This is a genomic window from Rhizorhapis suberifaciens, from assembly GCF_014200045.1.
In the GTDB taxonomy this organism is placed as follows: Bacteria; Pseudomonadota; Alphaproteobacteria; order Sphingomonadales; family Sphingomonadaceae; genus Rhizorhapis; species Rhizorhapis suberifaciens.
Genome location: NZ_JACHOV010000007.1, coordinates 54,870 through 167,264, shown reverse-complemented (window position 1 = coordinate 167,264; position 112,395 = coordinate 54,870). Strand labels below are relative to the sequence as shown.

The following is a 112,395-nucleotide window of genomic DNA, read 5'->3' as shown; positions in this document are numbered from 1 at the left end:
CGCTGCTGGGGGATCTTCGGGGCCGCGACTATGACGTTCTGTATTTGGGCTACAATGCCGATGGCCGGGTGGGGCGCGTCAATGTCACCGGAGCGATCTATGGCGCGCTGGGCAAGGACCGGAACAGCTTCTTCACCAGTGAAGAGGCGAAAATCCGCGCATTCTTCGCGGCCGCTGAACTCAGCTATGACCATGATTGGATGCGTTTCCGCGCCTCGGGCCTCTATGCCAGCGGCGACAGCGATCCCCATGACGACACGGAAGGTGGCTTCGACGCCATTTTCGAGAACCCGATCTTTGCCGGTGCGGATACAAGCTATTGGATCCGGCAGACGATCCCCTTCGCTGGCGGAGGGCGCGCTATCAGCATCAATGGCCGCAATGGCATTTTGAACAGTCTGCGCTCGTCCAAAGAGCAGGGACAAAGCAATTTCAATAACCCGGGTACAATTCTGCTGGGGGCCGGGGCCGACTTCGATTTGACCCCTGCCTTGCGGCTTTCGGGCAATGCCAATCATCTCTGGTTTGAAAATACAGCGGTGCTCCAGGCGCTGCGTAATGAAGGCAGCATTCCAGGCGACATCGGCTGGGACCTTTCCGCCGCCGCGATCTGGCGGCCCAAAGCGACGCAGAACATCGTCTTTCGGCTATCCGCCGCCACACTGATCGCGGGTGACGGTTTTCGGGACCTTTTCGACAATCAGGAGGGGAACGGCGCTTATTATTCGATCCTCGCCAACGCGATTGTGAGTTTCTGATGGGGGTTGGACGTCCCCCTTTCCTCGTCATTCCCGCGGAGGCGGGAATCCATCTCCGGACCTCGCGTCTGTGGAGAAGGCAGGAGATAGATTCCCGCCTCCACGAGTGGGGATGGGCGAGGTTAGCGTTTCTCCTCGCCCTCTTCCTCCTCATCCCCCTCACCGCCACTTTCGCCAGCGACGACGAAAAGCCGGTTCAGCGCACCTATGCCGTCACTCCGCCCGCGCCAATGAGCCAAACCGACGAGGATGTCGCGGTAAAATCGTCCGGCTGCTACAGCTGTCATGTTCAGACCGACCAGCCGAGCATGCACGCCACCCCTGCCGTAAAGCTGGGCTGCGTCGATTGTCATGGCGGTAATGCGGCAGTCAAAGGCGACGCCGACCTGCCGCATGACCATCCCGCCTATGTGGCTGCACGCGACAAGGCGCATGTGCTGCCCAAATATCCCGAAAGCTGGCACTTTCCGTCTTCGGCCAATCCGAAACGCAGCTATGCCCTGCTCAACAAGGAAGCGCCCGAATATATACGCTTCATCAATCCCGGCGATTACCGCGTCGCGCGGGAAGCATGCGGCGCCTGCCATATCGAAACCATTGAAGCCGCCGAACGGTCGTTAATGGCATCGGGCGCGATGCTTTGGGGCGGCGCTGCTTATAATAATGGCATCGTTCCGTTCAAAAACTACATCTTTGGCGAGGCCTACACAAAAGAGGGAGAGGCGGCGAAGATCATATCTCCAGGAACGCCGCCCGGAACCCTAACCGATGAACAGAAGAAACGCGGTGCGTTGGCCGAACTTTATCCGCTTCCTACCTGGCAGGTTATTCCGCCCGGCGATATTTTCCGGGTGTTCGAGCGCGGCGGACGTAACATCAACACGCAATTTCCCGAGATCGGGCTGCCAAATCCCACGGGCTCGATCCAACGGCTGGAGGAGCCGGGCCGCCCGGATTTGAAGCAGTCCAACCGTGGGCCAGGAACCGGCCTGCGCGTGGCTATTCCGGTGCTCAACATTCACAAGACGCGGCTCAACGATCCCTTTACCTGGTTCATGGGGACCAATGACCAGCCGGGCGACTATCGCCATTCGGGCTGCACCTCCTGCCATGTGATTTACGCCAATGATCGGGAGCCCCGGCATAGCCTGATCTATGCGCAATATGGCCGCGATGGTCAGACGATCACTATCGATCCCACCATCAAGGACAAGATGGAGGGCGGGCAGGACGATGGTCATGGCGGAGGCCACGGAGCGTTGAAACAGCCCGGCATAAGGGAGCGAGGCCACCCCTTGCGTCACGCATTTACCCGCGCAATCCCGACCAGCCAGTGCATGAACTGCCATATGCACCAGCCCAATATCTTCCTGAACAGCTATCTGGGCTACACCATGTGGGACTATGAGTCCGACGCGCAGCATATGTGGCCGGAAAAGCAGAAATATCCGACCGCCGAGGAAGTCCACAAGGTCCTGGAGCGCAATCCGGAAGGTGCGGCTCCACGCGGCAAATGGGCGGACGTCGATTTCTTGCGCGATGTGTATGACCTCAACCCAAAGCTGAAAGATACGCAATTCGCGGACTATCATGGTCATGGGTGGAATTTCCGGGCGATCCTGAAACGGGATCGTGAGGGCAATCTGCTCGATGCCGACGGCAAGGTCGTCGCCAATGACGATCCGGAAAAATGGCGCAAGGCGGACGAGGGCAAGTTCGTGCCGCCCGGTGTCAACCCCGGCAAAACCGTGCACATGATGGACATTCACGCGGAAAAGGGCCTGCAATGCGCCGACTGCCATTTCGCGCAGGATAGTCATGGCAATGGCCTCATCTATGGCGAAGTGGCCAATGCGGTCGAGATTGGATGCAAGGACTGTCATGGGACGGCGGACGCCTATCCCACATTGCTGACCTCTGGCCCCGCCGCGCGGCCGCAGGGCAACAATCTTGCCTTGCTTCGTAACGCCGATGGCAAAAGGCGCTTCGAATGGATTTATGACGGCGCAGGCAACCGCAAGCTGATCCAGCGTTCTATCGTCGATCCGAATCTGGAATGGGAAGTCAGCCTCGTTAAGGACAGCGTGACGAAAGGAAATCCGCACTTTAATGCCAAGGCTGCACGGGCGAAGCTGATGAGCCGGTCAAGCGCGGAGAACGGCGTTTATGCCTTCGGTCCCGGCGTGACAAAGGTTGACCGCGCCCACAAGGATGAGGAGATGGCCTGCTTCACCTGCCATCTCAGTTGGACCACGAGCTGTGGCGGTTGTCACTTGCCCATCGAGGCAAACTGGAAGACAAAGACCCACCATTATGACGGGGAGGAAACCCGCAATTTCGCAACCTACAACCCACAGGTAGCGCGCGAGGACATGTTCCAGCTTGGGCGTCACATGACCACCAAGGGCAACCAGATCGCTCCGGTCCGCTCGACCTCCGCGCTGGTGCTTTCCTCGACCAATATCAACCGAGAGCGCATCTATATCCAACAGCCGCCCATCAGCGGCATTGGCTTTTCGAGTCAAGCGTTTGCTCCCCATTTCCCTCACACCGTGCGCAAGACCGAAACGAAGCAGTGCAGCGACTGCCATCTTAGCGAAGACAATGACAATAACGCGATCATGGCGCAGTTGCTGTTGCTCGGCACGAACTATGTGAACTTCGTCGGTTTGCATGCCTGGACTGGGCTTGAAGGCGGCTTTGAAGCGGTCCGGGTCACTGAATGGGAAGAGCCGCAGGCGGTGATCGGCTCCTACCTTCAGAAATATGCCTATCCCGATTATTGGAAGCTGCATGTCGATCAGAATAAGCGGGAGCTGAAGAACTGGGTGCGTGGCAAACGGTTCGACAAGAAGCTGTCTGGCGAAACGCAGCCGCTGGAGGAATTCGCCAATATCACGCAAGGCACGAAGGGCCGGGTCGGCTGCCTGCAATTACGCGGCGAATATATGTTCGCTGCCGAGGGCAAAGGCGGCTTCCGCGTCTATGACGTGGCTTCGGTCGCCAATAAGGGCTTTTCAGAACGGATCGTTTCCGCCCCCTTCTCTGCCCTGGGTCATGACACCCGCGTGAAGACGAAGAACGCCACCTGTATGGCGCTCGCCACCAATCAGCCGATCAATCCGCTGCGCAGTACGCCGGAACTGCGCAAAATTAATCAGGAGCAGCCTTTCCACCCCATCTATAACTATGCTGTCATCACCGACAGCGAGGAAGGCTTGATCCTCGTCAATATCAACACCATGGCCGACGGCGACTTCGGCAATAATTTCCTTGGGCGGGCGCTGACCTGGAATGAGGGTGGGGTGCTGAACGGCGCGCGGCACATCACGCTTGCCGGTCATTATGCCTATATTACGGCGGCCAAGGGACTGGTGGTGGTTGACCTCGACGATCCTCTCAAGCCTCGCATTACGGCCGTGCGTCCTCTGGAGGATGCACGGGCGTCGGCGCTTCAGTTCCGCTATCTCTGGATAACCGACAGGAACGGCGTGAACTTGTTCGACGTGACACGGATGGACAATCCGGTCGCGGTTTCCTCTGGGGCCATTCCGCTGGCCAATGCTCAACGCCTCTATCTCGCCCGGACCTATGCCTATGTGGCGGCGAAGCAGGACGGGCTGGCGATCATCAATATCACCAACCCCGCGGCACCCAGCATTTATGCGAAGGAGACATTCGGCGGCCTGATGAATGATGTCGAGGATGTGATAGTGGGAAGTACTAACGCCTCGCTCTTCGCCTATGTAGCCGATGGGCGGAATGGCCTTAAAGTTTTGCAGCTTACCAGCCCTGACAGCCAGCCCAATTTCTATGGCTTCTCTCCCGCGCCGAAGCCGGAGCTGATCGCCTGGGCGAGAACGCCAAGTCCCGCCGTGTCGCTCTCAAAGGGCTTGGATCGCGATCGCGCCGTGGACGAGACAGGCGGGCAGATGGCGGTGTTCGGACGTCTTGGCTCGCGGCCCTTTACCCGGCCGGAAATGGAGCGATTGTTCCTCAACTCGCGCGGCGTGCCGTACAAGGTTCGGGACGAGGTGGACATGAACGGATGGCGGCCGCCGATGCTATTGCCGCAATAGCCGGGGGTCAACGGGCAGTCCACCTAACCTTGTCGTCTTCCTTGATGCCCAATTCGGCGGCGCGTCCTCCGGCGATTTCAAGCACGGCGCTGTTCATCTGGCCAGCCGACACGGGAGTGAGGGAATAAGGCTCGGCATTGGCGGCGATATGAGCGATGGTGCCGTCCGGCCTGATGAAGATCATGTCGAGCGGAATGACTGTGTTCTTCATCCAGAAACTTGCAACCTGAGGCGGATCGAATGGGAAGAGCATGCCGCCCATGGGGGGCAATTGTTTGCGGAACATGAGGCCTTTCGCCTGCTCGTCAGGGGTGCGGGCGAGTTCCACTTGGAAGCGGTGAACTTTGGCGCCCGAATGGATGGTGAGCAGGATGGTCCCGCTTTCGTCCATAATGCGCTGCGGCTCTTTGTCGGCGGGTTTGTCCGCGCTGCACGCAGCAAGTAGGGCGAGGCTGATAAGAAACAAGCGCATGGATAATCCTGAAAATCGGCAGCGAGCCTTCACAAATTAGCATTATTGAATGCCGAGGTTGAACAGATTATTGATGGCCGGACAGGGAAATTGCGCTCCCACTTTCGACTAACTTGCGCGCATTCGCCACGAGGTCGACGGCTTTTCACCGCTTGCTTACCCTTTTCCGTTAAGGGCGACATCATGGACGTGACACCACCGAATGAATCCGCCGCTTGCCCGCCATCCGCCGTAAGCCATGGTGCAGGTGTGGTGGGCCTTATCGGCCTGATGCTCTGGATAGCCTTTGCGCTTCATTTGGGAATGGACGGGCCCTATGCCGGGATGGCTGGCGTGTTTGCCTGTGGCATGCCGATGGTGCTTTGGTCGCTGTTAGTAGACAAGGTGCATTTGCGGCCCTCCACGGGAATTGACTGGAAGGCGCGGAGGCCGCTTCGGGAGACTCTGGACATAAGCTTGGTGAAGCTCGCCGGGCTATGGGCGACTTGGGCGGGGCTGGCGATCCTCTATTGCTTGGCGCGCTGGTACTGGGATGGCGGCTATCTGTTCGCGATGGAGATGTTCGCAGGCGCTGCGCCATGGCTGTTCGGGCTGTCCATTCCCTATGTGATCTGGTTGGACCGTCACATGATCGAGCCGCGAGATGGCACCTATGCTTTTGGACAATTGGTCGTGGGAGCGGCAGGAAAACCGGAGCGTGCGGAGGTGGAGAACCATTTGCGCAGTTGGCTGGTGAAGGGGTTCTTCCTGGCCTTCATGCTATCGATCGTGCCGGGAAACTTTGCCGATATGGTGCATGCCGGCTTCGGCAATGTACTGGCGGGGCCAGTTGAACTGGCGCGGTTCCTGATCGCGCTGATGTTCGTCGTGGACGTCGCCTTCGCGACCGTGGGCTATATGCTGACCATGAAGCCCCTCGACGCACATATAAGGACGGCAAATCCGCATATCGCCGGTTGGGTGGCGGCGCTTATCTGCTATCCACCCTTCGTTCTCATGAACAATGGCGGGCCGCTTGATTATCATTCGGGGACGCAGGATTGGGCCTGGTGGTTTGCGGGGCACCCCCTCATCCTGTGGATGCTGGGCGGGGTACTTGTGGCGCTGACGGCGATCTACGCCTGGGCCACTGTGGCATTCGGTCTGCGCTTTTCAAACCTTACCCATCGCGGAATTTTGACGCACGGGCCCTATCGGTGGAGCAAGCATCCTGCCTATCTGTCCAAGAACCTGTTCTGGTGGTTGTCGACCTTGCCCTTTCTGGTGAGCAATGGGAGTCTGACCGACATGGTTCGGAACACAGCGCTGCTGGGGGTGGTGGGGGGCGTCTATTACTGGCGCGCACGGACCGAGGAGCGGCATTTGCTGTCGGATCCGGATTATCGCGCCTACGCCGAGTGGATGGAGCGGAATGGCGTCGTGCCGAGGGCAATCGCCTGGATGACGGGAGGCAAGAAAAGAGCTGCTGGGGAACTACAGGCGGCGGAATAAAGCGTTGCGCCTTAAATGAGATCATCCCCGTTCGTGTCAGGCTAAACGCTCGATGCTCTGGAAAAGTTTTAGGACCGGTGTTCGCGCAGGAGCACGGCCTTTCAAAAGCTCTCTTCCTCATAGACCTTGCTGACATCGCCTTGCCATGCGCCGTGATAATGGTCGAGCAAGCGCTCTGCGGGAACTTTGCCGGAAGCGACAATCTCCTGCAAGGAATCGAGATAGCCGGTTTCATTGTCGCCCGACCCGTTGAGGCGCGCGCGGGCGGCAAGGCCGCCGGCAGAAATTCCCAGTATCTCTCCAGCAATGTGCCTGAGAGTGCGACCACCCGGAATGGGCGCGTCGAGAGCCAGGCGCGGGACGTTGTCGCGCAATGACTGGCGTTCTTCCATGCTCCAGCCTTTGACTACATCCCATGCGGCGTCCAGCGCAGCGTGATTATATAGGAGGCCGACCCAGAAAGCGGGAAGCGCACAGATACGGCTCCAAGGCCCACCATCTGCGCCGCGCATTTCGAGGAAGGTCTTCAGGCGCACCTCCGGAAAAGCGGTGGACAAGTGATCGGTCCAATCGCTGAGGCGGGGGCGTTCACCGGGCAGGGCGGGAAGCTCGCCTTTCAGAAAGTCGCGAAAGCTCTGGCCGGCAGCGTCGATATATTTGCCGTCCCGATAAACGAAGTACATCGGCACATCTAGGGCATAGTCAGCATAGCGTTCGTAACCGAAGCCATCCTCAAAAACAAAGGGCAGCATCCCGGTGCGATGTGGATCGGTGTCGGACCAGATATGACTGCGGTAGGAAAGGAACCCATTGGGCTTGCCCTCCATGAAGGGGCTGTTGGCGAACAGAGCCGTCGCCAACGGTTGAAGCGCAAGAGAGGTGCGAAACATCTTCGCCATCATCGCTTCGCTGCAATAATCCAAATTTACCTGTATGGTGCAGGTACGCAGCATCATGTCGAGGCCCATCGACCCGACGCGGGGCATATGGCGGAGCATGATGTCATAGCGGCCCTTGGGCATCACCGGCAGCTCTTCGCGGGTCTTGTCAGGCCACATCCCCAGACCCAAAAAGCCCAGCCCCAGCATGTCCCCGACATATTTCACCTGTTCCAGGTGACGGCCGGTTTCTGCGCAGGTCTGATGCAGATTGTCGAGTGGTGCTCCGGAAAGTTCCAACTGGCCAGCGGGTTCAAGGCTGATCGTGCCGTCAGGGCCTGAAAGCGCGATGATATTCTCGCCTTCCAGAACCGGACTCCAGCCATAGCGAGTGAGGCCGACCAATAATGTATGAATGCCGCCCTTCTCTTCATAGGAGGGGGCGTGGTGATCCTTCCGTGCATATACGAACTTTTCGTGCTCGGTGCCGATTCTCCACTTTTCCGGGGATTTTTCGCCGCTCGCGAACAGGGCGACCAGTTGGTCGCGGGTTTCGATGACAGGATCAGTCCCACCAGATTCTGTGCGCGTGCTCATGTTGGGCCTTTAACGGCTTGCCCCTTATCCGCCAATATAAAAGTTCCATTCGGAACCGGTACAGTTAGCATAATTTAATAACCAAATCCGGCGCTTCACCAGTCGCCCGATTGTGCCATCCAGATGGATGTCGCAGCGATAGCCGCCGTTTCGGCACGCAGTATGCGGGGACCCAGAGTTACCGCCACGGCGGCGGGATGAGCCCGGATTGCTGCGCGTTCTTCTTCGTCGAAGCCGCCTTCAGGGCCTATGAGAAAGGCGGCGGGACCTTTTCGATCAGCCAGCGCCTCGGCCATCGGCGTGCCCCCTTGTTCGTCGGCGAAGAAAAGGTGGCGGCCTTGCGGCCATTGCCGCAACAAGTCGGAAAGCTTCACCATCTCCGCGAGCTGCGGAAGCGCAGTGCGTCCGCATTGCTCGGCGGCCTCGACCAGATGCGCCTGCAAACGAGATGAATTGAGCTTGTCCACCACCGCTCTACGCGTGAGCACCGGCTGTAGTTTCGCGACGCCCAATTCGCAGGCCTTTTCGGCGACAAGATCGATGCGCCCCTTTTTGATGGGAGCGGCGCACAGCCAGAAATCCGGCACGGTTTCAAGCGGGCGAGTCTGTTGCAGGACATTGAGCGAAAGATCGCGTTTGCGAATGTTTCGGGCCTCTGCCGCCCATTCGCCGCTGCGATTATCGAAGAGGAGGACTATGTCGCCTTCCTTTACCCGCATGACGGAAATCAGATAATGCGCGGGATTGCCGTCCAAAGCTACGGACACGCCGTCGGCAAGCGGAGCATCGACGTAAAGGCGCGGTGCGCTTTTTGGAGGCCATGCTGGAGTTGCGGGCATCGATCTTCTTCTTTTCCATTCAGGCTGAGCTTATTGAGGCCATCTGCCTTTCGGGAAGCAGCGAAAGGCGGTAGGGCCTGAGAGGCTCGGGAGTAAGCGGGAGCAGGTATAAGGCATGCAGAAGGCTAAACAAGGCGATGCTATAGTCCCGGACACTGAAGCCCGAGGACTGCTCGCCATCCTGCCGCGTGGTTTTCGTCCCTTTGCGTCGCTGGCCCGGTTCGATCGGCCGATCGGCTGGTGGCTGCTATTCTGGCCTGGCGCATGGGCAGTGGCGCTGGCGGGTGGCGCCCTGGCGCGCTGGGACCTGATCCTGTGGCTGCTTCTCGGCAGTATCGCGATGCGGGGTGCGGGCTGCGTCTATAATGATGTCGTCGACCGTGACCTGGATGCCAAAGTGGAGCGGACGCGCAGCCGGCCATTGGCGAGCGGCGCGGTCGCGCTAAAGGCGGCTTGGGCTTGGCTGCTGGCGTTGTGCCTTATCGGCCTTATCGTGCTGGTGCAGCTTTCGCCCTATGCGGCGGTCGTGGCGCTGGCGAGCCTTGCGCCGGTTGCGGCTTATCCCTTCATGAAACGGATCACCTGGTGGCCACAGGCCTGGCTGGGATTGGTGTTCAGCTGGGCTGCGCTTGTGGGCTGGAGCGAAGTGACAGGCGCTCTTACGCCTCCGGGACTGACACTTTACGCCGGATGTATCTGCTGGGTCATTGGCTATGACAGCATCTATGCACTGCAGGACAAGGAGGATGACGCGCTGATCGGCATCAAGTCGAGTGCGCTCCGGATGGGACGGCTGGTGCGTCCCGGCGTGGGCATGTTCTATGCCGGTGCGCTGTTGTTCTGGGCGGCCGCGATCTGGCAGGTGCGGCCCCAAGGGTTGGCGCTCGCCGCGCTCTTGCCAGTGGCGCTGCATTTTGCCTGGCAGGTCCGAACGCTGAGTGAGGACGGGGAGGACCCGCTGGTCAAGTTCCGTTCCAACCGTTTTGCGGGGCTGCTGATGTTCCTGGCCTGTGTGGTGGTGGGAACGGCCTGACTCGGGAAAAGAATGCAAGCAAGCCGAATGCCATAATAACTTATTGAATTTACGCATTAACTTTAACTTATCCAAATTCATCCAAGTTTGTTCTCGGGTAGATCGAGAAAATCGGCGGCTGAAAAGTCGTTACGACATGTAAATGATCGTTGATTCCCGATCTAAACTTCAAGTTTATTGGCGGGGATTTCAACATGATGGCTTTTGGAAAGCATATGTCGTCTTTATTCATAGCAGCATCTATTCCAGCCTTTGTGGCCTGGGCCGGTGTCGAGTCGCATCAGGCTTCCCCAGAATCGAGCCCCTTTACGTTGGAAACGGCGACCCTTGCTCTTGTGCCGACCTCCGGCGCTGCCACTACCACGCAGCTGATGGCAACTACTTCCACGACCAGCACCACCACCGCAGTTACCACGGAAACGCTGCTGAAATCCTTCAACAGTTGGGCCACCGCCCTCATTCAGATGGTCGGGGGCGTCGCCATTCGTATCAAGGGCACGGTGGAAGGTGCGACCGTTGGGCCGGTGCGGATCGAAGGCGCAAAATATGGGCTGTATACGGAAACCGGGGCGATCATCCGGAACCTGACCGTCAAGGATTTCGAAGCGGTCGAGTTACAGCGCGAGGGCATCCGCCTGCGCGGGGACGTGAACCAGGTCGCAATCAGTAATTTCAACATCCGTATGCGTGCGCAGCAACAGGTGTCGCCGGAGCTTCCCATCGGAATTGCGCTCTATGAAGGCAGCAACATCACGATTTCCGATGGCTATATCAGCGGATTTCAGATGGTTACCGTGCCAGGCGCCTACACCAATGGTGACGGTATCGCGACCGAACGGCCCGTCAACAGCCTCCTGATCGAGCGAGTGACGTCGAATGACAACAGCGACGCGGGCTTTGACCTGAAATCCAGCAACACGGTCCTGAATGACACTCATGCCGAGCGCAACAAGCGCAATTACCGGCTTTGGGCGACCGTCACCGCCGGAACGATCTATAGCGGCACACCGCTGGTGAACGCAGAGGCGGCGCATGTGTGGGTAAACACGGGGGCCGCAGTGGTGATCGACAAGCTGGTTGCATCGTCCACTACCACCGCGCCGGTGCTCTATATTGAACCGGACGTCAAAAGCGTGACGGTGAAGTCGTGCGAACTCAATGTACCGGCGGGGACGAAATTCTTCATCGGTGGAAAAAATGCGGTTCTGAGCTTTGGGCCAGGGTGTCAGTTATGAGGAGGTGCATCACCGCCTGCGTTGAAGTGTAACTTTACTCCGCCGCCAGCAACTGTTCCGCCCCGCCTAAGTCCACGGACACCAGGCGGCTGACCCCCTTTTCGATCATGGTGACGCCGAACAGACGATGCATCCGGCTCATCGTGACCGCGTTATGAGTGACGATAAGGTAGCGGGTGCGGGTGTCTTGAACCATCTGGTCGAGCAGGTCGCAAAAGCGCTCGACATTGGCGTCGTCCAGCGGTGCGTCAACCTCGTCCAGAACGCAGATGGGCGCCGGATTGGTGAGAAACAGGCCGAAAATAAGGGCCACGGCGGTCAATGCCTGCTCTCCGCCCGACAGGAGGGTGAGGGAGGCGAGCTTCTTGCCGGGCGGCTGGGCCATGATTTCAAGCCCCGCCTCCAGCGGATCGTCGCTGTCGATCAATTTAAGATGCGCCTGGCCCCCATTGAACAGCGCGGTGAAGAGGCGCTGGAAATGTCCATCCACTGCTTCGAACGCCGCGAGAAGACGCGTCCGGCCTTCGCGGTTGAGACTGCCGATGGAGCCGCGCAGCCGGTGAATGGCCTGGGTGAGTTCCTCACTTTCGGCGCGGCTTTTGGCCTGCTCCGCCTCCAGTTCCGCCAGTTCCTGCGCGGCGACGAGATTGACAGGACCAATGCGCTCGCGGTCCTGGGTCAGCTTGTCGAGTGCATCGGATTCCTCGCTCGCGTCGTTCACATCGGCGCTCTCGAAGCCGAGCTTTTCGGGAAGGACTGGGGCGGGGCATTCGAAGCGCTCGCCGGAGATGCGGCCCATTTCGATGCGGCGCTGCTCCTGATTTTCGGCGCGAGCAACGGCTCCCGCCCGGGCTTCGCGGGCAGCGGCCAGTGCTTCGCCTGCCTGAGCATGTTTCGCCTCGGCTTGGCAAAGGGCTTCTTCCGCGCCTCGTTCGGCCGCCTGTTGCGCTTCGGCGGCCTCCATCAGGGCGTGGCTGCTTTCGTCCAGTTGACGGATGGAGCGGGCGACCGCTTCCGGCTTGCCGTCAAGGGCGTCGCGCTGTTCCGCAATTTGGGCGGCGCGTTTAGCCATGTCTTCCATGCGCCGCGCCGCTTCGCCCGCGCGGGCGCGCCAGGTGCGGACCTCGGACTGAGCAGCGGTCAGGCGATCGCGGTCAGCGCCAAGCGATCGATCGGTTATGGCCTGTTCGGCCTGTAACTGGCTGACCGAGCGCCGGGCCTCTTCCCTCGATTGCTTGAGCGTGGCGACCAGCTCCGCGGTTTCGCTGCCATCAGGGAGGCTGGCCCGAGCGCTCCGGGCGGCTTCGAATTCTGCTTGCGCCGTAGAGTGATCGGTCTGAACCTCGGCCAGGCGAACGCCAAGTTCGTCGCGGCGGCCTTTCAGGCGGTCGAGCTTTCCGGTTGCATCATCTTCGGAGCGGAGGGCATCGCGCAGCATCTGATCAGCGCGTGATAAAGCGGTGCGTCCTCCGGTCAATCTCTCGCTCGCGGCCTGTGCGGCTGCTCCGGCGGCGGCGAGGCCAGCGGCGGCAGCTTCCACCTCTGCTGTGATTGCCGGCCGCGCCGCTTCGATGGCTTCAAGGCGATTGAGGCGGATCAGACGTTCGGCGGCAGCCGCGCCTCCCTCCGTTGCGACATAGCCGTCCCAGCGGCGGAGCTTGCCGTCGAGCGTGGCGAGGCGCTGGCCCACGGCGAGGGGTTGGCCTTTGTCTAGCTCAGCTACGGCAATCTGCGTCAGCCGGCGCGCCAGTTCGACAGGTGCAATGACATGGCTTGCAAGCGGACTGCATCCGGCGGGAAGGGCGGGATCGCCTTTCAGGGGGGATGCGCCCAGCCAATGGCGCTTGCCTTCAGGGCCAATGGCGGCCTCCAGATCATCGCCAAGAGCCGCAGCCAGGGCGCGTTCATAACCAGGCGCAGCCTTGATCCGGTCCAGCGCGCGATTGCGGCCTGCCTCGCTGTCGACGGCTTTTCGGAGCGCGGCCGCTTCGCTGTCCAGCGCGGCTAGGGCAGCCTTGGCGGTGGAGAGGGCCGATTCGGCTATGCTACGGGATTCCGCGGCAATGAAGCGTTCGCTTTCAGCCTCCGCAATGGCAGTTTCCGCCCGTTCCCGTTCGATTCGGGCCTGGTTTTGAAGGGCAAGCGCAGCGTCTCGCGCGGCTTCCAGGGGCTTGGGTTCGGGAAGGCCGGCAAGTTCTTGTTCCAGCCGTTGAACATCGCGTCTCGTTCGGTCGAGGCCAGCTTGGGCGGCGTTTAGGGCAGCCTGGGCCACACGCAGTTCGGCTTGCTCGCTCGCTTGTTTCGCCATCGCCTTGGCAAGGTCGAGTTCGGCATTTCGGGCTGCGCTCTCAGCCTGGGCAATGCGCGCGTCGAAGTCTGGGCGTATGGCTTCGGTTTGCTTGACGCGAGTGGCGATCTGCTCGGCTTCGGCGGTCAGGCGCTCAATCGCTTCGGCCGCATCATGGGCCAGAGAGCCCTCGCGGGCCTTGTCCTCTTCCAGCCGTACAGTCTGAGCGTCGAGGTCAGTGAGGCGCTGGAGAATGGACGCTTCCTCGCTTCTAAGCGCCGAAAGTTTGTGCCCGGCTTCATTTGCGACATCGCGCGCCTTTTGCGCTTCGCTGCGGCGGATGGCTAGCTGCTTCACCGCCTCATTCTGATATGCGGCGGTGGCCTGCTGGGACTCCTGAGCCTGGACGACCAGCGCTTCGGCTCGCTTGGCTTCGGCTCGAGCGGCTTCAGCGGCGGTTGCTGCGTCGCGCCAGCGGGCGTAGATCAAGCGAGCCTCAGCGACGCGGATCTGGTCGGTAAGGCGGCTATAGCGCTCGGCTGCCTTCGCCTGACGACGCAGCGAATTTCCACGATTGTCCATGTCCGCAAGAATGTCGTCGAGGCGGGCGAGATTGGCTTCGGTCGCGCGCAGCTTCTGTTCGGCATCCTTCCGGCGGACGTGGAGCCCTGCGATACCGGCGGCTTCCTCCAGCATCATGCGGCGTTCATTTGGCTTGGCAGCGATTACGGCGGCAATTTTGCCCTGGCTGACGAGGGCGGGGCTGTGCGCGCCGGTCGCGGCATCGGCGAAAATGAGGGCGACGTCCTTGGCGCGGACGTCGCGGCCGTTGGCGCGATAAGCGCTGCCTGCCCCGCGTTCGATGCGGCGCATGATCTCTAGCTCGCCATCCTCACCCACGGGGACCGATCCGGTCAGTTCATGCTGTTCACGTTCGGCGAGGATCGAAACTTCGGCAAAATCGCGCTGTGGACGAGTGGTTGTCCCTGCGAAGATCACATCTTCCATGCCGCCGCCCCGCATGGATTTGGCGCTCGATTCGCCCATGACCCAGCGAATGGCTTCCAGCAAGTTCGACTTGCCGCAGCCATTGGGGCCAACAATGCCGGTAAGACCGGCTTCTATGCGAAGTTCCGCCGGATCGACGAAGCTCTTGAAACCGGCAAGCTTGAGCCGTTTTATCTGCATGGGACCTGCTCCATGCAGCCGCGCCGCAGCCCCCCGAGGGAACTTGGCGCGGCCCGCCTCCCCCTGTTGGGGAGCATTTTTTCGCCCCCCCTAAGCAATCACGCCCCTGCTTCGCGGAGCTTTGCCTCAAGGGCGGGCCAGCTTGAGACGTTGTCGAGCTTTTGTCCGTTCATTAGAAAGGTCGGCGTTCCCTCAATCTGGTATGTCGCCCCTGCCTTTTGGACATTTTCCGCCAGCTTTTCGGCCGACTTACTGTCGGACAGGCATTGTTTTGCCTGATCCTCGCTGACGCCGCGCTGCATGACGAACTCCACGAGGCCGGTGGATTGGCCCAGCTTCACGAAGCGCTCATTGGCAGGGGACTCAAGTGCGGCCTTGTACCCCGCCTCGCCCAGCCCCTGCGCCTTTTCGAATAGGGTCGCCTGATAGCCAAAAAGTTCGTCTGAAAGCGGGAAGAAGGGCTCTGCGCCGCCGCAGCGGGCGAGCAGCGATGCCGTCATGTCGAGCGGATCGCGGATGTAGTTGCGCATTTCGAAGCTTATCTTGCCGCTGTTCACATATTTATCGCGCAGCGTTGGGAAGCCCTTTTCAGCGAATTCGGCGCAGTGACTGCAGGTCAGGGAAGCAAATTCCACTATTTTTATAGGGGCGTTCGGGTTGCCCATGATGAAGCCGCCGTCAGCCGTTGCTTTTACGGTGTCGGCCCAATTGGTCCCCGCAGGAGCGGGAACCGCAGCAATCGGTTTGCCGCTCGGCATGCCTTCAGAAGCGGTGTCCTTGTCGCCACAGGCGGTGAGCGCAAGGGCAAGGGCCAGCGAGGACATTAGGGTTATTTTGTTCATGAGGTAAGCAGGCTCCGGCGATTTCTTCTTCGGTTTTGATGCATCTACTTCAGTTGCGTGCGGGCGGCAATGCGGCTTCCAGCCCCTGCCACTCATGGACTTCGGGCAGTACGCGGCCGTTGACCACGAAACTGGGCGTTCCACCGATCTTGATGCCTTCCCAGGCCTCTTGCGTCATCGCCAGCACCTTTTCACGCGCGGTTGTGTCAGCAAGGCAGGTCTTGAGCTGCGCTTGCTTGAAGCCCCTTTTCCGCATCAGGGCATAGAGCCCGGTGCTGGATGCGATGTCATCAATGGCCTCGTCGATGGTTACAGGGGGACGTTCCTTCGCGTCATAGGCGGTGACCTGCTTCATCCAGGCGGCATAATTTGCGAAAAGCGCGTGGTGATTGCCGAAGAATTTCGTCGGACCGCCGCAGCGGGCGAGGAGCGCGGCGGTAAGGTCGAAGCGGTCCCTTACCGCATTGCGGACCTCTACATTGAGAGCGCCTTTGGAAATCCAGTTCACCTTCAGCGGGGCCTCCGCCTTGTTGGTGAAATCGGCGCAATGGCTGCAGGTGTAGCTGATATATTCGACCAGCCTGGTCTTCGCATCCGGATTGCCGATGACATAGCCGCCAATGGCGGACATGGACGTACGCTTCGTCCAGTCCACTTTTTGCGCGAGGGCTGGGGAGGCGGATAGGGTGAGTGCCAGCGCGGCGAAATTTAATAGCTTCATAATGTCCTGGAGCAGTTAGGTCAGCTAATTTTGGGAGGGCCGCTGGAATTGGCAAGCCCTTGCGCAAGCGACTCGAGCACCGAACGCAATTCGGGGTCGCCGATGCCGCGCAGCCCTTCGCCCAAGTCTATCGGAACCGGCTTCAGCATGCGAGGCGGCGGGCGGCGTTCGGGTTCGCGTCGCTCAATTATGCCTTGGCGCATGGCGACCTTCGCGACCGCGCTATAGCCAAAGAAGCGGTTCACGCGCTCCATAATTTCCGGAAGGACATGCTGCATCATTGGAGCAAAGCCGCTGGCGACGATAAGGTTCAGCGTGCCATCCGATTTCTGCCCGACGGGGAAGCGGATTGATTCGGGAGCAGAAACCTCTGCATATTTGCTGCCGACGATATCGCCCCAGCGGGTGACGATGCTGCTCTGCACGAAACCGAAACGGCGAAAGGCGGCGCGGCCGATATTGGGCACAATATCCGCTATATTGCGGGCGGGGCCGCCGCGCGGGCGCTCTTCTTCCTTTGGAGTCTTTGCTGGGCGCTTCGTCATGACGACTATCATGGCATAGCGGGAGGATGTTGGTCGATGGGTTGATATGCAATTTCTTTTTTCCTCCTTGCCGCGTAGGGCGGGGCTGGAGATGACATGGATCGCATCAAAGCTTCTGGCGCATTATGACCGGCACGCCCGGAAGCTGCCCTGGCGAGCCGCGCCCGGCAGCAACGCGCCGGACCCCTATCGTGTCTGGTTGTCGGAAATCATGTTGCAGCAGACCACCGTCGCGGCGGTAAGGCCTTATTTCGAGAAATTCACCGACCGCTGGACCGATGTGACCGCGCTCTCCAACGCCGATGAGGGGGAGCTGATGGCCGCCTGGGCGGGTCTTGGCTATTATGCGCGGGCGCGGAACCTTCTGGCCTGCGCCCGGACCGTGGTGCGGGAATATGGAGGGCGGTTCCCGTCCAACGAGGCCGAATTGTTGAAACTGCCGGGCATCGGAGCCTATACCGCGGCTGCCATATCGGCCATCGCTTTCGGGCAACGGGCTGTCGTGATCGATGCCAATGTCGAACGCGTCGTGGCAAGGCTTTTTGCCATCGACACGCCATTGCCGCAAGGACGGCCCGAAGTTCACAACGCGGCCGAGCGGATCACGCCCGACGTGCGGGCTGGCGACTTTGCACAGGCAATGATGGACTTGGGTGCAACGGTGTGTTCAGTGCGCAATCCGCTATGCTCCTACTGTCCGTTGAATGAGGAGTGCATGGGCAAGGCCGATCCGTCCGCCTATCCCGTCAAGATAAGGAAAAAGCCGCGGCCGGAACGGGCGGGCTATGTATGGTGGCTTCAGAATGACAATCATGTCTGGCTGGTGCGACGCCCGGGCAAGGGACTATTGGGTGGCATGCGGGCGCTGCCAACGTCGGATTGGAGCGGAGAACCTGCCTATCTCCCGCCGGTGCAAGGCAAGTGGAGCCGTCTTCAACGGTCCGTTTCGCACGTTTTCACGCATTTTGCGCTTAACCTGCAGGTCGAATGGCTGCATGCCGAAAGGGATTGCGTGCTTGGCCAGAGCGGGGAATGGTGGCCAGTCGAGGACATTGGCGCGGCAGGTTTGCCGACGCTATTCGCAAAGGCCGCAAAGGCGGTACTCGACAAGGATATTTCATGAACAATGGGCTGAAGCCGGGATTTGTGGGCGGAGTGCTGGACCGTGCCGATCAGGTGCGGACGGATCCGGAGCGGCTGACGGAGGCGCTGGGGGATCCAAGGGCGCGCTTGCTGGTGCTGGACGGTCTCGATCCTACCTTGGATGATGATGGACGGCTGGTATGGACTTCGCTTCCGGCCGCAGTGGAGGCCGAGGACCTGATTCTGCTGGGCGTGGATGAACAGGGGCCGGCGTTTGCCCGACTTTCCGGAGATGTGCCGGATGCCGCCACTTATGCCCCCCGGATATGGGAATTGGCGCCGTTGCTGAGCCCTGACGCCCTGGCGCTTTACGGTTGCGCGCGTAGCCTCCTCGACTGGCACAAGCGCCATGGTTTCTGCGCGAATTGCGGAACTCCGACAAGGGCCGTGAAAGCGGGATGGTCACGTAGCTGTCCCGGTTGTGAGGCAATGCATTTCCCACGAGTCGATCCTGTTACGATCATGTTGGCCGAACATGACGGAAAGATATTGGTAGGGCGGCAGCCACGCTTTCCGGCGGGCCGCTATTCGGCGCTGGCAGGCTTTGTCGAGCCGGGTGAGACAATCGAGGAAGCCGTCGCCCGCGAATTATGGGAGGAGGCGGGCATTCGTGTTCACAACGTGCGCTATGTCATGAGCCAGCCTTGGCCCTTTCCCTCTTCCCTGATGATTGCGTGCATCGGACAAACCGATGACCCCGCGCTGACGCTGGACCGCACGGAAATTGAGGACGCCATGTGGGTCGATGCTGCGGGGGTACGTGCGGCGCTGGCGGAGGAAGAGGGAGCGCCTTTTGGAGCGCCGCCGCCAATGGCCGTGGCCCATTGGCTGTTGCGGAACTGGCTGGACCAGCAATGAAGACGCGGGCGGTTTGGGATTGAATTCACCCCATTTTCCAACCGTTCTGCAAAGTTTTTAACGCCTTGCCGCTTTCCCCATGCACAAAGCTTGCCAAATCGGCTAGACCAGAGCCTCTCGTTTACGCATGGTTAATGGCCTCTATGCCAGCAAGGGGACTGACAAGGACCGCAAATGAATGATATCGGCATCATTGACAGGCCAGATGCTGCCCTCACCGTACAGGCACAGACCAGCGGTCTGTCCGTCGTGTCGATCGCCAAAAGCTACGACAAGCGGGCGGTACTGAGCGATGTATCGCTCTCGGTGGCGAAGGGCGAGGTTGTCGGCCTGCTGGGCCCGAATGGCGCGGGCAAGACGACCTGCTTCTATTCCATCATGGGATTGGTGAAGCCTGATTCGGGGCGCATCCTGCTGGACGGAGACGACATCACGCCGCTGCCCATGTACCGCCGGGCAATATTAGGCTTGGGTTATCTTCCTCAGGAAACGTCGATTTTCCGCGGCATGACGGTTGAGCAGAACATCATGGCGGTGCTTGAACTAGCCGAACCTGACCGACAGGCGCGCGAGGAGCGGCTGGAGGAATTGCTCGGCGAATTCGGTCTGACCCGCCTTCGTTCCGCCTCCGCCATGGCGCTGTCGGGCGGCGAGCGGCGGCGGTGCGAAATCGCCCGCGCGCTGGCGGCGAGCCCCTCAATCATGCTGCTGGATGAGCCTTTTGCCGGGATCGATCCCATTTCAATCGCGGACATTCGCGATCTGGTCTGCCAGTTGAAAGAACGCGGGATTGGCGTCCTGATTACCGATCATAACGTTCGGGAAACGCTCGACATCGTGGATCGCGCCTGCATCATCTATGACGGCAAGGTGCTGTTCGCGGGCAGTCCGCAGGCGCTGGTCGCCAATGAGGATGTGCGCCGCCTGTATCTGGGCGAAGGTTTCGAGCTGTAAGATGATCGGGGGGGCCACCATCTGTAAAGTGCTGGAGCGACGATAATGGCGCTGGCCCCGCGTCTCGACCTGCGGCAAAGCCAGTCGCTGGTGATGACGCCGCAACTGCAGCAGGCGATCCGTCTGCTTGCGCTGTCGAACCTGGAGATCGAGGCCTATATCGCCGAGGAGCTGGAGAAAAATCCACTGCTCGACGCCGGGGAGAGCCCTGAACAGGCAGAAGTCTCTCCTCCGGCCGATCCGTCGGAAAATCGTCCGGAAATGCCCGAAACGGCATCGACCGACCTGTTGCTGGAGGGCGGCCATGGCGACACGGACAATCCCCTGGACGTGGAATATGACAGTTCCGCTTTTGGTGGTGACAGCGCCGCCGACATGCCGACCCCCTCGGAACGCGGCCTGGGGCTAGGTAGCGGCGATCATGGCAGCGGCGGCTTTGGTGAAGAGGGGCCGGATTTCGACAGCTTTTCGGCGCCGGACATTTCGTTGCACGAACATCTTCTGGCGCAGGCCGGATCGGCGCTGTCCGGTCACCGAATGGTGATCGCGACGCAGCTGATCGGGCAGATCGATGAGGCCGGCTATCTGGAGGCCAACCTTCTGGAAACTGCCTATCGATTGAATGCCCCCCTGCAAGAGGTGGAAGAGGTGCTGGCGGTAATCCAGACGTTCGATCCCACTGGTGTCGGAGCCCGATCGCTGGCCGAGTGCATTGCGCTGCAGGCGAAAGAGGCGGATCGCTATGATCCCGCCATGGCCCGCCTGATCGATAATCTGGAACTGGTGGGGCGGGGGGCGCTACCCCAGTTGAAGCGCATCTGCGGCGTCGATGACGAAGATTTGGCGGACATGATCCGCGAGCTGCGCAGCTATGATCCCAAGCCGGGTCTGCAATATGGGTCGGACGTCAGCCAGGCGGTGGTTCCGGACATTTTCGTATTGGAGCGCGGCGACGGTTGGGGGATTGAAATCAACAGCTCAACCCTTCCGCGCTTGCTCGTGAACCGCAGCTATTATGTGGAGCTGGCAAACGGCCAGCGCGACAGGAATTCCAAGGCTTGGCTGGCCGATTGCCTCGCGAGCGCCAATTGGCTGATCAAGGCGCTTGACCAGCGGCAACGCACGATCATCAAGGTCGCGAGCGAAATAGTGAAGCAGCAGGAAGACTTTTTCCGTCATGGGGTCGCACATCTAAGGCCGCTGACGCTGCGCATGGTGGCCGACGCCATCGAAATGCACGAATCCACGGTCAGCCGGGTGACCAGCAACAAATATCTGTCGTGCGCTCGTGGTCTGTATGAACTGAAATATTTCTTTACCAGCGGCATTCAGAGCAGCGAGGGCGGGGAGGCGGTTTCAGCCGAAGCAGTCAAGAGCCATATCAAGGCGCTGATCGCTGCAGAGAATCCCCGTAAAATCCTGTCCGACGACACGCTGGTGGATATGCTGCGCGAGAAGGGCTTTGATATTGCCCGCCGCACGGTCGCCAAATATCGTGAAGCCATGGGCATTGGTTCTTCCGTGCAGAGGCGCAGGCAAAAGGCTCTTCAAAACCGCGCGGCTTGACTGGGCGCGAGGCTAAAAAAACATGGTTTCTTAGGTATTTATACCAGGGGGCCATCTAAATCTATATTAACCATTTTTCGCGAAGATGCCTGAAGGACCAAAACTACCAAAGGCATCGGCATGTACGAAGCTCCGCGCGGAACGGCGTGGCAGTGGGACCGCCGCGCCGCCAAATTGGCGGGCGCGGGGGTTATCAAGCTGCACCGCATAAAACCCCTTGGAATGGTGGCGTTCGGGACATTCCTGGCGACGTCGATATTCTATTTTGCCTACCGCCTTCCCCTGTGGAATCCGGAAGCGCCTGTGCTCGCGAGCCTCCTGCTCCTGGCGGAGCTGTTCGGCGTCTTCACCTTGATACTTCATGTCTTTTCGACATGGACGCTGGTGGAGCGCCATGCGCCGTCCCCGCCCCCCGGCTATGAAGCGGATATTTTTATCACGACCTGGAATGAGTCAGTGGAAATACTCCGCTGCACGATGCTGGCGGCAAAGCAAGTTGCGCATGCCCGTGCGATCTGGTTGCTGGATGACGGTTGCCGGCCCGAAATGGAGGCTTTGGCGCGCGAACTACAGGTCAAATATGTCGCCCGGACCGACCGATCACATGCCAAGGCAGGCAATCTCAATAATGCCCTGACCTTGTCCGACGCGCCGTTTGTGGCAATTTTTGACTGCGACCATGCGCCTTCGCCCGATTTTCTGGAACGAACGCTTGGCTATTTCATGGATCCCTCCGTGGCGTTCGTGCAGACGCCGCAGGACTTCTACAATGTGGACTCCTTTCAGCATCGCGGTTCTGCGGGATCCAAGGAGGCCTGGCATGAACAGACGCTGTTCTATCGGGCCATTCAGCCGGGCAAGGACCGCTGGAATGCGACCTTCTTCTGCGGCAGCTGCGCGGTTATCCGCCGTCGGGCGCTGGAAGACATTGGCGGCTTTGCAACCGGTACGATTACGGAGGACATGCACACCTCCCTCCGCCTGCATAAGAATGGCTGGTCGGCGGTCTATCATGCCGAGGCGTTGGCCTTTGGCCTGTCGCCCGCCAATCTTGAGCAATATTCCACCCAGCGCCTTCGTTGGGGCCGGGGCGCGATGCAGGTGTGGGCCAAGGAAGGCATCCTTTTTCGGGGCCGTCTCACTCTGGTGCAGCGGATAGCATATCTTACCTCGACCATTACCTATTTCGAGGGATGGCAGAAGGCGATCGTCTATAGCCTGCCCATCATCGTGCTGGTGACCGGCAAGATGCCGATCATCTGGACGGGATGGCAATTCATACTGATCTTTGCGACCTGGCTGCTTTCCGGCATGATCGTGAACGAGATCTTCAGCCGCGGCTATGCCAAAACGGTATGGACTGAGGAATATAATTTCCTGCGCTTTGCAACTTTCATGAAGGCGACGATGGCGCTGGTCTTGCCGATTAAATGGCAATTCTCAGTCACTCCGAAGGGCTTGCGCGGCGACACGCGACTGCCGGTCAGCCTATGGCCGCAGATGATGATCGCTGCCGCCGGCATTTTGTCGATGATGATTGGCGCCTTGCGATTTCATGACCATCCTTACATGCCAACGGGCGCATTCATCGCCAACCTCTTCTGGGTGGCCACCAGTTCGGCGCTGGCTATCAAGGCTCTCGGCTTTGCGATGGGAAGGCTGCATCAAAGACGGTCGGAACACCGCTTCCCGATTCCTCTCATGGCGCGGATATCCACACGGGATGGGGCCGGTCGCATAAAGTCACGCTACTGCATAGCCCAGGACGTATCTTCGCTGGGTATGAGCCTGGAGGTCCGCAAGGGGCAGGCGCGCGGAGACATGGTGGCGGGCGAATTGCTTCTCCCCTCCGGTCCGGTGCCGTTCCAAGGCAGGATTGCCAGAAGGACGGACATGGCCTGCAACCAGAATGAGATGCTGGGCCTTCAGTTCGGCTGGTCCAATACGGCGGCGGCCGATGCGCTTAACGCATGTCTGTATGGCAATTCCTTGCAATGGGACGTGAACGGTTGGGCGGAAACGCGCAAAAGGACATGGCGCTCAATCCGGCCCTTTTCACGAAGGAACAGTCAAGTTATTGAACAGACGTGGGAATTGGGTCATCTGGCGACCCCCGGAAGGCCAGGATCGGTTTGCCTTGTCCGCAATGAAGACGGAGTATACCGCGTGCTTTCCTATGCCGGATTGCCAGGGACCTCACATCTGAAACTGCGTGTCGACGGCCATGACGCGGCTGACGATCTCCAGCTGGCCGGTTTCCGCCAGTATAGCGTCGGCGGCTCGCCCGTGCAGATGGCTTTGCTTGCCGATACCCATGACATTCCCACCCTTTTCCACAGAGAGCCCGCATGGATCGACAAATGACGAAGTTTGGAAAAGCGGCGCTGATCGTGGCCGCGATCGTTGCATCTGTTCAGACCCTGCCCGTACAAGCCGAGACGTTGACGGGTGTGTGGTTCGCGGGGGGCACGATCAGTGAATCGGAATCCGCCTATGCAGGCGTCATAAAGGCATTTCCGAAAGCGCGCCTGGGCAAAGGGTTCGCGTTGCGCGGCAGCGTCAATGGCGGCACCTACAGCTATGATGTTGCCGCCACCGAAATCGACGCCAAATATGTCGGGGCTGAGACGGCGATCGTATATCAGCTTTCGGGCTCATGGGGTTGGGCAAATATATCGGCAGGTCCTCGTTACACCTACACGGATCTGTCGCCGAATGACCCTGGCAACAAACGGCAGGGTTCCCGCTGGGATGTCGGCCTGCAAACAGACGGCGCTCTTGATGGGCGGACATGGCGACTTGGCTGGGTGGGGTCCGTGGGGCCTTTTGATGGAGCCTATGAGGGTCGTTTGCAGCTTGGGCGGAAGTTGGAGGGGCAGAAATATCGCATCGGCGTTGAAGGGGGTATCATGGGCAATCCCACTTATTCGAAGAAGATTGCTGGTGCGTTCCTGGCGGCGTCAGTAGCCAGGAATATGGACCTCCAGCTTGGAGCCGGGGCGAGCTTTCAGGAAGGACGTAAGGCGCGCGCTTACGGCTCGGTCGGACTGAGCAAGGTCTTCTAGCTTCGTGCCATTTTCGTTGTCCGGTGGCGCGAGATTTTTCCAAAAAAATGCCGAAATGCCATGACATTGCCATTTTCTACCATAATAATGGAGATATGCTCTCCCAACGGACCCGATATGCGCTGCGGGCGCTGCAATTCCTCGCAAATCGCTACGGCCAAGGCCCTGTTCAGCTGAAGGAAATTGCCGAGGCGCAAAATATTCCCGCGAAATTCCTGACCGTCATATTGTCGGAAATGGCGCGCGAAGGGCTGGTGGGCACGCAACGTGGACGAGATGGCGGATATTGGCTGCTGCTGCCGCCCGTGGACATTCGTTACGGCGATATCATACGTATCACGCGCGGATCATTAGCTCTGGTACCCTGCGCCAGCCGTTTTGCGCATGAACGGTGTGAGAATTGCGTCCCAGAGGAAGAATGCAAGCTCCACCAGATCATGTTGAAAGTCCGTGACGAGACGGCGGCGATTCTGGACGGCATCACCCTGGCCGATCCAGTGGAGCGGCTGGAGCTTACGACGCTGCCGTAACAGATTGCCGTATTTGCGCCACATTTGGCCATCTGCCCTCTTGTCAACTGAAAGGGTAGAAATAAAGTGAAATCCATGACATCGGGCGACTCGCCTGTTTCAGGAGATGTGTCATGGCTTATTATTCCTCGCTTGAGCGGCAGAATCCTCTAGTTCTCACCGTACCGGGCCTAAACAATTCGGGGCCGGGACATTGGCAGACGATCTGGGAGGCGGTTCGCAGTGACTGCGAACGTGTTGACCTCGGCATGTGGGATCGTCCGCACCGCAATACCTGGGTCAATAAGCTTAATGCAGCCATTCGCCAGGCGGACCGTCCAGTCATCCTGGCGGCACACAGCCTGGGGTGCTTGGCGGTCGCGTGGTGGGCCGCCCTTGAACGCCCGCCCTTTGGTCATCCTGTCGCGGGCGCCCTGCTGGTAGCGCCGCCGGACGTGGATACGGCTTCGGAAGACGGTCGGCTTACTGCCTTCGGTCCCGCGCCCAAGAACCTGCTTCCATTTCCATCCATTGTCGCGGCCAGCCGCAATGATCCTTATATTTCGTTCACGCGTGCCCATACGCTGGCGAAATTCTGGGGCAGCCATTGCGTCAATGCCGGGGAAGTGGGACACATCAACGCAGAATCGCGCCTTGGTGAATGGGAATATGGACAATATCTGCTCAACCAGCTGATCGCCATTGCCAGCGAAGCTGAGCCGCAGCGCCCCCGCCACTCCGTCGAAAGCCTGGCCCGCACTCAGGCGTTGGAGGACAAGGTCGTTCCTTTCCCTGGCAACAGCATTTGATTATGTTGAACCTTTTGCCCGTGCCCGCCCGGCGGCAGCAAACAAAGCTGCCGGGCGGGCCCGTTGATAAAGATTCTATTGGGGAAACAAATTTAGCTACCTTGTCTATCCTTTTAGTAGAGATAGATAAGGCGAATATTCGAGAGGGGGACTTATGAAAAAGCGTACATTCATCCTGACCGCGGCCGCCTCGGCGGCGCTGCTCATTCTCCCGGCATGTTCGGGGGAGGCAGGGAAGGATGGAAAATCCTTAACGCTCATGAATGCCTCTTATGACCCGACCCGTGAACTCTATAAGGAGATCAATGCTGCCTTCGCGAAAAAGTGGGAAAGCGAGACGGGCCAGCGGATTGATTTCAACATGAGCCATGGTGGTTCGGGCAAGCAGTCCCGAGCCGTGATCGATGGGCTGGAGGCCGATGTCGTCACCTTGGCTCTCGCCTATGATATAGAGGCCATATCCGAGCGGGCGAAGCTGCTGCCGGCCGACTGGCAGGCCCGGCTTCCCGACAACAGTGCCCCTTACACGTCCACCATTGTATTTCTGGTGCGCAAGGGCAACCCCAAGAGAATCAAGGATTGGGGCGACTTGATCAAACCGGGTGTGCAGGTGATCACCCCCAATCCGAAGACCAGCGGGGGCGCGCGCTGGAACTTCCTTGCGGCTTGGGCCTATGGCAAGAAAGCAGGCGGGTCGGATGCCGCGGCCCAGTCCTATGTGACCAAGCTGTTCTCGCAAGTGCCAGTACTGGACAGCGGCGCGCGGGGCGCGACCACCACTTTTGTTGAACGTGGAATTGGCGATGTCCTGCTCGCATGGGAAAATGAAGCTTTCTTGGCCGAAAAGGAATTGGGGAAAGGCAGGTTTGAGATTGTCGCTCCGTCCATTTCCATTCTGGCCGAGCCGCCAGTCGCCGTCCTTGACGCCAACGCCAAGAAACATGGCGCGGAAAAGGCGGCTGAGGCTTATCTTCGCTTCCTCTACACGCCGGAAGGACAGGCCATTATCGCCAGCAATTTCTATCGTCCTCGCGATCCGAAAGTGGCCGAAAAATACGCCGCTGTGTTCGCGAAGCTGAACCTCGTCACTATTGACAAGGACTTTGGCGGCTGGAAAGCCGCACAAGCCCGATTCTTCGACGACGGCGGCGTATTCGACAAGATATTCGCCGTGTCGAAGCGTTAGAGGCTTACATGGACATAGCATTGAGCAGTCAACTGCAGATCACCACAGTTCCAGCAAAAGCGGAAAAGCGCAGGCGCCAGTCGGTCATTCCGGGCTTCGGCCTGACGTTCGGTTTCAGCGTGATCTGGCTGTCCCTGATCGTGCTTATTCCCTTAAGCGCCGTATTCATTCGTGCGGCGGGAATGGGCTGGTCGGAATTCGTGGCGGTCGGGCTTTCCGAGCGGGCTCTTGCCGCCTATCGGTTGAGCTTCGGCGCGGCCGCGGCCGCTGCGGTGGTGAACGGCGTATTCGGGCTGCTCATTGCATGGGTGCTCGTCCGCTATGATTTTCCGGCAAAGGGTGTGGTGAATGCCTTCATTGACCTTCCCTTTGCGTTGCCAACGGCTGTGGCCGGTATTGCGCTGACCGCGCTTTATGCGCCCAACGGGTGGGTCGGGCAATATCTGGAACCACTTGGGCTGAAGGTTGCCTTTACCCCCCTGGGGGTTGTGGTGGCGCTGATCTTTATCGGCCTGCCATTCGTGGTGCGAACGGTCGAACCCGTGCTGTCGGATATGGGCAAGGATGTCGAAGAAGCGGCCGCAACGCTGGGAGCCAGCCGCCTGCAGACCTTTAATCGCGTCATCCTGCCGGCAATTGCTCCCGCGCTGATCACTGGGTGCGCAATGGCGTTTGCGCGCGGTGTCGGGGAATATGGGTCGGTCATCTTCATTGCCGGAAACATGCCCTATGTTTCCGAAATTGCGCCGCTGCTGATCGTGACCCAACTTGAACAATTTGCCTATGGAGGGGCCACGGCGATCGCAACGGTAATGCTGATCGCGTCCTTTGGCATTCTCCTCTTCATCAACCTGCTCCAGATGTGGAGCCGCCGCAGGATGAACAGCCAATGACCTTCGTCCTGCAAGAAGCAAAGCCGGCGCGGCTGGCGCTCATCGGCATCGCGCTCGCCTTTATTGCACTGTTCGTACTGCTTCCGCTTGCGGCGGTTTTCGTCGAGGCGTTGAAGCAGGGCGTCTCCGCCTATGCCTCATCCCTGGTCGAACCAGACGCTTTGGCCGCGATCAAGCTGACACTGATTGTCGCGGCGATCAGCGTGCCTGCCAATGTGGTATTCGGCCTCGCGGCGTCCTGGGCGATCACCAAATTCGATTTTCCCGGGAAAAGCCTGCTGATCACCTTTATCGACCTGCCATTTTCAGTGTCTCCCGTCGTGTCCGGCCTTATCTTCGTGCTGCTCTTTGGCGCGCATGGCTGGTTCGGCTCTTGGCTCGCCGCGCATAATGTTCAAATCATCTTTGCTGTGCCGGGCATCGTGCTGGCCACCATCTTCATCACCTTTCCCTTCGTTGCGCGCGAACTTATTCCGCTGATGCAGGAGCAGGGCCGCGACGATGAGGAGGCGGCGATTTCGCTTGGCGCATCCGGCTGGCAGACCTTCTGGCATGTCACCCTGCCCAATGTGCGCTGGGGCCTCCTTTACGGCGTATTGCTCTGCAATGCCCGGGCGATGGGGGAATTTGGCGCGGTATCGGTGGTGTCGGGCCATATCAGGGGCCTGACCAACACTATGCCGCTGCATGTCGAGATCCTCTACAACGAATATAATTTTGTCGGAGCCTTCGCCGTCGCCTCCTTGCTTGCCATGCTGGCCCTGGTGACGCTGGTCGTGAAAAGCGTACTTGAATGGCGGTTCGACTATCATCGCGGGAGTACCGGACATTGATCAAGCTTGAAAACATCAGCAAGGATTTTGGTAGTTTCTCCGCACTCCGCAACATCAGTCTTGAGGTGAGGCAGGGGGAATTCCTAGCGTTGCTCGGTCCGTCCGGCTCTGGCAAGACGACCTTGTTGCGCATCATCGCGGGCCTGGCGTTTCCTGACAATGGCAATGTGACCTTCGACGGGGAAGATGTAACCGGCCTTCGCGTGGCCGACCGCCATGTCGGCTTCGTCTTCCAGCATTACGCTCTATTCAAGCATATGACCGTGGCGGAAAATGTGGCCTTTGGTCTTACCGTGCGGAAGTCCAGGTTGCGCCCAGCAAAGTCTGCAATCAAGGCGCGCGCCCAGGAGTTGCTGGAACTGGTGCAGCTTGGAGAAGTCGGAGATCGCTATCCAGTGCAGCTTTCCGGTGGACAGCGGCAGCGCGTCGCACTTGCCCGGGCGCTTGCGGTGGATCCTAAGCTGCTGCTGCTGGACGAACCTTTTGGTGCCCTTGATGCCAAGGTGCGCAAGGACCTGCGCCGCTGGCTGCGCCAACTGCATGAGCAGATGGGGCTTACCTCGATCTTCGTGACGCATGACCAGGAAGAGGCGCTGGAACTCGCCGACCGCGTAGTCGTCATGGACCATGGCATCATAGAGCAGACCGGCACACCGGAGGAAATCTACATGGCGCCGCGCAGCGCCTTTGTTTCCGATTTTGTGGGCGAAACCAATTGCGTGCCGATTTCGGTGTCCGGGGGCAAGCCCATGTTCTTCGACCGCCCGGTAGAAGTGCCGGTGGATCGTTTGCCGGAGGGGCAGGTCGAACTGCACTTCCGTCCGCATGATGCCGTTCTGTGTGAAGACAATGGTGCGGGCAGCCTGCCTCTGCTTGTCACCAACGTCTACCGCAAGGGCGGAAACTGGAGGGTGGAGGGGCATTTTGCCGGTCTCGCTCGCCCCGTAGAGGTGGATTTATCCTCGCAGGGCACCGCGCCGGTACCAGGGAAGCAGGTGGGCATACGCCTATCCCGCGCCATGGCTTTTGCAAATGGAGGCTAGAGATGGTCGGTAACAACGGACGGGCGGCTGGTCCCGATAAACAGCTGCATGTTGAAGAAAGTTTGCGGAGCGTAAGGGATGCACTGATGAGCCTGCGCTTTGGCACAATTTCCCTCACCATTCATGAAGACCGCGTCGTGCAGATCGACGTGACCGAGAAGAAACGGCTTCGCCCGGTTTAATTTCCCGCCCCGACCAATCGGGGTGTCAATTCTATCACTCCGGCCTTTTCCGGAGCAATAAACTCAATGCGCTGACCAGCGAATGGAGGCGCGGTTTTATCCCAGACATTGATGACTATGCTGACCGGTCAACCGGAGGCGTCATGATCCAACCCATAGGGGGAATATATGATCAGACGTTTTCTGTGGCTGGCCACGGCATCTGTGGCCGCCATTTCGACCCAGGCTTTTGCAGCCGATGACGCGGCTGCCGGCGCTTCCGAAGGCGATACCATCATTGTTATGGCGCGCAGACGTGCGGAAGACGTGCAGGATGTGCCGGTCGCTGTCTCCGTCGTGGATTCAAGGACGTTGGAATCCACCGGAAGCTTTAACGTGGCGCGGCTGACCCAGCTTCAGCCTTCGCTGCAATTCTATTCGAGCAATCCCCGCAATTCCGCCGCGAACATTCGCGGTCTTGGTGCGCCGTTCGGCCTCACCAACGACGGCATCGAGCAGGGCGTCGGCGTGTATATCGACCAGGTTTATAACAGCCGGATCGCAGCCGCGACCTTTGACTTCCTCGATGTGGAGCAGGTCGAAGTACTACGCGGTCCGCAGGGGACCCTGTACGGCAAGAACACGACGGCTGGCGCCATCAACATCACCACGCGCAAACCGAGTTTCAACTTTGAGGGCCGCGCCGAAGTGAGCGTGGGTAACCTTGGCTATGTACAGGCCAAGGCATCCGTGTCGGGGCCGATCATAGAGGACAAGCTGGCAGTCCGATTGGCCGCCTCCTCAACTGACCGGCGGGGCACGATTTACAATGTGACCACTCATAACTGGGTCAATGAGCAGGATAATCTGGGCCTGCGCGGCGTGCTGTTATGGCGCGCGACCGATGCGGTCGATGTGACACTGTCGGCCGATTATAACCGTCAGGACCCGGAATGCTGCGCCCAGATTTTCGTACGAACCGGGGCGACCCAGCGTCCGCTCAACCGTCAGTTCGCGGCTTTAGCGGCAGCCTTTAACTATGCGCCGCCCAGCACCAATGCGTTCGACCGCGTGACCGATGTCGATACCGCGCTGGACGCATTCCAGGAGATCGGTGGCGTGTCGCTCAGGACCGAATGGAACTTTGGACCGGGCACGCTGACCTCTGTCTCTGCATGGCGATTCTGGAACTGGGGACCGTCGAACGATCGGGATTTTACCGGGCTTCCGATCACCACCGTGTCCGCCAATCCTTCGAAGCAGAACCAATATTCGCAGGAATTTCGTTATGCCGTGGAGGGCAACCGCTTCGACTATGTGGTGGGGCTGTTCGCTTACCATCAAAAGCAGCATACGACGGGCGCGCAGGAACAGGGCTTGGCGGCCAGCCGCTGGTTGATCGGTCCGTCCAATCCCGCGTCCGGTGATCCGACAGTGCTGAATGGCTTGCGTTCGGAAAACGATATCATTCTCAAGACCACCAGCCTTGCCGCTTTCGGCCAGCTTAGTTGGAAAGTGACCGACCGGCTGAAGATCCAGCCCGGTCTCCGCGTCAATTATGACAAGAAGACCGGCTCCTATGTGGCCACCGTGACCAATGCGACCAACACGGCGCTTACCAGTGACCAGCGCGCAGTGCTCGCTCCGCAAAGCTACACCGCGCGTTTCAGCGATTGGAATGTCTCCGGTGACCTGACGCTTTCTTATGAGCTTGCTGACGATGTGCTGGCTTATGCCACTTATGCCAAGAGCTTCAAATCAGGCGGGGTCAACCTTGCCGGCCTGCCACTGGACGCCAGCAATAGCCCCATCTTGAGCGCGGCGACCGTGAAGCCCGAGAAGGTCAATCATTTCGAGCTGGGCCTGAAGACACAACTTTTTGACCGTAGGGCGACGTTCAACCTCGCGGCCTTCTGGACGGAAATCAAGGACTATCAGGCCACGGTCAATAATGGGCAGCTCGGTGTCCTGCGCGGCTATCTGGCGAATGCGGACAAGGTTCGGGTACGCGGAATTGAGGCTGATTTCTCCGCACGGCCGAGCGATCGTCTGAGCCTCTATGTCAGCGGAGCCTTTACCGATCATGAATATGCAAAGTTCGACGATGCACCATGCCCACCGGAATTGTCGGGGGGAACGACTGCGGCGCCAGGACAGGCTGCGAGCCCGCCGGGAACTCCGGGTGGGGTCAGTCCCGCCAATTGCGACATATCCGGCCAATGGCTGCCCGGCATTTCGAAATGGGCCTTTTCCTATGGAGCGGAATATAATCTGCCGGCGAAGCTGCTCGGGTTGGATGGGGAGGCCTATCTTGGGTTTGAAGGCAATTACCGGTTTAAATTCTCCTCCAACCCCTCCCGCTCTGCCTATACCGACATCAAGGGATATTCGATCGCGAATTTCCGGCTGGGTTTCCGTGTTCCTGAAAAATGGGACATTTACGGCTGGATGAAAAATGCCTTCAACGAGAAATATTATGACATGCTGGCCACCCAATCAGGCAATACCGGCCTTGTCGTAGGCCAGCCGGGCGACCCGCGCACGTATGGCGTGACGGTCAAGGCGCAATTCTAGCGGATTAATGGCACGTTGCTGCAAAGGTTCCTGGCAGGAGAGGCCCTTCTTCTTCACGGGAGAGGGGCCTCGACAGCTTCGACTGATCACGGTCAACACTGGACGTTAAGATTTACTCTATTAATCGTCCCGCGTCGAAACACCGCCAAATCGCTGTCTGTTCATTTTGTCGGTTTCGGTTATCCGTTGGATATCAGGGGCACAACCGATGGCGGGCAAGATTCGGATGATCATTACATGGGTCAAGACCAAGCCGCTATTGGCGGCGGTTCCGCTGGTCTTTGCAATTTCTCTTGCCGGACTGCCCGCTCACGCGCCCAAGGCGGCCAAGCCTATATCAAAACCTCTGCCGAAGGTCACCAAAAGCGCCCCTTCCGAACCGGCCCTTACCTCCGCGAACGATCCTTTTGTGGTCAAGCGAATTCTGAATATCGAAGGTCCCTTCATCCATGGCACATATGTCTGGGACGATGAGGGGGTGCCGCCTGGACCGCTGGTAGTCACCATCGACCTTAAGGCGCAGACGCTCTCCGTCTTCCGCGGCGGCTATGAGATTGGAGCCGCTGTCATTCTCTATGGCGCGGACGACAAGCCGACCCCCATCGGCAGCTTTCCCATATTGGAGAAGGACGCCGATCATGTGTCCAATCTCTATGACGCACCGATGCCCTACATGCTTCGACTGACCAATGATGGCGTCGCAATCCACGGCAGCGACGTAGAATGGGGCTGGGCTACACATGGTTGTATTGGGGTGCCAAGTGAGTTCGCCGCCCTGCTGTTCGCTCAGGCTAAAGTTGGGGACCGGGTGATCATTACCGACGGAAAGATGATGACCGTCGAACAGCCTGCTACCTGAGCGCAAGTGATGCCCCAAGAAACCGCATTGACGTCGCTGCACCTCTGACCTAAAACTAACAAAAGTTATCATATGGCTCGCCGAAGGGCCAAATGAGGAGAGGCCATGGATCTTGTTCTGCCGCCGCGCATCAGTCCGGCGCAATTCGACAAGGCGTTGCAGGCGTTCGCGTCGGTCGTGGGCAAGGACTGGGTGCTTTCCACCGACCTTGACCGTGACACCTATGCGGACATCTATGCGCCAGGACCAGAGACCGACTTTCCCGCGTCTGCCGCCATAGCGCCCGGTAGTGTTGAGGAAGTGCAGGCGATCATCCGCCTGGCCAACCAGCACAAGATCCCGCTCTGGCCGGTCTCGCGTGGCAAGAATCTAGGCTATGGCGCTGCGGCGCCTCGTCTGCCAGGCAGCGTCGTTCTGGATCTTGGGCGGATGAACAAGGTCCTCGAATATGACGACAAGCTTGCTTATTGCGTGGTCGAGCCCGGCGTCAGCTTCTATGATCTTTACGAACATATTCAGGCCAATGGCGGCAAAACATGGATGTCAGTGCCCGGCAATGGCTGGGGGTCGGTCATGGGGAACGCGCTGGACCATGGCATAGGCTATACCCCCTATGGACTCCATGCGAAGAATATTTGTGGCGTGGAAGTGGTGCTGCCGCAAGGAGAGGTCATCCGCACAGGGATGGGCGCAATGCAGGGCAATCATGCCTGGCATCTTTTCCCGTTCGGCTATGGTCCCACATGGGACTTGGCGTTCACCCAATCCAATCTGGGCGTCATGACCAAGATGGGCCTATGGCTTCAGCCCGCGCCGGAACATTCGCTGCTGCTCAGCATCGACATCCCCAAAGAGGAGGATATCGGCTGGGTCATCGACACGCTTGCCCCATTGAAGATCGGCGGCGTCATTGATCAAAGCCTGTTCGTCCCCAGCTGGCTTGGGAAAATGGTGGTGAAGGGGCAGCGGTCGGACTTCTGGGACAAACCCGGCGCCATGCCGAAAAGTCGCGTCCAGGAACTGTTGAAGGAGCATGGGATCGGCTATTGGCACACCGATATTCGTCTTTACGGCAATGAGTCCGTGAACCGTGCGCGGGCCGATGTCATCAAGGCCGCTTTTGGAAAGCATCTCGATACTCCCTTCCATGAAACGCCATGGAAGACTGGCGAACCGCTCAATAATATGGACCTGACGCTCGGTATCCCCACGGCGGTTCCGCTGATGATGGGGAACTGGGTTGGCGGGCGCAGCGCCCATATGGGCTTTTCGCCAGTCGTGCCGGCGAACAGCACCCATGTCTTGGGGCAGCTGAAGCGCAGCCGCGGAATAATGACAAAATATGATTTCGACTTCTACGCCAGCTTCACCATCGGCGGCCGTTTCTGCAACAACGTCAACATGCTGATGTATGACCGCGATGACGACAAGCAGGTCGCCCGTGTCCGCGCCATGTTCGATGAATTGATCGCAGCCACGCGCCAAGCGGGCTACGCCGAATATCGAACCCATCTCGATTGGATGGATCCTATCGCCGACACTTTCGACTTCAACAAAGGCGCAATCAATCGATTCAATCGGGCCGTCAAGGATGCTCTCGATCCCAACGGAATATTGGCGCCGGGCAAGCAGGGCGTTTGGCCGACCGTCTATGCCGGGGACCAGAAAAAGAGGGGGCCTGCGGCATGAGCAAGCCGACGATCGTTCTGGCAGCCGCAGCGCTGGTGGCGCTCGCTGTTTTTGGCCGAAGCAATGAGGGTCAGGCTCAAGGCCAAGTTCAGGGCCAAGTTCAGGGCCAAGCTCAGGCCGACGCTGGTCCGCCTATGCTGCAATATGTAACCCGAGGCGCCGCTCCCGCGGGCGACCGATTGGCCCTGGGGCGCGACGGCAAGCAGCTCTTCCGCCATAATTGTGGCTATTGCCATTTGGAAGGCGGCATGGGCACCATCATCCTGACGCCCCAGCGGACAGGCATGGGTGAGCCGCCGCAAAATGCGCTGATCGAAAACCGTTCAGACTTGACGTCTGACTATGTGGAAGCCGTGGTGCGACAGGGCAAGGGCGCAATGCCGCGCATTTCGCGGGCTGAAGTCACCGATCCCGAGTTGAAGTCGATTGCGGCCTATCTGGGGAAGGCCAAACAGTGATGGGCTATGACGTCTCCAAGCGGCAGTTTCTGACCGGAGCAGGGATGAGCACGGGCGCTGCATTTATGATGGGCAACCGCTGGATCGCGCCGGAAGCAAAGGCTGCTCCGATCCGTCCTGTCCTTGCCATCTACGACAGCCGATGGATCGAAAGCGCCGATTTTGCAGCGCAAGCCAGGGCAGAGGGCCTGCGCCTGTTCGACATTGCAGGCGAGGACAAGGTGCTTTGGGCGACGGCCAGGGCAGGTTTCGGCCTTTCCCCCGGTGAAGCGGTGGCGGGTATGACACGCTGGACGGATTGGCTGATCGTGCGTGATATACTCATCGGGAGCGGCCGACGTGTCCGGCATGAAATGCGCCTCGATTGCTGCGCCGGCGGGGCCGCCGCCAGCTTTGCCAGGCTGATCCGGGCACAAGATAAGCGCAGCCGGATGGCGTTGCACGCTACGCGAAAAGCAACCCTTTTTGCGTGGACCATGGCCTGAACTTTTTTGGCGAGAACCATTGACGCTAATACAGTAACGTATGTAACACATACTAAATGGCGAGCGAGCGACTCAACAGTTCCCGGCCGGGGAGTATGCGTGGCATGAGCAAGGAGGCTGGCGGCACGACCTGGGTGAAGAACCAATGGTATGTCGCCGCCTGGGATGCCGAATTGGATCGCGTCCCATTGCCCGGACCATCTGCGGCGAGCCTGTCATGCTCTACGCCGGTTCAAGGCGGATGAGGCACGCCATGCGCGCGACAGCTGCCGCCCACGAATTTTCCACATGATGACACGCCTTTCGGAGGGCTGGCTGATAATCGACAACCCACATTAACGCTGACAGGCCGAGAACAGATTTCAGCTGCGTGCAAGGAGAGGCCAATGCCCGCCGAGGTTATACTCTATCACTGGGAACCCAACGCAAATTCCGGCAAGCCCATGTTGACGCTTGCCGAAAAGGGCGTGGAATATGAGAGCCGCTACACCGACTTGCTGAACTTTGACCAGCACCGGCCGGAATATTTGAAGATGAACCCGTTGGGCACCATCCCGGTGATGACCCATGGCGATCGGGTGCTGACAGAATCCACCGCGATTATGGAATATGTGAACGAGGCCTTTGAAGGTCCGCAGTTAATGCCTGCCAGTCCTGTAGAGCGGCAGCAGGTGCGCTGGTGGATGAAGTTCATGGACCAATGGCTTGCGCCGTCCTTTTCCATGATCGGCTGGAGCATATTTGTCGGCCCCTCCGTCAGGGCACGTAACCCCGAGGATCTGGAGGCCGCAATCAAGCGCATTCCCATGGCTGAACGGCGGATGGCCTGGCGCAAGGCGCTTTACAATCAGTTCTCGGCCGAGGAGTTGGCGGAATCCCAGCGTCGCGTGACGAAGGGCATCAGGATATTGGAAGAAAAGCTGTCGCAAAGCACCTGGCTGGTGGGCGAACAATATACGCTAGCGGACATCAATGGTTTCAATCTCGCCTATGCGCTGCCGCTCTCTCAGCCCGATCTGTCCAATGATCAAAAGACGCCGCACATCATGGAATGGCTGCGCAAAATCTATGAACGTCCGGCGACAAAGAAGACCTGGGCCTTAGGCAGGACCGAGTTGACACGCCGAGTGAAAATATTGGAGCGGGGAGAAACGGCATGAGCCTGATCCTGTATCATGGGCAACCCAACGGACCTTCGCTGACTGCGCTTGCATGTGCCTTTGAAAAGGGGGTTGAAGTCGAACTGCGCCTCATCGACCTTGCTGCTGGCGAACGCCACTCCCTGAACTGCAAGGGTGATGTGGAAGTGGCGATGAGCATTGAGGGCGAAGGCCCGGCGCTGGTTGCTGACGGCACTGCGATGGCCGACGCCTTTTTCATCGGCCTTTATTTTGATGAAGCAGTTGAAGGCAACGCATTGCGCCCCGCCGATCCCTATGCGCGCTGGCAGGTGATGATGTGGTGCCGCCATGTGACCGAACGTGTGGCGCCAGCCGCGGCTTTTCTTGGTACGCGGGCCTATCTGGCGCCTCGTCTTGCGCCGGCCGGGGACGAGTTCGACGCTCTAATCGCTCGAATAGAGTGCGAGGATCTTGCCCAGCGCTGGAAAGAAACGCAGGCTGATCGTTTCCCTGAGGAAAAGCTGGCTGACAGCCACAGCAAAATTGCGCAGGTCGTGGAAAAGCTGGAAACCGCGCTTGACGGTAAGGACTGGATATTCGGTGATTTTACTATTGCCGATATTGAAACCTATGCCTGGCTCGCTTCCATGCCCTTGCTCAGCCCTGCTCCCTTTCAGAACGCGCCGCGGACCACAGCCTGGATGGACCGGGTGGCATCGCGGCCGTCCGTGCAGAAGGCATTGGCGTGCGCCACGGTGGGCGATCCCCGCCAATGCTGGGCCATAGGTCCGGAAATCAATCGTTGGGGATGACGGGCGAACCAGAAAGAGAAATTATCTTCGTTGGTGTCGAGCAAAGTTGAGCCACGGGTTCATCTCAAACAAGTGGCGATAACCGATAATCAGAGGCGGCAAGCATGAGAGCCATCGACTATTTCGATCGAGGTCACGATCTCAATCCCGACCGGCCTGCTATCATTCAGGACGGCAAGGTTTTGACCTTTGGAGAAACCGCCGCGCTTACCAAGCGGGTAGCGCAGGCCATGTATGCCGGCGGTTTTTGTAACCAGGAGCCGGTCGCTCTTTATTCGCCAAATAGTTGGGAAGTGATGGTGGCGCTGCTTTCGATCTGGCGCGCCAATGGCAAATGGGTGCCGGTCAATACGCGCAACGCCATCGAGGCCAACGTCGCCTATCTGAACTATGTCCGCTGCGAATGGCTGTTCTATGACAGCAGCCTGGCGGAAGATGTCGCTCAGTTGAAGGCGCAGGTGCCGACGCTTCGCCATTGTGTTTGCCTTGATCAAGACTTTGAAGGAGATCCGTCACTCGATCACTTCATCGAAGGCTTCCGAGCGGGGGATTTTGTCGACCGGAGCGACCCTTTCGGCAATCTAGACGACATTGTCGGCATTTTCCCAACCGGGGGCACCACTGGCCCCTCCAAGGGCGTCAATGTGACCAATCTTGGTTGGGGCACAATGATCGAAACCGTGGGTAACGCCTTGGGTGGCCGCACCGACGACCCTAAAACATTGGTTGTGGCGCCTATCACCCATGCAGCGGGACCGGTGTCGCTCGCCACCTTGCAGTTGGGTTCGACCCAAGTCATTCTTCCGGGCTTCGATGCGGAAAAAGTGTTGCGAACCATCGCCGCGCACAAGATTACCCATATGTACCTGCCGCCGACAGCGCTTTACGGCTTGCTCGGATCGCCCGAGCTTGGCCAGCACGATACCTCTTCGCTGAAGCTTTTCCTCCTGGTGGGATCGCCCGTATCGCCGGACAAGCTGCGTCAGGCGGTGGAGACTTTTGGACCCTGCATGTGCCAGTGCTATGGGCAGGTCGAATGCCCGATGATCGTGACGTGGCTCGATCCTGAAACAGTCGCGAAGGCGGCGCGGGGCGATCATCCTGAGCGTCTGGCGAGTTGCGGCCGGCCGAGCTACTCGGCGCGCGTGGGTATAATGGATGATGCCGGAAACCTGCTTCCCAATGGTGAGCCGGGAGAGATCGTCGTTCGCGGCGCAATGGTTTCGCACAGCTATTTCGAAAAGCCAGAGGCGACGGAGGAAATCCGGACCTTTGGCTGGCATCACACGGGCGACGTTGCTTATCGCGACGATGCGGGCTTTCTCTATATCGTCGACCGCAAGAAGGACATGGTCGTTACCGGCGGCTTCAATGTCTTTACCGCCGAGGTGGAGGGCGCCGTCATGGAATTGGATGAGGTGGCTGAATGTGCGGTCATCGGTGTTCCCCACGACAAATGGGGCGAACAGGTTCATGCGATGGTGGTGAAGCGCGGCGATGTCGATGCGGACTCCATCATTGCCCATGCAAAGGCGAGATTGGGAGGCGTGAAGGCTCCCAAAACGGTGGAGTTCATCGAAGCCATTCCCCGCACGGCGGCAGGCAAGATGGACAAAAAGACATTGCGGGCAAGGTATTGGAAGGAAGGGCGGAACGTCCATTGAGGCGATGAAAATCATGCTGAGATCGCATGGAGACTATCAGGTGGGGGGAAGCGTGAAATTTTATCTGTTCAGCCTGGCCGTGACGATGGCGTTGACAGCCTGCGCCAATGGGGGTGATCAGAAAGCGGACGTCACCGAAGCGCGAATTCTTGCCTCCGGAGCTACCGGTGCCGATTGGCTCTCCACGGGCCGTACTTATGATGAGCAGCGCTACAGTCCGCTCTCGCAGATCAACGTTGGCAATGTCGGCCAGTTGGGCCTCTCCTGGTACGCCGATCTTGATACCGCGCGGGGTCAGGAGGGCACTCCCCTGATGATCGACGGCGTGCTCTATGCCTCGACTGCCTGGAACATGGTGAAGGCCTATGATGCAAGGACCGGCAAGCCGATCTGGTCCTATGATCCACAGGTGCCGCGCGACACATTGGTGAAGGCCTGCTGCGACGCCGTCAATCGCGGTCTTGCCGCATGGGGCGACAAGCTCTTCATCGGGACGCTCGACGGGCGCCTGATCGCCCTAGACCGCCAGACTGGTAAGCCTGTCTGGAGTGAGGTGACCGTCGATCAGTCGAAACCCTACACGATCACCGGAGCGCCACGCGTGGTGCAGGGTAAGGTCATCATCGGGAATGGCGGCTCGGAATATGGCGTGCGTGGCTATGTCACGGCTTATGATGCCGACACGGGCAAACAACTTTGGCGCTTCTACACTGTTCCCGGCAATCCCAAGGACGGCTTCAAGGACGAACATCTCGCCAAGGCTGCAAAGACCTGGTTTGGCAAATGGTGGGAACATGGGGGCGGAGGCACCGTCTGGGACGCGATGGCCTATGATCCCGAACTAGACTTGCTCTACATCGGGGTCGGCAACGGTTCTCCCTGGAACCAGCTATACCGCTCCGATGGTAAGGGCGATAATCTCTATTTGTCGTCCATCGTCGCGCTGAAGCCGCAGACGGGCGAATATGTCTGGCACTATCAAACAACACCGGGGGACGCCTGGGACTTTACCGCCACCCAGCACATGATTCTTGCGGACATGAAAATCGGCGGAAGCACTCGCAAGGTGTTGATGCAGGCGCCCAAGAACGGTTTTTTCTATGTGCTCGACCGCACGAACGGAAAGCTGCTTTCCGCCAATAACTTCGTTCCGGTAAACTGGGCCAAGGGCGTCGATATGAAGACGGGCCGTCCCATCGAAAATCCGGATGCGCGCTATTACAGAACTGGCAAGCCTTTTATGGGCTCCCCTGGGGCAACGGGAGCGCATAGCTGGCAACCGATGGCTTATGACCCCAATAACAAGCTGGTGTTCATCCCGGCGAACCTGGCAAGCTTTCCTTATTTTCCGGAAAAGGATTGGAAGCCGTCCCAATTAGGCTTCAACGTCGGCGTCGACATCGGGGCAGGGGCTATGCCGGCCGATGAGGCCATCCGCAAGGCTGCACGAGACGCCACCAAGGGCGCGCTTATCGCCTGGGACCCCATTGCACAGAAAGAACGCTGGCGCGTAAATTATGCCGGGCCATGGAATGGCGGATTGCTGGCTACCGGAGGCGGACTTGTTTTCCAGGGTAGTGCCGCAGGACAGTTCAACGCCTATGCCGCCGTTGACGGGCGGAAGCTCTGGTCCTTTCCTGCCCAAACGGGCGTCATCGCCCCACCCATGACTTATAAACTGGATGGCGACCAATATGTGGCGGTACTGGCCGGATGGGGTGGCATATGGGCCGTCGCTCCCGGCATTTTGTCGGACCTCAGCGGGCCGACGCGCAATATCAGCCGGCTTCTGGTCTTCAAGCTGGGCGGCAAGACCAAGCTTCCGGAGCCGCCGCCGCTCGATGCGCTGCCACTCGATCCTCCACCCGATGCGGCCCCCGCTGATGTATCGGCGCAGGGAGCGTCGCGCTTTGCCCGCTATTGCAGCGTGTGCCACGGCGATGCAGCCGTTTCTGGCGGGATTAATCCCGATCTGCGCCATAGCGGCCTTCTCAATGATGCAGATGCTTGGAAGGCGGTGGTCCATGACGGCGCCCTGAAGGAGAACGGCATGGTCAGCTTCGCGCCGATAATGTCGGCGGCGCAGATCGATACGATCCGGCATTATATAATTAAGCGCGCCAATGAGGATAAAGCCCTCGAAGCGAAGGCGAAGGGAAAATAAATGGACATTTCCAAGCTCAAGGCCATTGACGTCCACGTCCACGCGGAGGTCTCCTGTCGCCAGCCTGAAGACCCGATTATGGGTGAATTCTTCGATTATTCGACGAAATATTTCAAGGCCGACAGAAAACGTCCCACTATACCGGAAACGATTGCATATTATCGGGAAAAGCAGATCGGCTTTGTCATGTTCACCGTGGACATGGAAGCCGGCACCGGCATCAAGCGTATTTCCAACGAAGAAATTGCAGAGGCGGCGGCGGCGAACAGCGACATCATGATCGCCTTTGCCTCAATCGATCCGCACAAGGGCAAGATGGGCGCGCTTGAGGCCCGGCGACTGATTGAGGATTATGGCGTCAAAGGCTTCAAATTCCATCCTCCGATGCAGAATTTTGATCCTGGCGACCGCATGGCCTGGCCACTTTATGAGGTGATTGCCGAATATGGTTTGCCCGCCATCTTTCACACTGGCCATAGCGGCATGGGTACCGGCATGAAGGGGGGCGGCGGCATCCGCCTGAAATATGGTCAGCCTATCATGGTCGACGATGTGGCGGTGGATTTTCCCGACATGAAGATCATCCTTGCCCATCCGAGCTGGCCCTGGACCGACGAAAGTCTGTCGATGGCGCTCCACAAGGAGAATGTCTATATCGACCTTTCCGGCTGGTCGCCTAAATATTTCCCCAAGCAGATCATTCAGTACGCCAATACCCAGCTTCGCAAGAAGATGCTGTTCGGTTCCGACTATCCGCTAATCAGGCCGGATGTATGGATGGACGCTGCGAAGGAGATTGGTTTTCGCGAAGACGTGCTGCCCGGTATTATGAAGGACAATGCGGTCAAGCTGCTGGGGCTCGCCTAACCGCCGGCTTGTAACCCCCTTTATTTGGCGATGCCAGCCTTTAGGCGGGCGGCGCGGAAATTGTCGCGTCGAATGGCTTCGAATTCGGCGCGCTTAGCGGGGGTTTCCCCATCCGGATAGGCGGCGATAATCTCGTCGAAGATTTCCTGCAGCTCCGCTTTATGTTCCGGGTGGGGAAAGATGTAGAACTTGTCTTCCCGGATGGCGGCCAGCACCTTTTCGGCAACTTCCATGGGGTCCATTCCGAACTGGTGGACATCCGCCAGCTTGGCTTTGAAGCTGACATCGGCCGGCTTGCCCCGATCCGGCAGGGCTTCCGGGCGAAGGCTGTCGCTGTCGTGGATCGCACTGTTGACGAGACCGGGGCAAAGAAGCGACACGCCAATGCCATGCGGTTGCAGGCTGTATCTCAGTGATTCCGTAAGCGCCCTCACGGCAAATTTCGACGTGTTGTAGATCCCCGGCACCCCCGACGCGAGAAAACAGGCCATTGATGCGGTATTGACGATATGAGCATCGCCTCCACGTACCTTCATTCGCGGAACAAAGGTCATGATCCCGTTGACGACGCCGTGCAGGTTGACGCCCAGCACCCAGTCCCAATCATCATAGCTGGACTCGTCGATCGACTGGAAAAGATTGATGCCCGCATTGTTGAAAAGCAACGAGACCGGCCCAAGTTCAGATTCCGCCTGGTCAGCGGCCTTGGCAAAGCCTTCGCGTGACGACACGTCCAACTTGATAGGCAGCAGCTCATGATTATCCATGCTGGTCTCGACCGCATCAAGCGCGTCCTGACGGATGTCGGCAATGGCGACCTTGCACCCTTCCGCCAACAGCGCCCGGGCAAGGCCCAGGCCAATGCCATTGGCGCCTCCGGTGATGAAAGCGGTACGTCCGGCGAGATTCTTCATGCTTTAACTCCCTTCAATTCGGCCTGCCGCTCACGTTCTTCCGCGTGAAGGGGGTTGCGGAACAGTAGGGAGTAGGTGCTTTTGAGTTCCTGATCTTCAGGCAGATCGGGTATGGCCGCGACCATAGCGGCGGCGCGATCCTTGACCCCGTCGCGGAATTCGCTGTGCGTCAGAATGTAAAGCTCGTCATTGAGCACGCCCTCAAGCACACGTTCGCCAACCACCTCGGCTGGGCGGAAAAGATGCTGGCGGACGCCGCCCTGCTGCCTCTGCTTGTCGGATTGGGCGTAGCCTGTGTCAGCAAGTTCAGCCGGACGGGTCTTGCCTACTTCCGCGATATTTGATTGCACCGGGCCGGGGCAGAAGGCGGAGCAGATGATGCCCTTGGGCTCCAACTCGCCTCGCATGGCTTCCATCATGCCGATGATGGCGGCTTTGCTCGTTGTATAAGCGACGGTCCCCGGATGCGGCAAATAACCCGACATCGACGCGGTTGAGACGATATGGCCGCCCTCGCCATGGGCGATCATGCGCGGCAGGATTGTGACGATCCCATTGATAACGCCCGTCAGATTTACGCCCAACGTCCAATCCCAATCGCTGAACGTCGCCAGCTCCACAGGACCGCCGGTTGCGACGCCAGCATTGTTGACCAGCAGATGAATTTTGCCGAAACGCGCTTCTGCAGCGTCGACTGCCTGGGCATATCCAGGCCTGTCAGTGACATCGAGCTTAAGCGCCAGGACGGCGTCCGTGCCAAGTTCGGCCACTGCCTGGTCCAGATGTTCCTGCCAAATGTCGGCAATGACCACGTTCATGCCATGATGTCGGCACGCCTTGGCTATGCCCAGGCCAATGCCTGATGCGCCGCCAGTGATGAATGCCGTTTTTCCAGCCAAATTCTGCATGTGGTACTTGCTCCTCTGCCGCGGCTGCGGATGTTTCCCCGTCTTGGCCCTTGGATCAACATGGCAGGCCTGGCCGGTGTTGAACAGCATTTTTGTATGTTACATATACAATCTTGCCAAGGGCGCATTTAACGGACACAGTGCGGGCAAGAAAACAATTGTGACCGAGTCACAGCCTTTTGGAGAGGACGACCCAGTGACGGATCAAAACAGAATAGCCGCGCTTGAAGCAACCGTGGCCGAACTCGGACGCCGTTTGACAGTGCAAGAAGACGAGCAGGCGATCCGCAAGCTGCAGCATCTTTACGGCTATCTCATCGACAAATGTCTTTATCGCGAAACCGTGGATCTCTTTACGGATGACTGTGAAGTCCATTTCTTCGGCGGCATCTTCAAGGGCAAGGTCGGCGCGGCCCGGCTATACATCGAACGCTTCCAGAAGCGCTTTACTCATGGGAATAATGGCCCGGTCGACGGTTTCCTGCTGGAACATCCGCAAATCCAGGACATTATCGACATTCAACCGGACGGCGTCACCGCCCTCGGCCGCTATCGCTCCATGATGCAGGCGGGGCGGCACAAGGATTATGGCGAAGCCCGCCAATGGTGGGAAGGCGGCATCTACGAAAATACATATAAGAAGGTGGACGGGGTGTGGCGCATCCATATCCTCAATTATGCACCCCAATGGCATGCCGACTTCGAAACGGGCTGGGCCAATACCAAACCCAATTATGTGCCGTTCCTTTCCACCACTTTTCCTGAGGATCCCGCTGGTCCTGATGCGTTGAAGGAGGACGTCTGGCTTTGGCCGACGCACAAGATCGTCCCGTTCCACAACCTGCATCCGGTCACCGGCGAACCAATCGTCGCCGAGCGCTGGCAGGGTGATATCGACAGGGAACAGGCCGCGACAGCATGATCGCGTCCTGGCCCGATTACAGGAGGCATCGATGACAACCTATCCACCTCTTCACATGGTCATCGACGGAGAACGAGTCGCACGCGCGGGGCGAGAGACTTTCACTGTTGTGAATCCTGCGACGGGCGAGCCGATTGGTGAATTGCCAATCGCGACGACCGCGGATCTGGATCGCGCTCTGGAGGCGGCGCAACGCGGCTTCAGGCGCTGGCGTAACTCGACGCCTCAGGAGCGGGCCGAGGTGCTGAACGGGGCTGCGCGCTTGATGGTCGAGCGAGCTGACGAGCTTGCGCGGATCGCCACGCTGGAACAGGGCAAGACATTCGCTGAGGCGCGGATGGAAGTCATGATGAATGTCGGATTGTTCCATTTCTATGCGGCCGAACTGTCCCGCAATTATGGTCGCGTGCTGGTGAGGCCCCACGGGACGCAGTCGGTTGTGGTCAAGGAACCGGTCGGCCCGGTCGCCGCCTTTGCGCCATGGAACTTCCCGCTTGGAAATCCGGGCCGGAAGCTTGGCGGTCCGATCGCTGCGGGCTGCTCGGTAATCCTGAAAGCGGCTGAGGAAACGCCGGCGTCCGCCTTGGGGGTCCTGCAATGCTTGCTGGACGCCGGATTGCCGGGCGATGTGGCGCATGCGGTATTTGGTGTGCCCGATATGGTATCCCGTCACCTGCTGGCGTCTCCGATCATTCGCAAACTAAGCTTCACGGGTTCAACGGTCGTTGGCAAGCACCTCATGAAGCTGGCGGCGGACGACATGAAGCGTACGACCCTGGAATTGGGCGGTCATGGTCCGGTGCTGGTCTTTGACGATGTCAATGTGGACCAAGTGCTCGACACCATGGTGCCCGCCAAATACCGCAATGCGGGTCAGGTATGTGTTTCCCCCACGCGCTTTATTGTGCAGGAGGGGATCTATGATCGCTTTGTCTCCGGCTTTGCCGAGCGCGCAGCGGCGCTGAAGGTCGGCGACGGTCTCAACCCCGCGTCGCAAATGGGACCGATGGCCAATGCCCGTCGACCCGAAGCGATGGACCAGTTGATTGGCGATGCCGTGCAGAAGGGCGCGAAACTGCACGCGGGAGGCAAGCGGCTAGGCAATAGAGGTTTCTTCTATGCCCCGACGGTGCTTTCGGACATTCCGCTCGATGCCAGGATCATGAACGAAGAACCCTTTGGGCCGGTGGCGCTACTGAATCCCTTTGGCAGGGAAGATGACATGATCGCTGAGGCCAATCGTCTGCCCTATGGCCTTGCCGCCTATGCCTGGACCACCGATGCGGCGCGCCGCAAGCGGCTGGCGCGGGAAATCGAGACCGGCATGATGGGCATCAACACAAATGCCATCGGTGCACCGGACGCGCCCTTCGGAGGGGTGAAGTGGTCTGGCCACGGACATGAAAGCGGCCCTGAGGGACTGGATGCCTACCTTGTGACAAAGGCCGTGCACGAGGGACTATAGTCCTGCCGATAAAGAGTGGTGAAGGAGCAGATGCATGACCCACGAACTGAAAACCGGCGGCGACCGGGGCTATTTGCGCATCGCCACCGAAGAGGCTTTCGCGACCCGCGAGCAGATCGATGGGATCATGCGGCTGGTGCGCGAAGGGAAGGCCGACAAGGGAACGACGTCGCTATGGGGTTTCTACGGCGGCAGTCCGTCGGAACGCGCCATGCAGATCCTGGAGCAGCTGTTGGATTTGGATGAGCAGCGGATCGCGAACATGGACGCAACCGGGATAGACGTCGCCATTCTCTCACTGACCGCGCCTGGAGTGCAGGTGTTCGAAGCGGATGAGGCCAAGCGCATCGTCACCAACGCAAATAACCAGCTCGCCCGCGCTATTGAACGTCATGCCCAGCGTTATGTCGGTATGACCAGCATCGCGCCGCAGGATCCCGGCTGGTCGGCGCATGAAATTGCGCGCGGACGCGAACTTGGCTTTCGTGGCGTCATGGTCAACAGCCATACTGGGGGCGAGTATCTGGACAATCCGAAATTCGATCCGATCTTCCGTGCCTGTGTCGAGGTGGACCAGCCGCTCTATATCCACCCTCAATCGCCGCCGGACAGCATGATCGGCCCCATGATCGAGGCCGGTCTGGACGGAGCGATTTTCGGATTCGGAGTTGAAACCGGAATGCACCTGCTACGGATTATCGTGAGCGGAGTTTTCGATCGTTACCCAAGTCTGAAGATCATTGTCGGTCATGGCGGCGAGGCACTGCCCTATTGGCTGTACCGCATCAATTTCATGCATCAGGCCGGCGTCAAATCGCAGCGTTATGAGTGCATGAAGCCGCTGAAAAAGGACATTTTTGGCTATATGCGGGAAAATGTCTATATCACCACCAGCGGCATGGCCTGGGCTCCCCCCATTGAATATGCCATTCGCGTGCTGGGCGAAGATCGCGTGATGTACGCAATGGATTATCCTTATGAATTCGTGCCGGACGAGGTACGCACACACGACCTGCTCGACATTAGCGATGCAGCAAAAAAGAAACTGATGCAGACCAATGCGGAGCGGGTCTTCAATCTGTGAACCGGCAGGACGCGGGCGCTAAGCTCGGAGGTAAAGCCGCGTGGTGGGCGCTGGCCCTGGTCGCCCTCACGCAAGCCATGAGTATGGTAGACCGCCAGATTCTGGCAATCCTGTTGCCTCGCATCAAGGCCGACCTGAATGTTGGAGACGCGGAGATGGGCCTGCTTTACGGCACGGTCTTTGCACTCTTCTATGCCGTTTTTTCGCTGCCCTTAGGGCGGTTGGCGGACGGGTGGGTGCGCCACCGGCTGTTGGCCCTGTCGATTGCCAGTTGGTCATTGATGACCGCTCTTGGCGGCATGGCGAACAGCTTCGGCCTGCTGGCGCTGTCGCGTTTGGGAGTGGGCGTTGGTGAAGCCAGCGTGCAGCCGGCCGGCATGTCGCTGCTGAGCGACTATTTTCCAAAGCAAATGAGGGGAACGGTCACAGCCGTGATCGCCGCCTCCATTGCCTTTGGCCTGGGCGCCGCTTTGTGGCTGGGTGGAACGGTCGCCGACGGTTGGGATAGCCTATACCCGAAACCGGGCAGCGCGCCGCTTGGCATCAAGGCCTGGCAGGCCGCATTTCTGGCGGCCGCCCTGCCTGGCTTTGTTCTGAGCATATTGCTCTGGCGGATGACCGAGCCGGTTCGCGGCGCTTCGGACGACGTACTGCAGCCCTCCGATCCTCATCCTTTTCGGGCGAGTTGGGAGACGTTGGCTGGAATTTTGCCGCTGTTCAACTGGTTCAATCTGGCGCGGAACCGCGCAAGCGCGGGTGTCTGGACTGTGAATTTAGGGGGCTTACTGCTGATCACGTTCGCCATGTATTGGCTTACCCACTGGACCGATAATCTGCGTGAAGTGACCCCGCCGCCGCTGCAACTGGGGGGCATGCCAGTCTCCGGCAATGCCCTGCAATGGATTGTCACAGGCTTTGGTATCTATGTGGTGCTCAACTGGCTTCAATCCCTTAAACTGCGCGACGCCCCTGCCTATGCGATCATTGGCAAGACGCCGAGCCTGCTGTTGCTCTTCGCCATCGCCGCCCTGCAGTCCGTGATCAACTATGGCGTGATGGCGTGGAGCCCCAGCTTCATCATCAAGTCCTATGGAGCCAGCCCCGCCGAAGTTGGCCTGTATTTCGGAGCGCTGGTGGCCGGGATCGGCATTGTCGGGCCGCTGATCGCCGGTCCCCTGTCCGATTGGGTTCATAGGAAAATTCGGGGCGGGCGCATGTACGTGACTTTGTTCTCACTGACGGTGTCGCCATTGATCGCCCTATGGGCTTATCGCGCCGAGACGATCGGTGCTTTTTATCTGGAGTTCACCCTTTACAGTCTGCTCGTCACCATGTGGATTCCGCCCATTTATGCGAGCTTTCTTGACTTGGTCCTGCCGCGCATGCGTGGGGCGGTCATGAGCTTTTACATTCTGACTATGACCATTACCGGTCTGGGGATGGGACCCTATATCGTTGGTCTGGTCAGTGACTCGAATGGCGGTGATCTGGGTTCAGCAATCCTTTCGGTCTACTGGCTTGCCCCGGCGCTGGTGCTGTTGGTGTTGCTCGTCATAGGCCGGTTGCCGAAAGACGAAGCAACGCTGCTGGAACGAGCGCGCGCGGCGCAGGAGAAAATCTGACACCCCTCAAGCGGTAAATGCCGGCTCCAATCCCGCATCGCTCGCATCGGCCCAGTTGCCATGTAGCCCAAAGCGCAGGCGAACTGGGAGTTTGATCGTCGCAATCGGGCCTTTCTCAATATCCAGAGCGTCAAACAACAGAAGGTCGGAACGATGCTCCTCCAGCCGATTGCAAAGCTGCACGATCCAGCCATCGCCTTCGGGTGCGTTCTTGCTGCGTGGAATGAAGCAGGGCTCCTGGAGCGATGAAGTCGGGCCGCACCACCATTTCTGCTCCCGGCCGGTGCCGTGGTCGATCAAACCCAGCGTGTTCATGACATAGCCGCCCGCGCTGCCGCCCTTCAGATCCACCGGCTGCTGGGGATCGATGACGAGCAGCCAACCATAGCGATATTTTCTGCCGGTCTGCCGGTCGTCAATGCGTGGGAATTCGCCGATCATGTCGGTGAGCCGAGTAACCGCTTCGAACTGGTCGCTGTTGGACGCCATGTCCACGGTCCAGCGGGTGAGGAAACTCGCCGCCTCCATCGGATTAAAGGGCGCGCCGTGTACATCGGGGAAGAAGGGAAACATATTATTCTTCGCGACGGGGGTGTCGAAATACACCTTCGTCCCTTCATTCCAGGCGTTCATGACATGGCTGGCAAAGCAGTTTGGCGCGGTGAACCAGCGGATATCGTCGGCAGTGGCCTCTTCCCGCCGGGGCAGGACGCCCAAATAGATCGGCAGGGTCGTGTCAAAACCAAAATGTGGCAGGCCCTTTTCCAGGCGTTCAATGCTGCCGATACTGGGGACCACATGAAAGACGGCATAATCCTTGGTGATGCCGAAATCATGCATCATGCAGTAATAGGGAACCTCGAACCACAGCTCCCGCAGCAACTCGCCTTCGGGACTGATCTCGTAATAGGTCATATCCTTGGTGCAAATGCCCTTGGAGGCATAGCCAAAGGCGATCATGTTGCCGCTGTCCGGATCGACTTTTGGGTGAGCGGTAAAAGTTTGCCCGGTCATCTTGCCGCCGAAGCTGGTGTAGCCTTGGGTGTCCAAAGTCCTAGGGTCCATAACAACCGGGGGGCTGTCTTCCTTTAAAGCATATATCTTGCCACCATGAACGAAGGCGTTGGTGTTGGCCGTGCCGCGATACATGCCTTTCACGGAAGGGTCGTCGGTCAACGGATTGCGATAGGCGCCGAACAGCGACCGCCCCGCATTCCGTTCCGCGATGAATTTGTCGGTGCGGGCGTAGCGCTGCCGGTAATCGCATTTGCCGTCATGAAAGTGGAACATGCTGATATTGCCGTCGCCGTTGAAGGCAATGTCATCGCCTAACAGCGGTGGAAATTGCGGATCAGGCTGCACCCTGTAGAACGCGCCGTTCAACTGCGGCGGGATTTCACCGATGACATCGAGGTCCATGATTTCCCCTTCGAACCGCGATGGCGTATTGAACCCGGTGAAGGAGGGTGTGTCGGGGAAGTGCGTCATTATCCACTCCGGCAAATTTTCTGTTTGGAAAGATTGTATGTTACATATACAATCAGAAACTGCCAAGCAGAACTAATCCGCGATTTAATGTAAGCTTGCCAAAAAGGGGGCTATGCGCCAAGAATTCGGCGTGCAGCAAAACGGATGCGGAGTGGGATTATTCATTGACCATGAACGAACTGAACATGGATTTGCATGAAGAAGTCGGAGAAATTGACGATATCCTCGGATTCCACATCCGGCTGGCGCATGTCGCGGTTTATCGGCATTTCATGGAGACTTTTTCGGAACTGGACCTGACTCAGAAACAGGTTTCTGTTCTGTGGTTGATTGACGATCACCCCGCTATCGCTCAGGCGGACCTGGGCCGTCGCCTCCGCATTGATCGGGCGACAATCATGGCCATCATCAACCGGCTTCAAAAAAGGGGCTATGTCCAGCGCGGACAGTCAAAGAGTGATGGCCGCCGTCAGACGCTGCATCTCACTGATGAAGGCAAGATTGCACTGGAGAGGGCCCGCGCCGCTATTCTGGATCATGAGCGGTGGCTGAAGGGGCGCTTTTCTCAGTCGGAAATGGATATGCTGATGTCGCTTCTGCGTCGGATTCACGAATAGTTGTCATTCCCAACGCTGTTGGTGACCCGTTCATTTCCGTGTTTTGGGCGGTGGACTTACCAGCCTTTAACTTACGATAATTCATCCGCGGAGTTCGCGCGTTACCTTTCCCGCTCACTCAGGAGAGAGGGCGGTTCGACGCCAACCGCCCATGGGAGCAGTTGTCATGAACATGAACTTCGCCGGCAGGATGCGTAGTAGCGGGCAATTGGGTCGGATGGGCCGGCGTACCCGAGGGAGCCGATATTACAGGCCGATGTCCTGGCTTTTACTGGCAGGTGCGGTCGGAGTGGCTGGACTTGGCTATGCCGTGTGGCGGATGGCATCGAGCGGCCGCAGGAATTCGGAACAGGCAAGCGAAGAAAACCCCCGTTCAGGCGAACGCTGGTGGCAAGCCCTTATGCCTCATATGGGTGAGGTGTCCCGGATCGACAGTTTGCAAGCCCTTTACGTAGCTGAGCTACAGGAACTGCGTCACGCAGACGGAAAACTTGCTGCTTTGCTGTCACGTCTTGCAAAGGCCGCCAGCAATGAAGAACTGGCCAAACGCTTGCGCAGGCATGAAGGAAAAGTCGAAGTTCAGCGGCGGCGTGTGTCCGATATCATTCAGCAATGCGGAGCATCGGCCAGCGCTCACAAGGACGCCGCAATGCGCGCGCTTGAAACAGAAGCGACCAAGATGTTGAAGATAAAGGCCGATCCTGCACTTCGCGACGCCGCCATCATCGCTTCTTTCCAACGCATTATGCATTACCGTATAGCGACGCTGGGAACGATTGCGGCCTATGCGCAGTTGCTGGGGCGCAATGCCGAAGCCAGTGAATTTGCTGAATGGTCGGACGCCGAAGGCAAGTTGGATCATGATCTGACCGATCTTGCCGAAGCTACGATCAACAAAACCGCCAAGCACACGGCTTGACGATATAGAGCAACAAGCCTTTAAATTCTGGCCCACATTCCGTGACGTGCTCCTGAAGCCCTTGGCCGAGGAGCACGGTCGGGCTGCGTGGGTTACCATTTAACGGGGGCAAGCGCCAAGTCGTTACCGCTGCTCGGTCTCCTCGGGCTCTCGGGGCCGATCTATGGAGATTTCCGGCACCTTCACCGTTTCATTCCGGGTTCCAACATCCACGTCCGGAGTTTCTACGTCAAAGGCTGGCATCTGACCGCCTTGGGTCTGCACCTCGGGTAGACGGGCTTGCCGCGTCTGCTGCACGTCTATTACACCAAACGCATAGAGAACGACGCCCACGACCAGGACCAGCAATATTATCATTAACAGGGTGCGGATCATAAGGGCCTCCTTTGCACTCGGGCTCTTGCCGGTTTCGCTAGGACCGGAAAACCACTCTAGGCAACGAAGAACGTGCGCCATGGTTGCAACCCAGAGGCCATTGCTGGTGCGGACGGCGGGACTTGAACCCGCACTTCCTGTCGGAAAGCAGATTTTAAGTCTGCTGCGTCTACCGATTTCGCCACGTCCGCGCAGCAAGGTCTCCGCCATCAATCGATAGCGCGATCCAGCGGAGCAGTGCACGAAATCGCTGCCCGGCGTCAAGTCACGGCGGTCCTTGGCCCGGAGAACGAAGTTAGCGAGCGTTGAGGCGCTCGCGCATTTCCTTGCCGGGCTTGAAATATGGTACGCGCTTGGCATTGACGCGAACCGCTTCGCCGGTGCGTGGATTGCGTCCGGTACGGGCATCACGAGCCCTTGTCGTAAATGCGCCGAAGCCTCTCAATTCCACCCGGCCCCCACTTGCGAGGCGATCGATAACCTCCCTGAAGAACAGGTCGACTATCCGTTCCACTTCCTGGAGCGTCAGGCCTGGATTTTCATCGGCCAATTTCTGCACGAGTTCTGATCTGATCATTCGAGTTCCCCAACCCCATTTCCCTCTTTGATCTTACTAAATATTTGATTGCAGGGAAATATTGAATGTTCGAAAGGGCAAGCGCATTCACCCTTATATCCGATATTTTACACGATTTTACAGGTCTTCTCATTTTGCGGCGCAAAGAAATGAGCCCGCCAGACCAAAAGTCTGACGGGCTCTATTTCTATTGATATATGTCTTTGTAATTATTCGGCTTTTTGTTTCAAGGCCTCGCCCAGAATGTCGCCCAGTGACGCGCCCGAGTCTGAAGAGCCATATTGCGCAACCGCCTGCTTCTCTTCGGCAATCTGAAGCGCCTTGATAGAGAAATTTGGTTTCTTGCTGCGGTCGAAGCCGATCACCATCGCATCGACCTTCTGGCCGACCTGGAAGCGGTCCGGACGCTGTTCGTCCCGATCACGGCCAAGGTCGCTCCGCTTGACAAAGCCGGTGGCTCCATCTTCGCCTGCCTGTACTTCCAGGCCGCCGTCGCGAACTTCAAGCACGGTGACTGTGACGGTCGCGCCCTTGTTCAGTCCGCTTGATGCGGCCGAAGCGCCGACGCCAGGTGCGCCCTTTTCAAGCTGCTTCATGCCAAGAGAAATGCGTTCTTTCTCGACGTCGATGTCCAGAACGACGGCCTGAACCATCTCGCCCTTGCGGTGCAGGTTGAGCGCGTCCTCGCCCGAAATGCCCCAGGCGATGTCGGACATGTGAACCATGCCGTCCACGTCGCCGTCGAGGCCAATGAAGAGACCGAATTCGGTGGCATTCTTGACTTCGCCTTCAACGACGCTGCCAATCGGATGACGGTCGGCAAAGCTGTCCCACGGATTGGACTGAGCCTGCTTCAGGCCCAGCGAGATGCGGCGCTTGTCCTGATCGACTTCGAGGACGATGACATCGACTTCCTGGCTGGTGGAAACGATCTTGCCCGGATGGACATTCTTTTTGGTCCAGCTCATTTCGGAAACGTGCACCAGGCCCTCAATGCCGGGTTCCAGCTCTACGAAGGCGCCATATTCGGTGATGTTGGTGACGCGGCCGCTGAGCTTCGCGCCGATCGGGTATTTGGCGCCTGCGCCTTCCCATGGATCGCTTTCCAGCTGCTTCATGCCAAGCGAGATGCGCTGCGTATCGCGGTTGATGCGGATGATCTGGACACGAACGGTGTCGCCAATGTTGATCATCTCATTGGGATGATTAACCCGCTTGTAGCTGAGGTCGGTGACGTGAAGCAGGCCATCAATGCCGCCCAAATCAACGAACGCACCATAATCGGTGATGTTCTTGACCACGCCCTCAATAACCTGACCCTCATGCAGCGTCTGGATAAGGCCGCTGCGCTGCTCGGCGCGGGTTTCTTCAAGAATGGCGCGGCGCGACACGACGATGTTGCCGCGGCGGCGATCCATCTTCAGGATCTGGAAAGGCTGTGGGATGTCCATCAACGGGGTTACGTCGCGCACGGGACGGATGTCCACCTGGCTGCCCGGAAGGAAAGCCACCGCGCCGTCCAGGTCGACGGTGAAGCCGCCCTTGACGCGGCCGAAGATGACGCCTTCAACGCGCGCGCTCTCGGTGAATTCGGATTCCAGCTTGTCCCATGCGGCTTCCCGGCGGGCGCGATCGCGGGACAGCATGGCTTCGCCACTGGCGTTTTCGACGCGGTCGACATAGACTTCGACCTCATCGCCAATTTTCAGCGTGGCTTTCTGGCCCGGCGCAGCGAATTCGCGCAGGGCAACGCGGCCCTCGCTCTTCAACCCTACGTCGATCACGGCCATGTCATTTTCAATGCCGGTAACGGTGCCTTTGACCACGCGGCCCTCGAAGCCGCCGTCTTCACCGCCAAGTGATTCGTTCAATAATGCTGCGAAATCATCGCGCGAGGGAAATGCCGTGGAGGCCATAAAGTCTCAGTCCTTACATCTCGTTGCTGGCCAGCCGGTTGTCTCCGGCGGTCTTCGGCCAAACCGCAGCGTGCGCCCCATGCGTACACCGCATCCGCAGAAAAGCGCGATTTTAGGGACGCATCAAGCCGGATAAGCGAAAAGGGCGCATAGACATGGGCCAGGTCCCCCGGCCTGTCTAGCGCCTCCTGCGGATCAGCCTTGCTGCTGATCTTGAAGCTGTGCATCCACAAGCACGATCGCCTGCCGGACGGCCGCCTCTATACTGAGATTGCTGGTGTCTAGCAAGGCTGCGCCTTCAGCCCGTTTGAGGGGTGCTATGGGCCGATTCAGATCGCGGTCGTCGCGGGCTCGGATGTCAGCGACCAGAGCGTCGAAATTCGGATGTAAGCCACGGCTCCGTAACTCCAGCATGCGTCTTTCCGCGCGTTTTTCAGCGCTGGCGGTTACATAAAGCTTGATAGGTGCATGCGGGGCGATGACTGTGCCGATGTCCCGTCCATCCAGCACGGCTCCCCCGGGCTGATCGGCAAAATCGCGCTGCCGCTTTATAAGCGCCTCGCGCACAGCGGGATGGATCGAAACGCGGGAAGCAAGCGCCCCGGAGCCTTCGCTCCGCAACTCAGGATGCGAAAGCAGCGCCTCGTCGAAATGGCAAGCCGCAAGCGCGTCCGCTTCATTATCAGGGTTGCCGCCCGCCCGGGCTACGGACAGGCCAACGGCGCGATAAAGCAGGCCGGTATCGAGGTGCGGCAGCCCATAATGCTCGGCCAGCGCCCGGCCGATGGTTCCCTTGCCAGATGCGGCCGGTCCGTCGACGGCAATGATCATGCCCGTCTCCGCGCCTTCATGGCCTTGCCTATGCCCAACAGCGCGACGCCCATCCAAACGAATTCAAGCAGCAGCGAAGCCAGGTTGAAGTGCACGGTCAGCGAAATGCACAGCAGCGCCGCTCCGATGAGATTAGTGAGGTTGTAGAGAAGGGCGTCCACGCGCTCCGCCATATTATTGTAGATATAAGCGCCCACAATGCTGGCGCTGCCCATCAGTCCGATGACATCGGCAAGCAACGGGTTCATCTGAACGCTCCCAATGTGGCCAACAGGTCCGTGAAGCCAGGAAAGCTGGTTGCCACGGGCCCCATATCGTCGATCGCCACGCCCTTGGCCGACACAAGGCCGGCGACGGCAAAGCTCATGGCAATGCGGTGGTCCAGCTTTGTCGCAATCGGCCCACCACCAGGGAATGGATCGCCATCGCGTCCATCAATGACGAGGCCATCCTCCAATTCTTCGACCTTCGCACCGATGAGGCGTAGTCCCTCCGCCATTGTGCTGATTCGATCGGATTCCTTGACGCGCAGTTCCTCCAGGCCTCTGAAGGTGCTGCGTCCCTGCGCCATGGCCGCCGCAATGAAGGCGATCGGAAATTCGTCGATCATGCTCGGCGCCAAAGCGGGGTCAGGATCGATGCCCGTTAGGTTTGACGCCGTTACGACCAGATCGCCTACCGGCTCCCCGCCCGTTTCTCGCGCATTGATCACCTCCACACTGCCGCCCATTTGACGTAGCAACGTTATGAGCCCGGCGCGTGTGACATTGAGGCCGACATTGTTGATGATGATTCGCGATCCGGGCACCAGCAATGCGGCTACCATCGGAAAGGCGGCCGAGGACGGATCGCCGGGGACGACGATATCCTGCGGCTTCAGATTCGCCTCGCCTTCAATGGAAATAGTCCGGCTGCCATCGGGCTGCACGTCCACGTCCAGTTTCGCGCCAAACCCCGCCAGCATCCGCTCGCTATGGTCGCGGGTGGGCACAGGCTCTACGACGCGCGTCGTGCCCGGCGTATTGAGGCCAGCCAGCAGGATCGCTGACTTCACCTGCGCCGATGCCACCGGCAAGCGATATTCCATGGGAATGGCAGGACAAATACCGCGCATGGTGAGGGGTAAGCGGCCGCCGGGGCTCGCCGTGAACTCCGCACCCATCATGGACAATGGCTCAATGACTCGTCCCATCGGCCGCTTGCTCAGTGATGCGTCGCCGACGAAGGTCGCCGTTATCGAGTGACTGGCAAGGAGGCCCATCAGTAAGCGAGTCGATGTACCGCTATTGCCCATGTCGAGCGCCTGTTGGGGCTGCATCAGCCCACCCACGCCAACGCCATGGATATGCCATACGCTAGCGGCGTCACGCGCGATGTCCGCCCCCATGGCCCGCATCGCCGCGGCGGTCGCCAAAACATCCTCACCTTCCAGCAGGCCTTTCACCCGACTTTCGCCTACGGCAAGGGCGGACAGCATCAGCGAGCGATGCGAAATGCTCTTGTCACCCGGAACGGACACCGAGCCCGAAAGCGACGAGGCCTTAATGAAGCTTTTGGTTTGGGCAGGCGGTTCGATGGACAAGGCGATAGACTTCTTGTTAGGCCCTGAAGGTTGTTAGGACAGGGCACGGACGAAAAAATGCGATCCGGCTTTTGACAGCGCGACATTGCTATGGCAAGGCGCGCGTCACTTTGCGGTACGACGGGGTCGTAGCGTACTTTCTTGGCTTTGTTGAAAAAGGACAGAGGCGGCACATGGTGAAGCCTGAATGGGGTACGAAGCGGACTTGCCCAAAATGCGCCACACGCTTCTACGATCTGGGTGCGGATGATCCTGTCACCTGCATCGAGTGCGCAAATACGTGGATGCCGGAGCCGGTTTTGAAGTCGAAGCAGCCGCTTCCCTTCGAAGAAGCACCCAAGAAAGCCGTTCCGTTGGAAGGTGTCGACGCGGATCTGGTGGGTGATGACGATCTGGACATCGATGTCGATGACGATACCGATTCGCCCGATAACGACGTAGATCTTGGCGGTGACGACGATCTGGGCGTGGCCGCCGCCGACGATGACGGCGACGAGGACAATTAATTCTCGCTGTGGGCATAATAGCCACTTGCAAAAGAGGCGCATGCTGACCTAAAGGCATGCGCCTTACCCACCGGGGTTACCAGACCGGTGTATTGGGGCCGTAGCTCAGCTGGGAGAGCGCTACAATGGCATTGTAGAGGTCAGGGGTTCGATCCCCCTCGGCTCCACCAAATTCTTACCGATGAGAGCGCCCCGCAGGGCATATTAGAGGTCAGGGGTTCGATCCCCCTCGGCTCCACCAAATTCTTACCGATGAGAGCGCCCCGCAGGGCATATAGAGGTCAGGGGTTCGATCCCCTCGGCTCCACATTCTTTGGAAGCTCAAACTTTTCCCCTGACCCCTCATGCCCCGTCGTCAGAGGGAATTTCGTGCGGCAATGGCGCCAAATATCTTTGCACTGGGCTTTGGCGTGCGCGTAAAATTGTTTCTATCAACGGAAACCAATCCAAATTTGGCTCGATAACCAAAGCCCCATTCGAAATTGTCCAGTAACGACCAGTGGATATAGCCGAGCACCGGAACGCGTTCGCGGTCCATCAGCAGCTTCAAATCTTTAAGCGCCGCCGGAATGAGGGTTGCCCGGACGGTGTCGTCATCAATGCCGACGCCGTGCTCGGTGACGATGATCGGCAAGCCCGTCGCTGCATGGGCGAACCGCACCGCACCAGCAAGCGAGGGCGCATAGACCTCGCTGCCCGTGTAGTTGACGATCGCGCCTTCGGGAGCCGGAAGCTTGCCCTTCGAATCCCAGAGCGCTCGTTCATAATTCTGCACGCCCATGAAATCATCGCCCTTTACGGCATCCAGCCAGGGACCATAGATTTCTGCGCGCTTGGTATCCCGGACGCTATCTTTGCCCACTGCCTGATCGTCATACATGGCCAGGCTGAGGCCGACCGGCAGGTCGGGGCGTATGGTCTTGATCGCTGCCCGAGCGGCTTTGTGCCCGGCGATCATTTGCTCCATCATCGGATCGATGTCCTGCGCGATGAATATGTTGGCGCTGGCGAATTTCTTGCTGCCGCAGGCGTGCGCCGCCGCCCTTAGCATTGGTCCGGTTCCCTCGATAGTCGATGCCGGCAACACGGCGCGGAGCAGGGCAGGGATGTTCGGCTCGTTGAGCGTGAGCGCATAGCCGATACCGCTTGCCAAATGCCTTGCCGCCACCTGGCAGAAAAGCGCGAAGCGGGAGGGCGCCTGGGGATTGGTCCAGCCGCCGTCGGCCGCGAACCAGCGGGGCGTGGTGAAATGGTTGAACGTTACCACAGGCGTCAGTCCCCGAGACCTGCAGCCCTCGATTATCTCTTTATAATGGTTCAGCATTGCGATTGAAAACCGACCCGGCTCGGGCTCGATGCGCGCCCATTCAAGCGAGAAGCGGTAGCTGTTGAGCCCCATATGCTTGACGAGATCCAGGTCGCGTGGCCACAAGGCGAAACTGTTTGCCGCGTCCAGAGATGGCTCTGCAAACACGGTTGGGTCAAGGTTTTCAAGCAGCCATGAGTCGCTGTTGACGTTATTCCCTTCAACCTGATGACCGGCGGTCGCGGCCCCCCAAAGGAATCCTTTCGGAAATTTTCGGCTGGGCCGCTTGGGTGCGGCAAGGGCGGGCGTGGCGGCTAGAAAGGCTCCAGCGGCAAGGAGGGTACGGCGATCCAGCATCCAGCGTCCTGTTTGTCATGGCTCCGACATGTCGGGAGGGCCATGATCGCGCGACCGGGTGGTTTCGTCTAGTGGGCAAGTGGCGGACTGCTAACGTGCAGAAGTCAACTGCTCTTTTTCCCCGTCTGCAGAGCGCCGCGTCGCACCTGGTCCCGTTCCATGGATTGGAACAGCGCGGTGAAATTGCCCTCGCCAAAGCCTTCATCGCCTTTACGTTGGATGAACTCGAAAAAAACGGGGCCGATCATTGTCTGCGAAAAAATTTGCAGCAGCAGGCGCTGCTTGCCGTCCTCTGTCGTGCCATCAAGCAGGATGCCGCGTTTCTGCAAGTCCGCGACGGGCTCTCCATGGCCAGGCAACCGTTCGTCCAGCATCTCATAATAGGTGTCGGGCGGTGGCGCCATGAAGGGCGTGCCGCAGGCCTTCAGCCTGTCCCAGCAGCGGGTGAGATCGTCGCACCGAAAGGCGATGTGCTGAATGCCCTCGCCATTATATTCCCGCAGGAACTCCTCGATCTGGCCTCCTCCGGTCTTTGCTTCCTCATTAAGTGGAATCCGGATCTTGCCGTCGGGCGCGGTCATTGCCCGGCTGGTAAGACCCGTATATTCGCCCTTGATGTCGAAATAGCGGATTTCGCGGAAGTTGAAGACGCGCTCATAGAAGCGCGCCCAATGGTCCATGCGGCCACCATAGACATTGTGCGTAAGGTGGTCGATCAGCTTGAGCCCGGCTCCCGCTGGATGGCGATCCACGCCCTCAAGATATTCAAAGTCGATGTCATAGATGGACAGAGCGTCGCCATAACGATCGATCAGGTAGATGATCGCGCCGCCAATGCCGCGTATGGCGGGGATGTGCAATTCCATGGGGCCGGTACGGACCTCAACGGGTTCAGCCCCGCGGTCCAACACGCGCTCATAGGCCACCCTGGCGTTGCGAACCCGAAAACCCATGCCGCACGCTGATGGACCATGTTCCGCGGCGAAATAAGCCGCAGGAGACCTCGGTTCATAATTTGCAATGAGGTTGATCTCACCCTGCCGCCAAAGGTCGACCTCTTTCGACCGGTGCCGCGCAATCTGAACAAAGCCCGTGGCCGTAAAGACCGGCTCCAGCAAGCCTCTGTCGGGCGCGCAGAATTCGATGAACTCGAAGCCGTCCAATCCTATTGGATTTTCTTCGGAATGTAACATGGCCTGACAATCCAGAAGTTACAAACCTAACTATATGGAGTGAGACCCTTGCTGTCCAGCAAGCCCAACCCTTAAGCGGCCATTGCGACTAGGCAGCGACGGGTGCGGCAGCGGCATTCGCTGCTTCGATCTCCGCTGCCTTGGTTTCCACCAGCCTGACGATATGTTCCACCATGGCGGCGTCCTGCACATGGTGATCGGTTACGCCGGACAGGTACACCATATGCTTGCCATTGCCCCCGCCGGTAATGCCGATGTCGGTTTCCCGTGCCTCGCCCGGGCCGTTTACGACGCAGCCCAGGACCGATAGCGATAGCGGCGTGTGAATATGCTTCAAGCGCTCTTCCAGCACCTGTACGGTTCGAATGACGTCAAAGCCCTGCCGCGCGCAACTGGGGCAGGAAACTACACGCACGCCCCGGGTGCGAATTCCCAGCGATTTCAGTATCTCATAGCCGACGCGCACTTCCTCCTCCGGTTCGGCGGAAAGAGAAACGCGGATAGTGTCGCCGATGCCGGCCCACAGCAGGTTACCCATGCCGATCGCGCTCTTCACGGTGCCGCCGATCAGGCCGCCCGCTTCGGTAATGCCAAGGTGCAGCGGGCAATCGACCGCCTCCGCCAGTCCCATATAGGCGGCAACGGCCAGGAACACGTCACTTGCCTTCACCGCGACCTTATATTCGTGGAAGTCCTGATCCTGCAGCAGCTTGATATGGTCGAGCGCGCTTTCGACCAGCGCTTCGGGACATGGCTCACCATATTTTTCCAGAAGGTCCTTTTCGAGACTGCCCGCGTTGACGCCGATGCGGATGGCGCAGCCATTGGCCTTGGCCGCGTCAACCACTTCCTTGACCCGCGCGTCGTTGCCAATATTGCCGGGATTTATGCGCAGGCAGGCGGCGCCTGCATCAGCGGCTTCCAGAGCACGTTTATAATGGAAATGAATGTCCGCAATGATCGGCACCCGCGCCGCGCGAACGATTTGTTTCAATGCGGCAGTGGATTCCTCGTCGGGGCAGGATACGCGGATAAGATCCGCGCCCGCCTCTTCGCATCGGCGAATCTGGTCGATCGTCGCCTTGGGATCGGAGGTGAGCGTATTCGTCATCGTCTGTACGGTGACCGGCGCATCGCCGCCGACTGGTACGTTTCCGACCAGAATTTGACGGGATTTCCGCCGCTCTATATCGCGCCAAGGGCGTATGGACATGGGGATTGGCTCATGTTGATGCTCTCGACGCCATATAGACGCCCCAATCCCCTAATCCAACTGGCTATTGCACCGTTTCAGGATCAAAAGCGGGCGGTCACCGATGTGGCCACCATGTCGACATTTCCGTTGCCACGCGTGAGCGTGTGGACGCTGACTCCCCCTCCATAGTAGCTGTCGGTTCGGTCCATCAGTTGCTTTTCGATAAAAACATGCGCCAAGGACAGGTTCAGCGAAAGATTTTGAGACAATTCGTAGCTTGCGCCTACCGTGGCCCATGTCCGATCGCCATCGGGCACGCGGGTGCTGAGCAGATCGGGATTGGTAGGCGTTTTGTCGAACATCGCCCCCGCCCGAAGCGTCAGGCGCCTTGAGAAGTCATGCTCGGCGCCCAGGGCCATGCTCCAGCTATCCTTATAGCCGAGTTCCTTGATCAGGGAATTGCCGGCTTCAGGCCGCACTTCAATTCGCTTGAACACTGACCAGTTGTAGAAACGACCTGTTGCCATCAGCCGGGTCGCAGGGCTCATGTCGACGCGCAAGCTGGCAGTTACAATGTCCGGTAAATTGAACGGCGATTCTATGTCTTGGGTGCCGTTGGCCGAAGCCAGGCCTCCCATCAGTCCAGAGAGAGTTTGGCTTCCCGAAAGGCGATGCTTCATGCCTGAGCGGTAATGAAGCCCGAACTGGGCCTTGCCGCCGTGCACAAGCAAGCCGACGTTCCAGCCTACAGACAAGTCATCGCCGCTGACCCGGTAAGTTCCATCAGGAGAGCCCGCCGCCAGATTGGGCAACGCATTGCTAAGCTTTACGTCGGCATGCTGGATATCGATGCCGCCGCCTATGGCGAATGTGTCGCCAAGCTTCACTGCCACACTTGGCTGAACGTTAATGGTCATCAGTTCGGAATGAAGCGAGTCATAGCGACCGAAGAAGTCGCTGTTATAGGTCAGTTTCAGTCCAAAGGGAGCGCTTATCCCCAAGCCAAGCCATACAGGGGAAGCGGCGATGCGGGCGGTGGCATAAAAAGCGGGGACCGGCACGACCGTTGCGAACGGATTTCCTCCATCGGGGCCGCCGACGGCGGCAGATCCGGTCTGTCCCACGGCGGTGCGGGTAGAGCCTTCATTTGTCTGGCCACTGTCCACGAAAAGAAGCGTTCCGCCGGTTGAAATCTGAACGCCTTCCAGCTCTGTCATTCCCGCGGGATTGAAGAAGATAGTGGAGGGGTCATCGGCTGCAGCCGCTCCACCAGAAAAGGCGCGGCCGATTTCCTTGGGCGATTGTTCCTGCAAGTAAAAGCCGCCGGCAATAGCTGGAGACGCTGCCATCAAGGAAGAGGATAAGGCGAGAATATAGCATCGGCCTGTTGATGGCATCAATTCGGTTCCCTCACGAATCTGAAATTGCTCATCTGGTCATGAGCTATCTCGCTGCACCCTCTATACGTCATCAATTCATTTGCAATAGTCGCTTCCGACCTCTTTACTCGTTATACCTTCGGCAATGATAAGACGCCGCCTCAACCCGCTGTGAACATTGTTTCGGGATGAATAGGTGAAGACTGTGATGAGTGTCCGATATTTCCTGATAAGCCTCGGAGTTTTCCTAATGATTAATTCGACCGCGGCAAATGCGCGTGAGGCGAATGATGAGAGGTGGCGACTGGTGATTCATGGCGGCGCGGGAACCATGTCACGCGACCGCCTCACGCCGGAACAGGACAAGGAGATCCGGGACGCGTTGGGCCGGGCCCTTGATGCCGGATCGGCGGTGTTGGCTGGCGGGGGATCAGCTTTGGACGCCGTCACGGAAAGCGTTGAAGTTCTTGAAGATGACCCCAATTTCAATGCGGGCCGAGGGGCGGTCCTTACCTATGACGGGGAGATTGAGCTCGACGCCTCTGTGATGGACGGCCGCACGCGGAGCGCAGGTGCAGTCGCTGGCGTATCGACGACCAAAAACCCCGTGCTGTTGGCCAGGAGGGTAATGGAAGAGAGCCCCCATGTATTCCTGAGCCGCAAGGGCGCAGACCGCTTCGCTGTTGAACAGGGTTTGGAACAAGTCGATCCACCTTATTTTGAAACGCCCGAGCGTCGGCGGCAATGGCAGGAATTCCGGGCGCGGAAAGTCGGCTATTTTGACGTGGATATGAAATATGGAACCGTTGGAGCTGTAGCGATTGACATGGAAGGACATGTCGCGGCGGCGACCTCGACCGGCGGTTTGACAGGAAAACGCTGGGGACGGATCGGCGATTCGCCTGTGATAGGCGCAGGGACCTATGCCGATGATCGGGCGTGCGCCGTGTCGGCAACCGGTTCGGGAGAGTTTTTTATACGCATCGGGGTCGCGCATGAAATCTGCGCGCGAGTTCGGTTGAAGGGTGAAAGCTTGCAACAGGCCGCAGATGCAGTGATCGCGGAACTCACCGAAATGGGCGGCATCGGCGGCGTCATCGTGACCGGACCCAGTGGCGAGATGATCTGGTCCTTTAATTCCCCGGGAATGTATCGTGGCAGGGTGAGTAGTTCCCAAACGAAACAGATAGCTATTTTCGGGGATGAGTAGCCGGTTCCGATTTTAAGATGATGTGGGGCCGCGGATCGCGATCATTGACTTGGGAAGACCGCAGAAGCGTTCAAAGCCGAGGCTGCTGTCGGGAAACAGGAGTCGCATCTGAGCGGCGTCCAGCAGCTTTGCACCTTCGACGATCCGATGCGCCTTTCCAAGCGTCGAGATTCGTCCTGCATGGGCAAGCGGAAAACGCATAAGCAGCTTCGCGCGAACCTGAGGCGGCATCCAGTGGAAGAATGGCATTTTGTAGAAATGCGGATCGACAGGGAACCAGAAATAGGGGGTCTGCACATAATGCCAGGGAGCGATGCGGCGGGTTTCGGCCGCGAACTTCTCCATCTTCTCCCATGTGACGACATGTTCGATCACGCTGTTGGAGTGGGCAAGATCGAAGCTGTTGTTGGAAACGTTCTTCAGGTCGCAAGCATCCCCGGTGTCGAAGGTGAATAATTCGACATCCCGATTTCCACGGCCCAGCTCGGCCTCATGAAGATTGGTAATGGTGATCTGGACGCGGTGGGAGCGGAGAAAATCAAGGCCGACCCGCTGCCAATATTCCGGAGTGCCGCCCATGTCGATGATGCGTACCGCGCCTTTGCTGGCATGAACCGCCGAAACAAGGGCCCGCAGCCGAACATCCCGCCGCGCGCGCAGCCGGGAGGAAAGGCTGTTGGGATCGGCGGTGTCGGTAAGGCGCATCCGGCTTGGTCTCCACGGGCGACTGTTATCGCCTGATCGCATAGATGATCTATCCGCCGCCAGGTACAGGAATATCGCCCCGATCCCTGAATAAAATTGTTCCGTTTTGGGTGAAGCGGGACGAGCCTCCCTTGAGCGATGCTGCCATAGCCACCGGCACATGCGATTCAGGCGAAGTTTCCTTTTATTCCTTGTCCTTTTCGGCGTCGCGGCAACGGGGCTCTGGGCCGTGGGCGGCGGTCAAATTGCGAAGGGTTTTTGCGCTTTGTTAATAGATAAGGTTAACGGGGCTCTAAGTGACGAGCGCTATTCCGGGGACAGCTTCGCGATTGGTCTGAAAGCCGATGAATTGACATCCGCTGGGATCGTGAAGCCCGGGAATAAATCCATGGCTACCATCACGGTTTCTTCATCCTCCGCCTTGTTGAGCGCGGTAAAAAACGCAGCTGACGGCGATGTCATTCAGCTTGCGTCAGGCAATTACGGTAAGGTGTCGCTGAGCGGCGTTCATTTTGCGAGCGGTGTCACCATCAGCTCGGCCGATCCCAATCAGGCGGCGGTGCTTTCAGGACTGAAAATTACGGCCAGCTCGGGTCTTTCCTTTGAAGGCATCGAGTTCGCACTAAGCCCGGCCGACAAATATTTTCCGATCACCGTTGGGACGTCGTCGGACATCCATTTTTCAAAGCTCGATGTCCATGGCCTGAAGGATGGGGACGCAGCGAACGAGGCGATGGCAATGATGATCCGAGCCAGCCAGAACGTGAGCGTCACGGACTCCTCGTTCGAGGAACTCCATCACGCAGTAAACTTCCTCGACAGCGCCGCCATTACCATTTCCGGCAACAGCTTCCGCACGGTCCGCAGCGATGGCGTCCGGGGCGGGGGAACGAACGATCTGGTGATTTCGGACAATCATTTCACCGACTTCTATCCTGTCGGAGCGGATCATCCGGACGCCATTCAGATCTGGACGACCAATACCACCACATCGGCCAGCAACATCACGATCACCGGCAATGTGGTGGAGCGTGGGCAGGGCGGCATTATCCAGGGCATATTCCTGCGCGACCAGAGCGGCGGCGACCGGCCCTATCAGCATGTCACGATCAGTGACAACATCGTTCTGGGCGGCATGTATAACGGCATTTCGGTCGGCAACGCCAATGGACTGATCATGAGGGACAATGTGGTGGCGGCCTTTGGCGACCAGAAGAGTTGGATGCGGATCGAAAATAGCACCGGCGTCGAATTGACGGGCAATGCGGCATCTTCTTACGTCCTCAACAATGTCGGTTATACCCAGAATATTGATAACAGCACGACCGGCCCGGTGACGGGTACTGGGACGGACCTGTTGAAGACCTGGATCGATACGCATCAGCAGCTTTGGGATGACCTGCCCACCGATTTCATTTCGAGCTATGACCTGAAAACCGCGGCGATTTCCTACGCGTCCGATGTCATCGGGACGTCCGGCATTGACAAACTGGGGGTGGTCGCGGGCAGTTCCACCCATGTCCAGGGCGGGGCCGGGAACGACATTCTTACTGGCGGCGGTGCATCGAGCCTGCATGCCAATCTACTGGAGGGCGGAACTGGGGATGATGTTTACAGCATCAGCAACAAGTTGGACCGTGTATTGGAGGCAGCGAGCGGCGGAACCGACGAGGTGCAGGCGAAGGTCGACTATACGCTGGGGGCCAATGTCGAAAATCTGCGGCTGATGACCGGAGCCGTTGCGGGGACGGGCAACGAGCTTTCCAACACGATCCGCGGTAATGATGCGGCCAATGTTCAAAATGGCCTGGGCGGCGACGATCTGATCTATGGCGCGGCCGGGAATGACACGATCAGTGGCGGAGCAGGAAAGGACCGCCTCTATGGCGATGCCGGCAAGGACAGCATTCAGGGCGGCGACGGAAACGACCTGCTTTATGGAGGCGACGGCGACGACATCGTTTATGGCGGGGCGGGTGACGACCTGATCGAAGGAGGGCTGGGCGCTGACCGGCTGTATGGCGGAACCGGCGCAGACCAGTTCAGTTATCGGCCCGATCATCTGCTGAGCAACGGGGCCGGCGTGGATGTGATCGCCGATTTCTCCGCTGTTCAGGGCGACAAAATTCTCCTTGCCATGCTGGACGCCAATAGCGGGACGGCCATCAACGACAAGTTCAGCTTTGTAGGGACCGCGGCCTTTTCGGCGGAAGCGGGGCAGCTCCGCTATGCTGTGGAAGGGGGCAACGCCTATATCTGCGGCGATGTAAATGGCGATGGACTGGCCGATTTCACGCTGTGCGCGACCAGCGTCACGTCCCTCAGCGCGGATGACTTCAGCCTCTAACCCTAATGGGAAAATCCATCCGATCCGGCTGAAACTTTCAGCCTCCCTCGCAATAGTTTCAACGCCCCGCGCCGCTTCTTCGATCCGGCGCGGGGCGGTCTCTTTCCGCCGCAAATCTGGGACTTTGATGCGACCAGACGCCTCCTTGGGGGCTTGTCGAGAGCCAGTGTTTGGGCTGGTTACGCACTTGCAACATGCTTGGGCTTGTATTAGCGGTTAGCCAAGGATCGGGGACTGGCCGACGTCCGTAACCCGCACCTGGAGTCGCCATGCCCAACGCAATGTCTGATCCAGGGAGTTTTGCGTGAATTTGCATAGTGCGAAGCTAAGGGTTGCCCAAGGTCTCGATACGCCTTTTCCCGCCGGTAATCGCCGCGAGGCGATTTTTCGGGCCGACGAACGGGTTCGCCTGTTCTTATACGTAGCGCTGTTTCTGACCGATATTGCGGCCGTTCTTCTGGGCTTCGTGGGATCCAACCTTATCCGCCATAACGGTATTCTGAACCTCAACAACTTGGCTGCCTCCTTAGCGCTTGTGCCAGTGTTTGCGGGGATCGCCATCAACAGCAATGCCTATGATATTGAGGCGCTGAAAGACGCGTCGCTTGGCATTTTGCGATCGGTCCTTTCGCTCGTCTTCGCCGGGGCGACGCTGATCTTCCTGGCCTTCTACCTCAAGGCGTCGACCGATTTGTCTCGCGCCGTGTTCGGCATGGGCGTTGCGACCAGCATGGGCGCGATCATCATTGCCCGAACCATCTTCGTACGCTTTGTCCGGAGGAATTTCAGTCAAAGCCTGATCAATGAGGTCATCATTGTCGATGACGTGCCCTTTGCATCGACCGATCCATACAGCCTTGTCTATGAGGCGGATTATCTTGGATTGTCGCCGGACGTGCGCAATCCGCTGATGCTCGACAAGCTGGGCAGGCTGATGCACAGCGCCGACCGGGTAGTCGTCGTCTGCTCGAAGGAACGGCGCGAGGAATGGACCATGGTTCTGCAGAGCGCCGGCGTCCCTGGCGAAGTCAATGCACCCGAAATGGCGGAAATTGGGGTTAGCGAGGTCGGTCGTTTCGAGGGGGGACCCACTTTCAAAGTGTCGGCGGGCGCATTGAGCCTGAGGCACCGGATTATGAAGCGGATGCTGGATCTGGCGATAACGGTGCCAGTGCTGGTCGCGCTGTCACCTGTGATGTTGATCGTCGCCATCGCCATCAAGCTGGAAAGCCAAGGCGGTGTCTTCTTCAAGCAGGAGCGGCTTGGGCGCGGCAATCGGCTGTTCCTTGTTTATAAATTCCGTAGCATGCGAGCCGATAAATGTGACGATAACGGCAATGTTTCGACGCAGCGCGACGATGATCGAATCACTCGGGTGGGGCAGTTCATTCGCAGCACCAGCATTGATGAGTTGCCGCAGCTCTGGAACGTGCTTCGGGGCGAAATGAGCCTGGTCGGCCCTCGCCCCCACGCGCTTGGCTCCCGTGCCGGCGGAGCCCTGTTCTGGGATGTGGACCTTCGTTACTGGTATCGCCATGCCACCAAGCCGGGGCTGACCGGACTGGCACAGGTGCGCGGCTATCGCGGCTCGACAGACCTGCACAGCGATCTCACCAATCGGCTGGAATCCGATCTGGAATATCTGAGCGGCTGGACCCTATGGCGGGATATCTACATCATCTTGCTGACCGTGCGGGTCATCATGCACCGAAATGCATATTGATTGCCTTGCAAGAATCGGCTGATTGACGGCTTTTCAGCCGTATGGCGATTGGCTGTGCGGCGAGGCTTAGATGAGCACGATATATGACTGGGTGACGATCGGGCTGTTCGCGGCTCTTATCGTGCTTTTCCTGCAGCGCTCCACCGACGAGGGTCCGGAGGTGGATAGCATCTGGCATTATCTGCCGCCCAGCATTGGGTGCGCGGTGGCCAATTATTTCGGCAATGAAGGCATGAATGGGGCGGCGGTTGCGGTGCTGGCTGCGACGGCCGCTTATACCTGGCTGGTCCTGAAGCCGTTTATGGCGACCGGAACGCGATGAGCGGTCCGCGAAGTCTCTGTGCAAGCGGCGTCGGGGCCCTCTTGGCCTTGGCAGTCGGGGGTTCGGGTCATTCTAATGGATGGAGATAAGCTTGTACTGGTTCAAACCGCGTAGCCGGAAAGAGCATTCGGAGGAAGTACAGGCGCTTGGAACGGAATGGCGGGGGCAGGAGTCGGGAGCGGACCGCCCGGACAAACCCGACCGCTTCTTGCCCCGCTTTCGGAGCAATGTCCGCCATCAGTTTCGCCCGCATGAGACCGACAGGGATGATCGCATGCGGATCAAGTTGCGCGGGGCCTTTACACCCGCTCAGCCAATCGAGAGGCGGGAGCGGTTTGCGGGCCGGACGAAAGCGCTGGGGCGATTGATCGGCGCTATCGAGGACCAGAGGCTGCATGCCGTCATCTACGGCGACCGCGGCATCGGCAAGACATCGCTGTTGCATGTGTTGGCTGAGACCGCCCGAGAGGCCGGTTATGTCGTGCTGTATGAAAGTTGCGATGCCGGGACCGGCTTTGATGAACTGTTTAGATCGATTTTAGCGCAGATACCTCAGCTTTATCACGGCGGCATTACACCTGCCGATCAAGCGGTGGAAGAGGGAGGCACGCTGCTTGACATGGCTGCCCACGCTATGTTGTCGCCACGATCAGTGTCGGAGTTATTGGCCGCGACGGCTGGCGCCCGCTTGATTCTGATGCTCGACGAATTCGACCGTGCGACTTCTCGTGAGTTCCGTCGGGCCGTTGCGGAGCTGATCAAGAATCTGTCCGACCGCTGCGCTCGCGTGCAGCTTGTCGTCGCCGGGGTGGCAGCCAACTTCGCAGAACTGGTCGAGCACCTTCCTTCCATTCGCCGCAATGTCCTGAGCCTTGAATTACCGCGCATGGGCGATGAAGAAATCGAGGAGATGATTGGCATCGGAGAGGCGGAAAGCGGCCTTGCCTTCAGCGCCGAGGCCCGGTCCCGCATCCGCTTCATGGCCCATGGCTATCCCTATATCGCAACGCTGCTCGCCCATCATTCCGGACTTTTGGCGATCGACAGAGCGGCTGACAAAGTGACTTTGGATGACGTGATTTTGGCGGTGCAGGAATTGGACGGCCATATCGGTGAGACAGCCTGGGATACAAGCCCAATGGTGCCGGCTTCCGGGCAGATGAGCGCGGGCGGCTTGTAATTGGGCGACGGCTGTGCAACATCCGCGCGCTGAACAGGACCCCGGGAGCGGTAAAATCGCACCGGATTGCACAGGCAATGGGATGACCTTCGCCGCCAGGCTTCAGGATTTTGGCGACAATATCGCGCTGATCGGCGAAATGGGGGAACGGCTTTCCTACGCTGAACTCGCATGTCACGCCGATGCGTTCGCCCATGAATGGCTGGGCACGGCCAAGCGGCTGGTCCTGGTTCGTATCGCCAATGATGTCGAGAGCGTCGTCCGCTATCTCGCGGCGCTGAGGGCAGGCCATGCCGTCATTCTGACTGGCGACGACTTCAATGGAAAAGCGGCGAAGATAATCGAGACATATGCGCCCGATATCTGTGTTTCGGCTGATGACGTCAGCTATCCGAATGGCCGCGCTGCGGCGGGAATCGTCCACCCCGACCTGGCGTTGTGCCTTTCGACCTCAGGATCGACAGGAGCGACGCGGATGGTGCGGCTCTCGAGCCGTGCCGTGCATGCCAACGCGCTTTCGATCATGGAATATCTGGGGCTTTGCTCGGATGAGCGGGCCATCAGTTCTCTGCCGTTGCATTATAGCTACGGCCTTTCGGTGCTGCATTCGCATCTGGCGTGCGGGGCGGCTGTGGTGCTTACCGGGCGCAGTCTGACTGATCCGGAATTCTGGGCGCTGGTCCAGCAGGAACAAGTCACCAGTCTGGCGGGCGTGCCGCATAGTTTTGAACTGTTGGAGGCGGTGGGGTTAAGGGCAATGGACCTGCCGTCCCTGCGCTATATCACCCAGGCCGGCGGACGGTTGTCGCCGGAGCTGGTAACTCGATATGGTCAGTGGGCGATTGAGACCGGACGCCTTCTTTATGTAATGTACGGGCAGACCGAGGCCGGTCCGCGCATGGCCTGGCTGCCCCCTGAGCGGTTGCTCGACAATCCCGACTGCATCGGCGTGCCAGTGCCGGGCGGCTCCTTCGAACTGGTGGACGAGCAGGGTCGGAAAATTGGGGCCCAGGGAGTAGCCGGCGAATTGGTTTATCGCGGCCCCAATGTGATGATGGGCTATGCCGCCAACCGCGATGATCTGGTGAAGGGCGAGGAGGTAGATGCGCTCCACACCGGCGATTTGGCGGAGCGTCGGGACAATCTCTATAAGATCGTGGGACGACGCAGTCGTTTTGCCAAGCCGTTTGGTGTCCGCGTCAGCCTGGACGAAATAGAGGTGGCGCTGGCCGCGAAAGGAATGGCGGCAGCGGTTGCCGGCCATGACGGCCTGATCGCAGTGGCCTGCCGGGGCCAAAGCAATCCTGATGAAATCGCGCGAGAGCTGGGGCAGACCTACGGGTTTCCAGCGGCTTTGTTCGATGTGTCGATGGTGGAGGAATGGCCGCGCCTCTCCTCGGGCAAGACGGACTATCCCTCGATCCTGCGGGCAGCGGAGGAAAGGCGCGTCCTGGTGCCGCCGACTGTCCGCGAGGAAAGCTTTGCCGAAACGTTCAAGGCTTTGCTGGGCCGGCAACAGATTGCGCAGGAGGACAGCTTCGTCTCACTGGAGGGCGACAGCCTGTCTTATGTCGCGGTGTCGAGCGAGCTGGATCGGCGATTGGGATATTTGCCGGACGGGTGGGAAAATCTCACCGTAAGTGACATTGACGCGCTAATCCCACAGGCGGCGCCCGCAAAGGGCCTGAAGCCTTATGATTCAGAGACGCTGATCCGGGCCGTCGCCATTACCGGCGTGGTCGCCAATCATGCGAGTTCGGGGACGCAATGGCATTTCGGCGGCGGCGCGGATGTGCTGATGCTGCTGGTGGGTTTCAGCCTGGCGCGGTTCAATTTCGCACGCTTGACGGGCGGGCAATCCCTTGACGTGTTGCTGTCCGTTCTGCGCAGGATCATTCTGCCCTATTGTCTGATCCTTTGGGCCTATGGGTTATTCTACCGCGATTTGCCGGCAAGTTCCTTCCTGCTGCTCAGCAATTTCGAGGGGCGGTTCCAGTCCCTGTTGACGCCCTATTGGTTCATGGACGCGCTGTTCCAGAGCATGGTGCTGATCGCGCTGCTGTTCAGGTCGAAGCGCGTGAGAATGGTTGCGGCGGATGATCCGTTCGAGTTCGGGCTGTGGTTCCTTGGGGCGGCGGCGGCGCTGAAGGTGGTGACCTTTGCGCTTTTCCACCATAGCCATTTACAGAACATGACCCCTGACGCGGTCCTGCCGCTGATCGCTTGCGGCTGGTTGCTGTTTTTTGCCAAACGGCCCGGGCAGAAGCTGGCGGCGGTGGGGGTGACATGCGGTTTCGCAGCGGTTCATGTGGCCGCGCCCGCCCTGGGCGGTTGGGACTATGAGGCGGTGGGACAGTTCCGCCTGCCCTGGTTGCTAGCGGCGATCATTGCCTTGCTCTATGTGCCGCGTGTTCCTCTTCCTCCCCTAGTCGCGCGACTTGTGACGCAGGTATCGGCGGCGAGCTTTACCATCTACCTGGTTCATGTCCTGCCATTGCATGTGATGAAATATAAGCTCGGCATCGATGACGCGCCGCTGACGGTACTGGTCGCGATGGCGACGGGCATGGCTGTGCACCGGATACGACCAGTGCGAATGGCTGGGGTGCTGTTCGGGAAATTGCAGGCGCGAGCAACTGCGGCGACATCGGATTGATCGTGCGGCCATCCTATCTTGGGTTGAGGAGCGAAAGCAGCCTCCTGCTCCGGCTGGACTCGCTGCGGTTCCTGGCGGCGGTGCTGGTGGTCGTCTATCATTTCCGAAACCAATGGACATTCGCCTCCGGACCCGGCTGGGCGATGACCGGCTTTGGCAATCTGACCTTCGCAGTCGATTTGTTTTTCGTGATCTCTGGGATCGTCATCAGCTGCGCCTATGAGGGGCGGTTGGAGTTCGGCGCGTTCCTGAGGCGGCGGTTCGCCCGACTGGCGCCGCTGCATTATGCGACTTTCCTATTCTATTTCAGCGCGGGAAGCCTGGCGATGTGGTCAGGATATGAATTTTGGGAAGCGGACAAATTCCGGCCTGAATGCGTGGGCACACAATTGCTGTTCCTTCAGGCGCATGGCCTTTGTTCCGGGCACAGCTTCAATCATGTGAGCTGGTCTATCGGCGCGGAAATGACGGTTTACCTGTTCTTTCCGCTATTCCTGAAGCTCGCGCGATTGCACAAGGCATTGCCGGCATTAATTGCGTTTGGCTGGATCGTGGGGCTTGGCATGGTCGAGGCCTGGTTTCCGGGGGAGGAACCCTGGCACAAGCTTACCTATGGCCTGGGAGTCGTGCGGGCTGTTCCCGGATTCCTCGTCGGAATGAGCCTTTGGGCGTTCAGAGATCAGCTCGCGAAAATACCCTTCGCAGATGCGGTTCTCATAGGGACGCTGATCCTCTTCGGGGCGGGAATAGTAGTGGAGGCGTGCCGGGAGGTGATGCTGGGCCTCACCTATGCGCTGGTGGCTATCGCCTTTGCCGCCGATTGGGGTGCGCAGGAGCGGCGCATCCCCGCAATGATTGCTCCGTTGGCGGCGCTGACCTATGGCATCTACATGCTCCACCCATTGGTGAGGACGGTTGGTTTTCCCATCTTCACCAGCGCTGGCCTTAGCGGTAATGCGGCCATAGCGCTGTGTGGGCTGCTGGTGCTTCCACTGGCGTATCTATCCTATTTCTGGTTCGAGAATCCAATGCGCCGATGGCTTTCGGCCGCTCATGTGCGTTCCGTACCGGCCGCAGCCTGAGCTTCCCTTGCGCCGCATGATGCTCTAGGGCCAACTCTGAGTTATTCAGGGGTAGCCATGCAGGCTGGAACACGCGCATTGCAGGTCGGAGTCATTGTGCCTGTGTTCAACGAGGCGGACAATGTCGCGCCGCTGCTGGAGCGGCTGGCGAAGGTGCTGAGCGGCTATGTGTGGGAAGTCCTATTCGTGGACGACAGTTCGCCAGATGGATCGGCGGCCAAGGTTCGGGAATTCGCGCTCCTCGATCCGCGTGTCCGCTGCGTGCAGCGCGTAGGGCGGCGCGGACTGTCTTCGGCGGTGGTCGAGGGGATGCTGGCGAGCGCTGCTCCCGTGCTGGCGGTAGTCGATGGCGACATGCAGCATGATGAAAGCGCACTTCCCTGCATGATCGACAAGATCCTGAAGGTAGAGGCGGATATCGCAATCGGAACGCGTTATTCCGGTGAAGGGTCGACCGGCGATTGGGATCAGCGCCGCGCGAACATTTCCCGCGCGGCCACCTGGCTGACGCAAAAGGCGATAGGTACGCAGGTCAGCGACCCAATGAGCGGATTTTTCGCGGTTAGCCGGAAAGCCTTCGAGGCGGCGCTGCCCAACCTGTCCAATGTTGGGTTCAAGATCATGCTAGACCTGCTGGCATCCTCACCCAAGACCCTGCGCGTGGCCGAGGTGCCTTATACCTTTCGAAGCCGGGAGGCAGGCGAAAGCAAGCTTGACGCCAAGGTAGGACAGGAATTTCTGGTCCTGCTGCTGGAAAAGATGTTCGGCCATTTCCTTCCCATAAGGTTCCTGATGTTCGCGGCCGTCGGCGGCGTTGGTCTGCTGATCCATTTGGCGGTGTTGGGGCTGACGCTCAATATCGGAGGGCAGGATTTCCGCCATGCGCAGTCGCTGGCGGTGTTCGTGGCAATGACGTTCAACTTCGTGCTCAACAATGTGCTGACCTATCGCGACATGCAGTTGCGGGGCTGGCAGTTGGTGCGAGGGCTGCTGACCTTTTATGCCGTCTGTGCGGTCGGAGCCATTGGCAATGTCGGCGTGGGCGAGATTGTCTATGACCAGAGCCGGATGTGGGTGCTCGCCGGTATAGCCGGGGCGGCTATCGGCGTGGTGTGGAATTATGCAACCTCATCGGTGCTGACCTGGAAAAGGAAATGATGCAGGAGCGGGAGCGGTTTACCGCCGTTGCCGCATTCCTGCTCGCAGTGGCGCTAACAATTGCAATACGTTGGGGAGGGATCGGCGATATCGCCGCCCATGCCGATGAGCAATTCTACCTGCTGGTCGGCGATCACCTGCTGAATCGAGGCGCGGTGCCCTATGTCGAGATCTGGGACCGAAAGCCTGTGGGGTTGTTCCTGCTTTTTGTGGGCATCAGGCTGCTGGGCGGAGAAGGCATCGTTCAATACCAGATTGTTGCGTTGCTGGCCGTGGCGGCGACGAGCGGAATATTGGCCATGTGGATATTGCGCTGGTCGGGTTGGATCGGCGCAGTCGTGGGGGTCCTCCTCTATAATGGGCTGCTGGTCAGCCATCTGGGCTTTGGCGGTCAGGCCGAGGTCTTCCTGAATTTGTTCGTCGTGGCCGCTGGATGGTTGGTGCACGGATTGGTAGTTGCCCGGACGCCGAGGGAAAACGTCGATGTTAGGCGCTTTGCGCTGGTTGGCGGGCTGGCGATGCTTCTTTGCGGGCTGGCGATACAGATCAAACCGACGGCGGTGCTGCCGGGGGGATTTCTGGGACTGGCGTTGCTTTGGGCTGCCTGGCGGGCGGGGCTGCGGTGGAAACAGGTGCGGAGGTTGGCGATCATCTGGGTCGGGTTGGCGCTGTTGCCGACAATGCTGGTGGTGCTGAGCTATTGGGCGATGGGTTTTCTGGACCAGTGGATGTTCGCCAACATCTTTTCGATCTTTGAAAAGGCACCCGATCGGGCGGGTGCGGTCGTCGCCCGCATTGCAGATATAGGTCGGGAGTTCGGCCGGCCCTTCGCTGTGGCAGCGATATTGGCGCTGGGGCAGTGCCTGTTCCGGCGGGATAAGGGTTTGTGGGTTTCGACCCTGTTCCTGTTGGGCTGGCTTTTATCGGGATGGGCCGCGTTCGCCGCACTGAGTGCCGCCTATCCGCATTATGCACTGGTCATGGCTCCCATGGGGAGCCTGATGACCGGTTATGCCGCACGGGGAAATGTGCCGGGCTATGCCGTTGCAATATGGCTGATGAACCTGTCGCTCGATAATGTCGGGTTATATGAGCGGCGGTTGCGTGACAGCGCGCCGGTAGCAGCACAGATCGAGGCGATGGCCGGAACCATTCGGCGTCATCTGGGCCAGGGCGAATGTCTTTATGTCTATCACGGACCGGTGGTGCTGTATCAGCTTACGCATGCCTGCATTCCGACGCGCTTCGCCTTTCCCAATCATCTGTCTATCCGAACAGAAGCGAGCGGCCTTGGCGCTGATCCGGTCAAGGAAACCAGCCGCATATTGACCACAGACCCCGCTGTCATAGTAGATGGCGCCTTCGGTTTTCACCAACCCAATCTGGCGACGCAGAAGCTGGTACGGGCGAAGCTTCACCAGCAATATAGGCCGATTGCCGCGGTCAGGGATAAGCGGGGGCGGCCAATTGCTACTGCCTATGTCAGGCGGCCAATGGCTCTAGAAGTCCGTTGAGATAGGCGATCAGTTCGGCAGGATCGGTGGTCGCCATGCGGGGTGTGGCGGTACGGGCGTCGGCGAGGGCAGTCTTCAACTCGTCTACCGAGTTCGCGGACCAGATAAGGCCACGGGCAACAAAAGCCTCGGTGATTTCGGCCTGATGATCGTCATAATGTTCGCCCCGCTGGAACAGGCGCGGCATGGATATGACCCGGCATCCGGCCCGCAGCGCGGTGATCAACGATCCGGTGCCGCCATGGCAGACGACGATGTCGGCATCGTGAAGCAGTTTCTGGACCTGCCCGAAGGAAAGGGTTTCGACGATTTCCACGCCTTCCATCGGCGGCGGCTTGCGAGCGCCTTTGCCGACCTGCAGGATCACTCGTTCAGGAATATGACCAGATGCCTTCAACGCCGCGACGCTTTGTACCAGGCGATCGAAAGGCAGGGTCGCACCGACCGTGGCGAACAGCAGCGGTTGTTTTTCGGGGCGGTTGCCGTCGAGAAGTTTCAATGGGTCGAAAATATGCGTTCGGGGCCAATAGTCCGCGAGCGCCTTTGACTGAACGATCCTGTGATGAGCGAGCGGAGCGGCGATGCGGGCGAAGAGCGACGGCCGCTCGAACCGGGCGAAGGAGTCGATGAGAACGATCTGAGCCCCCAGCAACCGCGCCCACAGCATCGCGAAGAACATCGCGCCAGCGCCGGTGGTTATCATCATCTGCGGCCGTTCCTTGAGGATGATGGCGGCCGATTGCCAGAAGTTCCGCAAGCCGTTCCAAAGCATCTGGAAAGGCGCGCCCAGTCGCGCCTGCCCCATGGCGACATGCGCCACAAAAGCGCAGCGATGATGTTCGGCCAGGCTTTTGCCGAGTGCGGTGTCCTCTGTAATGAAGAAAGAGTCGAGGCCGCGCCACGCCGGCTCCAGGTCAAGGAGCTGACGCACATGCCCGCCGCCCGATCCGGCAAGGCATATCTTTGGGGCCGTGTTCTGCATGCTTCTGGCCTTCAAGCCCTCTTCGCAGGTCCCGTTCCTGGCATATGCCCGGCGCATTAGCATGTTTGCGGCCATTTGTACTTTTTTCTGCAACATTCCGATCCCCGACGGATGCCGCCAAATCGGCTGAGGTCGCGGCTGTGTAGCACAGCTTTTGACCATATGGTGAATCGACAGAACGCATTTGGAGAGATTCTAATGTTTACAAGGGGTTTGCGCCTTGCCCTCCTGATCGCCGGAGTCGGGTGCATATCGAGCTGCGGAAAAGACGAGGCGGAGGCTGCGCCCAAGGGGCAGGTGGTTGCGGTGGCCGACGGGATTGAGATCACTCAACGGGAGGTTGCCGCCGAAACGGACCTGATTGGTGCGCGACTGGTTGGCGGCGACGGCGACAAGGTGCGGCAGGCGGCATTGCAGCAGATTATTGCTCGCAAGCTTCTGGCGCGAGAGGCGCGGACGCGGAAGCTGGATGAAAGCCCTGATTTCGGATTGTTGAAGCAGCGGGCTGAAGAGGCGGCGCTGGAAACATTGCTGCAGCGGTCGATGACGCGCCACCTCCCCGAGCCCACATCTGCGGACGCGACGCGCTATGCCGCCGATAATCCTGATCTGTTCGCACAGCGCAAGCTGTTTTCAGTGGACCAGATTCGCATTCCGACGCGGAACCCCAAGGTGCTGGTGGAGAAGCTGAAACCGCTCGCGACGCTGGAGGAGGTGCAGGCGATGCTCGAACGCGATGGCGTGCGCTTTCGCCGCGAGCGGGAAACGTTAGATGCGATGCAGGCGCAGCCTGCGCTGGTGAAACAAATACTGGCCTTGCCCGCGGAAGAGATTTTTGTCCTGCCGGCCGCTGAGGGGCTGACGGTGAACCGCATCGTCGAAACCCGTACGGAACCAGTCCAAGCCGATGAGGCCCAAAGATTTGCCCTCAACTATCTTCGGCAAAAGGGGATTTCGGATACGCTGCAGAATCAGCTTGCGGAAATCATGAAGAAGCACAAGGACAAGATCCGCTACCAGCCGGGTTATGAGATGAGCGACGCCGCATCCGGCAAGCCCGGCGGGTAATCGGAACAGCCCCTCCTTCCTGGGCGGGTGCGGCGCTGTGCAAGGACATGCGGGGCAAAGTGACGGGCAAGACATTGAAGATCGGTTTGCTCTGGCACAGCGGCAAATCGGGTAATTTGGGGGTCGGGGCGCTGACTATCGCCAATATGGCGATTGCGCGGAAAGTGGCCGAAGAATTGGGCCTGACGCCCGCCTTCACGATCATCGGCGTGGCCGACAAGGGGCGCGCCTATATCAATCCCGATGAGGCGCAGCTATACGAGGTGAACAGCAGGCGGCTGGTTGATCCACGCGAAACGCTGGCAGTGATCGGCGCCCAGGATTGCATATTGGACATAGGAGCCGGGGACAGCTTTGCCGACATTTACGGCTTCAAGCGGTTCTTGTTCATGTGGCTGAGCAAGGCCATGTCTCTTGTGCGCGGAGTGCCGCTGATACTCTCTCCACAGACCATTGGGCCGTTCACCCGGGAGCCCTATCGGGCGATGGCGCGTTGGGTGATGAAACGAGCGGACTGCGTCATGGCGCGCGATCATACCTCATTTGATGTGCTGACGAAGCTCGCTCCGAGTGCGCGGGCGGTGCAGTCGGTGGATGTGGCCTTTGCTCTGCCTTTTACGGATCGGTCGTCCGAGCGCGGCGGTGAGAAGTTGCGGGTCGGCGTGAATGTGTCAGGCCTGCTGCTTCAAGAGGCCGAGAGCGGGCGCAACCGCTTTGAGCTTGAGGCGAATTATGCGGAGTTGATGCGTCGCTTTGTGGGCGCAATGGCCACCCGCAAGGATGTGGAGGTGCATCTGATCTCCCATGCAACTTCGCTGCAGGATAGAGGGGATGATGACGGGCAGGCGGCGGACCGGTTCGCCGCCGAATTTCCGGGCGCCATTCGGGTTCCTGACTTCTTTGGGCCGTGCGAGGCGAAGAGTTATATTTCCAGCCTGGACTATCTGGTAGCGGGCCGAATGCATGCCTGTATCGCGGCCTTTTCATCGGGCACGCCGGTGGTGCCGGTCGCCTATAGCCGCAAGTTCAGCGGGCTGTTTGGAACCCTGAACTATGATTTTCTGCTGCCGGTCAAGGGCATGGGGACGGATGAGGCGCTCGCTTTCCTGGTGGATGGACTGGATCGGCGGCCGGAGATGCAGGCTGCGATCGGGCAAGCTATGGGCAAGATCGAGGCCTTGCTGAACGCCTATCGCGATGAGCTGCGTGTGCAGTTCGCGGTGGCTGGGGAACTGGCGAGGATATGAGAGAGTCGCCCACCGTCGAACGCGTGCTGCGGGACGATCTTTGTTCGGGTTGCGGGCTGTGCGCCGGCGTGGCTGGCAGTGCTATTGAGATGAGCGTGACCCCGCCGGGATATAATCGCCCGCAAATAAAAGGACCCGTGAACGTCGAGGCTGAAGCGATCATCGCGGACAGCTGTCCCGGCAGCAAGGTTGCGCCCTGGCGCGGAGATTTGCCGCCTTCGCCCTATTGGGGACCGGCAGAGGTCATATTGACCGGCCATGCTCGTGACGAAAAAGTACGGTTTGCGGGCTCTTCGGGAGGCGCAATAACGGCGCTGCTGATCTTTGCGCTGGAAAGCGGCCTGGTGGACCGGGTCGTGCAAGTGGCCGCCGATCCGAAATTTCCGACGCGTAATCGGATCGTGGTATCGCGCACGGCGGATCAAATTATTTCAGCCGCAGGTTCACGCTATGCGGCTTCGTCTCCACTTGCCTCCATTGTCGATGAACTGGAGTTAAGCGGATGCTTCGCTTTCGTGGGCAAGCCTTGCGACATTTCAGCGCTGCGGCAGTTGGCCAAGCATGACGAGCGCGTGGACCGGAAGATTCCGTTGAAGCTGTCCTTTTTCTGCGGCGGGATACCGAGCCACAGAGGGGCGGACAATATTCTGACCGAAATGGGCCTTGCCGGGGCGGAACTGGTGTCGTTCCGTTATCGCGGCAATGGCTGGCCCGGCCTTGCAGCGGCGCGGGCCGTAAACGGGCGAACGGCGGAGATGACCTATGAGCTAAGCTGGGGCCATCATCTGTCGAAGGAAGTGCAGTTCCGCTGCAAAATCTGCCCCGACGCAGTGGGCGGCGCGGCCGACATTGCCTGCGCGGATGCCTGGTATGGGGGAGAAAGCGGATACCCTCAGTTTGAGGAGTTGGATGGACGCAGCCTGATCATGGTTCGATCCACTGTGGGGAGAACTCTGCTGGACAAGGCGGTCGCCGCTGGGCGATTGGACGTCGCGACGCTGGCCGAGCAGGAGATCATCCTGATGCAGCCGGCGCAGGCGCGGCGTAAGCGGCTGGTGAAGGCACGTTTTGCAGCCATGCTACTTGCAGGGCGGAGGCCGCCAAGAGTGGAGGGACTGTTGGTGGACGAAGCTTCGCGAGAAGCGCGTTTTGCCGAGAAACTGAGGAATTTTGCCGGGACCTTCCGGCGGGTGATTAAGGCCGGATCCTGACGGGCGCGTTCTCGCGGCGGCGGGAATCAAAGGGCGGTGCTGGAACTGGGCTTCTGCCTATGCGGGAGCACAAGAGAAGATAGTGAACATGGGGAATGGTTTGGGATGGCGATTTCACGCCAGGGCTGCCTGTGCGCGGCGCACTTGGGGGGGCTGATTATGATGTGCACAGGGCAAATCGCTTTGGGTCAGGATCGGGAAAAGCGATCCCTGGAGCTTCGGATGAGCGGATCGGCGATTTACGATAGCAATGCGGCGCGATCCAGCAAGGCGCAAGCTGCTCTACGGGGATTGGCGCGAACGGAAATGGAATATCGGCCTTCGCTGCACGCAACCGCGGCCCTACCCTTCGATCAACATGCTTTTTTTGCCGACAGCCAAGTCGGTTATGAATTTCATTCCCGCAACAAACAGCTGGAGAGCGAACGCATCGCGGCAACGGGTGGGGTTCGGCTGCGAATGGCCGGCTGTGTCATGGAAGCATCTGGAACCTATGCACGCCGGTTAAGCGAAGTGGCGGACGATTTTTCCGCAGTCCCCGGCAATGTCGAGCAGGTCGCGGGCGGTGATGGAACATTGCAATGCGGGAAGGCGGTGGGCATCTCGCCAGCGGCTTCCCTGTCCTATCGAAGATCGCGTAACGCCCAGGCTGAACGGCGGCGGTCGGACCTTAATAGCCTGACACTGACAGGTGGGCTGGCCTATGCGCAGCCTTCGCTGGGGCGGCTGTCGTTGCTCGCGAGCGTCAGCAACCAGTCCTACCCTCATCGCCGTTCCCCCTCCGGACAGCAGGATGGCATTCGAGTGATTTCAGGCATGCTGAAGCTGGAGCGCGAGGCTGGCGCCAGGTTGAAGGGCAGTTTGTCGGCAGGTTATATCCATGTCGATCCAGACCTGCCGGGCGTGCGCGGTTTCGAAGGGCCAAGTTATGGCGGGGATCTGCGTTTCACACCCGGCGGCCGGGCCGCCTTCGCCCTGGCGGCAATGCGGACGGTCGAAGCGTCAAACCGGCTGGATGTCAGCTATTACCGCCAGGATCAGTTCAGCCTCAGCATGGATTATGCGGTCAGTGTTCATGTGGATGCCCAACTAAGGGCAAGCTGGCGGCGGCGGCGGTTCGCGCCCTCTCCGGTTATTACAGATGTGACCCCGCCCGGTTCGGATCGCAACTATGCCTTGGGAATGGGCCTTCGATATGCGTTGAACCGGCGGATCGAGCTGAGTTTCGATGGAGATTATCAGCGGCGGAATGCGGCGGCGGACCTGTTCGATTATGACGGGCTGCGGGCCGGGCTGACCGCTTCCTACAGGATGTGAGGATTGGGATGGCTTTGCCGCAAAATATTCGGCCGCGTCAATTTTTATTGGACGTGATTATGGGACTGTCGCTCCTGGGACTGATTTTATCGGGTCCCGCAGCTGCCGAGGAGAACGCTGCCGCAGCAACAACCGACGCTGGCTATGTTGTTGGCGTGGGCGACGTCATTGAGGTTTCGCTTGTCGGCGTGCCTGACTATCGGACACGCGTGAAGGTGCAAGCGGATGGTACGGTGCTGCTGCCCTATGCGGAAAGCGTGAAGGCCGCGGATCGGACCGCGCTGCAATTAGGACGCGAGATCGGTACGAAACTGGCCCTCGCCGGTTATTTCGTAAAGCCTCAAGTCATTGTGGACATCGTGTCCTATGCGAGCAGCAATGTGACAGTGCTTGGCGCGGTGGCCAACCCCGGTCTGGTGCCGGTGGACCGATCCTATCGCCTGTCCGAAATATTGGCGCGGGTAGGTGGTAAGCGCGAAAATGGAGCTGATCATGTGACGCTTCGCCGCAATTCCGGCGAAGAAATGCGGCTGGACATAGAAGCGCTGGCGACGGGCGGGACCGAGCGCGATCCGCAGGTGTTGCCGGGCGACAAAATATTCGTTCCCGATGCCGAGCAGTTCTTTATCTATGGGCAGGTCAACGCGCCGGGCGCTTATCCACTGCGCGAGGGGATGACGATCCGCCAGGCACTTGCCCGTGGCGGCGGTTTGACGCAGCTCGGCACCGACAAACGGGTGAAGATCTTTCGCGGCGGCAAGCAGGTGAAGGACGCGGCTTTGGAAAGCCTCGTCGCGGCGGAAGATGTCGTGGTGGTGGGGGAGCGCTACTTCTGATGAGCATCCAGCAATTTTTCGCGATATTATGGGCGCGGCGGGCGTTCATCACCCTATCGCTTTGCGGATCGCTGATCGGGGCGAGCCTGGTCGCGTTCCTGCTACCGCCGCGCTATCAAGCCACTTCACGGATCATGCTCAACTTCATAAAGCCTGACCCGGTGACGGGCGAGGTGATCTCATCCAATTTTGCGCGGACCTACACCAAGACCCAAAGCGAATTGGTGCGCGATTATCGTGTCGCGGGACAAGTGGTGGACCGGCTCGGCATGGCTGGCGATCCGGCGCTGCAGGCTGAGTTTGCGAAGCTGCCGCCCGAACGGAGAACCGATTTCCGGCGCTGGCTGGCCGATTCGATCATCGCGCGCACGCAGGCGGATCTGGTCCTTGGGACCAATATATTGGAAATCAGCTATCGCTCCACCAATCCCGAAATTGCGCGGATCGTGGCCGATGCGCTGCGGAATGCCTATGTGGACAGCAGCCAGGCTGCCCGGCGGGAGGAAGCGGGGCGCAACGTCGTGTGGTTCGAGCGGCAGGCGGCAGAGCTTCGTGCCCGGCTGGCCCAAGCGGAGCAGGCCAAAGCGGCGTTCGAAAAGCAACATGACCTGATCCTGCAGGAGGATAATAGCGACATCGACAGCGTGCGGCTGGCGGCGCTGGCGGCGGCAAGCGCGCCGGTCGCACCAATGGCTGTGCCAGCGATGCCTCTATCGTCGGGCTCTACGGCACAATTGGCGCAGATCGACGCCGCGATCGCCCAATCCGCCGAGCGGCTGGGCCCCAGCCACCCCCAGATGCAGGCATTGAGGCAGCAGCGCGGCATTCTCGCCGCCGAGGCAGCGCGTGAAATGGCGACGGCGAATTCGGCAAGCGCGACCGCCGCACGGGCCGCCGGGACAACCGCCGCAACGATCGGCCGCGAAGTGGCGGAGCAGCGCGCGAAAGTGATTGGGCAGCGCGATAAGTTGGGGCAGCTTCGCAAGCTGAAGGACGAGGTGGACTTGCAGCGCGTTCAACTCGCCAAAATCAATGAACGCATTGGAACGCTTAGGCAGGAGGCGGAGGCGGACCAGACCGGCCTTACGGTTTTGGGCAATGCGGTGGCTCCGCCCGAACCCTATTTCCCGAATAGGCCCCTGATCCTGATCGGGGCGGCGGTGCTGGGGCTTGCTTTCGGAGCGCTGACAGCCTTGTTGGTGGAATTGCTCGCGCGGCGAGTTCGGTGTTCGGGCGATGTGGTGAACGGCTTTGACGTGCCATTGCTGGCGGTAATGGTTCCGCCCGAGGAACAATTCCGGCAGGGCTTTATCGCGCGCAGCCGGACGTTGTTGTGGCCGCGCTATGCCAAAGGGGGATTGGGTTCATGAGCCAATTGCTATTGGACGTTCCCGGCGCACTCCAGCAGGTCCATCGGAATATATCATGGGGCTTTACGCTTTCCCCTGAAATTGTCCTGGCTGCGGGTCGCGACGGCCCGCAGGTAGAGGCGCTAAGGTCGCTTCGCACGCAACTGATAGAAAGGCACTTGCGGCGGGGGCGCCGGGCCATTGCGCTTTGCAGCCCTTCGGGGCAAGCCGGCGTCAGTTTTATAGCCGCAAATCTTGCAGTCGCATTCGCACGAATGGGGGCAAACACGCTGTTGGTCGATGCCAATATGCGTGGTCCGTCGATCCAGAATTTCATCGTGCCGCATCAGCCGGTGGGAGGGCTGTCCCAATGCCTGTCCGGCGGGGGCAACCATTCCGATCAAGTGCAGCCCAATGTCATTCCCTATCTGTCGGTGCTATATTCGGGTGGAGCGAACCCGGAGGCTTTGGAAAAGCTGTCTGGGCCACTGTTCCAGCCGCTAATGGCCATGTGGATGCGGGATTTCGATATCGTCATCATCGATACTCCGCCGGCCAATCGCTATGCCGACCCATTGAGGATCGCTTCGGCGGCTGGGCATTCCCTGGTCGTCCTTCGCAAGCATGTGAGCTTCATGAGCGATGCCGACCGGCTGATGACGGAGCTGACCGCCAGCCGGGTTGGAATTACCGGCATCGTGTTGAATGAGTACTGATCTGGCGAGGGTAAAAGCCTGGGCCGAAGCGAATGGCTTCACATTGCCAGCATCATGGTTGAACCCTGCGTCCCTCGGTTTCTGGTTCGCACTGGCTGGCTTTGGCGCAATGGTCATTCCCACCATCTTTTCGCTGGGCCGGGAGTCTTGGTCCACCGAGGCAGGCGCCCACGGTCCCATCGTGCTGGCGACCGGTCTGTGGCTCTTCTGGAAACGGTGGCCGGACCTGATTTGGGAAGCCCGGCCGGGCAGTTCAGCGCTTGCTGCAGCTATTTTTTTCGCTGCTCTTCCGATTTACGTCTTCGGCCGGGCCTATGGATTTCTTTTTCTGGAGGCCGGCGCCTTGATGTTGGCGTTAAGCGCCCTGTTCTATGGGCGCTTTGGGTCGGACGCCATAAGGAAGCACTGGTTTCTGCTGGTCTACATGGCCTTTTTGGTCCCACTGCCGGGATGGGCACTGGATCACGCGACTCAGCCTCTGAAGGCATTTGTATCGCAAGCCGCAACGGCGCTGATGCGCGGCGCGGGAATTCCGGTGTTTCGCGAAGGGGTTACGTTATATATCGGATCCTATCAACTTCTGGTGGAGGACGCCTGCGCCGGGATGAACAGCCTGATGGGTTTGATATCGACCAGCCTGTTCTACATCTATGTTCTGCACGGAGCGCGGTGGCGATATGCGCTGCTGCTCGTGGCGCTGGTGGTGCCGGTGGCGATATCGGCGAATATGGTGCGGATCAGCCTGCTGGTGCTGCTCACCTGGGGCTATGGCGATGCCGTTGCGCAGGGATTTCTGCATTTCACGGCCGGATTTCTTATGTTTGCCCTGGCCTTGCTGCTGATCTTCGGCATTGATGCGCTGTTGACCCGGTCGACAAGGTATTGGCAATGGTGAGCCGGCGAGAGGTGCTGGCCGGTGGCGCGGGCCTGATGGCCGCGGGCGCTGCCTGGTCGCTGGAACCGCGGGTGGCGCTGAACCTTTTGGGGCGTTCGAAACTGGCGACGATCGTGCCCGACCGTTTCGGAGGCTGGTTGTCGGAAGTATCGGACAGGCTTTTGCAGCCTAAGACCCAAGGTAAGCTGGCTGATATTCTGTACTCCGATACGCTATCCCGCATTTATCGTCGGAACGGCAGCAATGACGCTGTCATGATGCTGATGGCCTATGGCAGCACCCAAAGCGACCTGTTGCAGTTGCACCGGCCGGAAACCTGCTATCCAGCCTTTGGTTATCGGATCGAGCAAAGCCGGGCGGTTGGATTGAGGCTTGGGACTGGAATGCTGCCGGCCAGGGAGCTTCTTGCTGTCGGACCGGGCAGAACGGAGTCGATCCTTTACTGGACGCGGGTCGGGGACTCTTTGCCTACCAACAGCGCGGAACAGCGGCTCGCCAGACTTAGAATGGCGGTGGCGGGATATGTCCCCGACGGGCTGTTGGCCAGGTTCTCTGTGGAAGGGAATGATGAAAGTAGCTTTGCACGACTGACTCTGTTCGTGCGTGATTTGCTGCGTGCGGTGCCAAATAGTAGCTGGCCAGGACTAGTAGGTCGGAGCCTGATCTAGCCGTCTGATCATTGATAGGCACGGCCTATTATAATCCCTGAACATTTTATTTGAAGCTTCAATCATGATCGCTAGTAAGGGCCATCATTGCCACTATGCAGGCACCATTCAGGGAGATGCCCATGAAGACCAGAGCCGCCGTCGCTGTCGCGCCCAACCGACCGCTTGAAATTCATGAGGTGGAGCTGGCCGGACCCCGACCCGGCGAAGTCCTGGTTGAAATCATGGCGACCGGCGTGTGCCATACCGATGCCTATACGCTTGAGGGGAAGGACAGCGAAGGTATATTCCCGTCAATCCTGGGGCATGAAGGCGCGGGAATCGTGCGGGAGGTTGGGCCTGGGGTGACCTCGGTGAAGGTGGGCGACCATGTAATCCCGCTCTACACGCCCGAATGCCGGGAGTGTAAGACTTGCCTTTCCCAGAAATCCAACCTCTGCACCTCGATCCGATCGACCCAGGGGCAAGGCTTGATGCCCGATGGCACCAGTCGCTTCTCGTTGGGCGGAGAGACGCTGTATCACTATATGGGTTGTTCAACCTTCTCCAATTTCACCGTGATGCCCGAGATCGCAGTGGCCAAAATCCGTGAAGACGCGCCGTTCGACAAGATTTGTTACATCGGATGTGGCGTTACCACTGGTGTTGGCGCGGTGATCTGGACGGCCGGGGTCGAGCCGGGGTCGAATGTCGTGGTGTTCGGCCTAGGTGGGATCGGACTTAACGTCATTCAAGGCGCTCGGCTGGTAGGGGCGAACAGGATTATTGGCGTTGACGTAAATCCGGGCAAGCGCGCCATGGCTGAGAAGTTTGGCATGACGCAGTTCATCAATCCAACAGAAGTGGGCTTCGACAAGGTGGTCGCGGCGGTGATCGATGCCACTGATGGCGGCGCGGATTATAGCTTTGATTGCACTGGCAATACCGACGTGATGCGGCAAGCGTTGGAATGTTGCCACCGCGGATGGGGCGAAAGCGTGATCATTGGCGTAGCAGAGGCCGGCAAGGAGATATCCACCCGGCCGTTCCAGCTGGTCACCGGTCGCGTCTGGAAGGGTTCGGCTTTCGGAGGCGCACGGGGGCGGACGGACGTGCCCAAGATCGTCGACATGTATATGGACAAAAAAATAAATATCGACGACCTGATCACCCACACCATGCCGCTTGATGATATCAACAAGGCGTTCGACCTGATGCATGCGGGGGAAAGCATCCGGAGTGTCGTGCTGTATTGACCTGGGATCAACACGCAGCAACGCTATGGGTCGAACGATAAGAAGAGCGAAAACGTGACCATTGAAACCCTTTCCACCAACAAAAGCTTTGGCGGCGTGCAGGGTGTGTACAAGCACGCCTCCCGCGAGACCGGCACCGACATGACCTTCGCCGCGTTCGTGCCGCCGCATGCCGAGGGGACGACGTTGCCGGTGCTGTGGTATCTTTCCGGCCTCACTTGCACCCATGCCAATGTGATGGAGAAAGGCGAGTATCGCAGGGTCGCGGCGGAACTGGGCATGATCGTAGTGTGCCCGGATACCTCCCCGCGTGGCGAGGGCGTGCCGGACGATGCGGAAGGGGCCTATGATTTCGGCCTGGGCGCAGGTTTCTATGTGAACGCGACGCAGGAGCCGTTCGCGAAACATTACCGCATGCTCGCTTATGTGACGCAGGAGCTGCCGGAGATCGTCGCGGCGCACTTCCCGGCGGACATGACGCAGCAGTCGATCTTCGGCCACTCAATGGGCGGCCATGGGGCGCTAACCATCGCGCTTAAAAACCCCGGAAAGTACAAGAGCGTGTCGGCCTTTTCTCCGATCAGTTCGCCTCTGAACTGCCCTTGGGGGGAGAAGGCGCTGACCGGCTATATCGGGCCGGACAGGGCGGACTGGCGGCAATATGACACATGCGCGCTGATTGAGGATGGCGCGCGCGTGGACGACATACTGGTGGATCAGGGCGGCGCGGACAACTTTCTTGAGGGGCAGTTGAAGCCTGAACTGCTGAAGGCCGCGTGCGAGAAGGCGGGCATTAAGCTGACCCTGCGGACGCAGCCGGGATACGACCATAGCTATTTTTTCATTTCCACCTTCATGGAGGATCACCTGCGCTGGCATGCCGCGCGGTTAGGATAGGAAAAGCTGCTCCCCGCGTCCTGCGCGCCGGGTATTGCGCGCAGTGCACGGGCTCCGCACCTGAGAGCAATGGGCCGTGCATCATTCCACGACCCATAGTCGCGCATTACGGATATTTCGTCGGCCAGTCTTCGGGATAGGGCGCCTTCCAGGATTGCCCGCGTACCCAGGTAGTACCGCGAGGTGCAAAGCCTGCTTCCGTCGTGTCGACGCGGCGCATCGCATCGGCCACCGCTGCGTCTCGACAGGAAGGCGCTGGCGGAGCGGCGGTAGCCGGTTCGCCGAGCTTGTCGCACAGGAATCGCGCCGTCAGGCTGATACGCTGCCGCAGGATCTTGCGGTCGCTATCTTTGCTAAGATCGAGATCCGCATAGCTTACCGGCTGGGAAAGGGACTGCACGCTGTCAGGCACTTTCCCATATCGTCCGGACACAATGATTTCTTCAGGGGCGTTCTGCGCCAATACAGGACTGGTCAGCGCGGCGATCGCTACGCCAAGGCATAGGCCGCGTGCAGCCGACGGGAAATGAGGGATGATCATCGCACCTCTCCTATTGGAGGTAAGGCCGTACAAGGGCCCTTCGAATTACCCCTCGCTCATCAATCAACGGGAAACGCGGAGCTAAAGGCTGGGTTCCGGTGGACACAAGAGCTGGTGGGCGGCGGCGTAGGAAGGCTCCTCTCCTTTGGGAGAGGATACGGAGACTTGGCCATGGGCCTAGTCGGAGTTGGAGAGGGGTTCCGCGCTGCTGTGGGCTATAGCCCCTCTCCTGCTGCGACTAGGCGGCAGAGCCGCCAAGTCTCGCTGTCCTCTCCCAAAGGAGAGGAGGAGTATTCCGGCCAGCGGGCGAGGGGTTCGAATTCTGAAGGGTAGTGGTTGGAAAATCGCCGTTCACGCTTATAGAAAGCTTCATGGCCGGAAAACCTCTGACAGATCTTTCTCGAACCCTGCGTCAAAACAGTACGGATGCCGAAATTCGGCTCTGGCATCATCTTCGTGCTGGGCGACTTGAAGGATATAAATTCCGGCGGCAGGCTCCAGTGGGTCGGCATATTGCAGACTTCCTCTGTTCGAGCGCTCGTCTGATTGTCGAACTGGACGGCAGTCAACATGCGGAGCGGTCCGCCGAGGATCAGGCGCGCACCCGCTCGCTGCAAGCAAGCGGTTACACCGTGCTGAGGTTCTGGAACAATGATGTATTGCAGAATACGCACGGGGTCTTGGAAGAGATATTGCATATATTGAGAGCCGCGAGTGGCGGAGGGCGTCAATTGTCCTCTCCTTTGGGAGAGGATATGGAGACTTGGCCATAGGCCTAGTCGGAGTTGGAGAGGGGTTCCACGCCACCGTGGGGGTACAGCCCCTCTCCTGCTGCGACTAGGCGGCAAAGCCGCCAAGTCTCGCTGTCCTCTCCCACTGGAGAGGATAATAATAACCATATAGGTAAAAATTGTATTGACATCGTCACGCTGATCTGGCATAAACGCCGGACAGGAGAGAACCGGAAGAACCTGCCTGGTTCGTTCCTGCGCGCGATGGAAGCAGGCTATCGCGGCACGCGGCTAGGGCGGCAAGAACTGGATGGGGAACTGATCGAGGAGATTGAGGGGGCGCTGTGGAGCCGCGATCTGATCGAGCGCCGGCGGGTGCGGGCGGCGCCTGCGGTGCGGCGCCTGCGGTGCGGCGAATGGTGGTGGCGGTCGATCCTCCGGCGAGCGCGCATGGCGATGCTTGCGGGATCGTCGCGGTGGCCCTGTGCGCTGACGGGCGGGCTTATGTGGTGGCGGACGCCAGCGTTGCGGGACGCTCGCCCGAGGGATGGGCGCGCGCGGTGGCGGAAGCAGCGCAGGCGCATGGGGCCGATCGTGTGATCGCCGAGGCCAATAATGGCGGGGCTATGGTGGAAAGCGTGCTGCGGGCGGCGGACTTTCGCTTGCCGGTGCGGCTGGTGCATGCGTCGCGGGGAAAGGTGGCGCGAGCCGAGCCGGTGGCGGCGCTGTATGAGGCGGGAAAGGCGCTGCACTGCGGGGCATTTCCGGAGTTGGAGGATGAGATGTGCGGCTTGCTGGTGGGGGGCGGATATGAGGGGCCGGGAAGGTCGCCGGACCGGGCGGATGCGATGGTCTGGGCGATGAGCGAGTTGATGCTGGGCAGCGCAAGGGGCGAGGCGCGGGTGCGGGTTTTGTGATTTTCTCTCTCATCAAAAGGGCAGAGCCCCTCTCCAACTGCGACTAGGCCTTTGGCCAAGTCTTCGTATCCTCCCCCAATGGGGAGGAAGATTGGGAGTGCATCATGAAATGGTTTGGGAAGAAGTCCGCCGAGGCGTCTCGGCGGCCGGTGTTGGCGCGTGGGTGGTTCGGGTGGCTGGGGGCTCCGCTGGGGGAGTGGCCGGCCAATTATGAGGCGCAGGTGCGGGCGGGGGCGCTGGGCAATCCAGTGGCGCAGAGGGCTTTGCGGCTGGTGAGCGAGTCGGTCGGCGGCGCAGCGCTGGTGGCCGAGGGCGGCAGCGCGGCCGATCGGGATCGGGCATTGGCGCTGGCGCAGGCGCGGTCGGCCGGACAGGGGCTGGTGGAGACTTTGGCGGCGCATCTGCTGTTGCATGGCAATGCCTATGTGCAGCTGGCCACCGGCGGCGATGGCGAGGTGGCGGAGCTGTTTGCGCTGCGCCCGGAGCGGGTGAGCGTCGAGGCGGACGCGCGGGGCTGGCCGATGGCCTATCTGTACCGGGTTGGTGAGAATGTGACCCGGATGATGAGCGAGGATGCGGTGGGCCGGGCCGCTATCGTGCATCTGAAGAGCCTGCACCCCCTGGACGATCATTATGGGTTGGGCTGTGCCGGGGCCGCCGCGGGGGCGGTGGCGATCCATAATGCAGCGACTGTGTGGAACAAGGCGCTGCTCGACAATGCGGCGCGCCCATCGGGTGCCTTGGTTTATGATCCGGGCGAAGCCGGTGCGGTGATGTCGGGCGAGCAGTTCGACCGGATCAAGACGGAGATGGAGGCGGCATTCCAGGGTGCAGTGAATGCGGGGCGGCCGATGCTCCTGGAGGGCGGCCTCAAATGGCAGGCGATGAGCCTGTCGCCAGCGGAAATGGATTTCGTGGGGCTGAAAGCGGCGGCGGCACGGGAGATTGCGCTCGCCTTCGGAGTGCCGCCGATGCTGATGGGACTGCCGGGGGATAATGCCTATGCCAATTATCGCGAGGCCAATCGCGCTTTGTGGCGGCAGACGATCCTGCCGCTTTCCGAAAAGATATTGGGCGGAATATCGCAGGCTCTCGCTCCGTGGATGCCGGGGGTGCGGCTGGCCGTGGACCTGAACAAGGTGCCGGCGCTGGCGGAAGAGCGGGGGACCCTGTGGGACCGGGTTACAGCGGCGGACTTCCTTACACGGGAAGAAAAGCGGGCGATGTTGGGGGTGGGGTGACGGAAATCCGGCAGACGCGCTTGTCGGCATCCCAGCGTCCGCCATGGTCCAGGCATTTTTCGATCAGCACATAATCCGACCACCACAGCCAGACGAGCGCTGCAGTCAGCAGGATCAGCAGGGCCAGGATCACAAAGCGGATCATCGGACCGGTTTAGCCGGAGAAGAGACCAAGGGAAAGGAACGATCATGAACGACGGCGATATGCTGGCGCGGCTGATCGCGCAGACGGAGGAGGACGGCGTCGGGCTGGTGACGGTCCGGGCGCTTATCGAAGAGGCAAGCGAACTGGGCGCAGGGCGGGCGTTGGCGCGGCTGGGCCTGTCGGATGCGGGGGCGGAGAAGGACGTGCGGGAGCTGCGGGAATTATTGGGCGCATGGAGGGATGCGAAACGGACGGCGCGCAATGCAGTGATCGGTTGGATCGTACGCGGAGTACTGGCGATGCTGCTGATGGCAGTGGCGGTGAGGGTTGGGGTGTTCGGGATCTTGAGGGGGTGATGATGTCAGAAAATACTAATAAGCCCAACCTCCTAACCCCAGTCGAAGAGGAAGGAAGACTGAGGTTCGCAGGTTATGCGGCGGTGTTTGACCGTGTGGATCGGGGCGGGGACGTGGTTCGACGAGGGGCGTTTGCAGGCGCCGCCAAGCGGGTGCCGTTGCTCTGGCAACATAAGCCCGAGGCGGTAATCGGGACCGTGGATTATCTGCGGGAGGATGCGCGCGGGCTGCGAGTGATCGGTCAGCTTTCCGGGCGCACGGCTGCAGGGCGGGAGGCGGCGGCGCTGCTGAAGGATGGGGCGGTGAACGGTCTCTCCTTTGGCTATCGGGTGCGGGAGGCTTCGGAGGGGCGGCCGCGAGAATTGCGCGCGCTGGACCTGGTGGAAGTGAGTTTGGTGACTTTTCCGATGCAACCGCTGGCGAGAGTGCATGCGGTGGAGGGGGAATAGCGCGTTCCAAGAGGGCGTAACCCCCTCTCCAACTATGCCTGGGCAACAAGCTGCCAAGGCTTTCTATCCCTCTCCCCCTTGGGGCGAGGGTATTTTTTTGTGTGCGGGAGACGTTTATGTATGAAGTGAAGGCGGATGCGCTTGAAGAAAGCTTTGATGCGGTTCTTCAGGCGGAGAAGATTGCTGCCCTGGAGGCGGATGTGTCCGCATTGAAGGGGCAGGTAGTGGCGGCGCAACGCCCGGCGCTGGACGGGGTGAAGGCGGCGGCGGACGATCCGCAGCGGGCGGCCTTTGTCGAACGGTATCTGCGCAAGGGGCTGGAGGCCGGGGTGGAGCTGAAGAGCTTTTCCGGCGCGACAAGTGCTGACGGCGGTTATGCGGTGCCACGAGAAATCGATGCGCTGATCGATGCTGCCTTGAAGAACATCTCACCCATCCGCGCCATTGCCAATGTGGTGCAGACCGGGTCGGCCGGTTACCGCAAGCTGGTTACGACCGGCGGCGCAGCGTCCGGCTGGGCTTCGGAGACAGGCGCGCGGGCGATGACCGCCACGCCGGTGTTCCGCGAGATCGTTCCTCCATCCGGGGAATTGTTCGCCAATCCCGCAGCCAGCCAGGCGATGCTGGACGATGCCCAGTTCGACGTCGAAAGCTGGTTGGCGAGAGAGATCGCCATGGAGTTCGCAAGGGCTGAGGGCGCGGCCTTTGTAAATGGGACGGGCACCAATCAGCCCAAGGGGTTCCTGACCGGCACGGTGACCAATGAGGCCGACAATGTGCGAGCGTTCGGGACGCTGCAATATGTGGCCTCGGGCGCGGCGGGGGCCTTCGCCGCGTCCAATCCGCAGGACAAGCTGATCGATCTGGTCCAGGCATTGCGGGCGCCATATCGGCAGGGGGCGACGTTCGTCATGAATTCGGCAACCCTGGCACGGATCCGCAAGTTCAAGACCACCGACGGGGCCTTTCTGTGGCAGCCGGGACTGGTGACCGGACAGCCGGACACGCTGCTTGGTTACCCCGTCATTGAAGCGGAAGATATGCCCGATGTCGGAACGGACAGCCTGTCGGTCGCCTTTGGCAACTTCAAAGCCGGCTATGTCATTGCGGAGCGTAGCGCAACGACGATCCTTCGCGATCCATACACCAACAAACCGTTCGTGCATTTCTATGCAGTGAAACGGGTTGGCGGCGCCGTGGCGAACAGCGAGGCGATCAAACTGATGAAGTTCGCGGCCAGCTGAAGCCATATCCCTTTCAAGTGGGAGAGGGATATCGAGCCTTAATGAGGCGAAGCCGAATTCATGGTGAGGGGTTCCACGTCATGGACGGGGCACTACCCCTCACCAACTTCGGCTAGGCGGCCGAGCCGCCAGGCCTTCGTACCCTCTCCCCATGGGAGAGGGATGTTTGGCCAACGCAATCATCAAAAAAGGAAGAAGTGCATGCCGATTGGGAATGCGGCGCTGGAAGGCGCGCGCGAGGAGGTGAAGGCTTGGCTTCGGCTGGAAACAAGCCATGAAGATGCGCTGGTCGATCGGCTGGTTCGCAGCGCCATTGGCTTTGGAGAAGGCTTTATCGGGCAAGCCTTGGTCGTTCGCGAGGAGACGCAGCGATTGTCCGCCGGCTGCGAATGGCAGCGGCTAAACCTGACACCTGTGCGGGCGATCACGAACGTGATGGGCGTACCCGCCGAGGGCCCAGTTTTCCCAATGCCAAGCGCCAATTATGGGGTCGACATTGACGCCAATGGCGATGGTTGGGTGCGAGTGATCGAACCGGGAGCGGCGGGCCGCATTGATGTGATTTTTAGCACAGGCCTTGCCCTGGATTGGGCGGGACTGCCCGAGGCGATACGGCAGGGGGCGGTACGACTGGCGGCGCACATGTTCACGCATCGGGATGGCGACGGCGGCGGACCTCCGGCAGCGGTGAGCGCGCTGTGGCGGCCCTGGCGACGGATGAGGCTAGGGTGATGGCGGCGGAAGTGGCAGGCCTGCTGCTCGAGCGGGTAATTATCCAGCGGAGGACCGATGCACGCGATGAGCTTGGCGGCAGCGCCGCGGAATGGGTGCAGGAGGCCGAGGTCTGGGCAGGCGTTGCGCCTGATGGCGCTGGTCTGGAAGTGAGTGGTGGAGCGGCCCGGGGTGAGATCCGCTGGGCGATTACGCTGCGGCGGCGTGCTGGCCTTGGCCTCGACTGCCGGTTGACCTGGCGGGGTCGCCTGCTTCGTGTGCGGCGGGTGGATGACGACCCGCGCGCGCAGGATGTCGTGACGCTCCGATGTGAGGAACAGCCATGTTCGAGCGCTTGATGGAGCAAGGCAAGAAGAGCGCTGAGGCACAGAGGGTGCGGGCAATCGCGCGACTGGCGGAGCGAGCGGGCGAGGATTTGCCCCCTGGCGTTAGCGTGGAAGCCTTCGAGGATGGCGTTGTCCTTTTCGGGCACGGGTTGTTGCGGCGAATGCTGAGCGATGTGCGGTTACGTGCAATCGGACTGCTGGCGAAGGGAGAAAGCGGATGAGCGGCGCGGTGATGGCAGTACAGAAAGCGGCCGTTGCGGCAATGCGGGCGCACGCGCCATTGGCGAACGCCGTCAGCGGCATATTTGACGGTCCCCCTGCTGGCGCGTGCTTTCCCTATGTAGCGATGGCGGAAAGTCCCTCTGTGGACTGGAGCCACAAAAGCGGGCGTGGGCGGGAAATCCGGCTGGCGGTGACGGTGTGGGATGATGGCAACCGTGCGGCGCGGCTACATGCTTTGATGCGGGAGATGGAAGCGGCGATCGAAAGAATGGCGACTGGGCTTGATGGTTGGCGAGTGGTGACTCTGAATTTCTGGCGCTCTCGAGTGGTTCGGGATGCGAATGCGCCATGGGCGGGATTGGTGGAATATCGCGTTCGGGTGCTGGAAGCATAGGAAATCCATGTGCTCCCGCCTTCGGCAGCGCAGGGGGCACATGGTATTCAATGGCAGGCAGGAAACCCTCGCTCAACCCGGACGAGTGTTCGATTCCAGATAGTCGCGATAGCTGCTCTGGAATTTGTCGAGATAATCATCGACCTGGAACTGAGCGTCCTCCTGCGCGTCGGCATCCGACATCTTATCGGCCTTATCGGCGGTAATGACGGCGCTTCGGAACGCGGCTTCCTGTTTGTCGCAGGCGGGCTTCAATGCCTTATCGAAGGCGGCGGGATCTGTCTTCTTGTCCAGTTCATCGACCATGACCTTTCGTAGGCAGGCCGCATATTCGTCCCGCGTCTTCACCATCATGTCGGCCGGCTGGGCCGCCGCGAAGGCAATAAAGCTGAGTGCGGACAACAGCATTTTAGAAAACCTCTCTACCTATTGTTTTTGACTAAGGGAGAATGCTCCATGGGTGCGGAAAAGGGAAGTGCTTTCCTTCTGAAAATCGGCAACGGAGGCACGCCGGTCGTCTATGCGACCGTGGCAGGCCTGAGGACCACGCAGTTGAGCGTGAATGGGGAAGCCGTAAACGTAACGAACAAGGATAGCGGCGGCTGGAGAGAACTCCTTACCGGCGCGGGCGTGCGGTCGGTGAGCGTGTCGGGTGCAGGCATATTTACAGGGTCCGTGGCGGAGGTGCGGGTGCGCGGCAATGCCTTGTCCGGGGCTATCGACGATTATGAATTGAGCTTTGAAAGTGGCGAACGGATGCATGGCCGCTTTCTGGTGACGCGGCTCGACTACGCCGGCGACTATAATGGGGAGCGCAGCTACACCATGAGCCTGGAGAGTTCGGGCGCGGTAGTGAGCGAATAGCGCCTTTCCGTCACCTACGTTCCGCCATTCTCCGTTCCGTTGATGCGAGCGAAGTCGAGGGAGGCTGGCTGTGGTGTTTCCTCGACTTCGCTCGGGACGGAGAGGGTTTCAATGACAGGACAGGCAAACAGGGCGCGGGGCGAGGCGGTGTTGCATGTGGGTGGTAAAGCCCTGGTGCTTCGGCCGACCTTTCAGGCGCTAGTGGCGGCGGAAGAGGAGCTGGGGCCGCTCTTTGCCCTGGTGGAGCGGGCGGCGGCCGGGGCGCTGCGGCTAAGTGAGATGACGGTGCTGTTCTGGCATGCCGTGGACATGCGGCCGGATTGGTTGACGCGGGAAGCGCTGGGTGAGGCGGTCCTGGCAATGGGATTGGCGCAAGCCACGCCGATGCTTCGCGCGGTGCTGAAACAGATATTGATGGGGCGGTAAATGTCTTCCCCTGAAACAGAAGGGCTTTTTTCTGGCTCCGCCACGCGCCTTTTTGCGCTTGCAGCGCTGCTGCTGGGATGGCGGCCGGCGGAGTTTTGGGGCGCTACGCCTATGGAGCTGCAAGCGATTTTTGCGGAGATGGAGCGGGCGCGGGACGGGGATGGGCCACCCGAACTAGGCGATATTGCAAAGCTGATGGAGATGTTTCCCGATGGATGAGGAAATCGAACGGCTGGTAGTGAGCGTGCGCGCAGACGTGCAGGGCTTTGCCAGCGACGTGGGGGCGATGGGCGGGCTGTTGCAGGGTCCGCTTGCGCAAGGAGCGGAACAGGCGGGAAGCATGATCGAGAGCACCCTGATGCGCGCGGTGCGAACCGGCAAATTGGGATTTGAGGATCTGCGCCGGGTGGCGATGGCCGCCATGGCGGAGATCGCCCAATCCGCCATCAGCAGCGGCATAGGCAGCCTGTTCGGAGGCGGTGGCGGCGGCGGTTTGATCGGCAGCGCCGGGACTATCTTGTCTGCGGCATTGGGTCTGCCGGGCGGGGCGACAGGAGGGCCGGTGTCGCCGGGGCGGGCCTACATGGTCGGTGAGCGAGGGCCGGAATTGTTCGTGCCGACGGCGAGCGGGCAGGTGATGCCGAACGGCGCTGCGCCTGCGCGGGACGTGCGGGTGACGGTGAATGTGAACGCGGGGCAGGGAGGCGCTCCCGAAGCCCTGGCGAGGAGTTCGCGGCAAGTGGCGCGAGCGGTGCGGCGGGCCCTGGAGGGATAAGCAGGCTGAGCTTTCCGGAGTGCCTGTTCTGCCAACAGCAACAATTCATAGGACCCAATCATGGCTTATTGGCTGGCGATCGACCGGAAGGGGCGGGAGTCCGGATTTGTGAAACGCTTTGCGCCGCACCTCTGGACCGTCAATTTTCCCCGACCCATGATGGCGGGGGTAGTGACGACCGGACCCCAGTCGCTGCGCACCGACGCGGTATTCTACCGCAAGGACGATCTTGCGGGGCTGATCTGGGAAAGCGTCGACAAGTGGGATCATCCGCTACTCGCCTATGAAACGAACCGCGATTACCGGCGGTGCAAGCTGAAATTCCGATGGCGCTCGGCGGGGATAAAGTCCCTGAATGCCGTTAATGGGCCCACATTGACGATCGAGGGCCGGGATGCTTCGGGAGCAGCGCGGAGCTGGTATGTCCGGCTTTGGAACTATGCCGATGGATCGCCGGAAGATGCGATTATCTCGCTTGATTTTGGCGCCCTTGATGGGGGTTTCCTGCTGCCGTCCGAAGCAAGTCCCGTGTGGGCGGGCGATGTGGACCGAATGTTCATTTCACTAGTGCCGCCGGAATTCGACGGGAGTGACGCCTTTCTGAACGCACCGGTGCAAGGCTGGGTGGAGATTTCCGAGATTGTCTGTGAGGGCTCCGGCTCAGTGCTGGAGCGGGGGGATGTCATGCTGCCCGAGCACGGCTTTCGATGGCGACGGGCTATGACGATGCCTATAACCAGACGCCGGAACGAGTGCTGCGCAATGCCCTGGCGTTGGGCTATCGCGGCGACATCAATTATTATGTGGGAATGAGCCATTATTTCCGGCTCGAACCGATATACGGAGGCTTGTACATCAGCCTGGCGGGCGGGGCGTTGAATGCGCCGTGTACAGCCTGGCATCGGGATTTTGCTGTCCGGGCCAAGGCGCTGGGGTTCGGCGTGATCCTGTCGCTGTCCTATGAATTGCTGAACGAGCATTGTTGGAACGACTGGAAGCAGCGGGCGCAGAATGGCGACCCGGCGCTCACCGGCTGGGACCGGCCATCGGCATTGCTGTCGCCGGCCCATTCGGGCGCGATGAGCTATTTGCGCCAGGTCGGGAGGGCTTTTGCCGCAATCGCCCGTGACGCTGGAATGACGGTAAAATTCCAGGTGGGAGAGCCGTGGTGGTGGATCATGGGTGATGGGCGCATCTGCCTGTATGACGATGCGGCGAAGGCGGCCTTTGGCGGTGCGCTGGTGTCCATTCCCAATGTGCGCGCTCCGTTGGATAATGCGCAGAAGGCGCTGCTCGACCAAGCGGGAACGTTGCTGGCTAGTTCTACGGCGGCGCTGGTCGCGTCAGTGAAGGCGGAGGCGCCGGGCGCGAAGACGTACCTGCTGGTTTATCTTCCCACGGTGCTCGATCCTCAGGCGCCGGATGCCAAGCGGGCGAATGTGCCGCCGGAATGGTCGCGCCCCGCCTTCGATGTGCTGCAGTTGGAAGATTATGACTGGGTAACGGAGGGGCGCTCCGGACGGACGGGTAAGGGCGTGACGGCGATGACGGCCCGGCTCGGCTATACCGTCGAAGAGCAGCATTATTTTTCGGGTTTCGTGCTGCGCCCTCAGGACAAGGCGCAGTGGGGACTGATCGCTGCGGCGGCGGACGCGGCGCGGGCCAGGGGCTCGGCGGCAACGTTCGTCTGGGCGTTGCCCCAGGTTTGCCGGGATGGCTTTACCTATTTCCGGATCGGGGAGGAGAAAGGCGTGGAAGCGTTTGACGATGTGGTCTTTCCGCTGGCGTTGGGGCGGGAGGCGAGCGTCGCGCCCTGCTTTTCGACACAGGTGGTCGAGAGCCAGGCAGGGCATGAGCAGCGGAGCAGCGACTGGGCAGATGCGCGGATGCGCTATGATGCTGGACCGGGCGTAAGGTCGGAAGCGGATCTGGCGGAACTGATCACGTTTTTCCGGGCGCGAAGGGGTGCCGCGAAGGGGTTTCGCTTTGCCGATCCGTTCGATGACCGGAGCTGCGAATTCGGGGGCGCACCGTCCATGTTGGACCAGCGGCTGGGTATTGGCGACGGGGTGACGACCAGCTTCCAGCTCTGCAAATATTATGGTTCCGGAGAGGAAGCCCAGCAGCGGGTTATCACGCGGCCAAGGGCAGGCAGCATTTCTGTGGCCCAGGCCGGTATCGCGGCGAACGGCTGGACCCATGTGGGCAAAGGCGTGATCGCATTCGACGAGGCTCCCGCCATGGGCTTGGTGCTGACCGCTGGATTCCGTTTCGACGTGCCGGTGCGCTTTGCAGACGATGTGCTTGAGGTCAACCGCGCGACCTTCGCAGCGGGAGAAGCGGTTTCCGTGCCGCTGATCGAGGTGCGGGAATGAGGGTTTTGGGAAGAGGTTAGGTAAGGTGTTTGGGGGAAACGGTCATGTCTATGGAAGCGCTGGACCAGGAACTGAGCGGACTTGCTTTTTGCTGGAGACTGGATCGTCGGGATGGAGTTAGCGTGGGGCTGACTTCGCATGACCGGGAACTGGTGGTGGACGGCTTTGTCTATCAGGCAGCGCCGGGGATGCTGCCGTCGGCGATAAGCATTAGGAGCGGCCTGGAGGTCGACAGCATGGATGTGAAGGGCGCGCTGACGGCGGACATCATCTCGGCCGCCGATCTGGAGGCGGGGCGTTGGGACGGAGCGGCCGTGCGGCTGTACCTCACCGATTGGAGCGCCCCCGGTGAAATGTGGCTGCAGCTGGCCGGAGGCGAACTCGGCACGGTGGAGCGGCAAGGGCAGGCCTTCTCTGCCGAACTGAGGGGCAAGGTGGCGATGCTCGATGGTCCGGTTGCACCTGAGACTTCGCCGGATTGCCGGGCGGAGTTGGGGGATCGGGATTGCCGCATCGACATAAGCCGACACCGCCGCATCGTGCGGGTTGCCTCGGTCGATGGAGAGCATGTGGTGGCGGCGGGCGGTGGCTTGGCCGCCCAGGCTTATGCCTTCGGGCGGTGGCGCTGGCTGACAGGACCCAATAGCGGCCTGGTGCAGATGGTACTCGCTTCGGACGGGGCCAGTGTGACGCTGGCGGATGCCCCGGCCTTTGTCGTTGAGGCGGGAACCTTGGCGGAACTGGTCGAGGGATGCGACAAGCGGCTGGAAACCTGTGCCGGCAGGTTCGGCAATGTGCTGAACTTTCGCGGCGAACCCCATTTGCCGGGCAATGACCTGCTGACCCGCTATCCAGGAGCCTGATGATGACGGACAGGGGCTGCGTTCTGGCGCAGGAGGCGCTGGCGCTGGTTGGCGCGCCTTTCCGCCTGCATGGGCGATCGGCCGAGACGGGCCTGGATTGCGTGGGTGTTGTGGCGTTGGCGGCCCGCCGTGCAGGGCATTGGGCAGCGGTTCCGGATCGTTATGCCCTGCGTGGGGGACGATTGGACGAGATCCTTGCCTGGATGAAGGCCGCGGGCCTTGCGAGCGTGGACGAGATGCGGCGGGGGGATGTCGTGCTGGTCCAGGCGGGGGTGCGACAATTTCATCTGATGGTCTTCACCGGCGCAGGGTTTGTGCATGCTCATGCAGGACTGCGCAGAGTGGTCGAAGTGCCGGGCGAAAGCCCGTGGCCAGTTTTGACGATATGGCGGCTCGTCGCTTGAGCCGCCTTTCTTCCATCGTTTTGTGAGGTTTTATGGCTACTCTCATCTTGACGGCCGTGGGCACGGCGCTGGGCGGGCCGCTGGGCGGAACGATCGGGGCGGTGCTGGGGCAGGTCGTGGACCAGAACGTGCTGTTCAAGCCCAAAGGCCGCGAAGGTCCCCGGTTGGACCGATTGGAGATACAGACGTCCACCTATGGCAGCCAGGTGCCCCGTATATTCGGAAAGATGCGCGTTGCAGGTACGGTGATCTGGGCGACGGACCTGAACGAGTAAAGAAGAAGAGCGGCGGAGGCAAGGGAAAGCCTAGCGTCACAACCTACAGCTATTCGGCCAGCTTTGCCGTAGCTTTGTCGAGCCGACGGCTATTGCGAGTGGAACGGATCTGGGCCGACGGCAACCTGCTTCGCGGCAGGGCTGGAGATTTCAAGAGCGAAGTCGGCGGCTTCCGTCTTTTTGCCGGCGATCCTGACCAACCGGCGGCTCAACTGGTAGCGTCGGCGGAGGGCGTAGCCTTCACACCGAGCTATCGGGGCATGGCGTACGCCTTGTTCGAGGATATGCAGCTTGGCGACTATGGCAACCGTATTCCGTCGCTCACTTTTGAGGTGGTGGCTGACGAAGGGCTGGTTGAAGTTGCGGACATCGGCGCAGAGCTTTCAGGCGGTTTGCTGAATGGGGCGGGCGATGATGCGGTGGGCGGTTATGCGGCATCGGGTCCTAGCGTCGCCGATGCAATGGAACCGTTGATAAACGCTTATGGAATGAGAGTGCGGCCAAGTGCCGATGGGCTGACGCTGGACAGCACTGTTGCGGCGGTGAGCGAGATCGGCTCGCACTCCCTTGCCAAGCGCGTGAATGGCGAGAATGTCGTACCGATGACGTCGGTAAAGCAGGCCGCCGCGCTGGTTCCTCATAGTCTCTCCATCAGGCATTATGACGTAGGGCGCGACTATCAGGCCGGCTTGCAACGCGCCTCCCGGCCCGGCGCTGGACGCCAACAGGCGCAAATCGATTTGCCCGCAGTCATTTCAGCGCACCAGGCAAAGCGGCTGGCGGTCGCCAGGACCGCCATGCTTTGGAAAGGGCGGACCAGTTTGGAAGTGATCTGTGGCTGGCGGGAACTGGCGCGCGCGCCAGGCGGCGTCATATCGGTGAACGATGTTCCGGGCCTGTGGGCCATAGAAGCGCTGCAATGGGAAAAAATGGCGGTGAAGCTTTCGCTCCGCCAGATTTCGGCAGGAACTTCCATCAGCGTCGATGCATCATCAGGATCCGTCGTGCGGCAGGCGGACGCGCCGCACGGGCCCACGCGGATATTGTTAGCGGATTTGCCAAACTTGGGCGACAGCGCGGCGACCGTGCCTGCGGTCGTGGCGGCGGCAGCCGGCGCTTCGACCGGTTGGCGGTGGGCTTCGCTTTCGGTCGAGGAGGGTGATGAGATAGTGGGCATTGGCCAAACCGCCGCACCGGCGGTTCTGGGCACGTCACTGTCAGTACCGGCAGCGGTCGGCGCGGTGCTTTTCGATGATGTCACGGCGTTGGACGTAGAGCTGCTCGCGCCGGACATGGTTTTGGCAGGAGCCAGCGACGATGCCTTGCTGCGAGGAGCCAATCTCTGCCTTCTGGGGCAGGAGTTGCTGCAATTCGGGCGAGCGGTTCGACTGGGGCCACGACAATATCGGCTCAGCCGGCTGTTGCGGGGACGACGGGGGACGGAATGGGCGATCGCGATGCATGGAATCGGAGAGGATTTCCTGCTGATGAGGCGGACGCGCTGACGATGGTGCCCGACGCCTATGTCCGCACCGGAGGGACCGTGACCTTGCTGGCGCTCGGGCTAGGGGATCTGGAGCCTGCGGAAGCCCAGTTGAGGGTCATGGGCGCCGCGTTGAAACCACCATCGCCAGTGCATTTGACCATCACGCCCGATGCTGGCGGTAACAGGACTGTTCGCTGGACGCGACGCAGCCGGGTGGGTTGGGCATGGATGGACCATGTTGATGCGCCGCTGGGTGAGGAATTCGAACGCTATCGACTGCGGGTGTTGGCCGGAGAAACGGTGCTGCGAACGACCGAGACGATATTTCCCGAATTTTCCTACAGCGCCGCCATGGCAGCAGAGGACACAGCATTGGGACCCTTGACGGTGGAGGTGATTCAGGTGGGGGCGATGGGCGCCAGCATCCCGACGCGCGCCGTTCTTGTCGCCTAAGCCTGACTTGACCCTACATGAAGTTCGCTTGACTAACGGAGGAGTCCCTAAATGCCTGAAGATGTCACACCCCGTTTCAACCTGCCCTATTTGCATGCAGGGCAAGCACAGAAGGAGGCTTATCATAATGAAGCCCTGACGCTGGTCGACATCCTGACGCATGCACATGCCCTTTCTGCCCAGTTGAACGAGCCACCGGCGGCGCTGGTCGAGGGCCAATGCTGGATCGTGGGGACCTCCCCCCAAGGTGCGTGGGGCGGTCGAGCCGGAGCACTTGCTTGCTGGACCGCCGGAGGCTGGCGCTTTATTACGCCACGCGATGGAATGAGGGTCCATGTGGAAGACGAAGCATTGGATTGCACCTATGACGGCGGGTATTGGACAAGAGGTGCAATAAGGCCGGCGGGTATTTTCTTATCGAATGTTAAAGTTCTGGGAACAAGGCAGGCCGCAATCTCCGCTCCTTCGGGCGGAGGGCTTATCGATGGCCAAGCCAGAGCTGCAATCTTAGCCATTCTAAATGCCTTGCAAAACCATGGACTGATCGAAGTAAGCGAATAAAACGTCTTCGCATTATTTATAAAATCGTGGAAAAACTGCGGCAATTTGGCAACAGAATGGCAATTTGTGCCCTTGCGCGGAAACTTTCTTCCCATTAGAGGGTTACCGCAGTCCATCGTGACAATTTGGAAAGGGGAATACTATGCGGAAGCTTGCCCTCGCTGCGGCACTTGCGACCACAGCATTGGCCACTCCGGCTCTTGCCCGCGACAACGCGTGGTATATCGGCGTCGACGGCGGCGCCGTCTTGGTCGAAGATCATGACTATGATATTGATGGCCTGAGCGATCAGGGCTCCATCGACGACGACATCGGATATGATGTTGGCGGCGAAATCGGTTATGACTTCGGACCGTTCCGTGCTGAAGCGGAAGTTTCCTATCGTCGTGCGACAATCGATGAATTTACCGTAGATCCGGCAGGACCGGCGGGCCCGTTTAGCGGCACGAAGAGCAACAACACCGCTCTCGCTTTCATGTTGAACGGTTTGCTGGACTTCGGTCCCGACGATGGTCTTCAGGGCTTCATCGGCGGCGGTGCGGGTGTGGCTCGAATTCGCCAGAACACCGAAGGCGTAGTCTATGACACGGACACTGGTTTTGCTTGGCAGGCGCTGGCGGGCATCCGGTTCCCGCTGACCAGCAACATTGACGCCGGTCTGAAATATCGCTTCTTCAATGCACCTAATGTCGATGTGGTCGGCTTCGATGGTTCGGACATCGAAACCCGGTTCCGGTCGCACAGCCTTCTGGCGAACCTCACCTATAATTTCGGTGCGGCTCCGGAAGCTGCTCCTCCGCCACCACCGCCACCGCCTCCTCCTCCGCCGCCACCGCCTCCTCCGGCGCCAGCAGCGGTCTGCACACCTGGACCGTACATCGTGTTCTTTGAGTGGGATAAGTCGGACATCACACCTGATGCCGCCACCATTCTGGACAACGCGGCCACGGCTTATGCAGATTGCGGAAGCGCCAAGGTCATGTTGGCGGGCCACGCGGATAAGTCGGGTTCGGCTTCGTACAACGTCGGCCTGTCTCAGCGCCGCGCAGATGCCGTCCGTGCCTATATGACGTCGAAGGGTATTCCCGACGGTGTGATCAGCACGGAAGCATTCGGTGAAAGCGCTCCGCGCGTCGAAACCGCCGATGGTGTCCGCGAACTGCAGAATCGCCGGGTGGAAATCACCTACGGTCCTGGTTCGGGCATGTAATAACAGCCTCAAGGCTGAATGAACTGGAGGGGTCGACCATTGGTCGGCCCCTTTTCTTTTGCCTGGTCTTCGGGCGGATCTGCCCGGCTATGAAAGCTGCCTATCGAGGTTTCAGCGGCACGAAACTGAGTGGGTTACCACAAAATAAAACATGCCACCCATGACAGCGGTTATAAGGAATGGGTCTGGCGCGGCTTCCTCCTCCCAATCCTGACGGATTAAGGTCGTTCCGCCGGCTTGGCTCTTTAGGCTCGTGCGCCTTGTCCAGTTCATTCCTTCGCCGATGAAGGCAAACTCAGCTATAATGTGTGCCGAAGATTGCAGTGATTTCCGTCAATATTGCCTTCGCGTCATAAAATTGCGGTTGGACGCGGTGCAGGCCCTTTGCGTCTCCACGCTGGATGTGCAATCGGCAGCTGTCATTCCCCAACCTCCCTGTAATTTCGTCGGAATTCCACCGTTATTGTGGGCGAGCGGGCCCAGGTGATTCATGGTCGGCTTAAATGCAAGATCCACCGCTGGCCTCACATCGGCCACGTCAGGGTTGTTGCCGTCCGCCTTATCGCGGCAGCCTGCTATGGCCAATGCGGTCCAAAGGACCAAAGTACCTCTCACAATCACGGTTCCCCTTTTGCCGGTAAAATGCGCGGGCTGGGTGACGTCCGCTGCAATGCAAAGGTTCAAAACCAATGTTAGGGATCAGGCGTAGCGCTCTGCCGTGGCGCGAATGAGGGCGATCATATTGGGGATGCCCTGCGTGCGATTGGAGCTGAGTTGATTCCGCAGGTCGAAAGGGGCCAGCGCACCTGCGATATCGATGGCCAGGATCTCTGCGGGCTGGCGGTTCTGTACTGCAAGAAGGACAAGCGCGATGATGCCCTTGGTAATGGCGGCGTTGCTGTCTGCAAGGAAATGCAGGGCGCCGTTCTCGCCGATAGTGGGATAGACCCAAACAGCTGCTGAGCAGCCCCGCACGAGTGTAGCGTCGGTTTTGAGAGCATCGGGCATCGGCTCCAGCGCCTTGCCCAAATCTATCAGCAGCCGGTAACGATCATCGGCTTCCAGAAATTCATATTCGCCAAAAAGTTCAGTGAGTGCATTCATGACTGCGAGATAATCATTCCAAACCAGCTTGTCTAAGAAGATTTTATGGAAAGGGGGAAGTCAGATATCCACGCCCGCGGCAATCGCCTCAAGTTTGCGAATTCGTTCCTTGAGATCTGCCAGTTCAATCCGTGTGTTGGCAGACGGGATGGAATCATCGGTTGCCGGCCGGTTCAGTTCCGCCTTCTTGTAATCAAGCCATCCCTGCCAAGCGCGCAACGCGGTAAGGCATAGAAGGGTGACGGCGGTGATGCCGGCTATGGCCGCGATCAGATAGGCATATGAGTCAGGCATTTTCATTCCCCTGATTCGGCTGGTGCCGCTTTGGAAAAGCTGTGGGGCGAGCGGTAGATCAGTTATCTGATATTTCAGACGAATTCCAAGTTGGCCTTGGCCGTTTCGACGAGCGTCCAAGGCCTTTCGACAAACCGCAGCTTCCAGTTTCCTCTTCAGCGCAGGCTGTCGATCTCATCCGCCAAGCGTTTGTTGTGGCTGGTATAGTGCATTTCGATATCGGCGATCCGACGGTCAATGTCGCGAAACTTGGCCCGAACGTCGCGCGTACTGCGTGTGGGATTGGTGCGGACGCCTTGCCAGAATTTCTCATCCTCCTTGCTCGAATACAGCCCCAATGGTTTGGGCTGGGCTAGCCAGGCGGCCAGAAAATAGGCAATCAGCGTCCAGGGAAAAGCCCCCATCAGCGTGATCAGCACCGCGCCGATCCGGACCCAGAGCACGTCAAGGCCGGTATAGTCGGCGATCCCCGAGCAGACGCCCAGCCATTTGGCGTTCTGCTTGTCGAGGTAAAATTTGGTACGGCTAGCGGTCATCTCAATTTCTCCGGTCAAGATCATAGTCCGCAGACGCAATCGGGCCAGCCGGGCGCCAGTCGGGATTGTCAGCGGCAACGATACGTTCGATCGTGGCGAGACGTTCTTCCAGCCGCCGGGCCGTGTCATGCAGGTCGTCGAGCAGGCGCTCATCGTCCGTGGTAAGGGTCGCGGCGGTCTTCCATTTGGTGACATAGTGGAAGATCAGCCAGGGCAGTCCGATGAAGAGCATGCCCACGACAAGTATGGGGACGAGAATGTCTTCCATGCGATCAGTCCTTCTGCTGCTGTTGCGCGATCTTTAGTCGGGTCAGTTCAGCCTCCACCTTGTCATTAGTCTCAAGGTCGGCGATCTCTTCCTCCAACGATTTCCGCTGCGATCCCAGGCTCGCGGCATCGGCGCGGCCTTCGGCCATATCAACGCGCCGTTCCAGGATTTCGAAGCGGGAGAAGGCGTCCTGGACATGGTCGCCGGAATGCATTTCCCGGAGGCGCAGGCGATTTTGAGCGCTTTCCATCCGGCTAGCAATGCTGTTCTGGCGCGAGCGTGCCTCGCGTAGCTTGGCCTGAAGCTTCGAAATATCCTCTTCATTCGCCTTGAGCGCCTCATTCAGCGTCTCGATCTCCAAGGTGAGCTGGTCTGCCATCTCAGTGGCCTTCTGCCGCTCGATCAGAGCAGCCTTCGCCAGATCCTCACGGTCCTTGGAAAGCGCAAGCTGCGCCTTGTCCATCCAGCTTTCCTGGAGCTTTTGCAGCTTGTCGATGTGCCGCCGCATTTCCTTCTGATCGGCAATGTTGCGGGCGGCCGATGCGCGCACCTCGACCAGCGTCTCCTCCATTTCCAGGATGATCATGCGGATCATCTTTGCTGGGTCCTCCGCCCGGTCGAGCAGGTCGGTGACGTTGGCGGCGATGATATCACGGGTGCGTGAAAAAATACCCATTTCAAAACTCCTGGTCTTCAAAAGGTGGCCGGGACGGGCGAAGCGAGTTCCTGCCCCGGCGCGCCCTGCTATCAGGCAAGATAATGCCCGGCAGCCGGCGCAGTGTGGCCCTGTGCCAATACCGTCTGGGCCACATCGGTGCTGGCCCGTGCCGGTCCAACCGCGCTCAGGATCATGGTCGATCCGAAAAGCAGGGCACAGACCGCTGCGGAAAGGCTTTTGCCAATCTCAAACTTCGTGAACATTGTTGTTACTCCCTAAATTTGGCCTTCAAAAGGTCCGTCATCTCTTTGGAAGCGGATTGCCCGCAGCAGTGCATGAGCCATGCCAAATTTCAGAAATGCCGAAAATGCAGCATTTTCCCTGAATGGGTTCCTTGCCGTATAATATATATTGCTAATAGACAGCAAAAAACGCCATATATTAGCAGTGGAAAGAGACGCGCAATTTGTCGGCCAGTCCAGCAATTTTCTGGATGCAATCGAATTGGCAGGGCGGGCGGCGGAGCTGAACCGGCCGGCGCTGGTCATCGGCGAGCGTGGCACCGGTAAGGAATTGATTGCGGAACGCATCCACCGTCTGAGTCCGCGATGGGCCGGACCCCTCATCATCATGAACTGCGCGGCGCTCCCCGAGACGCTGATCGAGGCCGAACTTTTCGGCCATGAGGCGGGGGCCTTTACTGGCGCGATGAAAGCCAGGGCAGGGCGATTTGAGGAAGCGGACGGCGGGACGCTGTTTTTGGACGAATTGGGCACGCTCAGCATGGCGGCGCAGGAGCGGTTGCTGAGGGCGGTGGAATATGGAGAGGTGACCCGCATCGGCGCGTCACGTTCGTTGAATGTGGATGTTCGCATTGTTGGCGCCACCAATGAGGATCTGCCGGCCGCTGTCGAGGCGGGGCGGTTCCGTGCCGACCTGCTTGACCGGTTGTCGTTCGAAGTGATCACTTTGCCGCCCTTGAGATACAGGGACGGCGATGTACCGGTGCTGGCGGATTATTTCGGAAGGCGCATGGCGGCAGAACTGGGCTGGCGGCAATGGCCCGACTTCACAGCAGAAACCATGGCGGAGTTGGAAGGGCATGCCTGGCCGGGCAATGTCCGGGAGTTGCGCAACGTGGTGGAACGAGCCGTCTATCGCTGGGATGATCCGGAGCGCCCAGTGGGCCGCGTAATTTTCGATCCGTTCAAATCGTCGTGGAAACCGGTGCAACCCTGTGCATCACCACTTGCGGTCGAGGACGCGCCTGCCGCGTCTGGGCCGGTGGATTTGGCGATGGTGAAGGATTTCCGAACCTCCGTGGAAGCACATGAAATCGCCTTGTTGAAGGCGGCATTGGAGCGCCACCGCTATAATCAGCGCGCTACGGCCAAGGGGCTGGGCTTAAGCTACGACCAGCTTAGGCATTGCTTGAGAAAGCACGGACTGCTTTGAGGACAAGGTGTTCTGGTGAAGGACAGGGCCCTGACTTACGCTTTTTTCTTTATTCCCGCCTTCGCGGGGACGAAAAAGAAAAAGCCGGGGTACTCGCGCACCCCGGCCTTCCGGAAGTCTTAAAAAATTAGTTCTCAGCCGCCGTTGAAGTTCACCATGCAATAAAGCATCGCGAGCGATAGCAGCGTGTTGGTCCGTGAGAACAGCATGGCCATACGGGCCGACTTGGCTTTGCTGGCATCATCGGCTTCCACGAGGCCCAGCGCGCGCTTCTGGTTCGGCCAGATGATGAACCAGACATTGAACGCCATGATGATGGCGAGCCACATGCCGATGCCAATCAGGCGGTAAGGGTCCTGGAGCATCAGGGCTTCCTGCTCATAACCCGCAAGATAGGCGACAATCAGGCCCGTCAGCACCGTGAATGCGGCGCCCCAGCGGAAAAAGAACAATGCGCTCGGCGCGATGAATTTGGACACGCCGGGCTTTAATTCAGCCGGGACCTTCGGCATTGTCGGAATCTGGACGAAGTTGAAATAATATAGCAGCCCGATCCAGGTGATGCCGAAGAACAGGTGCAACCAGCGGAAGATGCCCTGTACCATGTCGGTGTTGGCCGGAACCGAGAGAATGATCACGATCGCCAGGGCTAATCCCACTAGCAGCGTGATATGAAGATTTTCGAGTATTTTTCCCATTTCGCTCCCCTGTGTTGCCGACCCGGATTTCGCCGCATCGGCCTAAGCGGCTAATTTCTACGCAAATAATTCCCCCCTGTCACACCATAATTCCGTTTCCGCAACAGGAATCGCCGCCCGGAATGAATGAACCAATGCCGGTCTGGACCGTTAGCAAGTCATTCATCCCCTTGCGAAATATGGAGTGTTTCCGCATGTCCTTCCTGTTGCCTGAATTGCCCTATGCCAAAAACGCCTTCG

The 112,395-nt window shown here is 59.5% G+C and carries 110 protein-coding genes, 2 tRNA genes and 2 pseudogenes (2 of these 114 running past the window's edge); 81 read left to right on the top strand and 33 right to left on the bottom strand.

The features are described 5' to 3' along the window. Both HNQ99_RS10540 and HNQ99_RS10535 read left to right on the top strand, forming a co-directional pair. On the top strand, positions 1–758 hold the 3' portion of the coding sequence (locus HNQ99_RS10540) for a hypothetical protein (RefSeq protein ID WP_246414905.1). Its footprint begins 1,021 nt before the window's first position; 758 of the gene's 1,779 nt are visible here — the last part of the coding sequence; the start codon falls outside the window, past its left edge; the stop codon is at positions 756–758. Continuing rightward, positions 758–4,837 (top strand): hypothetical protein, encoded by a 4,080-nt coding sequence (locus tag HNQ99_RS10535; protein ID WP_184475608.1) that lies wholly within the window; start codon positions 758–760, stop codon positions 4,835–4,837. The genes HNQ99_RS10540 and HNQ99_RS10535 overlap by 1 nt, the downstream gene beginning before the upstream one ends. A 7-nt stretch (positions 4,838–4,844) precedes the next feature. Here HNQ99_RS10535 and HNQ99_RS10530 read toward each other — a convergent pair whose 3' ends face one another. Beyond that, a complete protein-coding gene (locus HNQ99_RS10530) occupies positions 4,845–5,309 on the bottom strand; it encodes a DUF192 domain-containing protein (protein ID WP_184475607.1) in 465 nt (154 codons plus the stop codon). 183 nt (positions 5,310–5,492) lie between these two features. On the opposite strand from HNQ99_RS10530, the gene HNQ99_RS10525 reads away from it, so the two are divergent. Next, a complete protein-coding gene (locus tag HNQ99_RS10525) occupies positions 5,493–6,800 on the top strand; it encodes a methyltransferase family protein (protein WP_184475606.1) in 1,308 nt (435 codons plus the stop codon). Between the two features lie 101 nt (positions 6,801–6,901). Here HNQ99_RS10525 and HNQ99_RS10520 read toward each other — a convergent pair whose 3' ends face one another. Then, entirely contained in the window at positions 6,902–8,275 is a 1,374-nt protein-coding gene (locus HNQ99_RS10520) for a glutamate--cysteine ligase (protein WP_184475605.1), read from the bottom strand. A gap of 95 nt (positions 8,276–8,370) precedes the next feature. Then, positions 8,371–9,114: a 16S rRNA (uracil(1498)-N(3))-methyltransferase gene (locus HNQ99_RS10515; protein ID WP_184475604.1), complete on the bottom strand. Its 744-nt coding sequence runs from the start codon at positions 9,112–9,114 to the stop codon at positions 8,371–8,373. A 115-nt stretch (positions 9,115–9,229) separates the two neighbouring features. On the opposite strand from HNQ99_RS10515, the gene ubiA reads away from it, so the two are divergent. Then, positions 9,230–10,147 (top strand): 4-hydroxybenzoate octaprenyltransferase, encoded by a 918-nt coding sequence (gene ubiA / locus HNQ99_RS10510; protein WP_184475603.1) that lies wholly within the window; start codon positions 9,230–9,232, stop codon positions 10,145–10,147. A gap of 215 nt (positions 10,148–10,362) precedes the next feature. Further along, positions 10,363–11,382, top strand: coding sequence for a right-handed parallel beta-helix repeat-containing protein (locus HNQ99_RS10505; RefSeq protein WP_184475602.1), 1,020 nt, complete (start codon positions 10,363–10,365; stop codon positions 11,380–11,382). Between the two features lie 34 nt (positions 11,383–11,416). Here HNQ99_RS10505 and HNQ99_RS10500 read toward each other — a convergent pair whose 3' ends face one another. From HNQ99_RS10500 to HNQ99_RS10485, 4 genes are all read right to left on the bottom strand, one after another. Further along, positions 11,417–14,857: a chromosome segregation SMC family protein gene (locus tag HNQ99_RS10500; RefSeq protein WP_184475601.1), complete on the bottom strand. Its 3,441-nt coding sequence runs from the start codon at positions 14,855–14,857 to the stop codon at positions 11,417–11,419. Between the two features lie 98 nt (positions 14,858–14,955). After that, positions 14,956–15,699 carry a DsbA family protein gene (locus tag HNQ99_RS10495; protein WP_184475600.1) on the bottom strand — a complete coding sequence of 248 codons (744 nt, stop codon included), beginning with the start codon at positions 15,697–15,699 and terminating at the stop codon, positions 14,956–14,958. Between the two features lie 49 nt (positions 15,700–15,748). Next, positions 15,749–16,420, bottom strand: a complete 672-nt coding sequence (locus tag HNQ99_RS10490) for a DsbA family protein (RefSeq protein WP_221232656.1) — start codon at positions 16,418–16,420, stop codon at positions 15,749–15,751. A 20-nt stretch (positions 16,421–16,440) separates the two neighbouring features. Then, positions 16,441–16,965, bottom strand: coding sequence for a DUF721 domain-containing protein (locus HNQ99_RS10485; RefSeq protein ID WP_184475599.1), 525 nt, complete (start codon positions 16,963–16,965; stop codon positions 16,441–16,443). A 91-nt stretch (positions 16,966–17,056) separates the two neighbouring features. Here HNQ99_RS10485 and HNQ99_RS10480 point away from each other — a divergent pair, with 91 nt between their 5' ends. From HNQ99_RS10480 to HNQ99_RS10365, 24 genes are all read left to right on the top strand, one after another. Further along, positions 17,057–18,088 carry an A/G-specific adenine glycosylase gene (locus tag HNQ99_RS10480; RefSeq protein ID WP_184475598.1) on the top strand — a complete coding sequence of 344 codons (1,032 nt, stop codon included), beginning with the start codon at positions 17,057–17,059 and terminating at the stop codon, positions 18,086–18,088. After that, the gene (nudC, locus tag HNQ99_RS10475; RefSeq protein ID WP_184475597.1) at positions 18,085–18,966 is read left to right on the top strand and encodes an NAD(+) diphosphatase; all 882 of its coding nucleotides are present in this window, start codon (positions 18,085–18,087) and stop codon (positions 18,964–18,966) included. The genes HNQ99_RS10480 and nudC overlap by 4 nt, the downstream gene beginning before the upstream one ends. 174 nt (positions 18,967–19,140) lie before the next feature. Continuing rightward, positions 19,141–19,920, top strand: a complete 780-nt coding sequence (gene lptB, locus HNQ99_RS10470; protein WP_184475596.1) for an LPS export ABC transporter ATP-binding protein — start codon at positions 19,141–19,143, stop codon at positions 19,918–19,920. A gap of 45 nt (positions 19,921–19,965) precedes the next feature. Continuing rightward, on the top strand, positions 19,966–21,486 hold the full coding sequence (rpoN, locus tag HNQ99_RS10465) for an RNA polymerase factor sigma-54 (protein WP_184475595.1): 1,521 nt from the start codon (positions 19,966–19,968) through the stop codon (positions 21,484–21,486). A gap of 120 nt (positions 21,487–21,606) precedes the next feature. Beyond that, positions 21,607–23,850 carry a glycosyltransferase gene (locus HNQ99_RS10460; protein WP_184475594.1) on the top strand — a complete coding sequence of 748 codons (2,244 nt, stop codon included), beginning with the start codon at positions 21,607–21,609 and terminating at the stop codon, positions 23,848–23,850. After that, a complete protein-coding gene (bcsS, locus tag HNQ99_RS10455; RefSeq protein WP_184475593.1) occupies positions 23,847–24,551 on the top strand; it encodes a cellulose biosynthesis protein BcsS in 705 nt (234 codons plus the stop codon). The genes HNQ99_RS10460 and bcsS overlap by 4 nt, the downstream gene beginning before the upstream one ends. Positions 24,552–24,646: 95 nt before the next feature. Next, entirely contained in the window at positions 24,647–25,081 is a 435-nt protein-coding gene (locus tag HNQ99_RS10450; protein ID WP_184475655.1) for an RrF2 family transcriptional regulator, read from the top strand. Positions 25,082–25,194: 113 nt separating this feature from the next. After that, positions 25,195–25,869, top strand: coding sequence for an RBBP9/YdeN family alpha/beta hydrolase (locus HNQ99_RS10445; protein WP_184475592.1), 675 nt, complete (start codon positions 25,195–25,197; stop codon positions 25,867–25,869). A 154-nt stretch (positions 25,870–26,023) separates the two neighbouring features. Next, positions 26,024–27,055 (top strand): sulfate ABC transporter substrate-binding protein, encoded by a 1,032-nt coding sequence (locus tag HNQ99_RS10440; protein WP_184475591.1) that lies wholly within the window; start codon positions 26,024–26,026, stop codon positions 27,053–27,055. An 8-nt stretch (positions 27,056–27,063) separates the two neighbouring features. Continuing rightward, complete coding sequence (gene cysT, locus HNQ99_RS10435) at positions 27,064–27,948, top strand: sulfate ABC transporter permease subunit CysT (RefSeq protein ID WP_184475590.1); 885 nt, start codon at positions 27,064–27,066, stop codon at positions 27,946–27,948. After that, entirely contained in the window at positions 27,945–28,781 is an 837-nt protein-coding gene (cysW, locus tag HNQ99_RS10430; protein ID WP_184475589.1) for a sulfate ABC transporter permease subunit CysW, read from the top strand. The genes cysT and cysW overlap by 4 nt, the downstream gene beginning before the upstream one ends. Then, a complete protein-coding gene (locus HNQ99_RS10425; RefSeq protein WP_246414894.1) occupies positions 28,778–29,824 on the top strand; it encodes a sulfate/molybdate ABC transporter ATP-binding protein in 1,047 nt (348 codons plus the stop codon). The genes cysW and HNQ99_RS10425 overlap by 4 nt, the downstream gene beginning before the upstream one ends. Positions 29,825–29,826: 2 nt before the next feature. After that, a complete protein-coding gene (locus HNQ99_RS10420) occupies positions 29,827–30,006 on the top strand; it encodes a YezD family protein (protein WP_184475587.1) in 180 nt (59 codons plus the stop codon). A gap of 168 nt (positions 30,007–30,174) precedes the next feature. Further along, positions 30,175–32,559: a TonB-dependent receptor gene (locus HNQ99_RS10415; RefSeq protein WP_184475586.1), complete on the top strand. Its 2,385-nt coding sequence runs from the start codon at positions 30,175–30,177 to the stop codon at positions 32,557–32,559. A 208-nt stretch (positions 32,560–32,767) separates the two neighbouring features. Further along, positions 32,768–33,418, top strand: coding sequence for a L,D-transpeptidase family protein (locus tag HNQ99_RS10410; RefSeq protein WP_246414893.1), 651 nt, complete (start codon positions 32,768–32,770; stop codon positions 33,416–33,418). A gap of 105 nt (positions 33,419–33,523) precedes the next feature. After that, positions 33,524–35,107, top strand: coding sequence for an FAD-binding oxidoreductase (locus HNQ99_RS10405; protein ID WP_184475585.1), 1,584 nt, complete (start codon positions 33,524–33,526; stop codon positions 35,105–35,107). Beyond that, positions 35,104–35,565 carry a c-type cytochrome gene (locus tag HNQ99_RS10400; protein WP_184475584.1) on the top strand — a complete coding sequence of 154 codons (462 nt, stop codon included), beginning with the start codon at positions 35,104–35,106 and terminating at the stop codon, positions 35,563–35,565. The genes HNQ99_RS10405 and HNQ99_RS10400 overlap by 4 nt, the downstream gene beginning before the upstream one ends. Beyond that, positions 35,562–36,050, top strand: a complete 489-nt coding sequence (locus tag HNQ99_RS10395) for a hypothetical protein (RefSeq protein ID WP_184475583.1) — start codon at positions 35,562–35,564, stop codon at positions 36,048–36,050. Before HNQ99_RS10400 ends, HNQ99_RS10395 begins: the two co-directional genes overlap by 4 nt. A 104-nt stretch (positions 36,051–36,154) precedes the next feature. Further along, entirely contained in the window at positions 36,155–36,295 is a 141-nt protein-coding gene (locus HNQ99_RS10390) for a hypothetical protein (RefSeq protein WP_246414892.1), read from the top strand. A 141-nt stretch (positions 36,296–36,436) separates the two neighbouring features. Then, complete coding sequence (locus HNQ99_RS10385) at positions 36,437–37,210, top strand: glutathione S-transferase family protein (protein ID WP_184475582.1); 774 nt, start codon at positions 36,437–36,439, stop codon at positions 37,208–37,210. After that, on the top strand, positions 37,207–37,983 hold the full coding sequence (locus HNQ99_RS10380) for a glutathione S-transferase family protein (protein ID WP_184475581.1): 777 nt from the start codon (positions 37,207–37,209) through the stop codon (positions 37,981–37,983). Before HNQ99_RS10385 ends, HNQ99_RS10380 begins: the two co-directional genes overlap by 4 nt. Before the next feature lie 104 nt (positions 37,984–38,087). Continuing rightward, complete coding sequence (locus HNQ99_RS10375; RefSeq protein WP_184475580.1) at positions 38,088–39,647, top strand: AMP-binding protein; 1,560 nt, start codon at positions 38,088–38,090, stop codon at positions 39,645–39,647. An 85-nt stretch (positions 39,648–39,732) separates the two neighbouring features. Further along, on the top strand, positions 39,733–41,811 hold the full coding sequence (locus HNQ99_RS10370) for a PQQ-dependent dehydrogenase, methanol/ethanol family (RefSeq protein WP_221232662.1): 2,079 nt from the start codon (positions 39,733–39,735) through the stop codon (positions 41,809–41,811). Further along, the gene (locus HNQ99_RS10365) at positions 41,812–42,678 is read left to right on the top strand and encodes an amidohydrolase family protein (protein ID WP_184475578.1); all 867 of its coding nucleotides are present in this window, start codon (positions 41,812–41,814) and stop codon (positions 42,676–42,678) included. A gap of 20 nt (positions 42,679–42,698) precedes the next feature. On the opposite strand, the gene HNQ99_RS10360 is transcribed toward HNQ99_RS10365, so the two are convergent. Further along, the gene (locus tag HNQ99_RS10360) at positions 42,699–43,592 is read right to left on the bottom strand and encodes an SDR family NAD(P)-dependent oxidoreductase (RefSeq protein ID WP_184475577.1); all 894 of its coding nucleotides are present in this window, start codon (positions 43,590–43,592) and stop codon (positions 42,699–42,701) included. Beyond that, the gene (locus HNQ99_RS10355) at positions 43,589–44,500 is read right to left on the bottom strand and encodes an SDR family NAD(P)-dependent oxidoreductase (protein ID WP_184475576.1); all 912 of its coding nucleotides are present in this window, start codon (positions 44,498–44,500) and stop codon (positions 43,589–43,591) included. Before HNQ99_RS10355 ends, HNQ99_RS10360 begins: the two co-directional genes overlap by 4 nt. 160 nt (positions 44,501–44,660) lie before the next feature. Here HNQ99_RS10355 and HNQ99_RS10350 point away from each other — a divergent pair, with 160 nt between their 5' ends. From HNQ99_RS10350 to HNQ99_RS10335, 4 genes are read left to right on the top strand one after another with little or no spacing between them, the layout of a single operon-like run. Then, positions 44,661–45,422 carry a nuclear transport factor 2 family protein gene (locus HNQ99_RS10350; protein ID WP_322790358.1) on the top strand — a complete coding sequence of 254 codons (762 nt, stop codon included), beginning with the start codon at positions 44,661–44,663 and terminating at the stop codon, positions 45,420–45,422. Positions 45,423–45,453: 31 nt separating this feature from the next. Then, positions 45,454–46,887, top strand: coding sequence for an NAD-dependent succinate-semialdehyde dehydrogenase (locus HNQ99_RS10345; RefSeq protein WP_184475575.1), 1,434 nt, complete (start codon positions 45,454–45,456; stop codon positions 46,885–46,887). A 34-nt stretch (positions 46,888–46,921) separates the two neighbouring features. Beyond that, complete coding sequence (locus HNQ99_RS10340) at positions 46,922–47,971, top strand: amidohydrolase family protein (RefSeq protein ID WP_184475574.1); 1,050 nt, start codon at positions 46,922–46,924, stop codon at positions 47,969–47,971. Next, positions 47,968–49,593 (top strand): MFS transporter, encoded by a 1,626-nt coding sequence (locus tag HNQ99_RS10335; protein ID WP_184475573.1) that lies wholly within the window; start codon positions 47,968–47,970, stop codon positions 49,591–49,593. The genes HNQ99_RS10340 and HNQ99_RS10335 overlap by 4 nt, the downstream gene beginning before the upstream one ends. A gap of 6 nt (positions 49,594–49,599) precedes the next feature. Here the strand turns inward: HNQ99_RS10335 and HNQ99_RS10330 are convergent, their stop codons facing one another. Continuing rightward, positions 49,600–51,081: a carotenoid oxygenase family protein gene (locus tag HNQ99_RS10330; protein WP_184475572.1), complete on the bottom strand. Its 1,482-nt coding sequence runs from the start codon at positions 51,079–51,081 to the stop codon at positions 49,600–49,602. A 170-nt stretch (positions 51,082–51,251) separates the two neighbouring features. On the opposite strand from HNQ99_RS10330, the gene HNQ99_RS10325 reads away from it, so the two are divergent. Continuing rightward, positions 51,252–51,698, top strand: a complete 447-nt coding sequence (locus HNQ99_RS10325) for a MarR family winged helix-turn-helix transcriptional regulator (RefSeq protein ID WP_184475571.1) — start codon at positions 51,252–51,254, stop codon at positions 51,696–51,698. 166 nt (positions 51,699–51,864) lie between these two features. Beyond that, positions 51,865–52,617, top strand: a complete 753-nt coding sequence (locus HNQ99_RS10320) for a YciE/YciF ferroxidase family protein (protein WP_184475570.1) — start codon at positions 51,865–51,867, stop codon at positions 52,615–52,617. Positions 52,618–52,740: 123 nt separating this feature from the next. On the opposite strand, the gene HNQ99_RS10315 is transcribed toward HNQ99_RS10320, so the two are convergent. From HNQ99_RS10315 to aroA, 7 genes are all read right to left on the bottom strand, one after another. Beyond that, entirely contained in the window at positions 52,741–52,992 is a 252-nt protein-coding gene (locus HNQ99_RS10315) for a hypothetical protein (protein WP_184475569.1), read from the bottom strand. A gap of 104 nt (positions 52,993–53,096) precedes the next feature. Then, a tRNA-Leu gene (locus HNQ99_RS10310) sits at positions 53,097–53,183 on the bottom strand. A 104-nt stretch (positions 53,184–53,287) separates the two neighbouring features. Continuing rightward, positions 53,288–53,569, bottom strand: a complete 282-nt coding sequence (locus HNQ99_RS10305) for an integration host factor subunit beta (RefSeq protein ID WP_184475568.1) — start codon at positions 53,567–53,569, stop codon at positions 53,288–53,290. Between the two features lie 209 nt (positions 53,570–53,778). After that, the gene (gene rpsA / locus HNQ99_RS10300; RefSeq protein WP_184475567.1) at positions 53,779–55,485 is read right to left on the bottom strand and encodes a 30S ribosomal protein S1; all 1,707 of its coding nucleotides are present in this window, start codon (positions 55,483–55,485) and stop codon (positions 53,779–53,781) included. A 195-nt stretch (positions 55,486–55,680) separates the two neighbouring features. Then, positions 55,681–56,316, bottom strand: a complete 636-nt coding sequence (cmk, locus tag HNQ99_RS10295; RefSeq protein WP_184475566.1) for a (d)CMP kinase — start codon at positions 56,314–56,316, stop codon at positions 55,681–55,683. After that, positions 56,313–56,564 (bottom strand): CBU_0592 family membrane protein, encoded by a 252-nt coding sequence (locus HNQ99_RS10290; protein ID WP_184475565.1) that lies wholly within the window; start codon positions 56,562–56,564, stop codon positions 56,313–56,315. The genes cmk and HNQ99_RS10290 overlap by 4 nt, the downstream gene beginning before the upstream one ends. Then, entirely contained in the window at positions 56,561–57,898 is a 1,338-nt protein-coding gene (aroA, locus tag HNQ99_RS10285) for a 3-phosphoshikimate 1-carboxyvinyltransferase (RefSeq protein WP_184475564.1), read from the bottom strand. The genes HNQ99_RS10290 and aroA overlap by 4 nt, the downstream gene beginning before the upstream one ends. Positions 57,899–58,071: 173 nt before the next feature. On the opposite strand from aroA, the gene HNQ99_RS10280 reads away from it, so the two are divergent. Both HNQ99_RS10280 and HNQ99_RS10275 read left to right on the top strand, forming a co-directional pair. Next, positions 58,072–58,404, top strand: coding sequence for a TIGR02300 family protein (locus tag HNQ99_RS10280; RefSeq protein ID WP_184475563.1), 333 nt, complete (start codon positions 58,072–58,074; stop codon positions 58,402–58,404). A gap of 94 nt (positions 58,405–58,498) precedes the next feature. Further along, positions 58,499–58,574, top strand: a tRNA-Ala gene (locus HNQ99_RS10275). A gap of 185 nt (positions 58,575–58,759) precedes the next feature. On the opposite strand, the gene HNQ99_RS10270 is transcribed toward HNQ99_RS10275, so the two are convergent. The 4 genes from HNQ99_RS10270 to HNQ99_RS10255 form a co-directional block, all read right to left on the bottom strand. Then, on the bottom strand, positions 58,760–60,067 hold the full coding sequence (locus HNQ99_RS10270; RefSeq protein WP_184475562.1) for a family 1 glycosylhydrolase: 1,308 nt from the start codon (positions 60,065–60,067) through the stop codon (positions 58,760–58,762). Between the two features lie 104 nt (positions 60,068–60,171). Then, complete coding sequence (hppD, locus tag HNQ99_RS10265; RefSeq protein WP_184475561.1) at positions 60,172–61,260, bottom strand: 4-hydroxyphenylpyruvate dioxygenase; 1,089 nt, start codon at positions 61,258–61,260, stop codon at positions 60,172–60,174. Positions 61,261–61,348: 88 nt separating this feature from the next. Then, positions 61,349–62,473, bottom strand: coding sequence for a flavodoxin-dependent (E)-4-hydroxy-3-methylbut-2-enyl-diphosphate synthase (gene ispG, locus HNQ99_RS10260; protein WP_184475560.1), 1,125 nt, complete (start codon positions 62,471–62,473; stop codon positions 61,349–61,351). 83 nt (positions 62,474–62,556) lie between these two features. Further along, positions 62,557–63,852: an OmpP1/FadL family transporter gene (locus HNQ99_RS10255; protein ID WP_184475559.1), complete on the bottom strand. Its 1,296-nt coding sequence runs from the start codon at positions 63,850–63,852 to the stop codon at positions 62,557–62,559. A 232-nt stretch (positions 63,853–64,084) separates the two neighbouring features. Between HNQ99_RS10255 and HNQ99_RS10250 the strand changes: the two genes are divergently transcribed. Beyond that, complete coding sequence (locus HNQ99_RS10250) at positions 64,085–65,044, top strand: isoaspartyl peptidase/L-asparaginase family protein (RefSeq protein ID WP_184475558.1); 960 nt, start codon at positions 64,085–64,087, stop codon at positions 65,042–65,044. A 12-nt stretch (positions 65,045–65,056) separates the two neighbouring features. Here the strand turns inward: HNQ99_RS10250 and HNQ99_RS10245 are convergent, their stop codons facing one another. Then, on the bottom strand, positions 65,057–65,749 hold the full coding sequence (locus HNQ99_RS10245) for a methyltransferase domain-containing protein (RefSeq protein WP_184475557.1): 693 nt from the start codon (positions 65,747–65,749) through the stop codon (positions 65,057–65,059). A gap of 388 nt (positions 65,750–66,137) precedes the next feature. On the opposite strand from HNQ99_RS10245, the gene HNQ99_RS10240 reads away from it, so the two are divergent. The 8 genes from HNQ99_RS10240 to HNQ99_RS10205 all read left to right on the top strand — a co-directional run bounded on the left by HNQ99_RS10240 (position 66,138) and on the right by HNQ99_RS10205 (position 77,731). Continuing rightward, positions 66,138–68,096: a right-handed parallel beta-helix repeat-containing protein gene (locus HNQ99_RS10240; protein ID WP_184475556.1), complete on the top strand. Its 1,959-nt coding sequence runs from the start codon at positions 66,138–66,140 to the stop codon at positions 68,094–68,096. Positions 68,097–68,400: 304 nt separating this feature from the next. Further along, on the top strand, positions 68,401–69,819 hold the full coding sequence (locus HNQ99_RS16655; RefSeq protein WP_322790357.1) for a sugar transferase: 1,419 nt from the start codon (positions 68,401–68,403) through the stop codon (positions 69,817–69,819). A 70-nt stretch (positions 69,820–69,889) separates the two neighbouring features. Next, entirely contained in the window at positions 69,890–70,141 is a 252-nt protein-coding gene (locus HNQ99_RS10230; protein ID WP_184475555.1) for an XrtV sorting system accessory protein, read from the top strand. Between the two features lie 91 nt (positions 70,142–70,232). Further along, positions 70,233–71,321 (top strand): ATP-binding protein, encoded by a 1,089-nt coding sequence (locus HNQ99_RS10225; RefSeq protein WP_184475554.1) that lies wholly within the window; start codon positions 70,233–70,235, stop codon positions 71,319–71,321. 82 nt (positions 71,322–71,403) lie between these two features. Next, the gene (locus HNQ99_RS10220) at positions 71,404–73,977 is read left to right on the top strand and encodes an AMP-binding protein (protein WP_184475553.1); all 2,574 of its coding nucleotides are present in this window, start codon (positions 71,404–71,406) and stop codon (positions 73,975–73,977) included. Positions 73,978–73,979: 2 nt separating this feature from the next. Next, complete coding sequence (locus tag HNQ99_RS10215) at positions 73,980–75,059, top strand: acyltransferase family protein (RefSeq protein ID WP_184475552.1); 1,080 nt, start codon at positions 73,980–73,982, stop codon at positions 75,057–75,059. Between the two features lie 57 nt (positions 75,060–75,116). Then, positions 75,117–76,217, top strand: coding sequence for a glycosyltransferase family 2 protein (locus tag HNQ99_RS10210; RefSeq protein WP_184475551.1), 1,101 nt, complete (start codon positions 75,117–75,119; stop codon positions 76,215–76,217). Then, positions 76,130–77,731 (top strand): hypothetical protein, encoded by a 1,602-nt coding sequence (locus HNQ99_RS10205; RefSeq protein ID WP_184475550.1) that lies wholly within the window; start codon positions 76,130–76,132, stop codon positions 77,729–77,731. Before HNQ99_RS10210 ends, HNQ99_RS10205 begins: the two co-directional genes overlap by 88 nt. Here HNQ99_RS10205 and welK read toward each other — a convergent pair. After that, positions 77,700–78,713, bottom strand: coding sequence for a beta-1,4-glucuronosyltransferase WelK (welK, locus tag HNQ99_RS10200; RefSeq protein ID WP_184475549.1), 1,014 nt, complete (start codon positions 78,711–78,713; stop codon positions 77,700–77,702). The two genes, HNQ99_RS10205 and welK, sit on opposite strands and share 32 nt — an antisense overlap. A gap of 198 nt (positions 78,714–78,911) precedes the next feature. Between welK and HNQ99_RS10195 the strand changes: the two genes are divergently transcribed. From HNQ99_RS10195 to fghA, 11 genes are all read left to right on the top strand, one after another. Continuing rightward, positions 78,912–79,781: a peptidyl-prolyl cis-trans isomerase, EpsD family gene (locus HNQ99_RS10195; RefSeq protein WP_184475548.1), complete on the top strand. Its 870-nt coding sequence runs from the start codon at positions 78,912–78,914 to the stop codon at positions 79,779–79,781. 47 nt (positions 79,782–79,828) lie between these two features. Further along, on the top strand, positions 79,829–81,028 hold the full coding sequence (locus HNQ99_RS10190; RefSeq protein ID WP_184475547.1) for a polysaccharide pyruvyl transferase family protein: 1,200 nt from the start codon (positions 79,829–79,831) through the stop codon (positions 81,026–81,028). Then, entirely contained in the window at positions 81,025–82,239 is a 1,215-nt protein-coding gene (locus HNQ99_RS10185; RefSeq protein ID WP_184475546.1) for a Coenzyme F420 hydrogenase/dehydrogenase, beta subunit C-terminal domain, read from the top strand. The genes HNQ99_RS10190 and HNQ99_RS10185 overlap by 4 nt, the downstream gene beginning before the upstream one ends. A 222-nt stretch (positions 82,240–82,461) precedes the next feature. Continuing rightward, complete coding sequence (locus HNQ99_RS10180; RefSeq protein WP_184475545.1) at positions 82,462–83,556, top strand: outer membrane beta-barrel protein; 1,095 nt, start codon at positions 82,462–82,464, stop codon at positions 83,554–83,556. A 59-nt stretch (positions 83,557–83,615) separates the two neighbouring features. Beyond that, positions 83,616–84,392, top strand: a complete 777-nt coding sequence (locus HNQ99_RS10175; protein ID WP_184475544.1) for an SLBB domain-containing protein — start codon at positions 83,616–83,618, stop codon at positions 84,390–84,392. Further along, a complete protein-coding gene (locus HNQ99_RS10170) occupies positions 84,392–85,762 on the top strand; it encodes a GumC family protein (RefSeq protein ID WP_184475543.1) in 1,371 nt (456 codons plus the stop codon). The genes HNQ99_RS10175 and HNQ99_RS10170 overlap by 1 nt, the downstream gene beginning before the upstream one ends. Further along, entirely contained in the window at positions 85,759–86,457 is a 699-nt protein-coding gene (locus HNQ99_RS10165; protein ID WP_184475542.1) for a CpsD/CapB family tyrosine-protein kinase, read from the top strand. Before HNQ99_RS10170 ends, HNQ99_RS10165 begins: the two co-directional genes overlap by 4 nt. After that, positions 86,447–87,352, top strand: a complete 906-nt coding sequence (xrtV, locus tag HNQ99_RS10160; protein WP_184475541.1) for an exosortase V — start codon at positions 86,447–86,449, stop codon at positions 87,350–87,352. Before HNQ99_RS10165 ends, xrtV begins: the two co-directional genes overlap by 11 nt. After that, complete coding sequence (gene epsI / locus HNQ99_RS10155) at positions 87,346–88,020, top strand: exosortase-associated protein EpsI, V-type (RefSeq protein WP_184475540.1); 675 nt, start codon at positions 87,346–87,348, stop codon at positions 88,018–88,020. The genes xrtV and epsI overlap by 7 nt, the downstream gene beginning before the upstream one ends. Before the next feature lie 122 nt (positions 88,021–88,142). Then, on the top strand, positions 88,143–89,255 hold the full coding sequence (locus HNQ99_RS10150) for an S-(hydroxymethyl)glutathione dehydrogenase/class III alcohol dehydrogenase (protein WP_184475539.1): 1,113 nt from the start codon (positions 88,143–88,145) through the stop codon (positions 89,253–89,255). Positions 89,256–89,315: 60 nt separating this feature from the next. Continuing rightward, entirely contained in the window at positions 89,316–90,152 is an 837-nt protein-coding gene (fghA, locus tag HNQ99_RS10145; RefSeq protein ID WP_184475651.1) for an S-formylglutathione hydrolase, read from the top strand. A 106-nt stretch (positions 90,153–90,258) separates the two neighbouring features. On the opposite strand, the gene HNQ99_RS10140 is transcribed toward fghA, so the two are convergent. Continuing rightward, entirely contained in the window at positions 90,259–90,693 is a 435-nt protein-coding gene (locus tag HNQ99_RS10140) for a UrcA family protein (protein WP_184475538.1), read from the bottom strand. Between the two features lie 371 nt (positions 90,694–91,064). Here HNQ99_RS10140 and HNQ99_RS10135 point away from each other — a divergent pair, with 371 nt between their 5' ends. The 3 genes and pseudogenes from HNQ99_RS10135 to HNQ99_RS10125 all read left to right on the top strand — a co-directional run bounded on the left by HNQ99_RS10135 (position 91,065) and on the right by HNQ99_RS10125 (position 93,582). After that, positions 91,065–91,466, top strand: coding sequence for an endonuclease domain-containing protein (locus tag HNQ99_RS10135; protein WP_184475537.1), 402 nt, complete (start codon positions 91,065–91,067; stop codon positions 91,464–91,466). 204 nt (positions 91,467–91,670) lie between these two features. After that, positions 91,671–92,341, top strand: a pseudogene (locus HNQ99_RS10130) (phage terminase large subunit family protein); the annotation flags it as partial. Between the two features lie 104 nt (positions 92,342–92,445). After that, positions 92,446–93,582: a phage portal protein gene (locus HNQ99_RS10125; RefSeq protein ID WP_184475536.1), complete on the top strand. Its 1,137-nt coding sequence runs from the start codon at positions 92,446–92,448 to the stop codon at positions 93,580–93,582. Here the strand turns inward: HNQ99_RS10125 and HNQ99_RS10120 are convergent. After that, a complete protein-coding gene (locus HNQ99_RS10120; RefSeq protein WP_184475535.1) occupies positions 93,542–93,727 on the bottom strand; it encodes a hypothetical protein in 186 nt (61 codons plus the stop codon). The two genes, HNQ99_RS10125 and HNQ99_RS10120, sit on opposite strands and share 41 nt — an antisense overlap. Before the next feature lie 44 nt (positions 93,728–93,771). On the opposite strand from HNQ99_RS10120, the gene HNQ99_RS10115 reads away from it, so the two are divergent. The 7 genes from HNQ99_RS10115 to HNQ99_RS10085 all read left to right on the top strand — a co-directional run bounded on the left by HNQ99_RS10115 (position 93,772) and on the right by HNQ99_RS10085 (position 97,450). After that, positions 93,772–94,083 carry a DUF6127 family protein gene (locus HNQ99_RS10115; RefSeq protein ID WP_184475534.1) on the top strand — a complete coding sequence of 104 codons (312 nt, stop codon included), beginning with the start codon at positions 93,772–93,774 and terminating at the stop codon, positions 94,081–94,083. A gap of 2 nt (positions 94,084–94,085) precedes the next feature. Then, positions 94,086–94,532, top strand: a complete 447-nt coding sequence (locus tag HNQ99_RS10110; protein ID WP_184475533.1) for an HK97 family phage prohead protease — start codon at positions 94,086–94,088, stop codon at positions 94,530–94,532. Positions 94,533–94,648: 116 nt separating this feature from the next. Further along, positions 94,649–95,776, top strand: a complete 1,128-nt coding sequence (locus HNQ99_RS10105; RefSeq protein ID WP_184475532.1) for a phage major capsid protein — start codon at positions 94,649–94,651, stop codon at positions 95,774–95,776. A 201-nt stretch (positions 95,777–95,977) separates the two neighbouring features. Next, on the top strand, positions 95,978–96,508 hold the full coding sequence (locus HNQ99_RS10100; RefSeq protein WP_184475531.1) for a head-tail connector protein: 531 nt from the start codon (positions 95,978–95,980) through the stop codon (positions 96,506–96,508). Next, on the top strand, positions 96,508–96,846 hold the full coding sequence (locus HNQ99_RS10095; protein WP_184475530.1) for a phage head closure protein: 339 nt from the start codon (positions 96,508–96,510) through the stop codon (positions 96,844–96,846). The genes HNQ99_RS10100 and HNQ99_RS10095 overlap by 1 nt, the downstream gene beginning before the upstream one ends. Beyond that, positions 96,831–97,055 (top strand): hypothetical protein, encoded by a 225-nt coding sequence (locus HNQ99_RS10090; RefSeq protein WP_184475529.1) that lies wholly within the window; start codon positions 96,831–96,833, stop codon positions 97,053–97,055. Before HNQ99_RS10095 ends, HNQ99_RS10090 begins: the two co-directional genes overlap by 16 nt. After that, positions 97,052–97,450 carry a DUF3168 domain-containing protein gene (locus HNQ99_RS10085; protein WP_184475528.1) on the top strand — a complete coding sequence of 133 codons (399 nt, stop codon included), beginning with the start codon at positions 97,052–97,054 and terminating at the stop codon, positions 97,448–97,450. The genes HNQ99_RS10090 and HNQ99_RS10085 overlap by 4 nt, the downstream gene beginning before the upstream one ends. A gap of 72 nt (positions 97,451–97,522) precedes the next feature. Here the strand turns inward: HNQ99_RS10085 and HNQ99_RS10080 are convergent, their stop codons facing one another. Then, positions 97,523–97,858, bottom strand: coding sequence for a hypothetical protein (locus HNQ99_RS10080; protein WP_184475527.1), 336 nt, complete (start codon positions 97,856–97,858; stop codon positions 97,523–97,525). Between the two features lie 48 nt (positions 97,859–97,906). Here HNQ99_RS10080 and HNQ99_RS10075 point away from each other — a divergent pair, with 48 nt between their 5' ends. From HNQ99_RS10075 to HNQ99_RS10030, 12 genes and pseudogenes are all read left to right on the top strand, one after another. After that, the gene (locus HNQ99_RS10075) at positions 97,907–98,314 is read left to right on the top strand and encodes a phage major tail protein, TP901-1 family (RefSeq protein WP_184475526.1); all 408 of its coding nucleotides are present in this window, start codon (positions 97,907–97,909) and stop codon (positions 98,312–98,314) included. A 111-nt stretch (positions 98,315–98,425) separates the two neighbouring features. Continuing rightward, entirely contained in the window at positions 98,426–98,740 is a 315-nt protein-coding gene (locus HNQ99_RS10070; protein WP_184475525.1) for a gene transfer agent family protein, read from the top strand. Then, the gene (locus HNQ99_RS10065) at positions 98,741–98,959 is read left to right on the top strand and encodes a phage tail assembly chaperone (RefSeq protein ID WP_184475524.1); all 219 of its coding nucleotides are present in this window, start codon (positions 98,741–98,743) and stop codon (positions 98,957–98,959) included. Then, positions 98,952–99,515 (top strand): tail tape measure protein, encoded by a 564-nt coding sequence (locus tag HNQ99_RS10060; protein WP_184475523.1) that lies wholly within the window; start codon positions 98,952–98,954, stop codon positions 99,513–99,515. The genes HNQ99_RS10065 and HNQ99_RS10060 overlap by 8 nt, the downstream gene beginning before the upstream one ends. 60 nt (positions 99,516–99,575) lie before the next feature. Continuing rightward, positions 99,576–101,890: pseudogene (locus HNQ99_RS10055) on the top strand (DUF2460 domain-containing protein). Between the two features lie 50 nt (positions 101,891–101,940). Next, positions 101,941–102,753 (top strand): DUF2163 domain-containing protein, encoded by an 813-nt coding sequence (locus HNQ99_RS10050; RefSeq protein WP_184475650.1) that lies wholly within the window; start codon positions 101,941–101,943, stop codon positions 102,751–102,753. A 2-nt stretch (positions 102,754–102,755) separates the two neighbouring features. Further along, entirely contained in the window at positions 102,756–103,157 is a 402-nt protein-coding gene (locus tag HNQ99_RS10045; RefSeq protein WP_184475522.1) for an NlpC/P60 family protein, read from the top strand. Positions 103,158–103,189: 32 nt separating this feature from the next. Next, positions 103,190–103,432: a hypothetical protein gene (locus HNQ99_RS16650; protein ID WP_246414891.1), complete on the top strand. Its 243-nt coding sequence runs from the start codon at positions 103,190–103,192 to the stop codon at positions 103,430–103,432. A gap of 98 nt (positions 103,433–103,530) precedes the next feature. Continuing rightward, on the top strand, positions 103,531–104,937 hold the full coding sequence (locus HNQ99_RS16645) for a phage tail protein (protein ID WP_322790356.1): 1,407 nt from the start codon (positions 103,531–103,533) through the stop codon (positions 104,935–104,937). After that, a complete protein-coding gene (locus HNQ99_RS16640) occupies positions 104,877–105,371 on the top strand; it encodes a hypothetical protein (protein ID WP_246414890.1) in 495 nt (164 codons plus the stop codon). The genes HNQ99_RS16645 and HNQ99_RS16640 overlap by 61 nt, the downstream gene beginning before the upstream one ends. Before the next feature lie 51 nt (positions 105,372–105,422). Continuing rightward, on the top strand, positions 105,423–105,932 hold the full coding sequence (locus HNQ99_RS10035) for a DUF2793 domain-containing protein (RefSeq protein WP_184475521.1): 510 nt from the start codon (positions 105,423–105,425) through the stop codon (positions 105,930–105,932). A gap of 142 nt (positions 105,933–106,074) precedes the next feature. Beyond that, positions 106,075–107,142: an OmpA family protein gene (locus HNQ99_RS10030; protein ID WP_184475520.1), complete on the top strand. Its 1,068-nt coding sequence runs from the start codon at positions 106,075–106,077 to the stop codon at positions 107,140–107,142. Between the two features lie 699 nt (positions 107,143–107,841). Here the strand turns inward: HNQ99_RS10030 and HNQ99_RS10025 are convergent. The 6 genes from HNQ99_RS10025 to HNQ99_RS10000 all read right to left on the bottom strand — a co-directional run bounded on the left by HNQ99_RS10025 (position 107,842) and on the right by HNQ99_RS10000 (position 110,265). Continuing rightward, positions 107,842–108,246 (bottom strand): SufE family protein, encoded by a 405-nt coding sequence (locus HNQ99_RS10025; RefSeq protein ID WP_184475519.1) that lies wholly within the window; start codon positions 108,244–108,246, stop codon positions 107,842–107,844. 60 nt (positions 108,247–108,306) lie between these two features. Further along, positions 108,307–108,540, bottom strand: a complete 234-nt coding sequence (locus tag HNQ99_RS10020) for a hypothetical protein (protein ID WP_184475518.1) — start codon at positions 108,538–108,540, stop codon at positions 108,307–108,309. Positions 108,541–108,695: 155 nt separating this feature from the next. Then, the gene (pspC, locus tag HNQ99_RS10015; RefSeq protein WP_184475517.1) at positions 108,696–109,076 is read right to left on the bottom strand and encodes an envelope stress response membrane protein PspC; all 381 of its coding nucleotides are present in this window, start codon (positions 109,074–109,076) and stop codon (positions 108,696–108,698) included. 1 nt (position 109,077) lies between these two features. Then, positions 109,078–109,344, bottom strand: a complete 267-nt coding sequence (pspB, locus tag HNQ99_RS10010) for an envelope stress response membrane protein PspB (RefSeq protein ID WP_184475516.1) — start codon at positions 109,342–109,344, stop codon at positions 109,078–109,080. Positions 109,345–109,348: 4 nt separating this feature from the next. Beyond that, positions 109,349–110,020 (bottom strand): phage shock protein PspA, encoded by a 672-nt coding sequence (pspA, locus tag HNQ99_RS10005; RefSeq protein ID WP_184475515.1) that lies wholly within the window; start codon positions 110,018–110,020, stop codon positions 109,349–109,351. A gap of 71 nt (positions 110,021–110,091) precedes the next feature. Continuing rightward, positions 110,092–110,265, bottom strand: a complete 174-nt coding sequence (locus tag HNQ99_RS10000) for a hypothetical protein (RefSeq protein WP_184475662.1) — start codon at positions 110,263–110,265, stop codon at positions 110,092–110,094. Between the two features lie 184 nt (positions 110,266–110,449). Here HNQ99_RS10000 and pspF point away from each other — a divergent pair, with 184 nt between their 5' ends. After that, the gene (gene pspF, locus HNQ99_RS09995) at positions 110,450–111,457 is read left to right on the top strand and encodes a phage shock protein operon transcriptional activator (protein ID WP_184475514.1); all 1,008 of its coding nucleotides are present in this window, start codon (positions 110,450–110,452) and stop codon (positions 111,455–111,457) included. Between the two features lie 134 nt (positions 111,458–111,591). Here pspF and HNQ99_RS09990 read toward each other — a convergent pair whose 3' ends face one another. Further along, entirely contained in the window at positions 111,592–112,155 is a 564-nt protein-coding gene (locus HNQ99_RS09990; protein ID WP_184475513.1) for a urate hydroxylase PuuD, read from the bottom strand. A 194-nt stretch (positions 112,156–112,349) separates the two neighbouring features. On the opposite strand from HNQ99_RS09990, the gene HNQ99_RS09985 reads away from it, so the two are divergent. Next, positions 112,350–112,395: the 5' end (the start) of a superoxide dismutase gene (locus HNQ99_RS09985; RefSeq protein ID WP_184475512.1), read on the top strand. The gene runs 578 nt beyond the window's last position; the window shows 46 of its 624 coding nt (coding positions 1–46); it begins with the start codon at positions 112,350–112,352; its stop codon lies off the right edge, out of view.

What these genes read in the sequence shown, in the direction of transcription:
- HNQ99_RS10220 (WP_184475553.1), top strand. Translation starts at nt 71,404, where the DNA reads ATGACCTTCGCCGCCAGGCTTCAGGATTTTGGCGACAATATCGCGCTG.
- HNQ99_RS10420 (WP_184475587.1), top strand. Translation starts at nt 29,827, where the DNA reads ATGGTCGGTAACAACGGACGGGCGGCTGGTCCCGATAAACAGCTGCAT.
- HNQ99_RS10330 (WP_184475572.1), bottom strand. Translation starts at nt 51,081, where the DNA reads ATGACGCACTTCCCCGACACACCCTCCTTCACCGGGTTCAATACGCCA.
- nudC (WP_184475597.1), top strand. Translation starts at nt 18,085, where the DNA reads ATGAACAATGGGCTGAAGCCGGGATTTGTGGGCGGAGTGCTGGACCGT.
- HNQ99_RS10020 (WP_184475518.1), bottom strand. Translation starts at nt 108,540, where the DNA reads ATGCCTGACTCATATGCCTATCTGATCGCGGCCATAGCCGGCATCACC.
- HNQ99_RS10135 (WP_184475537.1), top strand. Translation starts at nt 91,065, where the DNA reads ATGGCCGGAAAACCTCTGACAGATCTTTCTCGAACCCTGCGTCAAAAC.
- HNQ99_RS10320 (WP_184475570.1), top strand. Translation starts at nt 51,865, where the DNA reads ATGAACATGAACTTCGCCGGCAGGATGCGTAGTAGCGGGCAATTGGGT.
- HNQ99_RS10240 (WP_184475556.1), top strand. Translation starts at nt 66,138, where the DNA reads ATGGCTACCATCACGGTTTCTTCATCCTCCGCCTTGTTGAGCGCGGTA.
- HNQ99_RS10115 (WP_184475534.1), top strand. Translation starts at nt 93,772, where the DNA reads ATGAACGACGGCGATATGCTGGCGCGGCTGATCGCGCAGACGGAGGAG.
- HNQ99_RS10000 (WP_184475662.1), bottom strand. Translation starts at nt 110,265, where the DNA reads ATGTTCACGAAGTTTGAGATTGGCAAAAGCCTTTCCGCAGCGGTCTGT.
- HNQ99_RS10065 (WP_184475524.1), top strand. Translation starts at nt 98,741, where the DNA reads ATGTCTTCCCCTGAAACAGAAGGGCTTTTTTCTGGCTCCGCCACGCGC.
- HNQ99_RS10150 (WP_184475539.1), top strand. Translation starts at nt 88,143, where the DNA reads ATGAAGACCAGAGCCGCCGTCGCTGTCGCGCCCAACCGACCGCTTGAA.
- HNQ99_RS10210 (WP_184475551.1), top strand. Translation starts at nt 75,117, where the DNA reads ATGCAGGCTGGAACACGCGCATTGCAGGTCGGAGTCATTGTGCCTGTG.
- HNQ99_RS10305 (WP_184475568.1), bottom strand. Translation starts at nt 53,569, where the DNA reads ATGATCAGATCAGAACTCGTGCAGAAATTGGCCGATGAAAATCCAGGC.
- HNQ99_RS10105 (WP_184475532.1), top strand. Translation starts at nt 94,649, where the DNA reads ATGTATGAAGTGAAGGCGGATGCGCTTGAAGAAAGCTTTGATGCGGTT.
- HNQ99_RS10070 (WP_184475525.1), top strand. Translation starts at nt 98,426, where the DNA reads ATGACAGGACAGGCAAACAGGGCGCGGGGCGAGGCGGTGTTGCATGTG.
- rpsA (WP_184475567.1), bottom strand. Translation starts at nt 55,485, where the DNA reads ATGGCCTCCACGGCATTTCCCTCGCGCGATGATTTCGCAGCATTATTG.
- HNQ99_RS10165 (WP_184475542.1), top strand. Translation starts at nt 85,759, where the DNA reads ATGAGCCAATTGCTATTGGACGTTCCCGGCGCACTCCAGCAGGTCCAT.
- HNQ99_RS10360 (WP_184475577.1), bottom strand. Translation starts at nt 43,592, where the DNA reads ATGAAGAATCTCGCCGGACGTACCGCTTTCATCACCGGAGGCGCCAAT.
- HNQ99_RS10120 (WP_184475535.1), bottom strand. Translation starts at nt 93,727, where the DNA reads ATGATCCGCTTTGTGATCCTGGCCCTGCTGATCCTGCTGACTGCAGCG.
- HNQ99_RS10230 (WP_184475555.1), top strand. Translation starts at nt 69,890, where the DNA reads ATGAGCACGATATATGACTGGGTGACGATCGGGCTGTTCGCGGCTCTT.
- HNQ99_RS10090 (WP_184475529.1), top strand. Translation starts at nt 96,831, where the DNA reads ATGTTCGAGCGCTTGATGGAGCAAGGCAAGAAGAGCGCTGAGGCACAG.
- HNQ99_RS10190 (WP_184475547.1), top strand. Translation starts at nt 79,829, where the DNA reads ATGCGGGGCAAAGTGACGGGCAAGACATTGAAGATCGGTTTGCTCTGG.
- HNQ99_RS10290 (WP_184475565.1), bottom strand. Translation starts at nt 56,564, where the DNA reads ATGAACCCGTTGCTTGCCGATGTCATCGGACTGATGGGCAGCGCCAGC.
- bcsS (WP_184475593.1), top strand. Translation starts at nt 23,847, where the DNA reads ATGACGAAGTTTGGAAAAGCGGCGCTGATCGTGGCCGCGATCGTTGCA.
- HNQ99_RS10315 (WP_184475569.1), bottom strand. Translation starts at nt 52,992, where the DNA reads ATGATCCGCACCCTGTTAATGATAATATTGCTGGTCCTGGTCGTGGGC.
- HNQ99_RS10485 (WP_184475599.1), bottom strand. Translation starts at nt 16,965, where the DNA reads ATGACGAAGCGCCCAGCAAAGACTCCAAAGGAAGAAGAGCGCCCGCGC.
- HNQ99_RS10460 (WP_184475594.1), top strand. Translation starts at nt 21,607, where the DNA reads ATGTACGAAGCTCCGCGCGGAACGGCGTGGCAGTGGGACCGCCGCGCC.
- HNQ99_RS10035 (WP_184475521.1), top strand. Translation starts at nt 105,423, where the DNA reads ATGCCTGAAGATGTCACACCCCGTTTCAACCTGCCCTATTTGCATGCA.
- HNQ99_RS10180 (WP_184475545.1), top strand. Translation starts at nt 82,462, where the DNA reads ATGAGCGGATCGGCGATTTACGATAGCAATGCGGCGCGATCCAGCAAG.
- HNQ99_RS10050 (WP_184475650.1), top strand. Translation starts at nt 101,941, where the DNA reads ATGGAAGCGCTGGACCAGGAACTGAGCGGACTTGCTTTTTGCTGGAGA.
- HNQ99_RS10030 (WP_184475520.1), top strand. Translation starts at nt 106,075, where the DNA reads ATGCGGAAGCTTGCCCTCGCTGCGGCACTTGCGACCACAGCATTGGCC.
- HNQ99_RS10345 (WP_184475575.1), top strand. Translation starts at nt 45,454, where the DNA reads ATGACAACCTATCCACCTCTTCACATGGTCATCGACGGAGAACGAGTC.
- HNQ99_RS10195 (WP_184475548.1), top strand. Translation starts at nt 78,912, where the DNA reads ATGTTTACAAGGGGTTTGCGCCTTGCCCTCCTGATCGCCGGAGTCGGG.
- HNQ99_RS10175 (WP_184475544.1), top strand. Translation starts at nt 83,616, where the DNA reads ATGGGACTGTCGCTCCTGGGACTGATTTTATCGGGTCCCGCAGCTGCC.
- ispG (WP_184475560.1), bottom strand. Translation starts at nt 62,473, where the DNA reads ATGTCCATACGCCCTTGGCGCGATATAGAGCGGCGGAAATCCCGTCAA.
- rpoN (WP_184475595.1), top strand. Translation starts at nt 19,966, where the DNA reads ATGGCGCTGGCCCCGCGTCTCGACCTGCGGCAAAGCCAGTCGCTGGTG.
- HNQ99_RS10025 (WP_184475519.1), bottom strand. Translation starts at nt 108,246, where the DNA reads ATGAATGCACTCACTGAACTTTTTGGCGAATATGAATTTCTGGAAGCC.
- HNQ99_RS10140 (WP_184475538.1), bottom strand. Translation starts at nt 90,693, where the DNA reads ATGATCATCCCTCATTTCCCGTCGGCTGCACGCGGCCTATGCCTTGGC.
- HNQ99_RS10340 (WP_184475574.1), top strand. Translation starts at nt 46,922, where the DNA reads ATGACCCACGAACTGAAAACCGGCGGCGACCGGGGCTATTTGCGCATC.
- HNQ99_RS10085 (WP_184475528.1), top strand. Translation starts at nt 97,052, where the DNA reads ATGAGCGGCGCGGTGATGGCAGTACAGAAAGCGGCCGTTGCGGCAATG.
- HNQ99_RS10365 (WP_184475578.1), top strand. Translation starts at nt 41,812, where the DNA reads ATGGACATTTCCAAGCTCAAGGCCATTGACGTCCACGTCCACGCGGAG.
- HNQ99_RS10060 (WP_184475523.1), top strand. Translation starts at nt 98,952, where the DNA reads ATGGATGAGGAAATCGAACGGCTGGTAGTGAGCGTGCGCGCAGACGTG.
- pspC (WP_184475517.1), bottom strand. Translation starts at nt 109,076, where the DNA reads ATGACCGCTAGCCGTACCAAATTTTACCTCGACAAGCAGAACGCCAAA.
- HNQ99_RS10270 (WP_184475562.1), bottom strand. Translation starts at nt 60,067, where the DNA reads ATGCTGGATCGCCGTACCCTCCTTGCCGCTGGAGCCTTTCTAGCCGCC.
- HNQ99_RS10530 (WP_184475607.1), bottom strand. Translation starts at nt 5,309, where the DNA reads ATGCGCTTGTTTCTTATCAGCCTCGCCCTACTTGCTGCGTGCAGCGCG.
- HNQ99_RS10490 (WP_221232656.1), bottom strand. Translation starts at nt 16,420, where the DNA reads ATGAAGCTATTAAATTTCGCCGCGCTGGCACTCACCCTATCCGCCTCC.
- HNQ99_RS10500 (WP_184475601.1), bottom strand. Translation starts at nt 14,857, where the DNA reads ATGCAGATAAAACGGCTCAAGCTTGCCGGTTTCAAGAGCTTCGTCGAT.
- HNQ99_RS10505 (WP_184475602.1), top strand. Translation starts at nt 10,363, where the DNA reads ATGTCGTCTTTATTCATAGCAGCATCTATTCCAGCCTTTGTGGCCTGG.
- HNQ99_RS10525 (WP_184475606.1), top strand. Translation starts at nt 5,493, where the DNA reads ATGGACGTGACACCACCGAATGAATCCGCCGCTTGCCCGCCATCCGCC.
- HNQ99_RS16640 (WP_246414890.1), top strand. Translation starts at nt 104,877, where the DNA reads ATGGGCGATCGCGATGCATGGAATCGGAGAGGATTTCCTGCTGATGAG.
- cysW (WP_184475589.1), top strand. Translation starts at nt 27,945, where the DNA reads ATGACCTTCGTCCTGCAAGAAGCAAAGCCGGCGCGGCTGGCGCTCATC.
- hppD (WP_184475561.1), bottom strand. Translation starts at nt 61,260, where the DNA reads ATGTTACATTCCGAAGAAAATCCAATAGGATTGGACGGCTTCGAGTTC.
- HNQ99_RS10110 (WP_184475533.1), top strand. Translation starts at nt 94,086, where the DNA reads ATGTCAGAAAATACTAATAAGCCCAACCTCCTAACCCCAGTCGAAGAG.
- lptB (WP_184475596.1), top strand. Translation starts at nt 19,141, where the DNA reads ATGAATGATATCGGCATCATTGACAGGCCAGATGCTGCCCTCACCGTA.
- HNQ99_RS10370 (WP_221232662.1), top strand. Translation starts at nt 39,733, where the DNA reads ATGGCGTTGACAGCCTGCGCCAATGGGGGTGATCAGAAAGCGGACGTC.
- HNQ99_RS10100 (WP_184475531.1), top strand. Translation starts at nt 95,978, where the DNA reads ATGCCGATTGGGAATGCGGCGCTGGAAGGCGCGCGCGAGGAGGTGAAG.
- HNQ99_RS10380 (WP_184475581.1), top strand. Translation starts at nt 37,207, where the DNA reads ATGAGCCTGATCCTGTATCATGGGCAACCCAACGGACCTTCGCTGACT.
- HNQ99_RS10125 (WP_184475536.1), top strand. Translation starts at nt 92,446, where the DNA reads ATGAAATGGTTTGGGAAGAAGTCCGCCGAGGCGTCTCGGCGGCCGGTG.
- pspA (WP_184475515.1), bottom strand. Translation starts at nt 110,020, where the DNA reads ATGGGTATTTTTTCACGCACCCGTGATATCATCGCCGCCAACGTCACC.
- HNQ99_RS10250 (WP_184475558.1), top strand. Translation starts at nt 64,085, where the DNA reads ATGATTAATTCGACCGCGGCAAATGCGCGTGAGGCGAATGATGAGAGG.
- pspB (WP_184475516.1), bottom strand. Translation starts at nt 109,344, where the DNA reads ATGGAAGACATTCTCGTCCCCATACTTGTCGTGGGCATGCTCTTCATC.
- HNQ99_RS16650 (WP_246414891.1), top strand. Translation starts at nt 103,190, where the DNA reads ATGGCTACTCTCATCTTGACGGCCGTGGGCACGGCGCTGGGCGGGCCG.
- HNQ99_RS10045 (WP_184475522.1), top strand. Translation starts at nt 102,756, where the DNA reads ATGACGGACAGGGGCTGCGTTCTGGCGCAGGAGGCGCTGGCGCTGGTT.
- HNQ99_RS10075 (WP_184475526.1), top strand. Translation starts at nt 97,907, where the DNA reads ATGGGTGCGGAAAAGGGAAGTGCTTTCCTTCTGAAAATCGGCAACGGA.
- xrtV (WP_184475541.1), top strand. Translation starts at nt 86,447, where the DNA reads ATGAGTACTGATCTGGCGAGGGTAAAAGCCTGGGCCGAAGCGAATGGC.
- HNQ99_RS10385 (WP_184475582.1), top strand. Translation starts at nt 36,437, where the DNA reads ATGCCCGCCGAGGTTATACTCTATCACTGGGAACCCAACGCAAATTCC.
- HNQ99_RS10390 (WP_246414892.1), top strand. Translation starts at nt 36,155, where the DNA reads ATGAGCAAGGAGGCTGGCGGCACGACCTGGGTGAAGAACCAATGGTAT.
- ubiA (WP_184475603.1), top strand. Translation starts at nt 9,230, where the DNA reads ATGCAGAAGGCTAAACAAGGCGATGCTATAGTCCCGGACACTGAAGCC.
- HNQ99_RS10535 (WP_184475608.1), top strand. Translation starts at nt 758, where the DNA reads ATGGGGGTTGGACGTCCCCCTTTCCTCGTCATTCCCGCGGAGGCGGGA.
- HNQ99_RS10480 (WP_184475598.1), top strand. Translation starts at nt 17,057, where the DNA reads ATGACATGGATCGCATCAAAGCTTCTGGCGCATTATGACCGGCACGCC.
- HNQ99_RS10185 (WP_184475546.1), top strand. Translation starts at nt 81,025, where the DNA reads ATGAGAGAGTCGCCCACCGTCGAACGCGTGCTGCGGGACGATCTTTGT.
- HNQ99_RS10095 (WP_184475530.1), top strand. Translation starts at nt 96,508, where the DNA reads ATGGCGGCGGAAGTGGCAGGCCTGCTGCTCGAGCGGGTAATTATCCAG.
- HNQ99_RS10415 (WP_184475586.1), top strand. Translation starts at nt 30,175, where the DNA reads ATGATCAGACGTTTTCTGTGGCTGGCCACGGCATCTGTGGCCGCCATT.
- HNQ99_RS10255 (WP_184475559.1), bottom strand. Translation starts at nt 63,852, where the DNA reads ATGCCATCAACAGGCCGATGCTATATTCTCGCCTTATCCTCTTCCTTG.
- HNQ99_RS10400 (WP_184475584.1), top strand. Translation starts at nt 35,104, where the DNA reads ATGAGCAAGCCGACGATCGTTCTGGCAGCCGCAGCGCTGGTGGCGCTC.
- HNQ99_RS10450 (WP_184475655.1), top strand. Translation starts at nt 24,647, where the DNA reads ATGCTCTCCCAACGGACCCGATATGCGCTGCGGGCGCTGCAATTCCTC.
- HNQ99_RS10440 (WP_184475591.1), top strand. Translation starts at nt 26,024, where the DNA reads ATGAAAAAGCGTACATTCATCCTGACCGCGGCCGCCTCGGCGGCGCTG.
- HNQ99_RS10355 (WP_184475576.1), bottom strand. Translation starts at nt 44,500, where the DNA reads ATGCAGAATTTGGCTGGAAAAACGGCATTCATCACTGGCGGCGCATCA.
- HNQ99_RS10170 (WP_184475543.1), top strand. Translation starts at nt 84,392, where the DNA reads ATGAGCATCCAGCAATTTTTCGCGATATTATGGGCGCGGCGGGCGTTC.
- HNQ99_RS10080 (WP_184475527.1), bottom strand. Translation starts at nt 97,858, where the DNA reads ATGCTGTTGTCCGCACTCAGCTTTATTGCCTTCGCGGCGGCCCAGCCG.
- HNQ99_RS10515 (WP_184475604.1), bottom strand. Translation starts at nt 9,114, where the DNA reads ATGCCCGCAACTCCAGCATGGCCTCCAAAAAGCGCACCGCGCCTTTAC.
- HNQ99_RS09990 (WP_184475513.1), bottom strand. Translation starts at nt 112,155, where the DNA reads ATGGGAAAAATACTCGAAAATCTTCATATCACGCTGCTAGTGGGATTA.
- cysT (WP_184475590.1), top strand. Translation starts at nt 27,064, where the DNA reads ATGGACATAGCATTGAGCAGTCAACTGCAGATCACCACAGTTCCAGCA.
- HNQ99_RS10325 (WP_184475571.1), top strand. Translation starts at nt 51,252, where the DNA reads ATGAACGAACTGAACATGGATTTGCATGAAGAAGTCGGAGAAATTGAC.
- HNQ99_RS10405 (WP_184475585.1), top strand. Translation starts at nt 33,524, where the DNA reads ATGGATCTTGTTCTGCCGCCGCGCATCAGTCCGGCGCAATTCGACAAG.
- HNQ99_RS10410 (WP_246414893.1), top strand. Translation starts at nt 32,768, where the DNA reads ATGGCGGGCAAGATTCGGATGATCATTACATGGGTCAAGACCAAGCCG.
- HNQ99_RS10495 (WP_184475600.1), bottom strand. Translation starts at nt 15,699, where the DNA reads ATGAACAAAATAACCCTAATGTCCTCGCTGGCCCTTGCCCTTGCGCTC.
- HNQ99_RS10280 (WP_184475563.1), top strand. Translation starts at nt 58,072, where the DNA reads ATGGTGAAGCCTGAATGGGGTACGAAGCGGACTTGCCCAAAATGCGCC.
- welK (WP_184475549.1), bottom strand. Translation starts at nt 78,713, where the DNA reads ATGCAGAACACGGCCCCAAAGATATGCCTTGCCGGATCGGGCGGCGGG.
- epsI (WP_184475540.1), top strand. Translation starts at nt 87,346, where the DNA reads ATGGTGAGCCGGCGAGAGGTGCTGGCCGGTGGCGCGGGCCTGATGGCC.
- HNQ99_RS10520 (WP_184475605.1), bottom strand. Translation starts at nt 8,275, where the DNA reads ATGAGCACGCGCACAGAATCTGGTGGGACTGATCCTGTCATCGAAACC.
- cmk (WP_184475566.1), bottom strand. Translation starts at nt 56,316, where the DNA reads ATGATCATTGCCGTCGACGGACCGGCCGCATCTGGCAAGGGAACCATC.
- HNQ99_RS10445 (WP_184475592.1), top strand. Translation starts at nt 25,195, where the DNA reads ATGGCTTATTATTCCTCGCTTGAGCGGCAGAATCCTCTAGTTCTCACC.
- HNQ99_RS10375 (WP_184475580.1), top strand. Translation starts at nt 38,088, where the DNA reads ATGAGAGCCATCGACTATTTCGATCGAGGTCACGATCTCAATCCCGAC.
- HNQ99_RS10245 (WP_184475557.1), bottom strand. Translation starts at nt 65,749, where the DNA reads ATGCGCCTTACCGACACCGCCGATCCCAACAGCCTTTCCTCCCGGCTG.